Genomic DNA, 112,933 nt, shown 5'->3' with positions numbered 1-112,933 from the left:
CAGCGATAAACTGTCTAACGATCCGATGAATGTTATCGACTGGGTGAACATGTTTGCGCTGGCAGTGAACGAAGAAAACGCCGCAGGTGGTCGCGTGGTGACAGCGCCTACCAACGGTGCGTGCGGCATTGTTCCGGCAGTGTTGGCCTATTACGACCACTTTATTGAATCGGTCAGCCCGGATATCTATACCCGCTATTTTATGGCCGCTGGGGCAATTGGCGCGTTGTATAAAATGAACGCTTCTATTTCCGGTGCTGAAGTGGGTTGTCAGGGCGAAGTCGGCGTAGCCTGTTCAATGGCCGCCGCAGGCCTGGCTGAATTGTTGGGCGGTAGCCCGGAACAGGTTTGTGTGGCAGCGGAAATTGGGATGGAACACAACCTCGGTCTGACCTGCGATCCGGTGGCCGGTCAGGTTCAGGTGCCATGCATTGAGCGTAATGCTATTGCATCGGTGAAGGCGATCAACGCCGCACGCATGGCTTTACGCCGCACCAGTGCTCCGCGCGTCTCGCTGGATAAAGTCATCGAGACAATGTACGAAACCGGTAAGGATATGAACGCCAAGTACCGTGAAACCTCTCGCGGTGGTCTGGCAATAAAAGTCCAGTGTGACTAATACTTTTCTTTCGCCCATCTGCAACGGATGGGCGAATTTCCCCCGCTTTCTCGTCTGCTGTAAATTTCCCCACTACACTTCCACTGTTGCGTCAGGCGTTTGTTGCCATACGCTTACAGGGCGGCCCGCATGCAAAAAGCACAACGGATCATCAAAACTTATCGCCGTAATCGAATGATTGTTTGTACAATTTGCGCACTCTTTACGCTTGTGGCGACACTAAGCGTGCGATTTATTTCACAGCGTAATTTAAATCAACAGCGGGTGATACTTTTCGCCAATCACGCGGTTGAAGAGCTGGATAATATATTGCAACCCCTTCAGGCGGGACGCGAGATGTTACTTCCGTTGATTGGCCTCCCTTGCTCAGTCACTCATTTGCCTCTACGCAAACAAGCCGCAAAACTGCAAACGGTGCGTTCTATTGGTCTGGTACAAAACGGTACACTTTACTGCTCCAGTATCTTTGGCTATCGCAATGTTCCGGTTCATGATATTCAGGCCGATTTGCCCGCCCCACAGGCTCTTTTGCGCCTTACCACCGATCGCGTGTTGATTAAAGGTAGTCCAGTGCTGATCCAGTGGTATCCCTCTCAATCACATACTGGCGATGGCGTTCTGGAGATGATCAACATTGACCTATTGACGACGATGTTACTGGAACCGCAGTTGCCGCAAATTAGAAACGCCAGCCTGACGGTGGCTGATCGCCATTTACTCTATGGTGACGGTCTGGTTGACGCTTTACCTCCACTTAATGGCAATGAACGTTACCAGGTTTCATCGCAGAACTTCCCTTTTACCATCAGCGTTAGCGGCCCTGGCGCGACAGCGCTGGCGTTGCATCATCTTCCCAGCCAGTTTCCACTGGCGGTACTGTTGAGTTTACTGGTGGGTTACATCGCATGGCTGGCAACCGCCCATAGAATGAGTTTTTCGCGCGAAATTAATCTTGGCCTCGCGCAACATGAATTCGAGCTATTCTGTCAACCTTTACTAAACGCTCGTAGCCAGCAATGTGTTGGTGTAGAAATATTGCTGCGCTGGAATAACCCGCGTCAGGGGTGGATCTCACCAGATGTATTTATCCCTATCGCGGAAGAACATCATCTGATAGTGCCGCTTACCCGTTATGTGATGATGGAAACCATCCGCCAAATCCACGTTTTTCCAATGAGCAGCCAGTTTCACATTGGGATTAACGTCGCCCCCAGCCATTTTCGCCGCGGCGTGTTATTGAAGGATCTCAATCAATATTGGTTTAGTGCTAACCCGATTCAGCAACTCATCCTCGAAATCACCGAGCGCGATGCCTTACTGGATGTCGATTATCGGATTGCCCGCGAACTGCATCGTAAAAACGTCAAACTGGCGATTGATGACTTCGGCACCGGCAACAGTTCGTTTTCCTGGCTGGAAACGTTACGCCCTGATGTGCTGAAAATCGATAAGTCTTTCACCGCTGCAATTGGTTCCGATGCGGTTAACTCGACGGTAACCGATATCATCATCGCATTGGGGCAAAGACTGAATATTGAACTGGTGGCGGAGGGCGTAGAAACGCAAGAACAGGCGAAGTATTTACGCCGTCATGGGGTGCATATTTTACAAGGGTATTTGTACGCGCAGCCGATGCCACTGCGTGATTTCCCAAAATGGCTGGCGGGCAGCCAACCGCCGCCCGCCCGGCATAATGGGCATATCACGCCCGTCATGCCATTTCGTTAATGATTATTCGTCTTCGTCGTGCGCCAGTTGCTCTTTAACAATGCGAACCAGATCAACACGATAATCATTAGCTTCAACAATGGTGATATGTAACGGCCCTACGTCAATCACATCGCCAGCACGCGGGATGTGACCATTTGCAGAAATCACCAGACCTGCCACCGTCGCGATATCATCGTCATCGGCAAGGTGCTCAACATCAAGCGCCTGCTGTAAGGCATGTAAGTCTGTACCGCCTTTTACCAGCCAGCCGTCGCCGTCAGTAATGATTTCCGGCGTTTCATCAGCGTCCGGGAACTCACCGGCAATGGCTTCCAGCACATCCAGAGGCGTGACCAGGCCTTGCACCACACCAAACTCGTTGGTAACGATAACAAAACTACCGCGAGCACGACGCAGCACGCCCAGCAGGTTGATCGGATCGAGGGTTTCCGGAACGATAATCGCCGGAGAAGCCGAGGCAATTGCTGCGACATCAACGCCATCTTCCAGCGCCACCAGCAGTTCTTTAGCACGCACGATACCGATGATTTCATCCAGTTCACCGCGACATACCGGGAACAGACTATGTGGCGAAGAAAGCAACTGCTCACGGATTTCATCAACACCGAGATTAGCGTCAACCCAGCTAATTTCGCCGCGCGGTGTCATAATCCCACGCAGAGAGCGAGACGCCAGTGTCAGCACGCCGTTAATCATATATCGCTCTTCTTCCGCAAACGCGCCTTCCGGCACAGGGATCGGCATCGGGTTATCGGCATCGTGCTGAACGTTCGCCTGACGTTTACCCCCCATCAAACGCAGGATGGCATCGGCAGTACGCGCACGCAGCGGTAAAGCTGACTGATGACGAATAAAGTTACGGCGCGCAATTTGGTTAAACACTTCGATGATGATCGAGAAGCCAATCGCGGCATACAGGTAACCTTTCGGAATATGGAAGCCAAACCCTTCAGCAACCAGGCTCAGACCAATCATTAACAAGAAGCTCAGGCAGAGCACCACCACTGTAGGATGCTGGTTAACGAATCTCGTCAACGGTTTCGACGCCAGCAACATGACCGCCATCGCAATCACCACCGCCGCCATCATCACCGGCAGGTGGTTGACCATCCCAACTGCGGTAATCACCGCATCCAGCGAGAAGACGGCATCGAGAATGACAATCTGCGTTACTACCACCCAGAAGCTGGCATAACCTTTACCGTGACCGGAATCATGATCGCGGTTTTCCAGCCGTTCATGCAGCTCCGTTGTCGCTTTAAACAGCAAGAATATCCCCCCGAACAACATAATCAGGTCGCGACCAGAGAAGGAAAAATCCATCACGGTAAATAGCGGTTTGGTCAGCGTGACCATCCATGAAATCAGCGACAGCAGTCCCAGACGCATGATCAGCGCCAGCGACAGTCCTAACAAACGAGCTTTATCACGTTGTTTCGGTGGCAGTTTGTCGGCAAGGATGGCGATGAAAACCAGGTTATCGATACCCAGCACGATTTCAAGAACGACAAGCGTGAGTAGCCCCACCCAAATCGAGGGGTCCATTAAGAATTCCATGACAAGCTCCTGCTTAAGGAATAGCTATTCGGCGCCAGAAATAATGCAGGCGTAACAACAAAATGCAAACAAAAGGTGCGGCAAAAAGTGCCAGAAAGGCAGGCGCTGAAAGGCCTGATGCTGAAATGACGTCGGTGACGATCCATACTGCGGGCTGCTGCCCTATACTCCTTGGTTGTTAAACGGGAGTTAAACATATCAGAGAGACCTCTGATTTGGCAAAGATTTACCTTCCTTTGCAAACAAATGTGACGAAAATATTTTCTCTTTCGGAATTTTGATAATCCAAAGTTAAATTACGGATCTTCATCACATAAAATATTTTTTTCGATATCTAAAATAAATCGCGAAACGCAGGGGGTTTTTGGTTGTAACCCTTATCTGAATCGATTCGATTGTGGACGACGATTCAAAAATACATCTGGCACGTTGAGGTGTTAACAATAATAAAGGAGGTAGCAAGTGACCATTGCTATTGTTATAGGCACACATGGTTGGGCTGCAGAGCAGTTGCTTAAAACGGCAGAGATGCTGTTAGGCGAGCAGGAAAACGTCGGCTGGATCGATTTCGTTCCAGGCGAAAATGCCGAAACGCTGATCGAAAAGTACAACGCTCAGTTGGCAAAACTCGACACCACTAAAGGCGTGCTGTTTCTCGTTGATACATGGGGAGGCAGCCCGTTCAATGCTGCCAGCCGCATTGTCGTCGACAAAGAGCATTATGAAGTGATCGCAGGCGTTAACATTCCAATGCTGGTGGAAACGTTAATGGCTCGTGATGATGACCCGGGCTTTGATGAACTGGTGGCGCTGGCAGTAGAAACAGGCCGTGAAGGTGTGAAAGCACTGAAAGCCAAACCGGTTGAAAAAGCAGCTCCCGCCCCCGCTTCGGCGGCACCCAAAGCGGCCCCAACTCCGGCAAAACCAATGGGACCAAATGACTACATGGTTATTGGCCTTGCGCGTATCGACGACCGTCTGATTCACGGTCAGGTAGCTACCCGCTGGACCAAAGAAACCAATGTCTCCCGTATTATTGTTGTTAGTGATGAAGTGGCTGCGGATACCGTTCGTAAGACACTGCTCACCCAGGTCGCACCTCCGGGCGTAACAGCACACGTGGTTGATGTTGCCAAGATGATTCGCGTCTACAACAACCCGAAATATGCTGGCGAACGTGTAATGCTGTTATTCACCAACCCGACAGATGTTGAGCGCCTCGTTGAAGGCGGCGTGAAAATTACCTCTGTTAACGTCGGTGGTATGGCATTCCGTCAGGGCAAAACCCAGGTGAATAACGCGGTTTCGGTTGATGAAAAAGATATCGAAGCGTTCAAGAAACTGAATGCACGCGGTATCGAACTGGAAGTCCGTAAGGTTTCCACCGATCCGAAACTGAAAATGATGGATCTGATCAGCAAAATCGATAAGTAACGTATTGTGTTGATTATCACTCAGTTTTCACACTTAAGTCTTACGTAAACAGGAGAAGTACAATGGAGATTACCACTCTTCAAATTGTGCTGGTATTTATCGTAGCCTGTATCGCAGGTATGGGATCTATCCTCGATGAATTTCAGTTTCACCGTCCGTTAATCGCCTGTACCCTGGTGGGTATCGTTCTTGGGGATATGAAAACCGGTATTATTATCGGTGGTACTCTGGAAATGATCGCTCTGGGCTGGATGAATATCGGTGCCGCAGTTGCGCCTGACGCCGCTCTGGCTTCTATCATTTCTACCATTCTGGTTATTGCAGGTCATCAGAGCATCGGTGCCGGTATCGCGCTGGCAATCCCGCTGGCCGCTGCGGGCCAGGTGCTGACCATCATCGTTCGTACCATCACCGTTGCTTTCCAGCACGCTGCGGATAAGGCGGCTGAGAATGGCAACCTGACGGCAATTTCCTGGATCCACGTTTCTTCGCTGTTCCTGCAAGCGATGCGTGTGGCTATCCCGGCCGTAATTGTTGCGCTGTCTGTAGGCACCAGTGAAGTTCAGAACATGCTGAACGCCATTCCGGAAGTGGTGACCAATGGTCTGAACATTGCTGGCGGCATGATCGTGGTTGTTGGTTATGCAATGGTTATCAACATGATGCGTGCAGGCTACCTGATGCCGTTCTTCTACCTCGGCTTCGTAACCGCAGCATTCACCAACTTTAACCTGGTTGCTCTGGGTGTAATTGGTACTGTTATGGCAGTGCTCTACATCCAACTTAGCCCGAAATATAACCGCGTAGCTGGTGCGCCTGTTCAGGCTGCTGGTAACAACGATCTCGATAACGAACTGGACTAACAGGTGAGCGAAATGGTTGATACAACTAAAACTACCACCGAGAAAAAACTCACTCCGAGTGATATTCGTGGCGTCTTCCTGCGTTCTAACCTCTTCCAGGGTTCATGGAACTTCGAACGTATGCAGGCACTGGGTTTCTGCTTCTCTATGGTTCCGGCGATTCGTCGCCTCTACCCTGAGAACAATGATGCCCGTAAACAGGCGATTAAACGTCACCTCGAATTCTTTAACACCCAACCGTTCGTGGCTGCGCCAATTCTGGGCGTAACCCTGGCGCTGGAAGAACAGCGTGCTAACGGCGCAGAGATCGACGACGGTGCTATCAACGGTATCAAAGTAGGTCTGATGGGTCCGCTGGCAGGCGTGGGTGACCCGATCTTCTGGGGTACGGTACGTCCGGTTTTTGCAGCACTGGGAGCCGGTATCGCGATGAGTGGCAGCCTGTTAGGTCCGCTGCTGTTCTTTATCTTGTTTAACCTGGTGCGTCTGGCAACACGTTACTACGGCGTAGCGTATGGTTACTCCAAAGGTATCGATATCGTTAAAGATATGGGTGGCGGCTTCCTGCAAAAACTGACGGAAGGGGCGTCTATTCTCGGCCTGTTTGTCATGGGGGCGTTGGTTAACAAGTGGACACATGTCAACATCCCTCTGGTCGTCTCTCGCATCACCGACCAGACGGGTAAAGAGCACGTTACCACTGTCCAGACCATTCTTGACCAGTTAATGCCAGGCCTGGTGCCGCTGCTGCTGACCTTTGCCTGTATGTGGCTGCTGCGCAAAAAAGTTAACCCGCTGTGGATTATCGTTGGCTTCTTCGTCATTGGTATCGCTGGTTACGCTTGCGGCCTGCTGGGACTGTAATACTGTTGTACACTACCGGGGCCTTTTGGCCCCGTTTTTTTATCTGGAGGATTAATGACAATCACGGAACTGGTACTGATTCTGTTCATCGCCGCACTGCTTGCTTTTGCGATATACGATCAGTTCATCATGCCCCGCCGCAACGGCCCCACCCTGCTGGCAATTCCTTTGCTCCGGCGCGGTCGCATCGATAGCGTTATCTTTGTCGGGCTGATTGTCATTCTTATCTATAACAATGTAACCAGCCATGGCGCACAAATAACCACCTGGTTATTAAGTGCACTGGCGCTAATGGGATTTTATACTTTCTGGATCCGGGTTCCGAAAATCATCTTCAAACAAAAAGGGTTTTTCTTCGCCAATGTTTGGATTGAATATAGCCGAATTAAAGCGATGAACTTATCGGAAGATGGTGTACTGGTGATGCAATTAGAACAGCGCCGTTTGTTAATCCGCGTCCGAAATATCGACGATCTGGAAAAGATTTATAAACTTCTAGTTTCAACTCAATAAGTTATCAACTTAGCCAAAGCTATGTGTAGTGTATTTTTAATAACCAGACATAGCTTAGGCTATATTACGCCGTCCCTTATTTGTTATTATTTTTAACGTTTTATTGATATATAAATCTAAATGAAAATCGTTATCAGTAATAGCAATAGAATAATATATTCTGACAGTTGTTTTATATTCTCAAAATATGTTAAGGTTGCGCCCTCATTTGGGGAGTAGCCGATTTCCAGACTCCGGAAATGTACGTGTCAACATACTCGTTGCAAAACGTGGCGCGTACGGACTGAACATTTTCAGTCAGGCGAGACCATATGCACATCAATCGCTATGCCTGCATGAGCGCTTCTTGTCGTTCGTGTGTGCATGTTTGCTGGGGGCGATGATGTGTTTTATGGATACCCCGGTCAGGACATTGTCATGAATATCACTGCTACTGTTCTTCTTGCTTTTGGTATGTCGATGGATGCCTTTGCTGCATCAATCGGTAAAGGTGCCACCCTCCATAAACCGAAATTTTCTGAAGCTCTGCGAACTGGCCTTATTTTCGGTGCCGTCGAAACGCTGACGCCGCTGATTGGCTGGGGGATGGGCATGTTGGCCAGCCGTTTTGTCCTCGAGTGGAACCACTGGATTGCGTTTGTACTGCTGATATTCCTCGGCGGGCGAATGATTATTGAGGGTTTTCGCGGTGGAGATGATGAAGATGAAGAACCGCGTCGTCGTCACGGTTTCTGGTTGCTGGTGACTACCGCAATTGCCACCAGCCTGGATGCAATGGCTGTTGGTGTTGGTCTGGCCTTCCTGCAAGTGAACATTATCGCGACTGCGCTGGCGATTGGCTGCGCCACCTTAATCATGTCAACATTAGGCATGATGGTGGGTCGCTTTATCGGTTCAATTATTGGGAAAAAAGCGGAAATTCTTGGCGGGCTGGTGCTTATTGGCATTGGCGTCCAGATCCTCTGGACGCACTACCACAGCTAATTTATTCGTTGCCAGACGTGAATATTAAAATCCGTCTGGCAATTAAATTCTTCTTTTGCTGCCAACGCTTGCCATACCTCTGGCTTTGCGCGCCAGGCAAACGGCGTCATCTGTAACAACGCAACCGCCTCATCTCCGCGCAGGCGCATCGGATAATGTAATTCATTACTCCGCTGCAGCTCAAAACCATCCAGTTTCTCAGCATGGGGCGCATGTAGATGTACTTCATCGTAAATTAAACCCTTCAGCTCCATTAAATGCCGTGGCCCAGGAGTAGCGGTAATGACCCACCCACCCGGTTTGACTACTCGCGCTAATTCTTCTGCTTTGCACGGTGCGTAGATACGGATAATGGCATCCATACTGGCATCAGAAAACGGCAGACGGTGGCTGGAAGCGACACAAAAGGTGACCTGCTGATAGCGTTTCGCAGCAGCTTTAATCGCGACCTTAGAGACATCCAGACCAAAAGTCGTCACGCCAGGTAAGACATCGGCAAAAGCATGGGTGTAGTACCCTTCCCCACAACCAATATCCAGTATCGCCGTTGCGTGCTGCTCAAGACATTCACACAATTGAGCGACAATCGCATCGCGAAGCGGCTGATAATGACCGGCATCTAAAAATGTACGCCGCGCTTGCATCATTTCCGCACTATCGCCCGGATCGCGAGAACGTTTATGCTGAACGGGCAGCAAATTAACATATCCCTCTTTCGCCATATCAAATTGATGCCGTTGGGGACAGATATAGCTGTTTTTTTCAAGCGCTAAAGGCTGATGACAAAGTGGACAGGAAAATGACATGACAACTCCGGCAGGATACTAAAGGCCGCAAGTGTAACGCGAATCGCACGACTGGCAAATATCCGGAGACAGGAACGAAAATAAAACAAAGTAAAAAGCCTCGCAAATTCGACGAGGCTTTATAGCGAGATTGAAGCGCGTTTACACTTCAGATCAGTGGATTCGATCAGATAGCTGTTACGTTAACAGCCGCCGGACCTTTCTGGCCGTCCTGAATTTCGAACTCAACGTTCTGGCCTTCGGCCAGAGTTTTGAAGCCATTACCCTGGATAGCAGAGAAGTGTACGAACACATCTTTGCTGCCATCTGCCGGAGTAATGAAGCCAAAACCTTTAGACTCGTTGAACCACTTAACCTGACCTTTAATCTTTGCCATTTGAAAAATTCCTTAGATTGTTTTCTTCGCCCGCAGGCATTACAGAGATAAAACTGACACATTACTGCATGAGGCACTAATATAAGGCTCGGCAGAGAAGCGGTATTCAACGACAACGTGTTTACTCAGGACTTCTTTACTGAAAATGCCACACATAAACAGAACTGTACCTCGTTTAACCCGAAACTGTTATCACATACAACGTTAATTATGGCAAGCCATTTTTAAACATGTCTCGATCAGCCGCACAAATCTCGATACGCCTTCCACTTTTTTTGCACACTTATGCAACGGAATACGTGCCGATATATCGATGCACTTAACCATACCATTACACGCAGATACTTGACCTGATGCAGTTTCTAACATAGTTCAATAAGTTCAGTTCTTCCAGAGCAGCAGTACAAGTTATTACGCAATGCGAGCGATATCACTTTTTATGATATATAACGAATAAAATGTTATATAACTTCACCCAATAAAACAGATAGTTAACAACATACACAGGTGAAATGAAGAAACCAGACTTAATGCTCATTATTAATTTAAAATAAGAAAAATTGATGAATTACTAAAAAGTGAAGGGAGAAACGTTTCGCTAATAAATAATACCGCAATTGATCACAATTCCGATGTAAACATCCCAATAGCTTAGTGCGATTAATATCTTTTTCCGATACCGCTATTATGAAATAAATAACACGATAAATAATCGAAGTCAGACCAGAGTATTAATTTGAATCAATTGCACCACTATAGTGCGGATAAGATGAGTAACCCATCAGCATTAGGGCTACTCAAATTTTGAGGAAAGATTACCGTTCCGCTACCAGGCGGATGATATCTTCATCTTCAGCCGTTTTTAGGTTCTCAGCAGTATTCGCATCCGTTTTTTCAGGTTCGTTTGCTTCGCACAAACGACGTAACAGTGCATTTTGCCGTTTTTGCTGTTCCAGCAATGCCTCAAGAAGTTCAATCTGTTCGTTAGTCCGTGAACTGGCACGGTTGATGAAAAACCACAAGATGAGCCCAATAGCGAGAATTACCACCGATACAACCAAAGACGCAACGTTCATTACGCCTGAATTTACAACTTCGTTCATTTCACCACCTCTAAGTAGAGGTGTCATTCTACCACTGCCACACAGGAAGGAAATCTACTGCTGAAAAAATGATATCACCACGGGATAAATTGATTGATGGCACAAATTCCGCTGAAAAATTGTACATCCTGATCGCACATCATGTTGAATACCTGCGCCCATAGCAGCAAGCAAGCCAGCACAGCAACAACCAGAACGACCCATCGAAACTTTTTCACTCCATTCTCCGTTTAACCTACCTTATGTCATTAAACTATCATGCGTTAGTTAAACAGCGCCTAACCATGTCGATATTCGTGCTTTTTCGGAACTATACGCTTGCTTCAGTCCATATTACCGCTACGATTAAGCGAACAAAAAAGAGAAGAGGTCATAATGCGATTCATTATTCGCACAATTATGTTGATAGCACTGGTATGGACAGGATTATTACTAAGCGGATATGGTGTTCTGATTGGAAGCAAGGAAAATGCCGCTGGGTTAGGGTTGCAATGCACCTATCTGACGGCCCGGGATACCAGTACGGTACAATACCTGCACACTAAAAGTGGTTTTTTCGGGATAACCGATTGCCCACTGTTACGTAAAAACAATATCGTCGTCGATAATGGCTAATAGATTAAGGTATAAATACCCACATTAAACTCAATGAATAAAACGTACACTTATCACCAACGTATACGATATTACGCCAGCCATCAGTAACTTTATTTACCCCCCACCAGATAAGAACCTGTCTGAATATTATACAGACAGGTTCTAACTCTAATCAGAACGGATAGTCGTGATACCCCATTTGCGAGGAAATTTTACGTGCGGCCGTATGCAACATAGCTACGTACTCCTGCAAACGCTCTTCAGAGAAACGCAGCGTTGGGAAGGAGATGCTCAGACCGGCAATAACCACACCAAAGCGGTCAAATACCGGAACCGCGATACAGCGTAGTCCTTCTTCCTGCTCTTCGTTATCTTCACCATAACCTTGCTCGCGCACCTGGTCCAACACCGGTAGTAACGCTTCGGTACTGGTAATGGTACGATCGGTACTGCGTTTATACTCAACGCCCTCAAGGATCTGCTTCACTTCATCACGATCGCGCCAGGCCAGCAGCACTTTACCAATCGCGGTGCTGTAAAGCGGATTACGACGACCAATCCGTGAATACATGCGCAAATTGTACATAGAGTCAATTTTGTGGATGTAAACAATGCTGTCTTCGTCCAGTGCGCCAAGGTGGATGGTTTCTTTCGTCAGGCGGGAGATTTCGCGCATCTGGATATCTGCGCTACGAATGAGATCGACGTTTTGTAAGGCACGAGCCCCCAACTCAAACAATTTCAGGGTCAGAGAATATTTCTCCGACTCCCCTTCCTGCGCCACATACCCCAGGGTTTTCATGGTCTGTAAAAAGCGATAAACGGTGCTTTTTGACATCATGACGCGCTGTGACAGCTCGGTTATCCCTATTTCGCGCTCTTCGCCCAGCGCCTGTAAAATGCCAAAAACCTTCAGTACAGAAGATACAGAATCAGGCTGTTTATCCAGATCTGCGTTAGCCATTTATCACCTCATTGCGAGTGTTTTATAAAAATCAGAACTGTTTTTTATTATAATTTCGCGCCTGGGTGGTCGCAATCCATCTTTTGCCGGTTAGTTACAATTCTGCGACATCCGCCGTGAATATCAGTGCTAGAATCATAACCCTGTTGATTATCATCCAAAGATATAAAATTCCTATGCCAAAAGTTCAGGCCGATGGCCTGCCGTTGCCTCAGCGATACGGCGCGATTTTAACCATTATTATCGGTATTTCGATGGCGGTCCTCAACGGCGCTATCGCCAACGTCGCCTTGCCAACTATTGCTACTGATCTTCACGCCACGCCAGCCAGTTCTATTTGGGTGGTGAATGCCTATCAAATCGCGATTGTCGTCTCCCTGCTTTCGTTTTCGTTTCTGGGAGATATGTTTGGCTATCGACGCATTTATAAATGCGGCCTGGTCGTATTTCTGCTGTCATCGCTGTTCTGTGCCCTTTCTGATTCGCTGCAAATGCTAACTCTGGCGCGTGTAATACAAGGTTTTGGTGGCGCAGCACTAATGAGCGTCAATACTGCTCTTATCCGGCTAATCTATCCACAGCGTTTTCTGGGGCGGGGAATGGGAATTAACTCGTTTATTGTCGCCGTCTCCTCTGCTGCCGGGCCAACTATCGCCGCGGTAATCCTCTCCATCGCGTCATGGAAGTGGCTATTTTTAATCAACGTACCGTTGGGTATTATCGCCCTGCTTCTGGCAATGCGTTTTCTGCCACCTAATGGTTCTCGTGCCAGTAAACCACGTTTTGACCTGCCCAGCGCCGTGATGAACGCGTTAACATTTGGTCTGCTTATTACCGCGTTGAGTGGTTTTGCTCAGGGGCAATCGCTGACGTTGATTGGTGTAGAACTGGCGGTAATGGTTGTCGTTGGTATTTTCTTTATTCGTCGTCAGCTTTCTCTTCCCGTGCCGCTGTTGCCAGTGGATTTACTGCGTATTCCGCTTTTTTCACTGTCTATTTGCACGTCTATTTGCTCTTTCTGCGCACAGATGCTGGCAATGGTCTCCCTGCCCTTTTATCTGCAAACGGTGCTCGGACGTAGTGAAGTGGAAACAGGTCTACTTCTGACCCCATGGCCGCTGGCAACAATGGTGATGGCACCGCTGGCAGGTTATCTGATAGAACGCGTGCATGCTGGGTTACTTGGAGCTTTAGGGTTGTTTATTATGGCGGCGGGGCTTTTTTCGCTGGTTCTCTTGCCTGCTTCACCTGCCGATATCAATATCATCTGGCCTATGATCTTGTGCGGTGCCGGTTTTGGATTATTCCAGTCACCCAATAACCACACCATTATTACTTCCGCCCCGCGGGAACGTAGCGGCGGTGCCAGTGGCATGTTAGGTACGGCTCGTCTGCTTGGTCAGAGTAGTGGCGCAGCGTTGGTGGCACTGATGTTAAATCAGTTTGGTGATAATGGTACGCACGTCTCGCTGATGACCGCGGCTATTCTGGCAGTAATCGCTGCCGGTGTTAGTGGTTTACGGATCGCCCAGCCACGATCCCAGGCATAAAAAAAGCGCGTCAACCTGGACGCGCTTTTTGAGTATTTATTTCATCTTACTTCAGGTATTCACCCGTGCGCAGAGCCTCAATACGTTTATCCAGCGGCGGGTGGGTCATGAACAGCTCGCTCAGCGATTTTGACTTACCGTTAATGCAGAAAGCCATCATGCTGGTTGCTTCTTGCGGTTCATAGCTGGTTTTCAGGCGCTGTAGCGCAGCAATCATTTTTTCACGGCCAACCAATTTGGCTGAACCGGCATCAGCGTGAAATTCACGGTGACGCGAGAACCACATGGTGATAATGCTCGCCAGAATACCAAACACTAACTCCAGTACCGTCGCAACTGCAAAGTAGATCAGCGGGTTGCCGTTACTCTCTTCGCCTTCGTCGCGGTTACCGCCCATGAAGCCAGCGGCCAGTTGTGCCAGAATACGGGAAATAAAGATAACAAAGGTGTTCACCACGCCCTGAATCAGCGTCATGGTAACCATGTCACCATTAGCAATGTGGCTAATTTCGTGGGCAATTACCGCCTCGGCTTCATCCGGGCTCATGTTTTGCAACAAACCCGTGCTGACAGCAACCAGAGAGGCATCCCGGCGCGCACCGGTTGCAAAAGCGTTAATGTCCGGCGCATGGTAGATAGCCACTTGTGGCATAGCAATCCCAGCCTGACGCGCCTGGGTTGCAACAGTATTGATCAGCCAACGTTCCCTTTCGTTACGCGGTTGCTCGATCACTTCCCCGCCAACAGATCGTAATGCCATCCATTTGGACATCAGAAGCGAAACGAAGGAACCACCGAAGCCGAACAGCAAGGCCATAATCATCAGCCCCTGAACGCTGCTCGACTGTATCCCTGTCAGGCTCAGTACCAGCCCGAAAACGACCATAACGGCCAGGTTCGTTAGCAGGAAGAGCGCGATTCGCATCATAATTTTCTTTTTACCTCAGTTTAACAAAACGCAATATGCGATACCCACATCGTATGGGTTACTCGACTATTTTCAAGTCTGGATAGAGCGTAAGTCACCAGAAAGACACAACTTTACATTTTGTAGCATCTGATTTACGGCATCTTGCCGCTGTTAAAAAATCAGGCACAATTTCTTGTGCCTGATTGATGTTACTTGACGGGAGCGGGCTGTTCCGCGGGTCTGGCTTTTTCCAGACGCGCCAAATCAAGCGCGATGTTCACTGTCTCATCCAGATATGGATCCGGCTCCTTATAATCTTTTGGCAGATCATCCAGTTTCTTCAATGCCGGTTTTCCTTCGCGTTTAAAGCGATCGTTCAACCGCGCCAGACGCGTCGCATCATCTTCGTTATTCTCTTTTTCACGCACGGCGTAGTTCAGAGAGACGATGTTACGCTTATCCTTCATGGCGTTGAAGCGAGCGATATCCTTCATGATATTCTGGAATTCAGGATCCTTCGCGATACGCGCATTATGTTCCTTCAACAACTCCGGCTCAAATGCCGTTAAGTCTCCTGATTTCACATAGGTTGCTGCGTCGATGCTATCCCACGGCAGCGCATTATCTTCGAATTTCTCACCCGTTTCCGTCTCTTCATTGCCCGTAGGCATGATGATATCTGGCGTTACGCCCTTACGTTGCGTACTGCCACCGTTAACGCGATAGAATTTCTGGATTGTATATTGTACTGAGCCTAACGCAGGCCATTCTGGGCGCAACATCTGATCGTAGATGCGGTTCAGAGAGCGATACTGCTGGACTGTGCCTTTACCAAATGTCGGCTCGCCCACAACCAGCGCGCGACCATAATCCTGCATTGCGGCAGCAAAGATTTCCGAAGCCGAAGCACTGAAACGGTCAACCAGCACCACCAGCGGGCCTTTATAGAAGACCTGGCCGTCGGTATCACTGTCTTCACGGACTTTACCGTTGTTATCGCGAACCTGCACAATCGGACCTGATGGGATAAACAAACCAGAGAGCGATACCGCTTCAGTCAACGCACCGCCACCGTTGCTACGCAGGTCGATGATGACACTGCTGACATTTTGTTTTTCCAGTTTCTGCAGTTGAACTTTGACATCGTCCGTCAAGCCAACATAGAAGCCCGGAATATCCAGCACACCGACTTTTTCTTTGCCAACCGTCTTCACAGACATTTTAACGGCACGGTCTTCCAGACGAATGCGCTCACGCGTCAACGTCACCGTGCGGGTTTTAGTGCCTTTACCCGCAGGTAAAATTTCCAGACGAACCTTACTGCCCTTCGGCCCTTTGATTAAGGCAACAACATCATCAAGACGCCAACCGATCACATCAACCATAGGTTTACCGGTTTGTCCGACCCCGACAATTTTGTCACCAACGCTAATCGCTTTACTTTTCGCAGCCGGACCACCCGCCACCATCGAATTGATAACGGTGTAATCATCATCCATTTGCAACACTGCGCCAATACCTTCCAGCGATAAACTCATTTCAGTATTGAACTGTTCGGTATTGCGCGGGGAAAGGTAGTTGGTATGCGGATCAATTTCGCGTGCGAAAGCCGTCATTGCCAGCGAGAAAACATCTTCGCTGTTAGTTTGCGCCAGGCGGCGAATAGCAAATTTGTAACGACGCGTCAGGGTTTCACGAATTTCTTTATCCGTTTTTCCCGCCAGCTTCAGGCTTAACTCGTCGAATTTAACTTTGCTGTCCCACAGCGCGTTTAACTCAGCCTCATTTTTCGGCCAGGGTGCTTTGCTGCGGTCAAGGTTATAAGAATCATTACCGGTAAAATCCATCGGTTTTTCCAGTACCGACAACGCATACTGGTAACGTTCGAAGCGGCGTTTTTGCGCCAGATTGTAAAGATCGTAGAAAACGTCGAGTTTGCCGGAACGAAGTTCATCGCCCAACTCGGTTTTCTTTTTCGCGAATTGTTCGACATCGCTAGCCAACAGCACGTTGTGGCTGTAATCAAGCAGATTCAGGTAGCGGTCAAAGATTTTGGCCGAGAACGCCTGATCGAGGTCGAATTGTCGATAATGGGAACGGGTGAAGCGCGACGTTACGCGCTCACTCACAGTTGCATGCTGCGTCTCTTCCTTTAATACCGGAATCTGATCAGCACGCGTAATATCTTCTACAGCGAAGGTCTGGCCTGCTATTGCAAGCAGGCCAGCTAACGCGGTAAGCCTAAAAAACATGTTCATGCCTGGCCCGGCCTCCGTTTCAGAACACCAGGTGTTCTGCGCGCACAATCAAAGACATACCCGAATTCAGTTGGACGCGGACGCCGTCTTTGGTGATTTCTAATACGGTGGCATCCATCGCGTTTTGACCAGCTTTCACCTTCAGGGCTTGTCCGACAGTCAGAGCTGAAATGTCAGAAACCGGGGTATGCTGTTCTTCGCGAGGTGCTTTTACTGTTTTTGGCGCTTTCTCAGCCGGTTTTTGCGCACGAGGTTTGCGCTCGGCGCCTTCTTTACGGCGTTGCGCAGCAGGACGTGGTTTACGTTCACGACGTGGTGCATCTTCTTTCTCACCAGCAGCGATGGCAGCTTCGCGTTTTTTAGCTTGCTGTTCAGCACGCTGGGCCTGAACGCGCGCTTTCGCTTCTTCAAGCTGCTTGCGAGCATGTTCTACATGTTGCTCGTCCAGCTCACCGCAAGGGTTGCCGTCAAGATCGACACGCGTCGCGCCTGGTTTAACACCATACAGGTAGCGCCAGCTCGAAGTGTAGAGACGTAAAGCGGATCGCAGTTGCGTTTTGCTCAGGTTCATTTCCCCGGCAACACGATCGACCAAATCCTGAAAAATACCGATTTTCAGCGGACGCGCTTCACCTTCCGCACTGAAACAGTGGGGAAAACGTTCGGCCAGAAACGCGATTACTTCTTTACTGCTATTCAACTTAGGTTGATTTTCCATGAAATTTCCTGATTACAACGGACGTAGCCAACAAGCGCAGGCATGAACAGGCGTCATTATAATGACGCCATCAGTAAATGCTACGTTATCCGTTGATTATCCTGCGACGCTCGCAAAGAATTTTTTGTAATCCGTCGTTGCAAGCACCTTTTCAAGCTGTGCCACAAGCTGACGTAAGCCTTGTTCGTCCTCGTCGGTGAAGCGACCGAAGACGGTACTGTCGATGTCGAGAACGCCAATAATCTGATTTTTCACCACCAACGGTAGAACAATTTCAGAATTACTCGCCGCATCACAGGCAATATGTCCATCGAATGCGTGAACATCCTCGATTCGCTGTACTTCGTTACGGGCAACCGCGGTGCCACACACGCCGCGCCCGACGGGGATCCGTACGCAGGCAATTTTGCCCTGAAACGGTCCGAGAACCAACGTCTCATCTTCGAGTAGATAAAACCCCGCCCAGTTTACGTCGGCCAGACGTTCGTATAATAACGCGCTGGTATTAGCCAGTGTTGCCAGAAAACTGGTTTCTCCCGCCATCAGCGCATTAAAGTCGCGGTTTAAGTCCGCGTAAAATTCTGTTTTGTTCATTATATAATCACTTGGTTGTCTTACCTGGAACTGCCAGCCTATTAAAATAAGCATTAAATGCGTTAATGCTCAAGATCATTCCCATCATGAGTTAAGATTAGTGTTAATTCTTATTACATTTGGCGCGTCATGGCTCTTTACACCCCACAAGTTACGCCAACAAAAAAAATAACAGTGAGATCAATTGGCGAAGCGTTGCCGCATGGTGATTACCAACGCTGCCCGCAATGTGACATGCTGTTCAGCCTGCCAGAGATAAATTCACACCAAAGTGCCTATTGCCCACGCTGCCAGGCAAAAATCCGTGACGGACGCGACTGGTCGCTAACGCGCCTGGCGGCAATGGCCTTCACAATGCTGTTGCTGATGCCTTTTGCGTGGGGCGAACCACTATTGCATATCTGGTTGTTAGGTATTCGTATTGACGCCAACGTAATGCAAGGCATCTGGCAAATGACCAAACAGGGAGATGCGGTAACGGGCGCAATGGTTTTTTTCTGCGTTATCGGTGCCCCCCTCATTCTGGTGACATCTATTGCCTGGTTGTGGTTTGGTAATCGGCTGGGAATGAATTTACGTCCGGTGTTGCTGATGCTTGAGCGGCTGAAAGAGTGGGTAATGCTGGATATCTACCTGGTCGGCATTGCCGTTGCCTCTATAAAGGTGCAGGACTATGCCCATATCCAGGCCGGTGTCGGCCTATTCTCTTTTGTAGCGCTGGTGATTTTAACGACGGTGACGTTGTCACATCTTAATGTTGAACAGTTGTGGGAGCGATTTTACCCTGAACGCCCTGCCACGCGTAGGGATAAAAAACTACGCGTTTGTCTGGGGTGTCACTTTACCGGCTACCCTGATCCGCGCGGTCGCTGTCCCCGTTGCCATATCCCGCTTCGCCTGCGTCGCCATCATAGTATTCAAAAATGTTGGGCGGCGCTGTTAGCTTCAATCATCTTGTTGTTTCCTGCCAACCTGTTACCTATTTCGATCATTTATCTGAACGGTGGTCGACAAGAAGATACGATCCTTTCCGGGATTATGTCGCTGGCGAACAGCAATATTGCCGTTGCCGGAATCGTATTTATCGCCAGTATTCTGGTGCCATTTACTAAAGTGATTGTTATGTTCACTTTATTGTTGAGCATTCATTTTAAGTGCCAACAGGGGTTACGTACGCGAATAATGTTACTGCGAATAGTGACCTGGATTGGCCGCTGGTCGATGCTGGATCTGTTTGTCATTTCTTTAACCATGTCGCTGATTAATCGCGATCAAATCCTCGCTTTTACTATGGGACCGGCTGCGTTTTATTTCGGCGCAGCGGTTATTTTGACTATTCTTGCAGTGGAATGGCTGGACAGCCGCTTACTTTGGGATGCACATGAGTCAGGAAACGCCCGCTTCGACGACTGAAGCGCAAATTAAAACTAAACGCCGTATCTCACCTTTCTGGCTACTGCCATTCATCGCGCTAATGATAGCCGGTTGGCTAATTTGGGGGAGTTATCAGGATCGAGGCAATACCGTCACCATCGATTTTATGTCGGCGGATGGCATTGTTCCGGGTCGCACACCTGTTCGCTATCAGGGCGTTGAAGTCGGAACGGTGCAGGATGTCAGTCTGAGCGACGATCTGCGTAAGATTGAAGTGAAGGTCAGCATCAAGTCCGATATGAAAGATGCGTTGCGCGAAGAGACGCAGTTCTGGCTGGTGACGCCAAAAGCTTCGCTGGCAGGTGTTTCCGGGCTGGATGCGCTGGTCGGCGGAAACTATATCGGCATGATGCCAGGTAAAGGTAAAGAGCAAGATCACTTTGTCGCCCTCGATACCCAGCCCAAATATCGGCTGGATAATGGTGATCTTATGATCCATCTGCAAGCCCCCGATCTTGGTTCGCTGAACAGCGGCTCGTTGGTCTATTTCCGCAAAATCCCGGTGGGGCGAGTCTATGACTATGCGATCAATCCCAATAAGCAAGGCGTGGTGATTGATGTCCTGATTGAGCGGCGCTTTACCGACCTGGTGAAAAAAGGCAGTCGCTTCTGGAATGTTTCTGGCGTTGATGCCAATGTCAGTATCAGTGGCGCGAAGGTGAAACTGGAAAGTCTGGCTGCTCTGGTTAACGGTGCGATTGCCTTCGACTCGCCGGAAGAGTCGAAACCTGCCGATCCGGAAGATACCTTTGGTCTGTATGAAGATCTCGCCCACAGCCAGCGTGGGGTGCTCATAAAACTGGATCTGCCAAACGGAGTCGGATTAAGCGCCGATTCAACGCCGCTCATGTACCAGGGACTGGAAGTCGGGCAACTGACCAAACTGAATTTAAATCCAGGTGGCAAAGTTACTGGTGAAATGACCGTTGATCCCAGCGTAGTTACCCTACTTCGTGAAAATACTCGCATTGAGTTACGTAACCCGAAATTATCCCTCAGCGATGCCAATCTGAGTTCCCTACTGACCGGCAAAACCTTCGAACTGGTGCCAGGTAATGGCGAGCCACGCAAAGAGTTTGTTGTTGTGCCTGGCGAGAAAGCCCTGCTGCATGAACCGGATGTTATGACGCTGACCCTGACCGCGCCGGAAAGTTACGGTATTGATGCCGGTCAGCCGTTAATTCTGCATGGTGTACAGGTAGGCCAGGTAATTGAACGTAAACTTACCAGCAAAGGCGTCACCTTTACCGTTGCCATCGAACCGCAGCATCGTGAACTGGTAAAAGGTGACAGCAAATTTGTCGTTAATAGCCGTGTTGACGTGAAAGTGGGACTGGATGGCGTCGAGTTCCTCGGTGCCAGCGCCTCAGAATGGCTCAACGGTGGCATCCGCATTCTGCCGGGCGAAAAAGGAGAGATGAAAGCCAGCTATCCGCTGTATGCCAATCTGGAAAAAGCCCTGGAAAACAGCCTGAGCGATTTGCCTACAACGACCGTGAGTTTGAGCGCGGAAACGCTGCCAGATGTGCAGGCGGGATCGGTAGTGCTGTACCGCAAATTTGAGGTTGGTGAAGTTATTACCGTACGTCCTCGGGCCAATGCCTTTGATATCGATCTGCATATTAAGCCGGAATATCGCAATCTCCTGACCAGCAACAGTGTGTTCTGGGCGGAAGGTGGCGCAAAAGTTCAGCTTAACGGCAGCGGCCTGACCGTACAGGCATCACCGCTTTCACGGGCATTAAAGGGGGCTATCAGTTTCGATAACCTCAGCGGTGCCAGCGCCAGTCAGCGTAAAGGCGACAAGCGAATTCTATATGCTTCCGAAACAGCCGCTCGTGCGGTTGGCGGGCAGATTACGCTCCATGCTTTCGATGCCGGAAAACTGGCTGTTGGTATGCCAATTCGCTATCTCGGTATTGATATCGGGCAGATCCAGACGCTGGATCTGATCACCGCACGCAATGAAGTACAGGCAAAAGCGGTGCTCTATCCGGAATATGTCCAGACCTTCGCCCGCGGAGGTACGCGCTTCTCGGTGGTCACACCACAGATTTCGGCAGCGGGCGTTGAGCACCTTGATACCATCCTTCAGCCGTATATCAATGTCGAACCTGGTCGGGGTAATCCTCGCCGTGACTTTGAGTTGCAAGAAGCCACCATTACCGATTCTCGTTACCTTGATGGCTTAAGCATTATTGTTGAAGCGCCAGAAGCCGGGTCATTAGGCATTGGTACTCCGGTACTGTTCCGTGGTCTGGAAGTAGGTACGGTTACCGGAATGACGCTGGGGACATTGTCAGATCGGGTGATGATTGCGATGCGCATCAGTAAGCGATACCAGCACCTGGTGCGTAACAATTCCGTCTTCTGGCTGGCATCGGGCTACAGTCTGGACTTTGGCCTGACGGGTGGTGTGGTGAAAACCGGCACCTTTAATCAGTTTATCCGTGGAGGGATCGCCTTCGCTACCCCACCAGGAACGCCACTGGCACCGAAAGCTCAGGAAGGCAAACACTTCCTGTTGCTGGAAAGCGAACCGAAAGAGTGGCGTGAATGGGGCACCGCCCTGCCTCGTTAATCTCCTTCTGCTCCGGCGTGCCTGCGCCGGAGCGTTTATGCTAAACTGCGCGCCTGTTTTTTTCCGCTGGTACATACTTGTGGCTCAACACACCGTTTATTTCCCGGACGCCTTTTTGACGCAAATGCGCGAAGCGATGCCTTCGACGCTCTCTTTTGATGATTTTCTCGCCGCCTGCCAGCGCCCGTTGCGCCGCAGCATTCGCGTTAATACGCTGAAAATCTCCGTTGCTGATTTCCTGCAATTAACCGAGCCTTACGGCTGGACGTTAACACCGGTTCCCTGGTGTAAGGAAGGTTTCTGGATTGAACGCGACGATGAAGAGGCATTACCGTTGGGCAGTACCGCCGAACATTTAAGTGGCCTGTTTTATATTCAGGAAGCCAGTTCGATGTTACCGGTTGCGGCGTTGTTTGCCGATGGTAACTCCCCGCAACGGGTGATGGATGTGGCGGCTGCGCCGGGATCAAAAACCACGCAGATTGCTGCGAGTATGAATAATGAAGGCGCGATCCTTGCCAATGAGTTTTCCGCCAGCCGGGTAAAGGTGTTACATGCCAATATCAGCCGCTGCGGTATCAGTAATGTAGCTTTAACGCATTTTGATGGCCGCGTGTTTGGTGCAGCGTTGCCAGAAATGTTCGACGCCATTTTGCTGGATGCTCCCTGCTCCGGTGAAGGTGTGGTACGTAAAGACCCCGACGCGCTGAAAAACTGGTCACCGGAAAGCAACCTGGAAATCGCCGCCACCCAGCGTGAACTGATTGACAGTGCATTTCATGCCTTACGTCCTGGCGGTACGCTGGTTTACTCGACCTGTACCTTAAACCGTGACGAAAACGAAGCCGTTTGCCTGTGGCTGAAAGAGACTTATCCCGATGCAGTAGAGTTTTTGCCGTTGGGCGATCTCTTCCCTGATGCAAAAAAAGCGCTGACCGAAGAAGGCTTCTTGCACGTCTTCCCACAAATTTATGACTGCGAAGGCTTCTTCGTTGCTCGTCTGCGTAAAACTCAGGCCATTCCTGCCTTACCCGTACCGAAATACAAAGTGGGCAATTTCCCGTTTAGCCCAGTTAAAGATCGCGAAACCGCACAAATTCGGCAGGCGGCTGCGAATGTTGGCTTACAGTGGGACAAAAACCTGCGTCTCTGGCAGCGTGATAAAGAAATCTGGTTATTCCCGGTGGGCATTGAAGCGTTGATCGGTAAAGTCCGATTTTCTCGTCTGGGAGTAAAACTTGCCGAAACGCATAACAAAGGTTACCGCTGGCAGCATGAAGCGGTCATTGCCCTTGCCTCACCCGACCACGCTAACGCGTTTGAACTAACACCACAAGAAGCAGAAGAGTGGTATCGTGGGCGCGATGTTTACCCGCAGACCGCACCAACCGGGGATGATGTGTTGGTCACCTTCCAGCGCCAGCCAATCGGTTTAGCCAAACGTATTGGCTCGCGACTGAAAAACAGTTACCCGCGTGAGCTAGTGCGCGACGGAAAACTTTTTACGGGTAAAGCCTGACAGTACACAAAAAGCGCACGTTTTGACTGGCGAATCTGACTGCCTTGACTAGGCTGAAAAATGGTGCGATCGGACTGGTCGTACCACAACCAGCACTTCAATGGAGAGCACGAAGATGAAAACCAGTGTGCGCATAGGCGCTTTTGAAATCGATGACGGCGAGTTACACGGCGAATCGCCTGGTGACCGAACGTTGACCATTCCCTGTAAATCTGACCCGGATTTATGTATGCAACTGGATGCCTGGGACGCTGACACCAGCATTCCTGCCCTGCTAAACGGCGAACACTCTGTCCTTTACCGTACCCGCTACGATCAACAGTCCGATGCCTGGATTATGCGCCTTGCCTGATCCAAAAAGAACCCGTCGGCATGACGGGTTATTTATCCCGGTTATTTTCCCGTTGTAAAATCTCTCCTAAACTTAACGGTACGGCAACGCACTTCGAGGATGAAATGTTCGCGCTGGTACTTTTTGTTTGCTATCTGGACGCTGGTTGTGAAGATATTGTGGTTGATGTCTACAATACGGAACAGCAGTGCCTCTACTCAATGGACGATCAACGGATCCGCCACGGTGGCTGTTTTCCCGTTGAAGATTTCATTGATGGGTTCTGGCGGCCTGCGCAAGATTACAGTGACTTTTAATTACTGGAGTCGTTCCAACGTGAGTGTTCCACCAAAGACCGCGCCGGTATCAATATAATGCAAGTTACCGATATCTACGCGATGGCGTAATGGCGTATGACCAAACCAGAAATGATCAGCGCCGGTAATTCCCTGCCCTTTTCGGCCTTCACGCAATCGCGAGCGACTCCACAACACCTGATGCAGATCGACTTCCTTATGCCACTCATAAATATCATTGGGGTAATCCGCATGGGCGATGACATGCAGTCCGCTACTACAGCTTAATTCAATTATCCACGGCAAAGACCCGCACTTTTCCAGCGCCCTTCTCGCTTGCTCACGTTGGTGCTCTGTCAGTGCGGCAAACCAGTCGCCACCATTCATAAACCACAAAGACATCTGCTGCGATGCCAGCGCATCCATCGCCATCTGCTCATGATTGCCTCTTACCGCCCTGACCCAGCGTTGATCCAGTAATTGCAGGCAACGCAAACTCTCCGGGCCACGATCGATAACGTCACCAACCGAGATTAACAAGTCTTGCCACGGGTCAAACCGGCAGAACCATAATTTCTCTCGCAGTTGCGCCAGGCAGCCATGAATATCACCCACCAGCCAAATATGTCGCCACTGACTACCATCAATTCTCTGATAGATGTGGCCTGCCTGTTTCATCAATTCCTTACTCCCGCGCATAAGATCACATTATTTTAACAAAAATGTTAAAAAAGCCTGGACTGAAGCAGTAGAGTGTGTGTTATGGTTGATTGTGAAGTCAGTGAGGGAAAAGCAGTAATGCCATTATCAAACTGGCTTTATAGATAAAAAGAGACCGAACACGATTCCTGTATTCGGTCCAGGGAAATGGCTCTTGGGAGAGAGCCGTGCGCTAAAAGTTGGCATTAATGCAGGCTTAGTTGCCTTGCCTTTTAAGAATAGATGACGACGCCAGGTTTTCCAGTCCGCGCGTAAAGTGGTCAGAAAAAAAGCGCGTTTATCATCCTCTAAAATGTTAAAAACCGCCCGTTCTGGTGAAAGCACCCGGGCGGTTTTTTATTTAAAATCAAAAAATTACTATAGATAATTAACAGAGTCTCTCAGCTCTTTCAATAAACGGTGCCAGACTCACTTTTTCACCTGGTTTATTGGGATCATCAATCTGGATCACCGAAATGGGCTGGGCTTTAGTCTTCCCGCTGGCTACTTCCTTTTGTGCGATATCGTTTAAAGGATACTGCACCAGGGTACTTGGGTTAATGACATACAAAGCATTGCCCGGACGACAGGTCAGCATCACCTCTTCGCGATTAAACGCCCATTTGTCTTTACCCATTTCAAAACGGCTGACGGTAATCACCTGCGGAGCCGCCAACGCCGCTGCCGAACTGGTGAGTAACAGAAACGCCAGAATACTTTTTTTCATCATTTTCGTAATCCATCAAAAAGGTTCGAGAGTCGCAAGCAGGCTGATAATCACCAGCACTACCGCACCTATCGCCCATTCGAGTTTAGTCATCCACACAAACCAGGGTGCCGCACGGTCTTCGTCCTGCCCCATGCGCGGAACAAGAACATAACGATTTGCCAGCGCGATGGCCACCATAACCATTACCAGTATGACTTTAAGTAATAAAAGCTGCCCCCAGTACGTCGCAAGTGTGGGGGAAAATCCGGTGATTAACAATGTATTAAGCACACCACTGCCCAGTACACCTATCACAGCAAAATGTCCACACCGGGAAAATCGCATCAGTGCATGAATGGCCTCACGTCGCCAACGCCCTTTCACCAACTGCATACACCAGACGACCGGCAGCAAGCCACCAAACCATGCCGCCGCACAGATCAGATGTACGGCGTGATTCGTCTGATGGATTTTCGCCGTTAATCCTTCGTTTAATGTCGCGTGTCCTACTCCCGCCATCAAAATAAATTGTGCGGTAGTTAACATAAACAACAAACGAGGCATATTCCGTGGTTGCATCAGAGCCACGGTCAGCGTAACGAGGGCGAGAACGATTTGCCAAATCCAGACACCACCAAACTGTGTTTGTAACACCGACAACCAAATGTTCAACGACACCACATCCGGCCATCCCGCGCCCATCAACCCTCCCTGAACGGCGAACATCGCAGCGGCACTGCTCAAACTCCAGACGGCGGCGTGCTGTTGTATACGCAGAAAACGTTTCGTCAGTAATCGACGAATTGTTACTGGTGCCAGCCATGCTCCATACATCGCGAAGCCAAAGACCAGCATCAGGGAGATAAAATGGATAAATCGTAGTGCGACCCAGGTAAACGCCAACATGCTTTATTTCACTGTAAAGGTGTATTGCCCTTTGGTTTTATGCCCGTCCACCGAAACAACATGCCAGTTAACGGTATAACTCCCGGGCTTCAGGGCGTCGGCAAGCGGAACAATCAATTGGGTTTTGTCCTGTTCATTACGCTTCGCGGGTAACGTTTTAATATTTTCATTCTTTGAGCCAATGACTTTTGCGCCGCTGAACCCGGGTTCAATACTTTCAGAGAAGTTTAAAGTAATGGCCTGTGGAGCAGCGATAACCTCCGCATTCGCCGCAGGATACTGATGCGTCAAGTGCGCATGCGCCCAGGCAGAAGGTACTCCCAGCGAAGCTGTCAGAAATGTCAGCGCATAACGAAGGGAACGTGCAGTTGAAGCCATATTATCTATTCCTTTTTGTAATAACTTTTTTACAGAGCATAACCTTGTCTAATGATAGAGTCGAGGATCATCAATTCCGGCTTGCCATCCTGGCTAACTCTTAGTAACTTTTGCCCGCGATTAATGAGGAGACACAGCATGTTGAAGAATCTGGCCAAACTGGATCAAACTGAAATGGATAAAGTTAATGTCGATCTGGCGGCCGCCGGGGTAGCATTTAAAGAACGTTACAATATGCCGGTGATTGCTGAAGCGGTTGAACGTGAACAACCAGAACACCTGCGAAGCTGGTTTCGTGAGCGCCTTATCGCCCACCGTCTCACCTCTGTAAATCTGTCACGTTTACCTTACGAACCTAAACTTAAATAAACCTTATATTAAGTTACACTTCCTTACATGATGCCTGCTAAATTATGAGTATTTTCTTATTCTCACCAATATTTGCGGACACTGTGAAAAGGAAGTCATCATGTCATACAGGAAAGTCGCAGCAGCACAATATGAGCCTCGTAAAGCCTCACTCACTGAGCAGGTAGCCCATCATCTGGAGTTCGTGAGGGCTGCCGCCAGACAGCAGTGTGAACTTTTGGTTTTCCCCTCGCTTTCTCTACTGGGATGTGATTATAAACGACGCCCTCTTCCTGCCCCGCCCGACCTCTCGCTATTAGACCCGCTTTGTTATGCCGCAATGACTTATCGAATGACCATTATTACCGGCCTTCCCGTTGAATATAACGATCGATTTATTCGTGGAATTGCCGTATTTGCACCGTGGATGAATGCGCCAGCAATTTATCATCAAAGTCACGGAGCATGCCTGGGGCGACATTCCAAAACCATCACGGTGGTGGATGGACAACCTGAAGGTATTGATATGGACCCGAGCTGCTCACTCTTTACCACCGGTCAGTGCATCAGCGAGCCAGATTTATTGACTTCTACTCGCCACTTACAATTTTTCTCACATCAATATTCCATCGCTGTTCTAATGGCTAATGCCCGCGGTAATAGTGCATTGTGGGATGAATATGGTCGCCTCATCGTCCGCGCCGATTACGGTTCGTTATTGTTAGTTGGTCAGCGCACATCGCAGGGTTGGCAAGGCGATATCATTCCATTACGCTAGGCGTTTTCGACCCGGAGTTTTGCCATGTTGCGTATTATCGATACTGAAACCTGCGGTTTACAGGGAGGGGTCGTGGAGATTGCCTCTGTTGATGTTGTTGACGGGAAAATCGTTAACCCTATGAGCCACCTGGTTCGCCCCGACCGCCCTATCACTCCGCAGGCTATGGCGATCCACCGTATTACTGAAGCCATGGTTGCTGACAAACCGTGGATTGAAGACGTGCTCCCACACTACTACGGTAGTGAATGGTATGTCGCCCACAACGCCAGCTTTGACCGCCGTGTACTGCCTGAAATGCCCGGTGAGTGGATCTGCACGATGAAATTGGCCCGTCGTTTGTGGCCGGGGATCAAGTACAGCAACATGGCGCTGTATAAAACACGTAAGCTCAATGTGCAAACGCCGCCGGGGCTGCATCACCACCGTGCGCTGTATGACTGTTACATCACCGCGGCCTTACTTATCGATATTATGAACACATCCGGCTGGACGGTAGAACAAATGGCGGATATCACCGGGCGTCCGTCATTGTTAACGACATTCACGTTTGGCAAGTATCGCGGCAAAGCGGTATCAGAAGTTGCAGAGCGCGATCCGGGCTATCTGCGCTGGTTGTTTAATAACCTCGACAGTATGAGCCCGGAACTGCGTTTAACCTTGAAGCACTATTTGGCGGATGCTTAAGCCGCTGGCTGACCAGGTAATGTTCCCTGCGCCAGCGCGACCAGAAAAGCATATTCCATTGCCACACCTTCGTAAGATTTAAAGCGACCGGATTTGCCGCCATGCCCCGAGTCCATGTCGGTACATAACAGCAACAGATGGTCGTCTGTTTTAAGCTCGCGCAATTTAGCCACCCATTTTGCCGGTTCCCAGTATTGCACCTGTGAATCGTGTAAACCTGTCGTCACCAGCAAATGTGGGTAAGCCTGCGCCGTGACATTGTCATACGGGCTGTAGCTTTTCATGTACTCGTAATATTGTAGATCCTGCGGATTCCCCCACTCTTCAAACTCGCCCGTAGTGAGCGGAATCGACTCATCAAGCATCGTCGTCACCACATCGACAAACGGCACCTGGGCAATAACGCCGTGGAACAATTCTGGTCGTTCATTGATAGCGACCCCCATCAACATGCCACCCGCGCTACCACCCATCGCATAACAGAGCGAAGGAGAACCGTAACCCAGCTTTAACAGTGCGTCGCAGGCATCAAGATAATCATTGAAAGTATTTTTCTTTTTCAGGAATTTGCCATCTTCGTACCACTGCTGCCCCAGTTCACCACCGCCACGAACATGCACAATGGCGTAGACAAAGCCGCGATCCAACAAACTCAGGCGACTAAAACTGAAATCGGCATCAATACTTGCGCCGTAAGAACCATATCCGTACACCAGCAGCGGGTTGTGCCCTTTGCGGAAATGTTTGCGATGATAAACCAACGAAACCGGAACTTCGACGCCATCACGGGCGGTGATCCACAGGTGTTCACTACGGTAATTCTCTGCATCAAAACCGGGCACTTCAGTTTGTTTTAATACGCGGCGTTCACCGGTGTCCATATCCAGTTCAAACAGCGTGTCTGGCGTGGTCATGGAGGAATAGCCGTAACGCAATCGCGAAGTTTCAGGTTCCGGATTATAGGCAATCCAGGTGACGTAAGCCGGATCGTCAAAAGCAATACCGATAACTTCCCGCGTTTTGCGATTGATTTGCCGCAGACTGGTTAACCCACGCTGGCGCTCTTCAACCACCAGCCAGTCGGTAAACAGCGTAAATCCTTCCAGCATGATGTTATCGCGTGGCGGAATTAACTCTTCCCACTGCTGCTCTTCACGCATTCGGGTACGATATAAACCAAAGTTTTTGCCGTTACGGTTAGAGCGTAGATAAAAGCGGTGCTGATAATGATCGAGACTGTATTCGTGATCTTTACGCCGCGGCAAAAAGACAAACGGTTCTGCATCGGCCAGCTCGGCATCCAGCAGACGAACTTCACTGGTCGTGGCGCTGGCAAGGTGAATAACCACATAGTGTTTTGATGTCGTTTTATGCAGACTGACATAAAAAGTATCGTCTTTTTCTTCGTAGATCAGTTTATCTTGCGATGCCGGAGTCCCGATGGCGTGCCGCCAGACCTGATAAGGCAGCAGAGTTACCGGATGCTTACGCACATAATAAAAAGTCCATGAGTCATTCGCCCAGACAAAGCTGGGTTCCACATTATCCAGCAGTTCGGGATACCAGTTGCCCGTTTCAAGATTGCGAAAACGGATGCCGTACTGGCGTCGGGAAAGGAAATCTTCTGCCAGCGCCATAATGGTGTTATCGGGCGTTATAGCCATGCCGCCCATAGAATAAAATTCACTGTGTGCCGCCCGCTTGTTGGCATCAAGCAACGTTTCCCATTCGTCCCACTCTTCAGTGAATGCAGACTGGCGTTGATAAATGGCATATTCACTGCCGGGTTCATAAATATGCCGGTAACGATAACCGTTTTTAATATAAGGCGCAGAGGCTTCTCTTTGCGGGATACGCTCAATGATTTCTTTTAGTATCCGATCCTGCAGGGCTTGTTGCGAAGCCATCACCTGGTGCCCGTAACTATTTTCCTGTTGCAGGTAATTCAGTACTTCCGGCTGCGAGCGCGTGTCGTCCCGCAACCAGTAGTAATTGTCGATACGCGTATCACCATGAAGCGTCATGGCATGGGGAATTCGAGCAGCTTTTGGTAGCATGTTATTGTTCTTTCTGGTTGAAGCATCTTATAAGGGTGGCAAAACTCACCCGGGATGCAAGCGAAACAGGACAGTCATTGCAGCGATGATGACACGTTATGAAGTGAAAATCGAAAGGTAGCAGGCAGATAAAATCAGTCGGTTCAACTAGCTGTGCGAGTTTGTATAGCCCGAAAAACGTAAATATAGGGCTATACAGAGAGAAGGATTATTCAGACAAAGTACGCTTTTGCTGTTCGAGATCGCGTTCGATCCCTTCGCGAACATCCTGGGGAATTTTCAGTGCGTCGCCCAGTGCATTCAGGTAACTACGCTCCATAAAATGGTCAATATCAATAGCCGCGCAGCTCAGGAAATAGATTTCCAGCGCCTCTTCTTCATTTCGAACCCCCAGGGCCAGACGCTGAGGATCCAATGGCTGTTCGATTGCCTGCTCGATAAGAACACGGCCCTGCTCTTCTACACCCGCTTCACGCAATTGCTGATCGATAGCCACACGCTCTTTGGCATCAATATGACCATCACTTTTAGCGGCAAATACCAGCGCGAGGATCAAACGTTCCGTGCGCTCATCCAGCGGCGTGCTCTGGGTGCCGAATTGCGGTTCGTTCTGGTGCGCCGCGCGAATTTTATCTTTGTATTTGTTCCACAGCACCGTACCAGCCACCGCGCCACCGCCTACCAGCAACGCGTTCGTGCCATACTTCGTTAAAAGTTTACGTGCTGATTTATTCGCTACCAGTAACCCAGCCAGCCCGCCTAATGCGCCCGGCACTAAAAGTTTGCCCAATCCCTGATCCGTAGACGAGGAGGTAGAAGAACTGTTTTGCCCGAGAAGGGATTGCAGTTGATTTAACCAGTTAGCCATGTTTGCTCCTCAATAACCATTTTAATGCCTGTAGCATAGCGGATGAGGATGTCAGAAAGTGTATATTGAGGCAAAAGATGCGCAAATTAGCGGACAGCAAGGAAGCCAGCCACGGAAAATGGTGATCGGGTTATTTAGGGTAATTGCGATGGTAGAGGTTTGTAGCCGTAATTGGAGTTGCCTTATGCTGATTGCCTGATGCGACGCTGTCGCGCCTTATCAGGCCTGCGGGATCTGGTGCGTTATAGAGCGGATAAGACGCTCGCGCCGCATCCGCCAGGGGTTATGTGCAATGACTGACAGCAATTAACGACGCTGGTAATCCGCCATTCCCGCTTTACAGTCCACATTAACCAGATAATGAATATCAGCGCTTTTACCACGCACGGTCAGCGGAACTGACCATTTATCATCTTTACCCTGAATATCCTGCACACTGACCCACGCTACCGGATCGGCCTGACCAACGATTTTTTGATCGTCTGCCCAGCGCGCGACGCGGTTTTGTTGATAATCGCGTTTTACACTCGCAGCGATTCCGGCAGCATCCAGACCTTCACACTTTGGGAAAGTGACCGACTTGCTGGTTTCGTTATTTGCAGCGAAAACTGATGCACAGGCAGAAAGCAGTAACAGCCCCAACAACGCCCCTCTTTTTTTCATGTTTTTCTCCATAGCACAATGATTCAGGAGAAAGCATGGTACAAATTATCAGGAGCGCAAGTGGCTTCAGGCGGCGTGTGTCTCATCTGCCACATCAGAGCGACTACCGACCACCTGGGGAGACGGTAATTTACCAGTTTTCAGAATCGTGCTAAGCACATCTTTCTGTTCTGCCAGCCACAACGAAAGCGCTTCACGTTGCTCGTCTTCCATTTGTACTGGAGAATTTGTCAGCCAGGTGTCGAGCAGATCCGCCGTATCAAGCATTTTGTCATAAGCATCGGCTTCCTTTTTGCTGGTAAACGACATCTTCTCTTCGCCCTCACGAATGACTACGTATTTAATTTCAACCGCCATTTGCAGCCTCTCACAATAACTGTAATTTTATACAGTATAATTCTTTTCGGTCTTGAAATCAACACGAGCAATCAAGCAATAAAGACATACGCAAACGTTTTCGTTTATACTGCGCGCGGAATTAATCAGGGGATATTCGTTATGACGTTATTAGGCACTGCGCTGCGTCCGGCAGCAACTCGCGTGATGTTATTAGGCTCCGGTGAACTGGGTAAAGAAGTGGCCATCGAGTGCCAACGCCTCGGTGTAGAAGTGATTGCGGTCGATCGCTATGCCGACGCGCCAGCCATGCATGTCGCGCATCGTTCTCATGTCATCAATATGCTGGATGGCGATGCGTTGCGCCGTGTGGTTGAACTGGAAAAACCGCACTATATCGTGCCGGAGATCGAAGCTATTGCCACCGATATGCTGATCCAGCTTGAAAAGGAAGGGTTGAATGTTGTCCCCTGCGCTCGTGCGACTCAGCTAACGATGAATCGCGAAGGGATCCGTCGCCTGGCGGCAGAAGAACTTCAGCTTCCCACTTCAACGTATCGTTTTGCCGATAGCGAAAGTCTTTTCCGCGAGGCGGTTACCGCCATTGGCTATCCCTGTATCGTTAAACCGGTCATGAGTTCTTCCGGCAAGGGGCAGACGTTTATTCGCTCTGCCGACCAGCTTGCTCAGGCGTGGGAGTACGCCCAGCAAGGTGGTCGCGCCGGGGCGGGCCGCGTGATTGTTGAAGGCGTGGTTAAGTTTGACTTTGAGATTACCCTACTAACCGTCAGTGCGGTGGATGGCGTCCATTTCTGTGCACCAATAGGTCATCGTCAGGAAGATGGTGACTATCGCGAATCCTGGCAACCGCAGCAAATGAGTCCACTGGCTCTGGAACGTGCGCAGGAGATTGCCCGCAAAGTGGTGCTGGCGCTGGGCGGCTATGGTCTGTTTGGTGTGGAGTTGTTTGTCTGTGGCGATGAGGTGATTTTCAGTGAAGTCTCCCCTCGCCCGCATGACACCGGGATGGTGACGTTAATTTCTCAGGATCTCTCGGAATTTGCCCTGCATGTACGCGCGTTCCTCGGACTGCCTGTTGGCGGGATTCGTCAGAATGGCCCTGCCGCTTCTGCTGTTATCCTGCCGCAACTGACCAGTCAGAATGTCACGTTTGATAATGTGCAGAATGCCGTTGGCGCAGGTTTGCAGATTCGTTTATTTGGTAAGCCGGAAATTGATGGCAGCCGTCGTCTGGGTGTGACGCTGGCTACAGCGGAGAGCATTGATGAGGCAATTGAACGCGCGAAGCACGCCGCCGCACAGGTGAAAGTACAAGGTTAAGTCCGTCAGAAACACGCTGCAAAAATGCCCGATCATGGATCGGGCATTTTGACTTTTACAGCTTCGCGCCTTCTACTGCTTCACGTGCCAGCTTAGTGATGCGGTCGTAATCGCCTGCTTCCAGCGCATCCGCCGGAACCAGCCATGAACCACCGATACACAGCACGCTTTTCAGCGCCAGGTAGTCACGGTAGTTAGCCGGAGAAATACCACCAGTCGGGCAGAAACGAACCTGGGAGAACGGGCCTGCGATCGCCTGCAGTGCTTTCACGCCGCCATTAGCTTCCGCCGGGAAGAATTTGAACTCTTTCAGGCCGTAGTCCATACCCAGCATCAGTTCAGAAACAGTGCTGATACCTGGAATCAGAGGAATGGAGCCTTCAGTCGCTGCTTTCAGCAGTGGTTCAGTCAGACCCGGGCTAATGGCGAACTGTGCGCCTGCTTCGGTCACTTCTGCCAGTTGCTGTGGGTTCAGCACAGTACCAGCACCCACAATCGCTTCCGGTACTTCTTTGGCGATTGCACGGATAGCATCAACTGCACACTCGGTACGCAAAGTCACTTCCAGAACGCGCACGCCACCAGCAACCAACGCTTTTGCCATTGGCACCGCGTGTTCCAGTTTGTTTACCACAATAACCGGTACAACCGGGCCAGTGGTCAGGATTGATTCTGCACTTGTTTTCCAGTTTTTCATCAGAGTTTTCTCTCGCCTGATTACAAATTTTGTCGTCTTAAAAAGTGATACAGGTTGCGCCCTGTTCGGCACCGGACAGTTTTTCACGCAAGGCGCCGAATAATTCACGTCCTGTTCCTACGCGTGACGCGCTCAGGTCAGGAATGTGTGGTTCGCGAGCAGCCAGTTCCGCTTCGTCTACCAGCAACGTCAGTTCGCCTGTCTGTCCATTCACACGAATGATGTCTCCATCGCGCACTTTCGCCAGTAACCCGCCATCGTAGGCTTCTGGTGTTACGTGGATAGCTGACGGCACTTTACCTGAAGCACCGGAGAGGCGTCCATCGGTAACTAACGCAATTTTGAAACGCCGGTCCAATAATACACCAAGTGGCGGCATGAGTTTATGTAATTCTGGCATTCCGTTCGCTTTTGGCCCCTGATGACGAACAACAACCACACAATCACGGTCCAGCAAACCCGCTTCAAAGGCTGGCATAACGTCATGCTGACTCTCGAAAACAACCGCAGGCGCTTCAATTACCTGGTTTTCAACGGGTACAGCGGAGGTTTTCATAACCGCACGGCCCAGGTTACCGCTTAACACTTTTGTCCCACCATGATGAGAGAAAGGTTGTTCGAAGGAAGCGATCACATTGCTGTCGAGCGATTTTTCTGCACCTTCTCGCCAGTCCAGCTCACCGTTATTCAGCCACGGCTCGAGGGTATAACGAGAAAGACCAAAACCCGCTACCGTATTCACATCTTCATGCAGCAGGCCCGCCTTGAGCAGTTCACGCACCAGCACCGGTACGCCTCCCGCCGCCTGGAAGTGATTAATATCGGCCGGGCCGTTCGGGTAGAGACGCGCCATCAGCGGTACGACATCAGAAAGATCAGAGAAGTCATCCCAGTTAATCTGAATACCCGCCGCACGCGCCATCGCCACCAGGTGCATTGTATGGTTAGTGGAACCACCTGTTGCCAGCAGCGCCACGATACCGTTCACCACCACTTTCTCATCAATCATCTTACCGATTGGCATCCATTCATTACCATTGCCGGTCATGCGTGTAACCTGGCGCGCAGCGGCTGCAGTTAATGCATCACGCAGTGGAGAGTCCGGATGAACAAAAGAAGAGCCTGGCAACTGCATCCCCATAAATTCAACCACCATCTGATTGGTGTTGGCTGTACCGTAAAAAGTACACGTACCCGGCGCATGATAAGACGCGGCTTCTGACTCCAGCAGCGCCATACGATCCACTTTTCCTTCAGCATAAAGCTGGCGAATGCGAACTTTCTCTTTGTTTGGCAAACCACTTGCCATCGGGCCTGATGGCACAAATACCGCAGGCAGATGACCGAACGACAGTGCAGCCATCGTCAGCCCTGGGACAATCTTGTCGCACACGCCGAGGAACAGCGCGCCATCAAACATGTTATGAGACAGCCCCACCGCCGCCGACATGGCAATCACTTCGCGGCTTAACAGCGACAGCTCCATTCCGTCCTGCCCCTGGGTGACACCATCGCACATCGCCGGAACACCCCCCGCCACCTGGCCGACCGCGTTAGCTTCATGCAGTGCTTTACGAATGATCTCTGGATAATGTTCATAAGGCTGGTGGGCAGAGAGCATGTCGTTGTAGGAGGTGATAATGGCGATATTGTTACGCAACATGCTTTTCAGGGAGGCTTTGTCTTCTGGCTGGCAAGCGGCGAAACCGTGTGCCAGATTACCGCATGCCAACTGCGAACGATGAACGGTCGAGGTTTTCGCTTGTTCGATCCGGGCGAGATAAGCAGAACGAGTCGCGCGCGAACGTTCAATAATTCGATTTGTTACGCGTAACAATTGTGGATTCATAAAGGCTCCTGAAATTGAGTTGTCAGAGCAGGGTGATTCACAATGCGTTTCACTCAAGAAAAATATGACTGAAACGCCTGTAACCGGAGCTCATAGGGCAGAAACGTTTCAGTGAGTGTAATAAAAAAAGCCTCGTGGGTGAATCCACACGAGGCTCAAAAGTGTAAAAATTACTCTACAATCTGTGCAAGATCATGTTACCGGTAAAATAACCCGTAAGGATAAGTCGAGATATTACTCAAACTCATTCCAGGAGCGACCGTCACGGGTAATCATCGCCACCGAGGCAACCGGGCCCCAGGTTCCGGCCTGATACGGTTTCGGCGCATCGTTGTCCATCGCCCATGCTTCAGTAATGGAATCTACCCATTTCCACGCTTCTTCCACTTCATCGCGACGCACAAACAACGCCTGAATACCGCGCATCGTTTCCAGCAACAGACGCTCATAAGCATCAGCCAGATGCGTCTGATTAAAGGTTTCTGAATAGCTCAGATCCAGTTTGGTGATTTGCAGATTATGTTTGTGATCAAGACCAGGGACTTTATTCAACACCTGGATATCCACGCCCTCATCGGGTTGCAGACGAATAGTCAGTTTGTTCTGCGGCAGATCCTGCCACGACTCTTTGAACAGATTCAGTTCTGGTGTTTTGAAATAGACCACAACTTCAGAGCATTTTGTCGGCAGACGTTTACCTGTTCGCAGGTAGAACGGCACGCCAGCCCAACGCCAGTTATCGATGTCGACGCGGATAGCCACGAAGGTTTCCGTGTTACTGCTTTTATTCGCACCCTCTTCTTCCAGATAGCCTGGTACTTTTTTGCCCTGAGCGAAGCCTGCGGTGTATTGCCCGCGTACTGTTTTTTCACGCACATTGGTGCGGTCAATTCGACGCAATGACTTCAGTACTTTCACTTTTTCATCACGGATGCTGTCGGCGCTCAGGTCGGACGGCGGAGACATCGCAATCATGCAAAGAATTTGCAGCAGGTGGTTCTGGATCATATCGCGCATCTGACCGGCTTTATCAAAATACCCCCAGCGCCCTTCGATTCCGACCTCTTCTGCCACCGTGATCTCAACATGATCAATGGTGCGATTGTCCCAGTTGTTCACAAACAGAGAGTTAGCAAAACGCAGCGCCAGCAGGTTCAGTACCGTTTCTTTACCCAGATAGTGGTCGATACGGTAAACCTGGCACTCCTCGAAATATTCGCCTACCTGATCGTTAATTTCACGCGAAGTCGCCAGTGATGTTCCCAGCGGTTTTTCCATGACCACGCGAGCAGGTTTAGCATTCAGTTTTGCCTCACCCAGCCCTTTGCAGATCGCACCAAAGGTGCTTGGTGGCATGGCAAAGTAGTTAATGGTGATACGATTTTTTTGATCCAGCATCGCGCCAAGGCGGTTGAATGCGGCCGTGTCATTGACATCAAGATTACAAAAATCCAGACGCGCACTCAGGGTATCCCACAGACCTTCATCAATGGTTTCTTTCATGAAGGTTTCAAGCGCCTCGCGGACAACTTTGGTATATGCCGCTTTATCCCAGTCAGCACGCCCTACGCCGATAATCCGGGTGTCCGGGTTGAGCTGACCGGCTTTTTCCAGTTGATACAGGGAAGGCAGCAATTTACGACGCGCAAGGTCGCCTTTCGCGCCGAAAATGACCAGGTCACAGGCCTGGGCTGTTTGCGTTACCGCCATGTCATTCTCCTTAAGTTAACTAACCCGGTACTTAAGCCTGGGTATATTTGTAATTTTCTTACGGTGCACTGTACTGCTTTTACGGGCTTGCGAAAACTGTAAACGCTTATCCACCCGTGCGATTACGGCAAAAGCGCGCAAAGTGCGGCAAAACTGATAAAAAAACCATCGTTTTCCATTGGGTAAAAATCTGACACTGATCATGTTATGAAAAAAAATAACAACTTTTTTATCTGCTTTTGTCATTAACCCAGCACACAGGCGTAATATCTGACAAAACTGCATTTCGATTTCTTTCAGTGCGGAAATCGTCATTACCCGTGAGTCTCTTTACATCATGAATATGCTGGAAAAAATCCAGTCTCAACTGGAACATTTGAGCAAATCAGAACGCAAAGTTGCCGAGGTCATTCTTGCTTCGCCCGACAACGCGATCCATTCGAGTATTGCTGCTCTGGCGCTGGAAGCCAATGTTAGCGAGCCGACGGTGAATCGTTTCTGTCGCAGCATGGACACTCGCGGTTTTCCTGATTTTAAACTGCATCTGGCGCAAAGTCTGGCGAATGGCACTCCTTATGTTAATCGCAACGTCAATGAAGATGACAGCGTTGAATCATACACAGGGAAAATATTTGAGTCGGCAATGGCTACTCTTGATCACGTCCGTCACTCGCTGGATAAATCCGCCGTCAATCGTGCCGTTGATCTCCTCACCCAGGCGAAGAAAATTGCCTTTTTTGGATTAGGTTCTTCCGCTGCCGTTGCCCACGATGCGATGAATAAGTTTTTTCGCTTCAATGTTCCGGTGATCTACTCGGACGATATCGTACTGCAACGAATGAGTTGTATGAATTGTAGTGATGGTGACGTCGTTGTGCTGATTTCCCACACCGGCAGAACAAAAAATCTGGTTGAACTGGCGCAACTGGCGCGAGAAAACGACGCAATGGTGATTGCCCTCACCTCAGCGGGAACGCCACTCGCCCGGGAAGCAACGCTGGCAATTACCCTCGATGTACCGGAAGATACTGACATTTATATGCCCATGGTCTCTCGACTTGCACAGTTGACCGTGATAGATGTGCTGGCAACAGGATTTACTTTGCGACGCGGAACAAAATTCAGAGATAACTTGAAGCGGGTCAAGGAAGCTCTCAAGGAATCGCGTTTTGATAAGCAGTTACTTAATTTAAGTGACGATCGCTGAAACGATAGTCACTGTTCTATCCTTATACGACATTCGCATGTGTTTAATTTAGAACCGTTATCGTTTTAATTTATGCGAATTTCATGTTCAAGCAACACCTTGTTGTTTCAGTCAACGGAGTATTACATGTCCAGAAGGCTTCGCAGAACCAAAATCGTTACCACGTTAGGCCCGGCTACTGATCGCGATAATAACCTTGAAAAAGTTATCGCTGCCGGCGCAAACGTTGTACGTATGAACTTTTCTCACGGCTCGCCTGAAGATCACAAAATACGCGCAGATAAAGTTCGTGAAATTGCCGCAAAACTGGGGCGTCATGTGGCTATTCTGGGTGACCTTCAGGGGCCAAAGATTCGTGTATCTACCTTTAAAGAAGGTAAGGTGTTCCTCAACATTGGGGACAAATTCCTGCTGGATGCTAACCTGGGTAAAGGTGAAGGCGATAAAGAAAAAGTCGGTATCGACTATAAAGGTCTGCCTGCTGACGTCGTGCCTGGCGACATCCTGCTGCTGGACGACGGTCGCGTACAGTTAAAAGTGCTGGAAGTTCAGGGCATGAAAGTGTTCACCGAAGTCACTGTCGGTGGCCCTCTCTCTAACAATAAAGGGATCAACAAACTCGGCGGCGGTCTGTCGGCTGAAGCACTGACCGAAAAAGATAAAGCTGATATTCAGACTGCAGCACTGATTGGCGTGGATTATCTGGCAGTTTCCTTCCCGCGCTGTGGCGAAGATCTGAACTATGCCCGCCGTCTGGCACGCGACGCAGGTTGTGATGCGAAAATTGTCGCCAAGGTTGAACGTGCGGAAGCCGTTTGCAGCCAGGATGCAATGGACGACATTATCCTCGCCTCTGACGTGGTGATGGTCGCACGCGGTGACCTCGGCGTTGAAATTGGCGATCCGGAACTGGTCGGCATTCAGAAGGCGTTGATCCGTCGTGCGCGCCAGCTTAACCGTGCGGTAATTACAGCGACCCAGATGATGGAGTCAATGATCACCAACCCGATGCCAACCCGTGCAGAAGTTATGGACGTGGCAAACGCCGTGCTGGATGGTACTGATGCCGTGATGCTGTCTGCGGAAACCGCTGCGGGCCAATACCCTTCAGAAACAGTTGCTGCGATGGCGCGCGTTTGCCTGGGTGCTGAAAAAATCCCGAGCATTAACGTTTCTAAACACCGTCTGGACGTTCAGTTCGATAATGTGGAAGAAGCAATCGCCATGTCCGCGATGTATGCAGCTAACCACCTGAAAGGGGTTACCGCTATCATCACCATGACCGAGTCTGGTCGTACCGCGCTGATGACCTCCCGTATCAGTTCCGGTCTGCCAATTTTCGCCATGTCTCGTCATGAGCGTACCCTGAACCTGACTGCGCTTTATCGTGGTGTCACGCCGGTCTATTTTGACAGTGCAAGTGATGGCGTAGTTGCGGCCAGCGAAGCGGTAAATCTGCTGCGCGATAAAGGCTATCTGATGTCCGGCGACCTGGTCATCGTCACCCAGGGCGACGTAATGAGTACCGTGGGTTCTACCAATACCACGCGTATTTTAACTGTTGAGTAAGTAAGTTGCCGGATGCGGCGTAAACGCCCTGTCCGGCCTACAACACCTTGATAATTCAAAAGATTACAAATCGTCTGTAGGCTCGATAAAATTACTCATCAGGCAAACTTGAACTTATCAACTAACGGAAGCCTCTCCTCGTGAGAGGCTTTTTTTATTTGATGGGATAAAGATCTTTACGTTTATACGGCTGGATTTCACCAGGCTTCCGGGTCTTGAGCAATTTTAAAATCCAGGTGTATTGTTCTGGTCGCGGACCAACAAAAATCTCGACTTCTTCATTCATCCGCCGCGCAATCGTATGATCATCCGCTTCTGACAAGTCGTCCATCGGCGGGCGCACCTGAATCGTCAAACGGTGCGTCTTGCCATCATAAATCGGAAACAGCGGTACGACGCGCGCACGACACACTTTCATCAAACGACCAATCGCGGGCAGCGTCGCTTTATAGGTTGCAAAGAAATCAACAAATTCGCTGTGCTCCGGGCCATGATCCTGATCGGGCAAATAATAGCCCCAGTAGCCCTGACGAACCGACTGGATGAACGGTTTAATGCCATCATTTCTCGCGTGAAGACGTCCGCCAAAACGACGACGCACGGTGTTCCAGACATAATCAAAAACTGGATTACCCTGATTATGGAACATTGCCGCCATTTTCTGTCCTTGCGAGGCCATCAGCATGGCGGGGATATCCACTGCCCAGCCGTGCGGCACCAGAAAGATCACTTTCTCGTTGTTACGCCGCATCTCTTCGATGATCTCCAGCCCCTGCCAGTCGACGCGCGGCTGAATTTTCTCCGGCCCACGTATCGCCAGTTCCGCCATCATCGCCATCGCCTGGGGCGCTGTGGCAAACATCTCATCAACAATCGCTTCGCGTTCGGCTTCGCTACGTTCCGGAAAACAGAGGGACAGGTTGATCAACGCACGACGGCGCGAGCTTTTTCCCAGTCGTCCGGCAAAACGCCCGAGTCGCGCCAGAATGGGATCGCGGAATTTCGGAGGTGTTAAAGCAATACCGGCCATCGCCGCCACGCCCAACCAGGCACCCCAGTAGCGCGGATGGCGAAAGGATTTATCAAACTCAGGAATGTATTCACTATTATTTTTTTTCGTTTCCATGCTTTTCCAGTTTCGGATAAGGCAAAAATCAATCTGCTGATAGTGTAGCGGCGCAATTTGCCCCGCACCAAATAAAAAAGCCGGTACTGACTGCGTACCGGCTGCGAATGGATGTTAATTAATCAAACAGTAGCTGCGGCACAATCTCTTTGGCCTGCGCCAGGAACTCGCGACGATCGGAACCTGTCAGCCCTTCGGTACGCGGCAGTTTCGCCGTCAGCGGGTTTACGGCCTGCTGGTTGATCCATACTTCATAGTGCAGGTGTGGTCCGGTTGAACGCCCGGTGTTACCGGATAGCGCGATACGATCGCCACGTTTCACCTTCTGCCCCGGTTTCACCAGAATCTTACGCAAGTGCATATAACGCGTGGTATAGCTACGACCATGACGGATCGCAACATAATAACCTGCAGCGCCACTGCGTTTGGCTACTACCACTTCACCGTCACCCACCGAAAGCACCGGTGTACCCTGTGGCATCGCGAAATCAACACCTCTGTGTGGTGCAACACGACCAGTTACCGGGTTCAGACGACGCGGGTTAAAGTTAGACGAGATGCGGAACTGTTTCGCCGTCGGGAATCGCAAGAAACCTTTCGCCAGGCCAGTACCGTTACGGTCATAGAACTTGCCATCTTCAGCGCGGATTGCGTAATAATCTTTGCCTTCAGAACGCAAACGCACGCCCAGCAACTGGCTTTGCTCACGTTTGCCATCAAGCATTTCACGCGACATTAATACAGCAAATTCATCGCCTTTTTTCACCTTCCGAAAGTCCATCTGCCACTGTAGCGCTTTGATCACTGCGCTCACTTCAGCGCTGGTCAAACCAGCATTTCTGGCGCTGGCAACAAAGCTCGACCCAACGGTGCCTTTCAGTAGATTATTAACCCACTCCCCTTGCTGCATTTCGCTGGTCATTTTAAAACCATTAGCAGCAGTGCGATCATAGGTACGGGTTTCGCGGCGAGAAACTTCCCAGGTCAGACGCTGTAAATCGCCCTCTGCGGTTAATGTCCAGGAGAGTTGTTGACCAATTTTCAGGTTACGCAGATCTTTATCCGCAGCAGCCAGTTGGGTGATATCACCCATCTCAATACCATATTGATTGAGGATGCTACTTAGCGTATCGCCTGTGGAAACGACATATTCATGCACACCCGCTTCACCAGCGGTTTTGTCGTCCAGTTCGTCCTGCGGAATGGCTTCATCTTCTTGTGCGGTTTGATCAATCGGTTCACTGGCTTCAGGTAAGAGTGAACGGATTTCGTTCTGTTCCAGCTCAATTGTTTTGACAATTGGCGTGGCGTCGCGGTGGTAAACATAGGGCCGCCAGACAGCGACGGCCAGGGTAAGAACGGTGAGCGACCCCAGCATAACGCGGTGTGGTCGCGGTAAATTATTAAACGCCAGGGCGACAGAGCGGGCTATCTGTTGCACGTAATCACTTCCTCATTAATCTCCTTTCAGGCAGCTCGCATACTGGTTGGCTAATTGATTCAGAAACTCTGAATAACTTGTTTTACCCAGTTTGATATTCGTCCCAAGGGGATCCAACGTTCCCATACGAACGGATGTCCCTCGTGCGACGCTTTCAACGACCGCTGGCCTGAACTGTGGCTCAGCAAAAACGCAGGTTGCTTTTTGCTCAACCAACTGTGTTCTTATTTGATGTAAACGCTGCGCGCCCGGTTGAATCTCTGGGTTAACGGTAAAATGACCAAGCGGTGTCAGTCCGAATTGTTTTTCGAAGTAGCCGTAAGCATCATGAAAAACGAAATAACCTTTTCCCTTGAGCGGCGCGAGCTCATTACCAACCTGTTTATCGGTTGCAACTAATTGTGCCTCAAAATCCTTCAGGTTGGCGTCAAGTTTGGCTCGACTTTGCGGCATAAGTTCCACTAATTTTCCATGGATTGCAACCGCTGTAGCCCGCGCTATCTCTGGGGAAAGCCAAAGATGCATGTTGAAATCGCCGTGATGGTGATCTTCGTCACTTTTTTCCGCGTGGTTATGATCATCATCATCGTCGTGAATACTTTTCATCAGCAGCGGTTTTACATTCTCAAGCTGCGCAATCGTTACCTGTTTCTTCTCTGGTAATTTGCTCACCGGCTTTTGCATAAACGCTTCCATCTCCGGGCCAACCCAAACGACTAAGTCCGCGTTCTGTAAGCGTTTTACATCCGATGGACGCAGTGAATAATCGTGTTCAGAAGCACCATCCGGAAGTAATACCTCGGTCTCTGTTACCCCATCAGCAATGGCGGAAGCGATGAATCCGACAGGTTTAAGCGAAGCAACAACGGCGGCATTTGCGGCCTGTGTTGCGCCCCCCCAGAGAGCAGCGGATAATGCTGCGAAAAGAAGCGTTTTTTTATGTAACATAATGCGACCAATCATCGTAATGAATATGAGAAGTGTGATATTATAACATTTCATGACTACTGCAAGACTAAAATTAACATGACAAGTCTGGTTTCCCTGGAAAATGTTTCGGTCTCTTTTGGCCAACGCCGCGTCCTCTCTGATGTGTCGCTGGAACTTAAACCTGGAAAAATTTTGACCTTACTTGGGCCGAACGGTGCCGGTAAGTCGACGCTAGTGCGGGTTGTGCTCGGACTGGTAACACCTGATGAAGGTGTTATCAAGCGCCACGGAAAACTGCGCATCGGATATGTGCCGCAGAAGCTGTATCTCGACACCACGTTGCCACTAACTGTAAACCGTTTCTTACGCTTACGCCCCAGTACACATAAAGAAGACATTCTGCCTGCACTGAAACGCGTTCAGGCCGGGCATCTGATTGACGCGCCAATGCAAAAGCTCTCTGGTGGTGAAACGCAGCGTGTATTGTTGGCACGCGCGTTGTTAAATCAACCGCAATTATTAGTGCTGGATGAACCTACTCAGGGCGTGGATGTGAATGGTCAGGTTGCGCTGTACGACCTTATTGACCAACTGCGCCGCGAACTGGATTGCGGCGTTTTAATGGTGTCTCACGATCTGCATCTGGTGATGGCCAAAACCGATGAAGTACTTTGTCTGAATCATCACATCTGTTGTTCCGGCACACCGGAAGTCGTTTCCCTGCATCCGGAATTTATTTCGATGTTCGGACCTCGGGGTGCTGAACAGCTAGGTATCTATCGCCATCATCATAATCACCGCCACGATTTACAGGGGCGAATTATTCTGCGTCGGGGAAATGATCGCTCATGATTGAATTATTATTTCCCGGTTGGTTAGCCGGGATCATGCTGGCCTGTGCTGCAGGTCCGCTGGGTTCGTTTGTTGTCTGGCGTCGTATGTCTTATTTCGGTGACACGCTGGCTCATGCGTCTTTACTGGGAGTCGCGTTTGGTTTGTTACTGGATGTGAATCCTTTCTATGCGGTGATTGCGGTTACGCTGCTGCTGGCGGGCGGCCTGGTATGGCTGGAGAAGCGCCCACAACTTGCGATCGATACGTTATTGGGAATTATGGCGCACAGTGCATTGTCGCTGGGTCTGGTCGTCGTCAGCCTGATGTCTAACATTCGCGTTGACTTGATGGCATACCTGTTCGGTGATTTGCTGGCAGTAACACCGGAAGATCTTATCGCTATTGCGATTGGCGTGGTTATCGTGGTGGCGATTCTGTTCTGGCAATGGCGCAATTTACTGTCGATGACGATTAGCCCGGATCTGGCGTTTGTTGATGGTGTGAAATTACAGCGTGTGAAATTGTTGTTGATGCTGGTGACCGCATTGACGATTGGCGTAGCAATGAAATTTGTTGGCGCGTTGATTATTACCTCGCTGTTGATTATTCCTGCGGCTACTGCGCGCCGTTTTGCCCGCACGCCGGAACAGATGGCTGGTGTCGCTGTTGTAGTAGGAATGGTTGCTGTAACGGGCGGTTTAACATTTTCCGCATTTTACGATACGCCAGCAGGCCCCTCGGTGGTGTTGTGTGCAGCGCTGTTGTTCATTCTCAGTATGATGAAAAAGCAGACCAGCTAAGTTGCGACTGGCACTATACAGTGCCAGTTTCATCAACCAGGCCACCACATTGCGGACATAATCAAAAAAACATACCGTTAAGAACGATCGAACAGTGAGAACATAAATCTGTATATGTTCTGAATGAGACCCGTGTTCGGGTTCGACGAATTAAACGGCTATATTAGCAAATCTCCTTTTACAGCTATTCTCCCTCTCAAAAAAGCGAAATCAGATCAAACCCCTCTCACTTGTGAGGGATATTATCGTCTCTCTGGAAAATGCCCGTACAGGCAGATACATAATCTCTGGAAACTGGTAATAAATACAGTAGTGTGGCACGGCGAAATATATGTATTAGCAGGGAAATATTTATACAAAAAATGGATAATTACCATCAAATGCAATCTTGCGATTAAAGATCATTTCACATCATCAGAAACAGAAAGCGGTATACGGATGATCAATCTTAGGCAGGCCGTTATTAATGTGCTGATAATTCAGATGGCTTTTACCAGAATAGGTAAATAACCTTATATTGAGGTTCATCTTCGTTCCTCACTTGATGGCAAGAAATAACAAAGGTGGTAAACGGCATGCACCTGGCTCATTTGGTGCTAACTGAAACAACATTCTAAAAAGAGCAGCTATGTGTTTGTAACGTGTACAAATCAAGGCGCACATTTGCTTGTAGAGCACTAAGCGCAGGTCATTGCTGCACAAATGGGGCAGATTTCTGCTCAGATGGGTGTCAGACAATAATGGCAATCCACTGGCAATTCTGGATGCTAATTTCAGTTCTGATGCACCAACAATGCCCCATGCACAAAACAAGTAATCCCTTCGGTTTCAGTTGCTCACTGTGCCCAGTCAGGTTTATTGAGTATATGATCCTGCCAGTCGATCACTTCTGATTCTTTCACCGCGATATGACGTACGGAGATTCGCTCACCATGCATTGCCGCTTTCGAACCGGTAATCAGTGGGTGCCACCCAGGCAATGCCTTCCCTTCCGCCAGCAACCGATAAGCACAGGTCATCGGTAGCCATTCGAATGTTGGCAGATTCTCACGGGTTAATTTAATGCAGTCAGGTTCAAACTCGAAGCGGCGTTCGTAGTTACGACATTGACAGGTTTTAATATTAAGCTGACGGCAAGCGACGTTAGTGAAGTAGATTTCGTCAGTATCTTCATCCATCAGTTTATGCAGACAGCACTGACCACAACCATCACACAACGACTCCCATTCTGCATCGCTCATTTCATCCAGGGTTTTACTTTGCCAGAAAGGTATATCGCTCATCAGGTGTTCCGCCATTACGTTAAAACGCACCTTATAACCAGTCTGGCACAGCGTTGCAAGTATTGCCGCCTCTTTCAGGCGGCAAAAAGTATTACAAAACGCGAGTTGTCAACGAATGACTACCGAAAGTGATGATCAGTTCATCACCGCTGTGTAGTGGTCCAACACCATCAGGCGTGCCTGTTAGTACAACGTCACCAGGCTTGAGGGTAAAAAACTTGCTCATATAAGCAATCAGCGGAACGATTTTATGGATCATATCTGCCGTTGTACCCTGTTGACGAACGACACCATTTACACTTAAGCCTAGCGACGTATTTTGTGGATCGCCAGTGAACTCTGCAGCGGGAATAAACCCGGACAGTGGGCAAGAGTTATCAAACCCTTTAGCTTTTTCCCATGGCTGCCCGGCTTTCTTCATCTTTCCCTGAACATCACGTAATGTCAGATCGAGCGCCACACCATAACCGGCAATGGCTTTGCGTACATGCTCTTCCGTGGCCTGGCGTAGCGTCGCGCCGATCAACACCGCCAGTTCAACCTCATGATGAACCGCACCGAAATCAGAGGGGATGGCCAATGGCTGGCGCAGATCGCACAGTGCCGTTTCGGGTTTAATGAACAACACTGGCTCTTCAGGCACTTCACTCCCCATCTCTTTAATATGTTTGGCATAATTACTGCCAACACAGACCACTTTACTCACCGGATAATCCAGCAGCGCACCTTGCCAGTTGTGATGTTGATACATAACGTTCCTCTCACTTCATCGTGGTTCTTAAAACCCGCTCCGACAAATATGGTGCCACCGCCGGATATCGGTTATTTTTTAGTGCTGTCTGTATTTTTCGCCATCACAGAAAGATGTTGCTTCAGCAAATCCTCGGGAGGTGGTGGCAATTGAAGATAATAGCCATGCTCAGCTAATGCCTGTTTAACTTTCTCAATATCGGCATTTACCAGTTTCTTTCTCCCGTCCAATGGAAGAATCATCGCAAGTTGAGGTTGACCAAAACCTTTCATCAGCTCCTCTGGAACACGCGAAAAGTCGTCTTTTTTTTCAACATATAAATAGGTCTGGTCACGTTTGCTACTTCGATAGATCACACAAAACATAATTTTACTCTGAATAAATGGGGGGGTGACTTGCCTCAATATAATCCAGACTATAACATGCCTTATAGTCTTCGTAATATCATCGCACGCTGATGATGATGGTAATTAGCTAATTGAGTAAGGCCAGGATGTCAAACACGCCAATCGAGCTTAAAGGTAGCAGCTTCACCTTATCTGTGGTTCATCTGCATGAGGCAGAACCTAAGGTTATTCATCAGGCGCTGGAAGACAAAATCGCTCAGGCTCCCGCATTTTTAAAGCATGCCCCCATCGTACTCAATGTCAGTGGCCTCGAAGAACAGGTCAACTGGTCTGCAATGCATAAAGCTATCTCGGCAACGGGCTTGCGGATCATTGGTGTCAGTGGCTGCAAAAATGCGAAACTGAAAGCTGAAATCGAAAAAATGGGGTTGCCAATCCTGACTGAAGGAAAGGAAAAAGCGCCGCGTCCAGCTCCTGCCCCCCAGGCTCCTGCGAAAAATACAACGCCGGACACAAAAACGCGCTTAATAGATACCCCAGTGCGTTCCGGTCAGCGCATTTATGCGCCACAATGTGATCTAATTGTTACAAGTCATGTTAGCGCAGGGGCAGAATTGATCGCAGATGGTAACATTCATGTCTATGGCATGATGCGCGGTCGTGCGCTGGCGGGGGCAAGTGGTGATCGGGAAGCACAAATATTTTGTACGAGCCTGATGGCAGAACTGGTCTCTATCGCAGGTGAATACTGGCTGAGTGATAAAATCCCAGCAGAATTTTATGGCAAAGCGGCACGGCTGCAATTAGTCGAAAACGCTTTGACCGTTCAATCGTTAAATTGATCCCTTTTTAACAAGGAATTTTTATGGCACGCATTATTGTTGTTACTTCGGGGAAAGGGGGCGTTGGAAAGACAACCTCCAGCGCGGCCATCGCCACTGGTTTGGCCCAGAAGGGAAAGAAAACTGTCGTGATCGATTTTGATATCGGCTTGCGTAATCTCGACCTGATTATGGGTTGCGAGCGCCGGGTCGTTTACGATTTCGTCAACGTCATTCAGGGCGATGCAACGCTAAATCAGGCTTTAATTAAAGATAAGCGTACTGAAAACCTCTATATTCTTCCGGCATCACAAACTCGCGATAAAGACGCCCTCACCCGCGAAGGGGTCGCCAAAGTTCTTGATGACCTAAAAGCAATGGATTTTGAGTTTATTGTTTGTGACTCACCGGCGGGTATTGAAACCGGTGCATTAATGGCGCTCTATTTCGCAGATGAAGCTATTATAACCACGAACCCGGAAGTCTCATCAGTTCGTGACTCAGACCGTATTTTAGGTATTCTGGCGTCGAAATCCCGTCGAGCAGAAAACGGTGAAGAACCGATTAAAGAGCACCTGCTATTAACGCGCTATAACCCAGGCCGCGTTAACAGAGGCGACATGTTGAGCATGGAAGACGTACTGGAGATCCTGCGCATCAAGCTCGTCGGCGTGATCCCAGAGGATCAATCAGTATTGCGCGCCTCTAACCAGGGGGAACCGGTTATTCTCGATATCAACGCCGATGCGGGTAAAGCCTATGCTGATACCGTAGAACGTCTGTTGGGAGAAGAACGCCCTTTCCGCTTCATTGAAGAAGAGAAGAAAGGTTTCCTCAAACGCTTGTTCGGAGGATAAGTTATGGCATTACTCGATTTCTTTCTCTCACGGAAGAAAAACACGGCCAATATTGCAAAAGAACGGTTGCAAATTATTGTTGCTGAACGCCGGCGCAGCGATGCAGAACCGCACTATCTGCCGCAGTTGCGTAAAGATATTCTTGATGTCATTTGTAAATACGTACAAATCGATCCCGAGATGGTGACTGTTCAGCTTGAGCAAAAAGATGGTGATATTTCCATCCTTGAGCTTAACGTGACCTTGCCGGAAGCAGAAGAGCTGAAATAAGCCGTATTAGCTCAGACCTGATCTGACAGTTACCGGTGATTTATACAGGTATCTGTCAGATTACATCCGATTTAAGTTTTCTCTGCCTAGCTACCCCCTTCCCCGCCAAACAGATTCACATTACTGCCGCCAGAAGATAATCACTTACATTACGTTTTCTGATAAATATTGTTCACATATAAATTACACAATAATATTGATATTTCAGATCACCTTACCTTTACAATACTACGTTAACATTTGATGACATTTCTTGAATAAACATTTCAAATCAATGAGTTAATTGTTATTTAAGATTATTCCCATTCAAGCAAAAACCATAATTCTTATTATACAAACCGCGCTCATTTTGAATTATCTGAATAATAGAGAGCGTTCTTTAGTTAAGCTGCTCTTAATTGAAGACGAAATTATTGTGTGTGCAACTTACTAAATACCGGACATCTAAGTTGAAGAAAAAAATACTCGCCTTAGGGCTTATCTCAGCATTGCTCTGCTCCGCGCCAGCGATGGCGGATATGAATCGCACCACGAAAGGTGCACTGTTAGGCGCAGGCGTTGGTTTACTGACTGGCAATGGTGTTAATGGCGTACTGAAAGGTGCTGCTGTGGGCGCTGGCGTTGGTGCAGTAACAGAAAAAGGCCACGATGGTAAAAATGCCCGTAAAGGCGCAAAAGTGGGTGCCGCCGTTGGCGCGGTCACTGGCGTTCTGACCGGCAATGGTCTTGAAGGCGCAATTAAAGGTGCCGTAATTGGCGGTACGGGTGGTGCAATTCTGGGTAAAATGAAATAAGGAATGATGATGAAAAAATTTGCTTTACTGGCGGGGCTGTTCGTCTTCGCACCAATGACCTGGGCTCAGGACTATAATATTAAGAATGGTTTGCCAGCAGAAACCTATATTACCTGCGCAGAAGCCAACGAAATGGCAAAAACTGACAGCGCACAGGTTGCAGATATCGTTGCGGTAATGGGTAACGCCAGCGTTACCAGCCGTGATTTAAAGATTGAGCAATCACCGGAACTGAGTGCCAAAGTGGTAGAAAAACTGAATCAGGTTTGTGCCAAAGATCCGCAAATGCTGTTAATTACCGCAATTGATGACACCATGCGTGCCATCGGTAAAAAATAATCGATAATGTAGCACCGCGCCGATTGATTCGACGCGGTGTATTTTTAGCGGGTGAACAGACTTACAGACAATACTGAAGCACTGATTATTTATTTTGGTGATTTTATTGATTTAGTTTTTTATTCTTCACAAAAACTATTTCCCTGCAATCATATTCGTATACGCGTTACTCACCGCTAAAGCAATTCCTCAAATTAAACCCGGATAGTTTTTCAGTTTTAACGATTAATTATTCAATGATTGGACTTATAAACACGCCTGATCAAATATTCTATAAGTCCAGATTATCAAAATATAATGAAAAAGATTAATGTTGATCCCTTTGACTTACAAACTTTTCTCTTAATCGGTTAAGTAAATTGATCACCAACCAAACAAGTGCATTGATTAAATTTATGGTAACCAGCACTTCTCCCAGCCAGATGCTGGGTTTGGCGACCAGGATCACCAGAATGGTGATCAGCATAAACGCGATGGAGAAGATGATATACAAAGTGAAATAATCCAGGCTATTACTATTGTTCATGCTACTGACGGCGATCCTGAAAACAATTTCAGATAATTATAGCAAACAAAATAATGAACAATAGTAACAAGACGCAACGAGCTAATTATCTGTCTACAATTGCACCACCACAGAGTCTTTTTGATCATTTTTTAGTCAGGCATCATCATGCTACGTGAATTAGTACTTATTCACTCAACAACCACCTTCACCCTCGGTTTTGAGAGAATAATTTTGACTAACTCAATATACGTCACCGGTTTATAGAAATAGTACCCCTGCTGAAACGTGATATTATTTTTGTTCAGGTAATCGAGTTGCTCCTTCGTTTCGACACCTTCGGCAACAATACTGATAGAAAGTTTGCGCGCCAGATCCAGCACACAGTCCAGAATTCGGGTGGAATCTGGATCTGCGTTGACCCGACCAACGAAACTGTGATCAATCTTAATATAATCGATGTGCAGATCATGGAGATAAGAAAGTCCCGAGTACCCCGTACCAAAATCATCCAGCGCAATGACAAAGCCATTTTCATGCAGAATATTTAGTCGCTGGACAAGGTTTTCATCAACATGCAAAGCTTCACGCTCAGTAACCTCAAGAACGAGATTCAAATCATGGCGCGTGAAGCTGTCCCGGTATTTCAGACACTCTTCAACAAACGTAGGTGAAATAATATGTGAGGCGCTAAAATTAATCCCTACATGGAAACCTTCCGGCAGTTTACTTGCGATCGCGTTCATTTGTGTGGCGACCTGGTTCATCAGACTTTGGGTGAGCGGAACTATCAACCCTGATTTTTCAGCAAGTGGAATAAATGCTGCGGGTGAAATATATCCTCCGCGAGGATGTTTCCACCTGGCAAGTACTTCTACGCCGCGTAATGTCCCTTCCCGGCCATTAACCACGGGTTGGTAAAAAGGTACAATTTCACCATTGCTTATTGCTCTACGCAGGATCTCTTCAGGTGTGTCACTCTTGTTAAAATATTTATCAAGCAAAAAAGCAGCAGAACAGGAGATTAACAGGCTGAATATCAAAATACCCAAGCCTTTATCGATAAGTCTGGTGAAATTAAATAGTGGCGGTTGGTTATAGATAATACTGAAATGATATTCTGTGGAATTTACCCGTCCAGAAAATTGATGGCTGCCATTGAGAGTTGTCACATCTCCTGACGGTCCAATAATGCTATTCCCCACGCGCAAAGTATATTTCACCCCCTTCAACGGCACATTGAGCGCCCCGCGGATATGCTGGTCACTAATTGTCACCAGGATACGCGTATCAGCGAATTGAATCTGATAAAGGAGGATGGGTAATCTATTTACGGTGTCGATCGCCGGAGCCAATAGCAAATTGTTGTCAGATATAACAGGAATAAGGGATAGCAGAACCCGATTACCTGGTAGCGATGTACACCAGACTGCACCTTGTTTGAGAATGATGATCGTCCGCAGATGTGGTTTCAGCGCAGCCTCTGTACCTAGTTGGTATTGTTCATCCAGATCGCACCTCTTCCCGGCAATTTTCATTGCCGTTCGAGTCGCCTGTGACGCTTCCTCAAGAATATGATTAATGTTGTTAGCGGCGTACCTCGCCCCCGCCAGGCTCTCTGCTTTTGCGGAATACCAGAGCTGAAAATTCAAAATAGACACACCAGTAAGAAACAAGCACACCGCAACGAGGATGGGGATAAGTGTATTGCGCATTTGCGTGTCCCGGGGCCATTATTTTGTGTTCATTCGCTCAATCTGGCGTCTACAAAGAGCATGGTAGAGAGAACCAGAAATATCCATACTCTTGATGAAATTTTGCCCTCTATGCCGTAACTTAAAGCAGAGAAAAAGCATTGGACAACAAAACGGAACAAGAATATTGGTCAGGCAAAGTTCTCTGTGTCCCCTTCACTTTTATACATAAGCTATCAATAAGTAAGGATATGATGAACTGGCACAACGTCGATGGGGCCTCGCTGGTAAGGTGGGTGTTAATTTTCCAGTACGTGCCCCCGCGTCTTTTCTTCGATAGCGGCGGCTCCAGATCATAAGATGGAGATGCCAGACCATGTCGCTCAATAGCCACATCCCAAATCAGCACCAATACATACAGCAAAATCACTAGAATGAATGTGAAACACGGATAGCAGTAATATAAGCCTTACACGTTAAAACAAGAAAAATAACTTTTTCTGATGAACTTACCTAACCAATTAGAATTAAAAAGAAATCACTAATCGCTATATTTAGCAAGTCGGACTATAGGGACAATATAATACAGACTCTGGTTACATAAGACGTTCACTTTTCACAAACCACCACGTTACAAATTGTAAAGATTAACTCTTCCAGTTTGCATTCAACTTGTCTGGTCATATCTAAATAGATATGTAAAATTGATAACGGCTGGTAATCATTCAATACTCGCACTATAGAAAGTTCGCCAGCCTGCCGCAGGCACGTGCTTTCATATGACGTGTCTGCGGTTTCGTTGTGATATTTAAATAGTAGTACTGGTGAATTATGAGCAATCCGAATCCATGCATGACGTGTGGTGCCTGTTGTGCATTTTTCCGCGTCTCTTTTTACTGGGCCGAAGCTGATGATGCAGGCGGCACCATACCGGCTCATCTGACTGAGCAGATATCCCCTTACCACCGATGTATGCGCGGTACTAACCAGAAGAATCCACGCTGTGTTGCCCTGGCTGGAACGCCTGGAAAAAACGCCTGCTGCACAATATACAAGAATCGCTCATCCACATGTAGAGAATTCGCCATGTCTGGCGAGCATGGAGAAATTAATGAGGCATGTAATCGCGCCCGAGCTAAATATGGGCTACCGCCAATTTAAAACCGCGCCTCCTTAATAAGGCATTCAGGTGTCAAAATCAACCATACCGCGACATTATTGTTGCGGTTTAATTATTAACAATGAAAAATGAAATCATAAAATAACGCATCGACAATAATTAACATCGTTAAAATTAAATATCCTTGCGTGAAAATAGAATATTTTATATTCCCATAGACGAATTTTTTCATGTTATGATATAATATAATACGATGAAAAAACACAAGTTATCAACTTGTCGGTAATGTAAATAAATTTCGAGGAGATCATTCCAGTGGGACGTAAATGGGCCAATATTGTTGCTAAAAAAACGGCTAAAGACGGTGCAACGTCTAAAATATATGCAAAATTCGGTGTAGAAATCTATGCTGCAGCTAAACAAGGTGAACCAGACCCTGAATTAAATACATCTTTAAAATTCGTTATTGAGCGTGCGAAGCAGGCACAAGTTCCAAAACACGTCATTGATAAAGCAATTGATAAAGCTAAAGGTGGCGGAGATGAAACGTTCGTACAAGGACGTTATGAAGGTTTTGGCCCCAATGGTTCAATGATTATCGCCGAAACGTTAACTTCAAATGTTAACCGCACGATTGCTAATGTTCGCACAATTTTCAACAAAAAAGGCGGAAATATCGGAGCGGCAGGTTCTGTCAGCTATATGTTTGACAATACTGGAGTGATTGTATTTAAAGGAACAGATCCTGACCATATTTTTGAAATTTTGCTTGATGCTGAAGTTGATGTTCGCGATGTGACCGAAGAAGAAGGAAATATCGTTATTTATACTGAGCCTACAGACCTTCACAAAGGAATTGCAGCGCTAAAAGCAGCCGGAATTACTGAGTTCTCAACAACAGAATTAGAAATGATTGCTCAATCAGAAGTTGAGCTTTCACCAGAAGATTTAGAAATCTTTGAGGGACTTGTTGATGCCCTTGAAGATGATGATGATGTTCAAAAAGTATATCATAACGTTGCAAATCTCTAATTATGAATTTAAGAAATCTGCCTTTATGGCAGATTTCTTCACCTTATCTTAGATTTACCTAAAAACTCCGCATTAAATCCAGTACCTCTACCGCTCCCGGCATGTTAAGGCATTAGCGCTTTCTGATTTCAGTGATGTAGGTAATGGCAGCATGTTCAACAAAATTGGACACGTCGTCATAGGCTTCTTTACCGACGGGAGAATTGAATGCCGCGATAGCGTCTTCAAGTGAGTCGAACCACAGTTCGGAGAAACCGTCGACGGGGGAATCGGGATATTTTTCCCGATCAATGGGGTTGAGTACATAACCTTTTAAGCCGGGGAGTCTGAGCGCTATCGCTGTATGTACCTCATCCCAGTATTTAACAAAATCGTCGAAGCTCTGTCCTTTTTTACGGGTAAGAAAGCCCACATGTTTGAAACCGTTAGCAGATGACATCATATTCTCCTCTGTATTAATTCATGTTTTTGTAAAACTGGCCGGCGAAATCCGGCATCGTCTTGCAATTTAGATGAAGCGTAATAGAGAAGGTGACTATGGCTGTTTTTCTTCGTGCGATAAACACGCTTTCACTCGTCTCTGAGCAGACATAGATTCTACAAATCGTTTTCAATTTATTGTAAAATAAATCTATGTATACAGGGCTAATACCTCTCACGGACAATTATGAGAAGAACAGATCATCTGGGGGGAATTACGGCTTTTGTCGCCACAGCCCAGCAAGGAAGTTTTACGGCAGCAGCAGAAAAGCTGGGGCTGACAAAGTCTGCCATAGGAAAAAGCGTCAGTCGTCTGGAAGACCGCCTCGGGTTGAAGCTTTTTCAACGTTCCACCCGTCGGTTGAGCCTGACGCCTGATGGCGAGCGTTTTCTTGCCAGTTGCCAGAGCGCAATAGATATCCTGGAGCAGGCTGAGGCGGAACTGACGTCACATACCTGCCAGCCCTCCGGGCGCCTGCGGGTAGATTTACCTGCAGCCTTCGGACGACAGCGCATCCTTCCTATCCTGCTTGATATCACCCGACGCTACCCCGAACTGGCGTTGACCGTTACGTTCAGCGAGCGGTTCGTTGACCTGATTGATGAGGGGATCGATCTTGTCGTTCGCATTGGTGAGCTGTCAGACAGCAGTGGGCTGGTTGCCAGAAGACTGACAACCCAGAAGCTGGTGATCTGCGCCTCTCCAGATTATCTGTTCAACCACGGCGAGCCTGTCAGTATCGATGACCTGAATCACCATCAGTGCGTTGTCGGCTTTCGCCGTAACCAGCCTGTTTCGTGGTTGCTGAAAGAGGGGGATGGTCAAATCAGCCGCTTTGTCCCTCCGCCGACCCATGAGTTTGCCGATGGTGACGCGATGCTCGCTGCTACCCTGGCGGGAGGGGGATTGTCGCAACTCCCCCTCTGGTTGGTGGGCAGATATCTCGACGAGGGTAAATTGCGGGAAGTGCTGCCCGGACACTCCGGCGGGGAGATGCCTATCAGCGCGCTGTGGCCAAAAAGCCGCCAACTGCTGCCCAAAATCCGCTATGTAGTGGATACCCTGGTCAGGGCTGCGGAAGACGGCCTGCTTGATTAATTATTCCCTGCTATCGGACCAGAAGGGGTAATCTGTATAGCCTTTTTCATCTCCGCCGTACATCGTTGCCCGGTTAACGTCATTCAACGGCCAGTCATTAACCATTCGTTCCACAAGATCCGGGTTCGCAATGTAAGGCCGACCAAAACCAATCAGGTCAGCTTTCCCCTCCTGGAGATATGCTTCGGCACGCTGCTTATCAAAGCCACCGGTAATAATCAAAGGTCCGGAATAAGCTGCACGAAATTTTTCAATAAACCCGGCAGGGATGGCCTGTTCTCCCAGTGTTTGCTGGTCGCTCAGATGAACATACGAGAGAGAACGGGCGCTGAGTTTATCAGCAAGCATCAGCCAGGTTTCTTCCTCGCCATCAAAAGGACGCATGTCAAACAGACGCCCGAAGGGAGCCAGGCGGATACCCGTTTTACCTGAGCCGATGGCCGTAGAGATTGCGTCAGTCACTTCCAGAACAAAGCGCAGGCGATTGTCAGTATCCGCGCCACCGTACTCATCCTTGCGAGTATTCAGCCCACCATTAATAAACTGCTCAAGCAGATAGCCATTGGCGGCGTGGATCTCAACACCATCAAAGCCCGCCCGAATAGCATTTTTAGCGGCCTGAACGTAATCCTGCACCACGGCTTTAATCTCGGGGCTCGACAGCGCACGGGGTTCCGATACCGGAACCGGACCGGGTTTGCCGTTTTCGTCGCGTGCGTAGCAGGTGGAATTATTGGCTTTAACTGCCACCGAACTGACGGGGGCCTGTCCATTAGCCTGCAAACTTGTGTGAGAAATTCGCCCGACGTGCCAAAGTTGAATATAAATTTTTCCGCCAGCGTCGTGGACCGCTTTTGTAACTTTTCCCCATCCCTGCACCTGAGCATCGCTGTAGATTCCGGGAGTGAAAAGATAACCCTGTCCCTGGACGGAGATTTGCGATCCTTCTGTAATAATGAGCCCTGCAGATGCGCGCTGCTGATAATATTTTGCAGTCAGTTCATCTGGAGTATCGTCTGAAATTGCCCGTGAGCGGGTCATTGGTGCCATAACGACGCGATTTGCCAAGTTAGTGTCACCGACCTGAAACGGGGTAAATAATTTTTCCATTTTTATCTCCTTTACTGGAGGAAGTATGATGGTCTCAACGACGTAATAAAAAAACAGCACTCTGGTCCGAACTAAGTAGACATAATTTCTACATTTAGTGTTCTCTCAGTATTAAGCCGTCATATTTTTGTTTTTAGGTGATGTCCCACGTGGAGATAAAGCCTGCCGCAAAGTTGATGAAGGCTCAGTACATCTGCTTCTGGCACATAACAGTCTTCCAGACAGCGGTCGATATATTCACTCGGCCTCGTATCAGTTCATCCAGTGCGGTTGCTTTGTTCATGCCTTTGATGATGTCCCGTTTCAGGAAATCAATATGCCGGTTATCCAGCTCAAGAAAATGCTGCTGCACCACAGGGGTATTCCGTCGAGAATACTGGCAATTTCACCTGCAATCCGTGAAAGCACAAAAGTACAAAATGCGGTTTCCACCACTTCAGCAGAGTCTCTGGTATTTTCAGCTCCTGTGCGTCGGTCTGCGCACGTGTAAGTTCTGAATAGTACGGACATTCGCACCAAAAATGTCAGCCGACTGCTTTTTGTTGACTTCCATTGTTCATTCCACGGAAAAAACAGAGAAGGAAGCGGCAGAGGCCAAAAAGCCCATTTTCAGTAACTGTCGTTTCCTTTCTTTTTAGGCGGTGTTTTAAATAAAAACATTAAGTTACTGTGAAGAAGAACGAAACGCCTTAAACCGGAAAATTTTCATAAATAGAGAAAACCCGCGCGCCTTCCCCCGTAGTCTGCCGGATTGCCGGAAAGGGCCTGCAAAATTTTAGTCACCAAGTCCAGTTATAAGAGGAGCATTCCTGTCTCATATTCTCTTTTTCTGCTCCTCACTCTGAGGGAAATAACGATTTTTGGAAGTAATAGCAACCGCAACAGTCTTGCGTAATGATGGCGGCATCATTCATCTCTCGCAGTCTTACGCCTCTCTTCTTTAATCTTGAAATGTGACGGAGTTCATTTATCGAGTAACGGCAATGCCCAGAAACCAGCATTACAGGCCGATGTGCCACAGGCGACACGCCAGTTGTTATTATCAATGGATTTCATATCCTCACCCCGATGTGCGCGAATGGTGCAGTATGTTTGAAAAGGTCGGAGTCTACGGGTTAGTTTTTACAGCAAACATTGTTCACAACAACACTAAAAAACAGAAATTTAAAATAATAGGGTTAAAAACCATGTATTAAATAATAATGCGCGATATGTTTTGTTATTTAGTGTATTGTATACGACCATTTACACAGGAAAAGCCTATGTCAGAACGTAAAGACTCAAAATCACGCCGTAATTATCTCGTTAAATGCTCCTGCCCAAACTGCACCCAAGAATCAGAACACAGTTTTTCCAGAGTACAAAAAGGTGCCCTTTTAATCTGCCCTCATTGCAACAAAGTATTCCAAACAAATCTTAAAGCTGTTGCCTGATTTTTGATTACTTATCAAGAGCTTTGATATTTTAATAATATATTTAAATCAGATAAGAAAAAACCCGCCTGAGCGGGTTTGAGATTGTGGTGCTTTTTGTGGGAGTCACCCACTTACGCACTTTGTTTTACTATGCCAGCAGTTAGCTTCTGCTATTAAACTATTCATACAGCAGACCTGTACTTCACCACAAAATGGGATTCTATATCCATTACTCTATCTGCATCTCTACTCAGGCATCAGCCATCTTCGTTATCGTATACAGTCGAGTCCTGGATTTTAATCGGTAATTATAACATTTGCTGCCGCAGGACCTTTAGCACCACTCTCTACAGAGAAGGTAACCTTTTGACCTTCAAATAAGGTTCGATAATTATCATTCTGAATCGCAGAAAAATGCACAAACACATCTTTACTACCATCAACAGGAGAAATAAAGCCGAAACCTTTATCAGCGTTAAACCATTTTACTAAACCAGTCATTTTATTTGACATTCTACATTCCTTAACTTGAGCCTTTCGGCATAAATGGTTTGTATAACAGAAACGACTTCGTGCTTAATTGGAGAGACTCAAAGAAGGAATATGTGAATAACACCTGAAATGAGAACTGCTTTAGTAAACTACTTCGTATATCGTCTGTTCTTCAAACCGACGCAATCATTAACGCATAGTTGTACACATAGAAGCAATGTTTATTTTAGACATCCAGCCACCCCCTCCAATTTAAAACACAAAAAACTCTCATTAGCGGGTTTTCTACTTTTTCTCAACACCGGATATACAAAGCCCATCGTTGAGAAAATCTCACCCATGTTTTTTGAAGCAAAAAGCAAGCATCATGCCGCCATCTTCGCTGAAAATTATTTATATTGTCAATTTCCTTAACTGCACCTCACATACGCTTCTTCCTGCCAGCACTTTGTAACCAGTTTATCAATAACGTCAGCATATCCTTTATCCCATTGATAATCCGTCATGTCTGGAACCAGCTTCTGGACATGACATCGCACCTGGGGGGCGGTAAACGACTAAACCAATTTCCATTGCAACGTCCGCACATCTTATAAACAGGCACGCCATGAAGCCGGATTCTTTTTTATCCAGGATGTAGTGGCATAGTGGATTTGGCCACCTGAATAGAGGTGATATCATCACCTCATAGTCAAAACAGGTGACATTATGACCGGACGTAACAGACGCAATTTTAGCCCCGAGTTTCGCCTCGAGGCTGCCCAGCTTGTACTCGATCAGCATTACACCGTTGCCGCCGCTGCCACTGCGATGAATGTCGGCAAATCCACGATGGATAAATGGGTTCGACAACTGAAAGAAGAGCGAGCGGGAAAATCACCCATAGCTTCACCCATGACACCTGAGCAGATTGAAATACGTGAGTTGAAGAAAAGACTTCAACGCGTTGAAATGGAAAGGGATATATTAAAAAAGGCTACCGCGCTCTTAATGTCAGACTCCCTGAACAATTCTCATTAGTTGAGAAACTCAGGGCGCGGTTTCCTGTTGCCGTTGTGTGCAACGTGTTTGGGGTTCATCGCAGCAGTTATAAATACTGGCGGCAGCCCAGGAAGCCTGACGCCACGAAAGTGGCATTACTGAGCCTTGTGCGTGAAGTTTATCACGAAAGTAACGGTTCAGCAGGAGCGCGAAGCATTGCCGCAATGGTCACCACCAAAGGTATAAAACTGAGCCGCTGGCGGGCAACAAAGCTGATGAAAGCGCTCAATATTATCAGCTGTCAGCAACCTGGCCATCGTTATAAGAAGGCGTCTAAGGAACACATTGAGATCCCTAATTATCTGGATCGCCAGTTTGCTGTTACCGAGCCTAATCAGGCTTGGTGCGGTGATGTGACTTATATCTGGACGGGAAAACGCTGGGCTTATCTGGCTGTTGTACTCGATTTGTTTTCCCGTAAACCGGTTGGCTGGGCGATGTCATTTTTCCCTGATTCCGCACTGACAGGTAAAGCCCTGTCGATGGCCTGGGAAGCACGGGGGAAACCGGCTAATTTACTGTATCACTCGGCTCAAGGCAGTCACTATACCAGCAGGAATTTCAGACAGTTACTGTGGAGATATCAGATAAAGCAAAGCCTGAGTCGCCGGGGAAATTGCTGGGATAACAGCCCAATAGAACGGTTCTTCAGAAGCCTGAAAACAGAGTGGGTACCGGATAATGGCTACGCGAATTTTAGCGAAGCCAGCACGGCAATAACGAATTACATCACAGGATATTACAGCCAGCTCAGACCTCATCAATATAATGGTGGTTTGACGCCGAATGAATCAGAACGATTGTTCTGGAAAAACTCTAAAGCTGTGGCCAGTTTTTGTTGACCACTACAAGGACAATACCTTTACCCTTACACCCTCTGCTCACCGTGCTGACTTCTCCCTTGCCATGACAATACTGACATAGTTTCTTCTCCCACCAGGTTGACGGTATATCCGAGCAGCGTTGGCATTTCGGATAACTTCAGCTCAGGTTTACGCTTCACCTCCACAGAGGTCAAACGCTGGATACAAAAAATTGTATGTGCGCATAAACGTCCCTGTTTAGCGCAGAAGCCACCGGAGTTGTTCAGGCTCCGATAGGGTAATTATGCCGTTTTGATTTCCCAAAAACATCGATACAGTTAAAATACTTTTACTCTCTGGAAGCCTTTCTTAGCTCTCTTGGTGTTATCTTAAAACGATTATGGAATCTTTCAGTAAAACGAGAAGGACACTTATAACCATTTTCTCTGGCAATCTCGCTTATGGATTTTATAGTCGTTTATATAGCAGACAACGCATTATTTAACCTCACATCGTCCAATATACTTTGAAAACTTACCCCCTTGTTTGCCAGACGGCGATGTAATGTGGAAACAGAAATGTAGAGATATCTCGCAACCTTGTTTGCTGTCCATTTTGCTCCTGGTTCGGATAGCAGCAGGTTATAACAATGACTTATCAGTGATTGTTTACTATCTGATAAAAGTAAATAATTAGCATGATTTACTCCTAACGAAAGTCGAACAGCCATTGCTAAATGCTCCTGAATTTGAGTTGAGAAACCTCGAAAAATAGATATTTTTAGCTGCTCCCAACAATATATTAACTCAGGGTTCTGAGGTAAACAGAACCCTGTTTTGTTACGTGTTTAATCAGTTACCGCAAAAAATTTTTGGAATTTTTCAATTAGTTCAATGGGAAGTAAAGCATTTCTGCAAGATAAAGACCTGCTTCTGGATAATTCGCAATATAAAACTCATATCCACATGGAAATAACATTATTTGATTATTATCAACAGTTAAACTATGCGTCTCCCAATTGATAATTTTTTTCCCTGACGGATACGGCATAAAGCTGGCAAAATAGCCCTAACCCTATGAGTCTCATGATGTTTATGCATCCGTATTTCTTCAATCTTTAGGTTGGTCTTACCTTTTGCCAGCATACTCTCACCCTACTTTATCTCATAAACTGGTGTTATCTCAGCGGTTGTGATTTTATTGGCATTAAACATATAACCAACTAACGCTCCGCTGGAATTAGAATCTACAGGAATCTTGTCAGTTTTCAGAGCCCATACTTTAAACTGGTAATGATGCGGTTTATCCCCTTTCGGAGGACACGCACCACCAAATCCGGCATAGCCAAAATCATTTCGGCCTTGAACAGCACCTGTCGGAAGTTTTGTACCATCACGTCTTCCTGCATCAGCAGGCAAATATGTTACTGTTGCTGGAATATTAACAACAGTCCAGTGCCACCAACCACTACCAGTAGGTGCATCTGGATCATAAACAGTTACGGCGAAACTTTTAGTGCCCTCAGGGGCACCAGACCAGGTTAATGAGGGCGATATATTGCCACCTTCACACCCAAATCTGGAAAAGATATGAGACTTTGTAAGTTGTTTTCCTGTTTTTATTTCACTACTTGTGACCTGAAACTCTGCGGCCTGCGCAGAAAATGTGATGAATACCAATACACTTGAAACGATAAGTTTTTTCATAAAAACCTCTTTGTTATGACCTATCGTTATTTTATTTGATATTCCTTTATCTCATTATGCATAAAGACGCAATGTTCATGCAAAAGCAATCATAATTATAAAATAGACCCCAGCATTAACCATAATATGCACGAATCATATTGATGTTATCTAAATAGATTTTAGGTTTATTATTAGTCATGCTGGCATAAGTTAGTATGATTTATAGACGGCTATTCTTGAACCAGAATACGCGCAATTTCACTGACAAGGATTTTTTGCATCTTGTTGAGTTTCCTAAGATGCCTCCTGTTGTACAACTCTTAAGTTGCCGTTAAATTCGCTAAGAAAATTTCATCCGATAAGTCAAGGCATGTAAAATATGAAAATTAACAAAATACTATCATCCGCAACATTATTGTATGGTATGTCAGTAGTCATGTCGGTCGGGAATTGTTCAACAACTGTCCAGACTAATCTTCCTGGTTACACCCCTGGTGCAGATGTCATTAATGTTTCATCGACCAGAAACCAGGTCGATCTTATTGGTGATGTTGTTTATTCCCAGATAAAAGGGACTCGTTCTGTCAGACAGCTTCACATGTCAGTTCTTGTCCCGCGAACAAATGATTTGAAACCAGCCATTATTTACTATCCTGGCGGCGGGTTCATGTCTTCTGAACATGACAAATTTATTGAAATGAGAATGGCTCTGGCAGAAGCTGGTTTTGTTGTAGCCGCTGTAGAATACAGAACAATTCCTGATACATTTCCAGCGCCAGTTGAGGATGGAAAAGCTGCAATACGTTACCTGAGAGAGCATGCCAGCGATTATGGGGTTGATCCTCAAAGAATCGGAGTTCTGGGTGACTCTGCCGGTGGATGGCTTGCCCAGATGATGGGAACTACAAATGGTGACAAAACCTTTGATAAAGGTGACTTTCTTCAGCAATCATCAGATGTTCAGGCAGTTGCCACACTTTATGGGATTTCTGACTTGTTGAATATTGGTGAGGGGTTCCCTGAATCAGTGCAGGAGGTTCATCGATCTCCTGCCGTAACCGAAGCTTTAATGATCAATGGCCCTGCATTCAGAAGTTTTGCGGGAGCCCCCATCACAGCGTCAAAAGAAAAAGCGCTAAACGCCAGCCCAATCGGACATATGAAAGGAGTAAAACCCCCATTTCTTATTATGCATGGTAGCAAAGACACTCTGGTTTCACCGGAGCAAAGTGCCAAACTATTCAGAATGTTGAAAAAGAACGGCAATAATGCTGAGTACGTGCTGGTAGAAGGGGCTGAGCATGGAGATAATACATGGTATCAGCCAATTATTATAAACAGGGTTGTTGAGTGGTTTACTAAAAATCTGGGAGTCCCTATGAAAACCACCACCCAACAACAAAACCCAAACGCTAACCTGTAAAAAGCAGCCCGCATTTACATGCGGGCTGACATATTCCATTTGATTAAAAAGAAATTATTTTTAATGTGGTGCGCTTCGTGACAACAAGTTAATTACCAACACTCCGGCACAAATCAATATCATGCCTATAATGGCTGGCAGATCCAGACGTTGGCCGAAAAATCCCCAGGAAAGTAAACTAATCAGGACGATACCGACTCCTGACCAGATAGCATAAGCAATCCCTGTAGGAATATAAGCCAATGTTTGAGCTAATAACCAGAATGATGCACAGTAACAAATAATTGTACCAACAGAGGGCCATAGCCGTGTAAAGCCATCTGAATACTTCATTAAGGTTGTACCAATCACCTCTGCAAATATTGCACCACCAAGATAAATATAAGGATTCATAGCATAGTCTTTCCTGTTAATACCGGAGAGAATTGTACTACAGTTTGAACTTAACTCACCGGTTTCATCCCGGTGCATTCATTGATGTTCGTTTATATACCATCGATAACCTGAATTCCTGTCTGCGCCACTTTAGCCGCTGCCTGATTTATACTGGTTACTGAAACAGAAAGCCACAGAGCAGAAGGTGGCGTCATGGCACCGGACATTATCCTGCTGCGTACCGGGATCGACGTGAGGGCTGTCAAACAGGGAGATGATGCGTGCCACAAATTACGGCTCGGCGTCATTACCGCTTCTGAAATTCACAACGTGATAGCAAAACCCCGTTCAGGAAATAAGTAGCCTGACATGAGAAGTACATGCCGAGTTTTGACGAGATGGTGCCGGAGTTCATCGAAAAAATGGACGAGACATTGGCTGAAATTGGTTTTGTATTTGGGGAACAATGGCGATGAAGCATACTCACGATAATATCCGCGTAGGCGCGATCACTTTCGTCAAACCGATTGTTATCATGATGATTGAGGTAAAGAATGGCGCAAAGTAGCGTTGTGAAAATTTAAACGTCTCAACGCCTCCTTGAATTTCTCACCCCACATGAAAAAGAACCAAACAGCCCGCTTTGAGCGAAAAACGAACTATGATATTAGCAAGAAAGCATCACTGTTAATATTCGAACAATTAATGCTCAGCTATTTCTCTATTATTTACAATCAGAAAGGACGTGTAATGGGTAAGGTTGATGAACTAAAGATGAAATATCCGGACGCGAATGCCTGGCAAATGGGCGACAGCCCTGAACTGGCTAACGAGCTTGCAGCACTTATAGAAAAAGGGATTAAAACGGCCTCCTGTGGCTCTTATGCCTCTTATCAGAAGGAAGAATTTGCCCCAAGGATTGGGAGCTATAACATCATCCTTGACGGCCAGGATGTACCGGTATGCGTGACCAGGCTGGTGTCGATGCAACTGGTGTGTTTTTGTGATGTTACTGCCGAGTTAGCTCGCAAGGAAGGTGAAGGCGATTTGAGCCTTGAATATTGGCAGAGAGAGCATCAACGATTTTTCACCCAGGAAGGTCATTTTTCTGAAGATATGGAGTTGATTATGGAAGAGTTTGAAGTTGTTGAGGTTCTGTAAGATGAGATAAACGAGCTGACGTTATATCAATTGGCATTTATAACAATGCCCGCACCTGACACATAGCGGATCTAAATATTAACGAGCGTCCACCAAATAGAGGAATGTCTAATAGGAACCTGGCAGTAGAACTGTCATCTGACTGACCAACCGACCCCAAACAACTAAGAGGTTTTGATAACTTATTTTGATAAAATTTTGATAACCGTTAGCAAACTTACATAAAACAACGGGCGTGTTATACGCCCGTTACAATATTTAACACATGTAGTGATTACATGTTTTTGATGATCGCGTCACCAAACTCTGAACATTTCAGCAGCTTAGCGCCTTCCATCAGACGTTCGAAGTCATAGGTTACGGTCTTGGCGTTGATTGCGCCTTCCATACCTTTAACAATCAGGTCTGCGGCTTCAGTCCAGCCCATATGGCGCAGCAGTATATAAAAACATTAAGTTCAATTCATTGATATTTAATGATAAAAATTATTTTATTGTCTTTTTATTAGCCAAAATCAACTTTATTCAACCGTTTGATTTTATTGACGTTCGTTTTTATTTTGGGGAAAGGTTTTATCTACCATTTATATCAAAATTACAAGCCTACATTTTATTAACATCTCAATACATGTGAAGCCTTGCAGACCTTTGTGAGGCCTTATGTGTCTCAGTTTTGTCCCTCTTTTTTGTACTAAAAAACATAGTAATTGAGGATAAACCTCATGCTATTTTCGCTTATATGCCTCTAAAGGCATGGCACTTAAATAGATAAAAGCACCACAAAATCATAAAAAAACCACACAGTAAAACCGCAATATGAAACAATAACAGATAATTAAACCAAAAACAGATAGCGCATTGTGATAATCATTCAATACTAAACAAAATATAAACAGTGGAGCAATATGTAATTGACTCATTAAGTTAGATATAAAAAATACATATTCAATCATTAAAACGATTGAATGGAGAACTTTTATGCGGGCGAAACTTCTGGGAATAGTCCTGACAACCCCTATTGCGATCAACTCTTTTGCTTCTACCGAGACTTTATCGTTTACTCCTGACAACATAAATGCGGACATTAGTCTTGGAACTCTGAGCGGAAAAACAAAAGAGCGTGTTTATCTAGCCGAAGAAGGAAGCCGAAAAGTCAGTCAACTTGACTGGAAATTCAATAACGCTGCAATTATTAAAGGTGCAATTAATTGGGATTTGATGCCTCAGATATCTATCGGGGCTGCTGGCTGGACAACACTCGGCAGCCGAGGTGGCAATATGGTCGATCAGGACTGGATGGATTCCAGTAACCCCGGAACCTGGACGGATGAAAGTAGACATCCTGATACACAACTCAATTATGCCAACGAATTTGATCTGAATATCAAAGGCTGGCTCCTCAACGAACCCAATTACCGCCTGGGACTCATGGCCGGATATCAGGAAAGCCGTTATAGCTTTACAGCCAGAGGTGGTTCCTATATCTACAGTTCTGAGGAGGGATTCAGAGATGATATCGGCTCCTTCCCGAATGGAGAAAGAGCAATCGGCTACAAACAACGTTTTAAAATGCCCTACATTGGCTTGACTGGAAGTTATCGTTATGAAGATTTTGAGCTAGGTGGCACATTTAAATACAGCGGCTGGGTGGAATCATCTGATAACGATGAACACTATGACCCGGGAAAAAGAATCACTTATCGCAGTAAGGTCAAAGACCAAAATTACTATTCTGTTGCAGTCAATGCAGGTTATTACGTCACACCTAACGCAAAAGTTTATGTTGAAGGCGCATGGAATCGGGTTACGAATAAAAAAGGTAATACTTCACTTTATGATCACAATAATAACACTTCAGACTACAGCAAAAATGGAGCAGGCATAGAAAACTATAACTTCATCACTACTGCTGGTCTTAAGTACACATTTTAAGAACGCCAACTAAAATTTCCCCGAGGTGAAAATCGCCCCGGGGAATAACTAGCCATTTCAATGTAACAATTAACCCTTAAAATAAACCCAGAAGGTTATTAACTAAATCACATAGAAAACCATCAATTATAGTGTGTATAAAATAGGCGACAGCAACCCAATTACAAATTAATGGTTCCAGAATATCACATCAAAAAACACGCTGTATAATATTATAATTAACATGTAGACAACTTGTAATAAATATTATCAGTCAATTGTTTTGTTTATTCCATCTGTGACGCCGATTATTTTCTCAAAATAATGAGATGGCGTGACACCATAATAATCTTTAAATGCACATATGAAATATGAAGTACTGTTATAGCCACATTTCTGGGCTACGACATTGATAGAATAAGAGTTTGAAGTTATGAGTTTTTTTGCATACCTCATCCTAGTATCTCTCAATATTTCAGTAAATGACGTTTCTTCATCCCTTAATCTTTTTTTTATTAAACTTTCACTCGTATAAATCAATTCCGCAATATCTTTTAAATGCCATTGCCGCTCAATATTAAAACTGATTATTCCAGTAATTTTACAGGTAAATGTATTTATATTTGTTAGTATAAATGAATTTACACTTTCGCGTTTTTTGAACATGGCAAGTAAGGATATACATAGTCTTTCTTTTAACCAAAGGGAGTGTGAGTCTGCTATTTTAATCCCTTCAAACAGAGAAAAAACAAGCGATAATGGAGGTTCCTCTTCAGCAATATAGCCATTCTTATCAAGAGTAAATTTGCCAGGCAACTCATTATTCACGTCGATAAAAAAGGATAAACATGTTTTCTTATCTATATCAACAATTCTTAGTTTAGAGGGGCATACTGGTAACTCTCTTCTAATTTTGTCGCTTACAATAAACAATGAATTTTTTTTGAACGAGATAACTCTCCTGTTTATAATTAAATCAAATGATTGACAGATGAAAACTACGGAGCAAACATAATCCATCTTGCACCTATCATAAAATTAAAACAAGTTGATAGTAGTCAAATAACAACCAATTAAATACACAATCATAATCAGGATGATGTGCATTTATATTTTTATACACAAAATTATAGTTTGCAAATTTTAATAAATTTCATTTAAGATTAAATTATTATATGTATATTGTTTTTTATTCTAACGTATTTCAAAGTTACATTTTTTCAACGATTAATATGCTTTTTATTAACATAAACTCACTACAACGCACCTGAAACCTCTTGCTATATATATGTCAACCGTTTGAATTTAAAATAAAAAGAGTATCATTTTTACTTGCATTTCTTATCAAGTCACATTCAACAACAGTAAAAAAACATTATTAGAACCATTCAATTAACAAAAAACCAACATCCAGCTTGCTTAATTTTTCTTTATTAAACGATATTGAAAATCAATTGATAAAATACATCTAAACAACCTTTTGGGGCGCAAAAGCATAACATCAAACAAACAAATAACACACCGAAAAAACTCACAATTAATAACCTATGATATACATACTGTTTATTATGGTTGAATAAGCCACTCGATATCTGGTGCTACGGAAGTGTCCACACGGTTTAGCAGCATCCGATACTTTTTCCAGGCTTCCAGCAACGGGGTTTCTTCCTCCGTTGCATATACAGCTCACCTTTTTTCACCCACGATTAACCAACAGCCAGACCAGCAGACACGCCACCACCGGCACAGCAAAATCCATCAGGCTTGCCACATCCCATGCACGTGTATCAAAACCGCCCCACCACGGCATATTCATTCGCTTGCCATGCCCGAACATTTCGATCCAGCGATATTCTGCCTGGGTGTGTTCACGCGCAATGAAGAACGTACAACCGGCTATCGCTCCGTAAGCCCAGTTCCCGGTAAAAAGACCAATCAGTAGCTGCGCAGCCACAGCACAAAGTGCATGAAGGAAAGGTGTTATATCCATTTTCATCCTACCCAATAAAATGGGGCGCTCGGCCCCTTAATATTATTTAGACGCAAGCACCGCCTCAATTGCAGATAATCTTTGTCTTAATTCTGCGTTTTCTTCTTCCAGTGCTGTTATCCTGTCGTCTGACTCTCTGGCTACCTGAACAAGCAAGCCAGTAACACCAGAATAATCTACAGTGTAATACCGTTCACCTTCTTCTCCATCTAATCCACTCCCGCCGTCTGGATATTTCATCATAGCCCCTACGGCTTCGGGGATGGCTTCCAGGGTTTCTTGTGCAATAACACCAGCGTAAGGCATACCGTTTTCTTTAAGCGTGTATGTATAGCCGTTCATTTTACGAATGCGGTCGGTTGCATTATCGATCACCTGAATATTGTCTTTCAGATCCCGGTCAGAGCCTTGATTAAATGCACTTGCATTGCACGCGCCGTTAACCGTTAATTCGTAGGTATTGCTGGTAGTTTTCTGTGCGTAGAACATATACAGAGCCTCATCTACGCCAACTTCATAAACAACCGGACGGCTAGAACTACCCCATAGTCTAGTTGTTACGCCAGCGTGAGCGGTTCCCTGTGTGTTTAATGTCATGGTTGACCCATGATTAGCGTATTTGATTTGTAATGTGTCTGTGTAATCAAATTTAATAATGGCGTTATCAACACGATTCCCATAAGACATGAGGCACTTACCCATTTTTAAGTAACCTTCATTTCCTGGGAAAATCAATGTCCCACCGTAAAGATCGCTAAAATCCCAGAAGATACCTTTTGTTCCGTTGTGTGTGACAATCCTTGTCATTGTATCTTTAGTGCCGTCAATATTTTTTCTGGTGTACATCTCGCTATAAGCGTTTTCGGTTTCTCCTGCCTTATTTGACAAGTGAATCTTACCGCTAAATATAGTTCCAGTGGTCGGCAATGCCTTTTGATCATAGATTACATTGCAATAACTATTCCATGTTGTTTTATTGTCTACATATGATTTTGTTGCATAGCTTCCTTGATCAGTTTTTAGTTTACTAACATCGGATTTTAGCGTTTTGATGTCATCAGGAATTACTGTTTTTGTAACCATTGTCTTACTCCATTAAGCCCATGTCCTTACATGCTGATCTGTCGTAATGAAAGGCATTAAAGAAGATATGTTTTTACTGCTATCAACAATCCTCATGTTTACGAAAAAACCACCGCGATCAATGCCTGTACATCTTTCGTTTTCTGGCTCCTCGTAATCGATAATGCAGCCAATAACATCAACAAGAACCCCGTTTTCTTCTTCAAGACTGAACAGGCCACTGTCATATACAATTGCGTTAAACTGTTCTCTGTTATCGAATCGTAATGTTATATCCCGCATTATACGTATTCCTTAAGCTGCGTATCTGACAATGCTCTGTTCCAGAAACGGAGGTTTTTTATATGACCATTAAGGTGTCGTAATCCTGTCGTCGTTTGCCCCCCGATACGAATCACGGCTGCTTCACGAATATATTTCCATACTGTTTTTGTTTCAGTGCTTATATGCTTATTTGCAAATGAGCATGTCATGCCGTCAGCCTTAACCCTGAATCCCATAACGAGATCCCTTACTCCGCATGATTCATATACACGTCGGTTAGCCCCGCCTATATCGCAATACGAATAACCGTCCTGACTAATAGTTCCAGAAGAACCAAACCCCATAATAAATGGGCCTCCGGACTGGTGATTTTCTGAATCAATGACACGCGGTGCAGCATTATGAGAAATAAACCAGTTTTTATGGACTTCCACCATGAACGTAAAAGGCATGGTATACATATTTTTCATCAGCGGAAATTTACATAAATCTGATGCACGAGTCGCTGGCTCTGTTGTCGTTATGATGAAGGAAGTTGCACAAGCACCATACTCGAATTGCGGGGTGGTTACTTCTATCCAGTCACCTGTTGCAAAAGACCCCACAGCTCTGTCGGCTGCAATTTGCAGCTGCGTACCAACCATTCCCCATTCTGGCAGACATTTCAGTGTTGCCTGAAAGTATATCCATCCACTACCAGGATCGATTTCAAAGTTTGCTGTTAATAGCTGGGCATTGCCACCAGTAATTTGTAGTTCATGGGTCTGTAATGACAAATAGGCGTCGCAAAGGAAGGTGTATCCTTCCGAGTTATACCGTTCAAAACGGATACGTGCGCGAACATTGAGATCACTTCTTACCCTGAACGACGCGGTAACATACGGACCTTTACTGTACTGATCATCGCCAGTCACATCTATGCCTTTGTTACCAGCAACTGTGCATATATTTCTCCCTGTTGTCGTTCCTGCTATATCGCTTCCTACCGTGAAACGTCCATATTTAAACTCAAATTCATCTGTTGATGATGTTACAGATATACCACCGCTTTTATTCCAGGCATCAGGATTAAAACTATTTACGAACATGTTTGTTCGCTGATTCTCTATCAGCAAACCATATTTTTCAAAACGAGGAACGTTATTCCCTGCCACGGTAATATGCCCGGACTTATCAATATACGTTGCAGATGAAGCCCGGCTAAATTGGCATATGCCATTAACAGGCATTGTTATTTCATCACTGCCGATGGTTATTGTTTTATAGCCCGGGGCATACCCTGTTATCGCTTCCAGAGAATCATTCAAGGGTAGCCAGATATCAGGAAGCGGAGGGACAGAAGCAGGATCAGCGGCATCTTCTGCAATCCGGGCTGCATTCTCTGCTCTTGTTGCGGCTGACGTTGCTTCTGTCTCGCTAGCTGCTGCTTTTGTTTCACTCGTCTTTGCGTTAGTTTCACTGGTTTTTGCAGCTTTTTGGCTATTAGCTGCCGCTGTTGCAGAACCAGCTGCGGCACTCTCGCTTTCAGCTGCTGCATCCTGACTGCTTTTCGCCGCAGTTTCGCTGGCTTTGGCATTCGTTTCGCTGGTCTTCGCTGCCGTCTGGCTGGACTTTGCGTTAGTTTCGCTCGTCTTCGCTGCTTTCTGGCTGTTAGCCGCAGCAGTTGCTGATCCAGCTGCTGAAGTCGCAGAACCAGCTGCCGCACTCTCGCTTTCGGCTGCTGCATTCTGGCTATTTTTCGCCGCAGTTTCACTGGCTTTGGCATTCGTTTCGCTGGTTTTCGCTGCCGTCTGGCTGGACTTTGCGTTGGTTTCGCTCGTCTTTGCGGCTGTCTCGCTATTTTTCGCGTTGGTTTCTGATTTTTTGGCTGCTGTCGCGGAGTTTGCCGATGCAGTCTGCGAGGCCGCTGCCGCCTGTGCGCTGTTAGCTGCATTCGTTTCTGAGGTTTTCGCCGCGTTCTTCGATGATGCCGCAGCCGTTTCGGATTTCTTTGCCGCCGCTGCGCTCTGAGAGGCGGCTTCGGCGTTGCGTGCCGCTTCTTCCACCATTGCCTCAAAACGACGCAATGCCTCCGGCATGACGTCATCTTCCGTCATGGCACCGAGAAAATCATTCAGCGTACCGGGTCTGGAACCTTCATAGACGGTAATGATCCCGGCATGTGAAGGCGGAAAACCTTCAACCAGCAGGGTGACGCTGTACTGGCCATACTCAACATCCATGCTGTAACGCCCGGCTTCATCCGGATTTTCAGAGGCCACCGTGTTCACCAGTACCGTGGTGCTGTTACGCTTTGCCTTCAGTTGAATAGTGCAGTTCTGTATTGGTTTTCCCGCACCATCTTTCAGCACACCTGAGATTTTTACTGCTGCCATATCCACTCCACAAAAAAGCCCGCCTGAACCGGCGGGCTGTAATAACACTGTGTTACCTGGCTAATCAGAATTTATAACCGACACCCACGATGAAACCGTCAGTACGCCAGTCGCCACTGCCGGAGCCTTCATAAGCAATATCAATGGCCACGGATTCGGTCGGGTTAAACTGCACGCCAGCTCCCCACGCCAGAGACGTGTCGCTGTGGCGACCGTCATCACTTCCGGTCAGCACATCGTGCGTTTTCCCCTTGTTGTCAGTTACGCGGAGATAATCCCCGGAGAACGTCGAAACACGGCTGTAAGCCACACCCGCCATCGCATAAGCACTGAACCATTCATTCACGCGCACAGACGGCCCCGCCATCACGCTGAACCAGCGGTTACGCACGGAATCTTCATGCCAGCGGGTATCGCTGTAACGGGTAAGCTGGCGATTCTTGTCTCCTGCATAGCTGAATGACGTCACCAGCCCCAGTGTGTCCGTAAACTCATAACGGTATTTCACGTTAATCCCGTTAAGATCATCGCTGCCGGGAACGTTCGTCGAGGCATGAAGATACCCCGCGCTCAGCGTGGACTGATGTTCAGATGCCCATGCAGGCGCACCGGATACGGCCAGACAGATGGCTGCGGAAAAAATGGCGGCATAAAGTTTACGCATAATTACCTCTCGCTTTTCTGCAATAAAAAAGGCACCATTTCTGGTGCCCTTATATGGGTTATAACAATTTCAACGAATACTGATGCCGGAAGCGGCTTTTTTGGTCACAATCACCGTACAATCGGTGATATTACCTGCCCACTGATTGCCTTTCTGGAAAATCTTAAACTCCAGAGTGACGCTTCCCCTGCCACTCGGCATATCAATAACCGCACTGTAGCTACCGGGAATGGCCCCTTTAGTTTCTCTGGATGCGATTAATACACCGTTTTTGCGAACTTCAAAACCATAACCCGTGTATCTTGTACCTCCCGGGTTATTACCACTTCCCGGATCGCTATACGCTATTCCGTTAAAGATAATGGGCGGAATAATGATTTGACGGTCAAAGTTATGATCATCACTGATGGTGACTGTAACCGTCCCGTTTGGTGTTTCCGTGTTACCCCACGTACCAGCCTTTTTCGGAAATGGTTTGGATACAGTTTTAACGAAGTCACCTCTGACCTGGTTCGCCTCCAGCATGCCCTTAATCGTACAGTTTTCATTTACCGTGACGTTGTTGAGCGTCCCGGAGTTCGCATTCACGTTACCGCTGATATCGGCATTTTTCGCCGTCAGCCGCCCGTCCGGTGTCAGGGAAAATACCGGTGGATTGCCGCCGCTGGTAATGGTGGGAGCCGTCAGATACTTCAGGAACACGTCGTTCATGAATATCTGGTTGCCCTGCGCCACAAACATCGGCGTTTCATTCCCGTTTGCCGGGTCAATAAACGCGATACGGTTAGCGGCAACCAGAAACTGGCTCAGTTTGCCTTCCTCTGTATCCTCCATGCTGAGGCCAAGCCCCGCGACATAATGCCTGCCGTCTTCGGTCTGCTCAATTTTGACGCCCCACATGGCATTCCATTTATCGTTGGCGTCTTTCCACTCTTTCGAAAACTCCTCCAGTTTGCTGGCGTTATCCTCCGTCAGCTCGACTTTTTCCAGCAGCTCCTTGCCGAGATGGGATTCGGTTATCTGGCCTTTGAAAAAATCCAGGTAACCTTCCGCATCATCGCTCGCCCGACCGACAGCCTCCACGAATGCCGATTTGCCAACGGTGTTCACACTGCGAACGTAAAAATAATAATCATGACCCGGCTTAATATTGATACTGGCAGCTATCCAGTACAGCGCCGTGCCAAGATAGCTGGCTGTGGTTTCAACCTGCCTGATATCCGCAATCCGCTTTTCCGAGAACCAGAACTCAAACTGTACCGTCGGATCATAAACGGCAAGATGCGGCGTGGCGGTTATCTGAAAATAGCCCGGCGTCAGCTCAATCTGCGACGGTGCTGCCGGTGCGGCAATCCGGAACGATACCGACGCCGGATCGCCCTGCTGCCCCCACGCATTTACCGCCCGGACTGTCAGCCTGTAGTTCCCCAGCGCCAGTTGCCTGAAGCGGTATGTGGTTTCCGTCGTCCTGGCCGTGCTGACCAGCCGCTCACTGCCGTCATCCGCTGCCACGGTCAGGCGAAGCATAAAGCTCCCCCCCTTCACCACCTTCGGCGTGTCCCAGCGCGCCAGCACCTGGTATTCCCCGCTGTCTGCGGTGACTTCTGCAGTCAGGTGCTGCACCGCGGGCGGCGTGACACCGTTCACCGTTCCGCTCTGGTCGCCGTCAAAGTACGCCCCGTTATCCACGATGGCTTCTTTCTCCGGTACATGCTGCACGGCAGTGATGGCATACGTGCCGTCATCGTTCTCACGGATACTCACACAGCGGAACAGGCGCTGGCGCAGCATCGGCAGCTTCAGCCCCCACACGCTGTATCCGGCAACGCCGTCAGGAACACGGCTCACTTTCACCTTCACACCGTCGGTGACGGACTGGACCTCCACGCTGACCGGATTCCCCTGCCCGTCAACCAGGCTTATCAGCGTGGTGCCGGAGGATGGCAGCGTGATTTCACGGTCGAGCGTCAGCGTCCGGGTCTGGCTGTTCACCGCCAGCACACGCCCACCGATGCTGATACCGGCATAGTCATCATCGCAGATTTCAATGACATCCCCCGGTACATGGCGAAGCCCTTCAGCACCCACGCTGAAGTCCACGGTCTGCGTTTCCAGCAGCTCCGTTTTAATCAGCCACAGCCCGGCGCGGTGTGCCTGCCCCCGACTGGTACAGCCAAAGGCATCCATCTTCGTGACGTTACGGCCGTAACGGGCAATGGCCTGCGTATCCTCCACGAGCTCTGTCGCCGTCTCCCAGCCGTTGTTCGGGTCAATCCAGTTCACCTCAACGGCATTATGGCGGTCCTTCAGGGCGCTGAAGCTGTAGCGGAACGGCGCGCCATCATCCGGCATCACCACATTACTGCGGTTATAGGTCCACACCTTATCTGATGGTCGGTCCTGCACGAACGTCAGCGTCTGCCCGTTCCATACCGGCATACAGCGCATCGCCGAGCAGAAATCACTGAGCACATCCCACGCCTTGCGCTGTGTGGTCAGGTACGCATTACAGGTGATGCGCGGCTCCGTGCCGCCAAAGCCGTCCGGCACTGACTGGTCGCAGTACTGGCCGATGACATACAGCGCCCATTTATCCACATCCGCCGCACCAAGACGTTTCCCCATGCCGTAGCGCGGATGGGTCAGCATATCCCACAGACACCAGGCCATGTTGTTGCTGTATGCCGGTTTAAACGTTCCGTCCCAGATACCGCTGTATTGCCGCGTCTGCGGGTTATAATTCGACGGCACCTGCAGAATACGCCCGCGCAGATGATAATTACGGCTCACCTGCTGGCTGCCGAACTGCTCCGAGTCCACCTGCACGCCGAACAGTGCCGTGTTCGGGTAGCACTGTTTCACATCGATAATTTCGGTGTATGACGACCAGAGCGTTTTGTTCTGCAGCTGGTCTGTGGTGCTGTCCGGCGTCATCCTGCGCATCCGGATACTGAACGGGCGCGGCGGCAGGTTATCCACCACCACCGAGGCCAGATACTGTGAAGTGGTTTTACCCTTAATGGTGATGTCTTTTTCCGTCACCCAGCCACCGTTACGTTGTATCTGAACCAGCAGGCGGACTTCCGATGGATTCCTGTCCCCCTTTGAGGTGGTTTCCACCAGTGCCTGCACGCCGAAAGTAAAACGCAGACGGTCAATGTTTGCCGACGTGATGGTCCGGGTGATCGGCGTGTCATATTTCACTTCTGTACCGAGCACCGTCTCGGAGCCGGAGGATTCAAATCCCTCCGGCGGTGTCTGCTCCTGCTCACCGGCCCGGAACACCACCGTGACGCCGGATATATTGGTATTCCCCTCACTGTCCAGCACCGGCGTACTGTTCAGCAGCACGCTTTTTAATCCATCCACCGGACCTTCAACCGGCCCTTCGCTGATGGCATCGATCACACTCAGCAGCTGCGTGGACTTCAGGTTGTCCTTCGCTTCGCGCGGGATATGCCCCTTACTGCTGCCTTTACCCATTCGTCATGCTCCATAAACGATAAAACCGCCCGGAGGCGGTTTCACATAAAACATTTTGCATCAGCGACCAATCACCACAATCTGACCACCATCCCCTTCGTCTGCCGTGCTGATCTCCTGAGAAACCACGCGTGACCCCACGCGCATTTCACCGTACAGAACCGGCAGAACATTGCCCAGGGCAACCATGTTATCCAGTGAGGAGAAATAGGTGTTCTGTTTGCCGTTATCCGTTGTCTGTGTACGGGGAGTTCTGGCTTTCGGTGCCAGCATCTGCGCCACACCACCGAGCACCATACTGGCACCGAGAGAAAACAAGATGCCGGTCATACCACCGGCCCCAATGGCTGCCCCCCATGCTGCAAGGGTGGCTCCGGCGGTAAAGAATGATCCGGCAATGGCGGCAGCCCCCAGGACAATCTGGAATACGCCACCTGACTTGGCCCCTGCGACTCTGGGAACAATATGAATCACAGCGCCATCAGGCAGAGTCTCATGTAACTGCGCCGTTAACCCGGACGTGCTGACGTCCCGCCCGGCAATCCGTACCTGATACCAGCCGTCGCTCAGTTTCTGACGAAACACCGGGAGCTGTGTGGCCAGTGCGCGGATGGCTTCAGCCCCCGTTTTCACACGAAGGTCGATGCGGCGGCCAAATCGTTGTAAATCCCCGTAAAGGCAGATGCGTGCCATGCCCGGTGACGCCAGAGGGAGTGTGTGCGTCGCTGCCATTTGTCGGTATACCTCTCTCGTTTGCTCAGTTGTTCAGGAATATGGTGCAACAGCTCGCCGTCGCCGCAGTAAATGGCGGCATGATTCGGCACCGATGAACCAAAACAGCACAGCAGCACATCGCCCGGCTGCGCCGCTGACAACGGCACCTGATACAGCCCTGTGGCCTCCAGATTATCCAGATAGAGATTCTGACCGTTACGCCACCAGTCATCCTCGCGGTGAAAATCCGGCATCTCAATCCCCGCCAGATGGTAAGCGTCCCGGAACAGCGTGTAACAGTCCGTCACCCCGTGCTCAAAGCGCCGCCCGATGAGATACGGCACACAGCGGAATTTATGAATCTCCCCGCGGCAGACCAGCCACCACGGTAAATCACTCTGCACCTGCAGCCGCCGGTCGGCTTCACTCAGCCAGGGCAGACCACCGGGATGGCTGTGGACCAGCGCCACAATCTCACCCTGCATCTCTGCCTGCAGCCAGTCCTCCGGCGACATCCGGAAATACTCCTCCGGCTCACCGGAGATATTCACGCAGGGAAAATATCTTTCCCCCTCCGGCGTTCTCACCACGAAGCCGCACGACTCCGCTGGCGCACATCGTCGGGCGTGCGCCAGAATCGCTGATTCTGTCTCTGTCATGGGATTTACTGCGAAAGTTTGTTAATGGAAAGGAAGCCGCCAAAGTTGCCGACATTATTGCGGAACTTACAGCCACTCAGGCATTTGCTGCATTTATCCTTCGTGATATCGGACGTCGGCTGGTCATATTCATCCGCGACAGCCGGACCGTGATAACCGCACTCATCACCGCGATAGATCCAGGTGCAGGTATTAGCCAGCATGATGCGCCCCGGAAAAACAGCACCATCCGTTTCAGTCGGCGTGGACAGTACAAAAGAGGCACTCACCGCGCTCAGTTCGCTGCACTGTTCGATGCGCCAGCGGCTGATCACCTCCTGCTCCGGATCGGCGTCGCTGTTTCCGTTAACGAAGTTCACCGCATCCAGAAAACGGGCGTAAACCTTACGCCGGACCACCGTTCCGCCGACCAGACTCTGCAGGTCTTCCGCCATACCGGTGACCATGCCGTGCAGGTTAGAGACCGTCAGCGTGGGGCGCGTACTGGTGCCTTTGCCATTCAGTTCAAAACCGCTCCCCTGAATGGGATACGGCTGATACTGTCGCCCCTGCCAGGTGACCGGCTCACCTTTTTCGTTCTGCTCATTACAGAAAAAATAACGTTCTCCACCGACCTCTGTCAGATCGATTTCCCAGAGCACCACGCTGGCCGACTGCTCCGCACGGGTGCATTCATTCAGTGTTTCCTGCCGGATATCCTGCATCAGTTCACCACCTGTTCAAACTCTGCGCTGAACTCAACACGCAGCATACTGACCCGCGACGACCATTTTGCGCAGGTCACCTTTATCTGCCGCCACTCATAAGGCGGCGTCCACAGAAAGGATTTCCAGCCCCCGTGCTCAGCCAGAAACGACTCAAGCGCCGTGGCCTCCCAACGGGGAACAGAAAGCGTCACGCTGTACGTTTTCAGGTCGGCATTCAGCCCGGCAGGCGCTCGCTGAGAATAGCCATCACCAAAGCGCACCTTTCTTACGGAAGGGGCCGAAGCCACATCCATACCGGGTTTCACTTTCCAGCGGAAGGTTTTCATCGTCCACCTCCGGAGAACAGACCACCATCGCGCATCTGCCCGGTCACAACATCCATTGCCGCCTTACGGGCTACGTCATAAACCGCCTTCAGCGCCTGTGGCCCTATCTGACCGTTCGTGCCGTCGTTGTTAATCACCACATGGTTATTCTGCTCAAACTTCCCGGATGCCTGCGAGCGGCTGTCCGCCATGCTGCCCGGTGTACCGACATAACCGCCGGTGGCATAGCCGCGCATCAGCCGGTAGAGATTCCCCACGCCAATCCGGCTGGTTGCCTCCTTAGTGAAGACAAATTCACCACGGTGAACAATCCCCGCTGGCTCATATTTGCCGCCGGTTCCCGTAAATCCTCCGGTCGCAAAATGGAATTTCGCCGCAGCTGCCTGAATGGCTGTACCGCCTGACGCTGATGCGCCGCCACCAACAGCCCCGCCAATGGCGCTGCCGATACTCCCGACAATCCCCACCATTGCCTGCTTAAGCAGAATTTCTGTCATCATGGACAGCACGGAGCGGGTGAAGCTGCGCCAGTTCTGTTCACTGCCGGTCAGCATCGCCGCCATATTCTGCGCAATACCATCAAAGGTCTGCGTGGCTGCACTTTTAACCTGCGACATACTGTCCGTGGCGCTCTCTTCCCACTCACTCCAGCCGGACTTGAGGCCTGCCATCCAGCTCCCGCGAAGCTGGTCTTCAGCCGCCCAGGTCTTTTTCTGCTCTGACATGACGTTATTCAGCGCCAGCGAATTATCGCCATACTGTTCCTTCAGGCGCTGTTCTGTGGCTTCCCGCGCTGCCTGCCGGTCAGTAAGCCCCCGGTTTTTCGCCTCAATGGCTGCCCGTTTTGCCCGTTGTTGCTGTGCGAACTTATCCGCCTGCTGCGCCAGCGCATTCAGGTGCTCCTGATACGTGACCTTATCGCCAAGTACAGCCAGCTGGCGTTTGTACTCCAGCGTCTCATCTTTATGCGCCAGCAGGGATTTCTCCTGTGCGGATAGCTGGCGACGTTGTGCCGCCTCCTCCAGTACCGCGAACTGATTTTCCGCCTTCCACAAATCCCGGCGCTGCTGGCTGATTTTCTCATTCGCTCCGGCATGCTTCTCCAGCGTCCGGAGTTCTGCCTGAAGCGTCAGCAGGGCAGCATGAGCACTGTCTTCCTGACGATCGCCCGCAGACACCTTCACGCCGGACTGTTTCGGCTTTTTCAGCGTCGCTTCATAATCCTTTTTCGCCGCCGCCATCAGCGTGTTGTAATCTGCCTGCAGGATTTTCCCGTCTTTCAGTGCCTTGTTCAGTTCTTCCTGACGGGCGGTATATTTCTCCAGCGGTGTCTGCAGCCGTTCGTAAGCCTTCTGCGCCTCTTCGGTATATTTCAGCCGTGACGCTTCGGTATCGCTCTGCTGCTGCGCATTTTTGTCCTGTTGACTCTGCTGTTCAGCCTTCTTTCGGGCGGCTTTAAGCGCAAGACGGGCCTTTTCACGGTCATCCCAGTAACGCGCCCGCGCTTCATCGTTAACAAAATAATCATCCTTGCGCAGATTCCAGATGTCGTCCGCTTTCTTAAACGCAGCCTCTGCCTTAATCAGCATCTCCTGAGCGGTATCAGGACGACCAATATCCAGCACCGCATCCCACATGGATTTGAATGCCCGTGCTGTCCTGTCTGCCCAGGTTTCCAGCGTGCCCATGTTCTCTTTCAGGCGTCGGGTCTGGTCATCAAACCCTTTCGTTGCGGCCTCGTTCGCCGCCTGCAATGCCCCGGCTTCATCGCCGGAACGCTGCAACTGAGCAACATACGCAATCTGCTCCGCCGTCACGTTATGGAACTGGCGCGCCATCGCCGTCAGCCCCGACGTCGGGTCAGTGGTCAGCTTCCCGAAGGCTTCAGCGACCTTGTCCACCTCCACGCCGGATGCAGAAGAGAAACGCGCCACACTCTGGCTGATGGACGCAATCTGAGCCTCACCGCTTACCCCCGCCTTAACCAGTGCGCTGAGTGACTCGCTGGTCTGGTTAAACGTCAGCCCTGCCGCCTGCCCGGCTCTGGACAGGACCAGCATACGATCTGCCGTCAGCCCCGACTGATTGCCGGAAAGGACCAGCGTTTTGTTGAAATCGGACAGGGTTGAGTTGCCCTGATACCAGGCATACGCCAGCGCACCGGTCGCCACCGCCAGCGAGGTGGCCCCGACCATCGGCAGGGTGATCGCACCGGCAAGCCCCCGGAACATGGGGATCATCCCGCCGAAGGAGTCCTTCACCTGACCCCCCTGTTGCAGCAGGATCAGCCACGGACTTTGCCCGCCTGCAAGCTGCGTGGCCACGTCGGTGAACTGTGCAGGCAGCATACGCATGGCGGCTTTATACTGCCCGACGGAAATCCCCGCTTTCTGTGCAGCCAGCGCCTGCCGGTTCATCGACTGTTCAACGACTGCCGCTGTTTTTTTCGCATCACTTTCCGTACCGGAAAAATGACGCCTGACTCTGGCCATCTGCTCGTCAAATCTGGCCGCATCCAGACTTAAATCAACGACCAGATCGCCTACCGGTTCAGCCATACCGGACTCCTCCTGCGATCCCTTCTGATACTGTCATCAGCATTACGTCATCCTCCGTCATGTCCGCTACATCCGGGGAAGCGGGGATAACTTCTTTCCCGTCCGGGCCAAAACGAACGCCTCCGGCAAGCCCTGCCGCTTTCTGCATCAGCACATCATCTTCAGGCTCTTCGTCAGCCTCACGCCGGTTAAGCAGACTGAAATCCAGCGGATGCATATCCGGATCGCTGAAAAACAGGCTGAGCACGGTATATGTCAGCCCGGAAAAGTGCATATCCAGCAGAACATCATGAAAATAATGGGTACTGTAAAAGCGGTGCCAGTCGGCATACTCCGTGGATGACATCCCGGCAAGCATGGCACGCCAGTCGGGTCGCCCCATCTCACGCGCCAGTTTCAGGGCAAAACTCAGCTCACCGTCGAACACTTTCCCGCAGAAACAGGCTCTGCAGGCCCGGCGTCATCTGCCTGTTCAGGAGCATCATTCACCACAAACTCATACATACCGGACAGCCGGTACACCACGTTTTCAGCATGAGAAATTGCCTCCGTGGGCCAGGTGGTAAGCACTTCCTGCTCAATCTGTTTAACGGCTTCATTCATGGAAGGCAGCTTTGTCTTCTGCGGATGGTTATGCCACAGGGACATCGCCACCACAAAAGCGCCGGTTCTGATGGCGTCTTCCACAGTAAACTTCCGGTTGCTGTCTGACTCCGCCTGTTCTGCCTGTCGTTTCATCAGGGCGAGATGCTCAATACGCTGCAGGGCTGACAGTTCAGAAAGCGTGACGGTCACACCGTTATGTTCAAATGATTCGGTTTTCAGGAACATCGCTGACTCTCCGGATTAACTGGCGGTGACGTTGATTTCTGCAACCGCAGCAAGTTCACCATTACCGGATACGACCAGAATGTTGACCTTGCCTGCAGCAACACCGTTCACGGTGATGGTCATACCACTGACCGACACGGTGGCTTTTGTTTTATCCGCAGACACCGCACGGAAGCTCTTGTCGGTTGCGCCTTCCGGCTGGAATGCCACGGTCAGCGTGGTGCTCTGCCCTTTCACCACCGAGGTGCTGGCAGGCGTCACGGTCATGCCGGTTGCCGCTGTTACCGTGCTGCGATCTTCTGCCATCGACGGACGTCCCACATTGGTGACTTTCACCGTGCGGGTGATCACTTCCTTCGCCGTCACCGCCTTACCGATACTGCTGACCCAGCCACGGAACACATCGACCGTGCCGTTCGGGAAGCGGATTTTATAGGCACGGGTATCACCTTCATTAAACCACGCCAGCAGCGCCTGCTGCCCCTGCTCTCCGGGCATCCACGCCAGCGTGAAGCTGGTATCTCCGGCTGACTTCTGCCCCTGTCCGGTCGCGGTCCAGTCCGCATCTTCATCATCGAGATAACTGTCGTCATAGGACTCAGCGGTCAGTTCGCCGGGCGTCAGGTCTTTAACTTTTGCCAGACGCGACCAGTCAACGTCTGAAAGCGGGTTTGCATAAGGGTCGCCGCTCCCGTTATAAACCCACAGGGTGGTTCCGGCACCTTTCACCGGTATTGCTGGATTTGGTACAGGCATATCGTCCTCACATTTCATAGGTAATGACATAAGTCAGATCGGCTGAACTCCACAGGCCCGCATCATCGTCGCGCCGGTAGTCATAGCCACTGGCCACCATACTGGTGATCAAATCTGACAGTGCCGGGATATCGCTCATCACCGGATAAATCCGGGACTCCATCCACGAATCCAGCTCTGAATCCGGCACCTGAGCAGGCAGGAAAACTTCAATATGCAGCTCCGCCTGCCAGGTATCGCTGTCCAGCTCTTCGCCCGTGTATTCAGCGCCGGTGAGATAAACGGCAATTGCCGGAAAATCTTCCTCATCAAAAACAGCGGGGCGACCATCAAAAAGCGTCGCCCCGGTGTCATGCTTCTCCAGTGCATCCAGTACGGCTGCACGGAGTTCAGTATGTTTCATCGCTTTATTACCATTCTCAGTTGATGCTGCAGCGCATAGCCCAGCTCTTTCGGAAGACGTTCACGCCGTATCCGTTCAATATTCTGTTTAAACGCCGTGGTCAGCGGCACCGCCATCGGGATTTTCACCACATCAATGGGGTAACGGTTTTTCCCGGCCACACGCTGCATAACATGCCACCGGCCATTTTTCAGTTGCTGAATAAACGCGCCGGGAATACGACGGTTACCCACCACAAGCACGCTGCCGCCACCTTTCAGGGATGAACGCTGCCCCTTTTTACGACGCCTGCGGCGGGACAGGACAACCCGCGCATTACCCAGCCTGATTACGGGCAAATCCCCCCGGTTAACTTTGATTCTGGCCTGCGGATTTTTGACCGTGGCCCTTTTCAGCCTGGCCCTTTCCTTTACCAGTTTCCGGCGTACCTTTGTCTCACGGGCAACCTGTGACGCAGACTGCGATATCGCGGATGAAGCAACGCGGTTAATGGCCATTGCGGCGGCACCAGGCACCGCCGTTTTGCTGATACGGCTGAGGTTTTCAACGGCCTGCTCAAGACCTTTTATGGCCATACATCCCCCTTTCAGCGGCGACGGTTAACGGCAGGCGGTACGCCCCGTCCAAGCCAGAGATGACAACTTCCGCCATCATCCGGCGAAACCCGATCTACCCAGAAATTTTCCTCACCGATGGTCAGCGTGTCTCCACGCCGCAGCTGCCGCACCTCATCAGTCCGGACAAACAGGGACGGGCTGGAGCCTTCAACGCGCACGCCCTGTCCGGCATAGCTGATATTTTCAGGGTCATCAAAAACACCACGTATTACTGCGCCGGACTGCTCACCGGATGTCATGGTGGCTGACGTTCCCATGTACCCGCGTATCGTTTCATCGGCGCGGGCAATGGCAGCATCGAACAGGTTATCGAAATCAGCCACAGCGCCTCCCGTTATTGCATTCTGGCCAGGCCGCGCTCTGTCATTTCGGCTGCCACACCGGCAGAGACACGAAACGCCGTTCCCGGCAGCACAAATGCCACAGCCTCATCCCGCGTGGCGTGAAGTGCATCAGTATGCAGCGTCACCAGTGCCACAACCGTGACCAGATCAGCCGTATCAGTCACGGTATCCGGCTGCGCTGATACAACCTCATTTTCATGTCCGGTCAGCACATTTTCCGGGCTGAGAGGGGTATCCTGACCGGCAGTGTCGCCCGTGTCATCAAGCTCTTCTTCCAGCTCTGCCACACGGAGCGCCAGTTCTTCTTTCGTCCCCGTCAGGCTGACATCACGGTTCAGTTGTTCACCCAGCGACCGGAGACGGGCAATCAGTTCATCTTTCGTCATGGACTCCTCCACAGAGAGAAAATGGCCCCGAAGGGCCATGATTACGCCAGTTGTACGGACACGAACTCATCAGGGTCAGCCAGCAGCATCAGCGGTGCTGACTGAATCATGGTGAACTCACGCGCCGGGTCGCCGGTGGTCACCCAGTTTTTCGGGTAACGGGCAGAGGCGTTAATGCCTTCGCGCTGTGCGTCCGCATCCTGAATGCAACCATAGGTGCGCAGACCGCGTGCCTGAGTGTTCCCCAGCACCATCGTGTTGTCCGGCAGGAAGTTCTTTTTGACGCCGTTTTCCACGTACTGTCCGGAATACACGACGATGGCCACATCGCCATACATTCCCTTATAAGACACCGCTTTGCCCAGGTCTTTTACCGCTGTCTCCAGCTCGGAATGAGAGCCGCGACGGGTATCCAGCTTCTCCCTGACGGCCTTGAAGGAACGGAACAGCGCCCAGCCTTTCGGATCAAACACGATGATATTCACCACACCGCTGGCGTTCAGCGCGTAGGCTTCGATATCGTCGGTCGGGTCATACGTGGACTTGTCACGCTTGCTCCACTCCGTGCCGCCGGACTGCGTGATGTTATTCGCCGCACTGCGGCCCATATCCACCTCAACCGGATCGAAGGCTTCACCGGTCATGGTGTATTTGCCCTTAAGCACGGCAGAAACTGCCTGCATCTCTTCGACCTGGGCAATCGCCAGATTTTCATCCAGCATATTCTGCCGAATAATACGGCGACGACGGTAAGCCGGGTCAGCCAGGTTCTGCGGATCTTCATCCGGCAGGCGACGCAGGGTCATCTGCGGATTCACCTCATGCTTCGGCTTGACATAACCCGGCGTAAATTCAGAGGTGGAGCCGCCACGGGATCGGATAACCTCACCGGAAACAATCGGCGAAACGTACAGCGCCATGTTTACCAGTCCCGGAATTTGTGAGAGATAGACTTTTTCCGTGGTGAAAGGATAGGTTTCACGGAAAAAGAGACGCAGAAACAGCGGATCGAACTTAAAGTGATGCTGGGTCGATGCCAGTAATTCTGCAGTTGTATATACAGACATAAATTATTTCCATAAAAAAAGCCGCACAGGCGGCCTTTGTTGATGAAGGGGAAGATTAAACGATGCTGATTGCCGTTCCGGCAAACGCGGTCCGTTTTTTAGTCTCGTCGCTGGCAGCCTCCGGCCAGAGCACATCCTCATAACGGAACGAGCCGGACTTGTAGAACGTCAGTGTGGTGCTGGTCTGGTCAGCAGCAACCGCCAGAATGCCAACGGCTGCACCGTCGGTGGTGCCATCCCACACAACCAGCTTACGGGTAGTGCCATCCAGCATCAGCGGGGTCATTGCAGGCGTTTTCGCACTCAATCCGCCAGGCGCAATTGCTGTATGAGCCGGATCACTGTTACCCAGCGGCTGGTAATGGTTAAACTCTTCTTTTGACGCCATAACTGCCTCTTATACCGGTAAAGCTTCAGGTGTATTAAGTAATTCTTTATTGGTATCAGATGCCAGGTTACCTGCAGCCAGCGGTGCCGGTGCACCCTGCATCAGACGATCCAGCGCAGTGTCACTGCGCGCCTGTGCACTCTGTGGTGCTGCGGCCAGAATGCGGCGGGCCGTTTCCACGGTCATTCCGGGGGTTTCTGCCAGAACGCGCGCCTGTTCTTCGCGTCCGTGAGCCTCCTCACAGTTGAGGATCCCCATAATGCGGCTGTTTTCTGCCGCAACCGCTGCGGTGATCTGCGCGTTCACGTCCGGCTGCGCCGCGCTGGCGTTTTCGCCCTCCGTAGCTGGCACCACGTCAGTAACGTCAGCCTGCGAAGCGGTGGCTGAAACAGTTGTTGATTGAGTCTCTTTGGTCATTCGCCCTCCTGAGAGACGGGATTTACGTGCATCCAGTGCATCACGCATAACGGTGATCGCATCGGTGCTGTTGACAAGTTCATCAGCCAGTCCGGCATCAATGGCCTCCTGACCGCTGTACACTGCAGCCTCTGTATCCAGCACAGCCTGCACAGACAGGCCGGTATATGCCGACACCTTCTGCGCAAACATCCGGCGGGTTGCATCCATCCGGGACTGCAGTGTCTCCCGGACGTCATCCGGAAGATGGCTGTAGGGGTTGCCATCCACCTTATGGCTGCCGCTGTAAATCAGCGTGATTTCCACACCCTGTTTCTCCAGCGCAGCACCGTAATTACTGTGAGCCATCATGACGCCGATGGAGCCTGTCCGGGCGGTCTGCGTGACCAGACGCCGGGAGGCGGCACTGGCAAGCAGCTGACCTGCACTGCAGTTCATATCGTTGGCCAGCGCCCATACCGGTTTTATGTCACGCACACGGGCAATGATGTCAGCGCAGTCAAATGCTCCCGCCACCATTCCGCCTGGCGTGTCCATATCGAGCAGAATGCCGTCCACCATCGGGTCGCTGGCAGCCTGTTGCAGACGGGCGATAATGCCGTTGTAACCGGTCATCCCCGAATACGGCTGCAGCGCCCGCGTCCGGCTGACCAGCGTGCCGGACACCGGCAGCACGGCGATGCCGTTCATGACCTGATAACTGCGGGCCTGTCGTGGTCCGTCATCATCACCGGATAATGCCAGCGTCGCGAGTGCCTCCTGGGCAGTCAGGCTGTCGCCGGACACCGCATCCGTCAGGCGGCTGATCCCAAGCTGGCCTGCAAGCGCACAAAAGAAAACCCGCGCATAAGCGGGTTCAAGCATCAGCGGCTCATTAAAGGCCATACTGGCAATATGCGGGAGATTACGCAGCTCTGCTGTCACTCTTCTCCTCCTCTGTTGATTGTCGCAGCCCGGATTCAAATGCTGCAGCCGCCCAGGCGGGCGGTTTAAGACCAGCCGCGCGGCGCTCCATCGTTTCACGGACCTGCTGGGCAAAAATTTCCTGATAGTCGTCACCGCGTTTCGCGCACTCTTTCTCGTAGGTGCTCAGTCCGGCTTCTATCAGCATCACCGCTTCCTGAACTTCTTTCAGACCATCGATGGCCATACGACCGGAGCCTATCCAGTCACAGTTCCCCCAGGCACTTCGGGCTTCCTGAAAACTGAAGCGCGCTTTTGAAGGTAACGTCACCACGCGGCGAACGATGGCCTCTTCCAGCCAGCACAGAAACATCTGGCTCGCCTGACGGGATGCGACGAATTTTCGCCGTCCCATAAAGTGCGCCCACGACTCGTTCGCGCTGGCCCGTGCCGTGGAGTAGCTCATCTGGGCGTAATTCCGGGAAAGCTGCTCATATGAGACACCCAGGCCGGCAGCGATATACCGCAGCAGTGACTGCTCAAACACGGAGTAGCCGTTATCCGTGTCCTGAGCCGTCTGCAGGTTCAGTGAGTCACCCGGCATCAGGTGCGGCACTTTTGCGCCTCCCAGCCGGACCGGTGCTGCGGCGTAATACGCGGCAATTTCACCAATCCAGCCGGTCAGCCTTTCCCGCTGCTCCTGACTGTTCGCGCCCAGAATAAAATCCATCGCTGACTGCGTATCCAGCTCACTTTCAATGGTGGCGGCATACATCGCCTTCACAATGGCGCTCTGCAGCTGCGTGTTCTGCAGCGTGTCGAGCATCTTCATCTGCTCCATCACGCTGTAAAACACATTTGCACCGCGAGTCTGCCCGTCCTCCACGGGTTCAAAAACGTGAATGAACGAGGCGCGCCCGCCGGGTAACTCACGGGGTATCCATGTCCATTTCTGCGGCATCCAGCCAGGATAGCCGTCCTCGCTGACGTAATATCCCAGCGCCGCACCGCTGTCATTAATCTGCACACCGGCACGGCAGTTCCGGCTGTCGCCGGTATTGTTCGGGTTGCTGATGCGCTTCGGGCTGACCATCCGGAACTGTGTCCGGAAAAGCCGCGATGAACTGGTATCCCAGGTGGCCTGAACGAACAGTTCACCGTTAAAGGCGTGCATGGCCACACCTTCCCGAATCATCATGGTAAACGTGCGTTTTCGCTCAACGTCAATGCAGCAGCAGTCATCCTCGGCAAACTCTTTCCATGCCGCTTCAACCTCGCGGGAAAAGGCACGGGCTTCTTCCTCCCCGATGCCCAGATAGCGCCAGCTTGGGCGATGACTGAGCCGGAAAAAAGATCCGACGATATGATCCTGATGCAGCTGGATGGCGTTGGCGGCATAGCCGTTATTGCGTACCAGATCGTCTGCGCGGGCATTGCCACGGGTAAAGTTGGGCAACAGGGCTGCATCCACACTTTCACTCGGTGGGTTCCACGCCCGCAACTGCCCTCCAAATCCGCTGCCACCGCCGTGATAACCGGCATATTCGCGCAGCGATGTCATGCCGTCCGGCCCCAGAAGAGTGGGAATGGTGGGCGTTTTCATACATAAAATCCTGCAGGTCCCCTGCGTCGCTGTGTCATGCCGGTCTGCACTTCCAGCTCCGCAATGTATTTTTTCAGGTCAGACACGGAAGTGGCCGTAAACTCCACTCTCCGTCCGTCTTTCTGTACCGTTGCCACCCGTTTTCCTGTCATCAGGTCATGCAGTGCCGCACGGGCAGCGGCAAGTTCTTCCTGTCGCGTCATTCATCCTCTCCGGATAAGGCACGGGCGTAATCTGCCAGTGTTTTCTTGTTGGTTGCTGCACCATCCTCTTCCTGCAGGCTCGCCAGCAGCGCACTGAGATCCAGCTGCCAGCGGGAAATACTGATGCGCAGCGCCGCCAGCGCATAAACGAAGCAGTCGAGTGCCTCATTGCGTCGCTTTTTGCTGTCCCACAGTATTTTTTTCCTGCCATCCACCCATTTTTCGACCTGCTCTTCAGCAGTCAGCTGCTGCGCTTCGGTCAGATCAAAAATATCCGGGTTATTCGGGAAGTGAACGGCACCGGGAAGCGGTTCATCCCCTTCCGGCATCAGTGTGAAGCGGTTATAAATCTGCTCTTTCGCGGTATCCGTACCAATTTCGGTAAGGTAAACCCCGTTTTTGTTTCGCTTACGTGGCATGCTGGCCACCGGCTTTCCGTAGACGGATGCCCCTTTAATGGGGATCACCCGGAACAGCCCATGTTTTTTCGAGCGTTCATACACAATGGTCGGGTCAATCCCGCCAGTATCCCAGCAGATACGGGATACCGACATTTCTGCACCATTCCGGCGGGTATAGGTTTTATTGATGGCCTCATCCACACGCAGCAGCGTCTGTTCATCGTCGTGGCGGCCCATAATAATCTGCCGGTCAATCAGCCAGCTTTCCTCACCCGGCCCCCATCCCCATACGCGCATTTCGTAGCGATCCAGCTGGGAATCGATACCGGCAGTCAGGTAAGCCACACGGTCAGGAACGGGCGCTGAATAATGCTCTTTCCGCTCTGCCATCACTTCAGCATCCGGACGTTCGCCGATTTTCGCTTCCCACGTCTCACCGAGCGTGGTGTTCACGAAGGTTTTACGTTTTCCCGTATCCCCTTTCGTTTTCATCCAGTCTTTGACAATCTGCACCCAGGTGGTGAACGGGCTGTACGCCGTCCAGATGTGAAAGGTCACACTGTCCGGCGGCTCAATCTCTTCACCGGATGACGAAAACCAGAGAATGCCATCACGGGTCCAGATCCCGGTCTTTTCGCAGATATAACGGGCATCAGTAAAGTCCAGCTCCTGCTGGCGGATGACGCAGGCATTATGCTCGCAGAGATAAAACACGCTGGAGGGATCATCCGGCGTCCATTTGAGGCCAAACGGCGTCTCTTTATCGCCAAATTTAAGGTACTGCTCCTCCCCGCAGTGCGGGCAGGCAACATGAAAACGCATAAAATGCGGGGATTCACTGGCTGCACGCTCAATCTGGCAGGTGCCTCTCACTTTGGGCGTGGAGCCACGGATGGACTTTGGCCAGACCGAGCCTTCAATACGCTTGTCACCCAGGAACGTCGGAGAGCCTTCCTGTTCAATATCATCATCAAAAGCAGCAAGTTCATCATAACCCGCCACATCCACCGACTTTTCACGGTAGTTTTTTGCCGCTTTACCGCCCAGGCACCAGAAGCCACGCCCATTGGTGAAACGCTTCATGGTGAGCGTGTTATCCCGGTGCTTTTTGCCATACCACGGGGCCAGCGCCAGCAGCGACGGAATATCGCGGATGGTCGGCTCAACGTGGGTTTTCATAAAGTTCTCGGCATCACCATCCGTCGGCAACCAGATAAGGGTGTTGCGCTGCTTATGCTCTATGAAGTAGGCATAAACACCCAGCAGCATTTTGGAATAACCAACACGGGCAGACTTCACCACATTCACCTCACGGATGTAGTCGCTGCCCATCGCATTCATGATGGCCCGCTGAAAGGGCAGTGTTTCCCAGCGCCCTTCCTGGTATGCGGATTCTTTCGGGAGATAGTAATTGGCATCCGCCCATTCAACGGCGGTCTGTGGCTCCGGCCTGAACAGTGAGCGAAGCCCGGCGCGGACAAAATGCCGCAGCCTGTTAACCTGACTGTTCGATATATTCACTCAGCAACCCCGGTATCAGTTCATCCAGCGCGGCTGCTTTGTTCATGGCTTTGATGATATCCCGTTTCAGGAAATCAACATGTCGGTTTTCCAGTTCAGGAAAACGCCGCTGCACCGACAGGGGGATCCCGTCGAGAATACTGGCAATTTCACCTGCGATCCGCGACAGCACGAAAGTACAGAATGCGGTTTCCACCACCTCAGCGGAGTCTCTGGCATTTTTCAGCTCCTGTGCGTCGGCCTGCGCACGCGTAAGTCGATGACGTTCGTACTCAATAGTCCCTGGCTGGAGATCTGTCTCGCTGGCCTGCCGCAGTTCTTCAACTTCCCGGCGCAGCTTTTCGTTCTCAATTTCAGCATCCCTTTCGGCATACCATTTTATGGCGGCGGCAGAGTCATAAAGCACCTCATTACCCTTGCCCCCCCCCCGCAGAACGGGCATTCCCTGCTCCTGCCAGTTCTGAATGGTACGGATACTCGCGCCGAAAATGTCAGCCAGCTGCTTTTTGTTGACTTCCATTGTTCATTCCACGGACAAAAACAGAGAAAGGAAACGACAGAGGCCCAAAAGTTCGTTTTCAGCACCTGTCGTTTCCTTTCTTTTCAGGGGGTATTTTAAATAAAAACATTAAGTTACGACGAAGAAGAACGGAAACGCCTTAAACCGGAAAATTTTCATAAATAGCGAAAACCCGCGAGGTCGCCGCCCCGTAACCTGTCGGATCGCCGGAAAGGACCCGCAAAATGATAATAATTATCATCTACATGTCACAACGTGCATCTACGCCATCAAACCACGTCAAATAATCAATTATGACGCAGGTATCGTATTAATTGATCTGCATCAACTTAACGTAAAAACAACTTCAGACAATACAAATCAGCGACACTGAATACAGGGCAACCTCATGTCAACGAAGAACAGAACCCGCAGAACAACAACCCGCAACATCCGCTTTCCTAACCAAATGATTGAACAAATTAACATCGCTCTTGTTCAAAAAGGGTCCGGGAATTTCTCAGCCTGGGTCATTGAAGCCTGCCGCCGGAGACTGTGCTCAGAAAAAAGAGTTTCGCCTGAAGCAAACAAAGAAAAGAGTGACATTACTGAATTGCTCAGAAAACAGGTCAGACCAGATTGAAGCAATTTAGATAATCGTGCAGACTACGCCCCATCATATCACATGGAAGGTACTACAATGGCTCAGGTTGCCATTTTTAAACAAATATTCGATAAAGTGCGAAATAATTTAAACTATCACTGGTTTTATTCTGAACTAAAACGTCACAATGTCTCACATTACATTTACTATTTAGCCACAGAGAATATTCATCTTGTTCTTGAAAACGATAATACGGTTTTAATAAAAGGACAGGGTAAGGTTGTAAATGTAAGATTTTCAAAAAATAAATGCCTTATAGAAGCCACCTTAAAAGGATTCAAATCAGGAGAGTTATCATTTTACGAATACAGGAAAAATCTTGCTACAGCAGGGGTTTTCAGATGGATTACAAATATCCACGAAAACAAAAGGTATTACTATACCTTTGATAATTCATTACTATTTACTGAGAACATTCAGAACACTACACAAATATTTCCGCACTAAATCATAACGTCCGGTTTCTTCCGCGCCAGAACCGGACTCGCTGGCATGATGAAATATGTGTACCCGGTAACCCCGGTGTGCATCGTTTTTGATTATTCCCGCACACTCACGCAGAAGGAATTCCCCGTCGGGCTACGGTCTCTGTTAATACGGGAATACGGCGACGATACAGCGCATGATGTGTCAGGCTTGAATACCTTTATCCTTTAAAAGGGATATCAGTTAAGTTATCCCGTGTAGGGTATAAGCCATTATCAAAGCCACTCTGTAGGGAATGGCTTTTGTGATGGCATCACTTACTCTTTACGCTGCTATCCCACTCATCCCGGAATTTTGATGGGTTATTGAAACCTTCTGCTGACATAACAACTCCTTCAATGTTTGGCTGAAATTAGGATGTCTTTCCATCAGTCCGCCACCACAAAGAATCTTTTTTGCCATAAGGCAGGAGGTTCATCTTTCAGTGGCTGCCGGTGTTATTTCCCCACTTACTGGCTTGGGTTGTTTCGTGGTACTGCCGTTAACTGGTGGCCCAGAATAAATTCCGGTTTCATTATCAAGCCCACCCGTAAATGGGCTTTGTAATGGCTACTTCACTTTTGCTTTTGCTTTTGCTTTTGCTTTTGCTTCCGCTCGCTTACGCCGGCGCTCTTCTTTCCTCTCGGCTTTTGCCATGTCCATGAATGCCTGCATGATCGAGTTCCGCATCATGTAGCTAACAAAGTGATGATTGACACAGCCGTTGAGGCGCAGCTGCTCGCCAAACTCATCCACCGAGGCCAATGCTTCCATCATGCCCTTCTCGCCTTTCATGAACTCTGAGAAGTCGCGCCCCGCTCTGGAGGCGCATTCAATAACCCGATCACTCATCCCGGAAGCCCGGGGATCGTAATCTGCAGCTGGTTAGCCAGGGAGTTAATCTCAGCGACCAACACTGGCTTCGTATAGCGCCATGCTGCCAGCCCTTGTCCGCAGAAGCTCGCCATGTCTTTCTTCTGGTCAAACTCATGACATTTCATGTTGAGCTGCGCACTTAAGCTGTTGCGATGCTGAAGTTCTCCGGTGAAGTAGTCATCGAGGACTTTATAGGCCGCGTACTTGAACCCGGGGTTTAACCAAGCCGCATAATCGTAAGCAACAAACTTCCCGCCATATGTTCCACCGTGTACACCGCGCTCAGTAAAAACCACAGATTCGTGGTTTTTCTCCAGCTCGGCTAAGAACTCTTTGGTCTGCTTGTTTCGCAGGTAGTGGTAAGGCGATTCAGATTCACTTTTACCACTGGCTTTCCACATATCAGTGAGGCAGATCATGCCATCTTCACCGATACGAATTGGTTGATTGAAGAGGGTTAATGATTTCATAGCGTGTACCTACTCTTTGAAATGAACCTTTGCCGCACAGGAAACCAGCCCACCGAGGCTCGCCAGCACTAACTGGTATCCTCAAAGGCCCATTCCAAAGGGGCAGGTTCGGTGTAAAAAACATGCGTTGCGGTACGCATTTATTGCAAAAAGCCCCGCATCGCGAGGCTCATTAAATGGACTTTGTGATTTGCAAAAAAATTATTTCAGGCATTGCGTCCTGATGTATTCCTGCAGGTAGTTAACCTGCGCGGTTATCTTGTCGATTCCACTTCGGAGACGGTAATAATTGAGTTCAGCATCTGCTGTAAGTCCTGGGCTTTCTCCATCGCCCATGCCGCTGGCTCCGGTCGTTGACTTTGCACAGGTGGCGGCGACTTGCAGGCGCTTACGCCCAGCAGAAACATCAGCACGGAGACTTTCGATAGTCGCGTTAGCATCAGCAAGCTCCTTTGTGTATCTTGCGTCGAGTTCTGCTACATCACGTTGACGCTTCCGCATGTCAGCGATGGTGGCGTTCGCCTTCTCCAGTTCACTGGCCTTGTTATCGCGCTGCTCTTTGTAGGCGATTGCGTTATCACGGTAATGATTAACAGCCAATGACAGGCAGACGATGATGCAGATAACCAGAGCGGAGATAATCGCGGTTACTCTGTTCATTGCTGACCCCACAAACAGATTTCACGCTCAATCTCACGACGAGTCATGAGACCTTTCCATTGCTTACCGCCAGCATATGTCCAGCGACGTAGCTGATCACATGCGCCTTTGATATCGCCCTGGTTTATTTTGCGAAGAAGCGTCGATGTTCTGAAATTGCCAGCGCCCACGTTGTAAACGAACGAGTAAAGAGCGCCGCGCATTGTTTCCGGTATATCAACTTTTATGTACGGGTTAATTTGTCTGGCGACCGTGGCAAGGTCTTTATTCAGGAGGGCTTTGCATTCTGCTTTGGTATACGTTTTACCGAGCATGATGTCTTTTCCTGTATGCCCGTGACATACAGTCCATACACCAACAATATCTTTGTATGGTATGTAGCTGACACCTTCCAGACCATCGTTACCACTTGGGCCAGTGATTAACACTGATGCTATAGCAATTGCTCCGCCACCAATAGCAGCAGCAACGGCTTTTCGTAATGATGGAGGCATTATTCACCTCTCGCAGCCTTGCGCTTATCTTCTTTAATCTTGAAATAAAGGTTTGTCAGGTACGTCAGCAGGCCAAATACCAGGCTACCCAGCACACCTATTGCTGCCCACTGTGAGGGCGTGACTTTATCGAGCAGCTGTAAAAACCAGTAGCCAGCACTGCCTGCGGAGGTGCCGTAGGCAATGCCCGTTGTTAACTTATCCATGGATTTCATAGCCTCACCTCCGCAAATAACGGATGGTGTACACGGTTCGGAACGAAGAGGAAAGGTATAGAAGTTACATTAGCGTAAGGCTTGAACATCTATTCAAAAAGAAAAACGCCAGCGATTATTCTGGCGTAGCTGAAAGCATCATACAATTATCAAATACGAAAATTACAAAATCATTAAAACGCATCACGTTACATCATGTCTTTTTCTAAAAAAAATCTTGATGAATATTGATGGGGAGGAACACCAAAATATCTTCTGAAAACACTTACAAAATATGACGTGTTTTCATAACCGCATATCTCAGCAACTTTTCCAACAGAATATAAATTGTAGCTTAATAACCTTTCCGCCATCACCATTCGCTCTTCAAGAATTAATTTACTAAATGATAAGCCTTCGTGCTTTAATTTTCTTTTTAACAGACTTTCACTCAGATACAGTCTTGAAGATATATCACAAAGTCTCCATGTTGCAGATATATCCGTGTGAATAATAGCCTTAACTTTACTTCCTAAACTATTAAGACATCCAAATAAAAAACTTTGCACTATTTTCTCTGAAGATAAGATAGCAAGACATGCAAGTGATATTTGATTTCTAACAAAATCCACAGTTCTGCCATCACAATTCAAGCATGCAATCAAGTTCTTTAACAATGAAAAATCTTCACATTCCACCATCAAGTATGCCGGATAAAACCTTCTTACAGAAAAAGGTGAGAGTGTGTTGCTTTTAAAGAAATCATTAACTGTTTTCTCTTCAACATCTACGATCATTACATGATCTATATTTGATGAAAAAAAATCTTTTAAATTGTAATCAATGAGAACAGCACTTCCTTTTTTAAACAAAATATCTTCTTTACCAATTCGGACATCAAACGAGTTCAACACCAAAATGATAGAACATATGTATGGCATATTATCCACCTGATATCATTGGGGTTACACCAGGTAAGTATAGGTGGAAAATCAATATTCGCCAGTTCAACAATAAGGAAAATCTCATTGCATCACAAGTATAAAATTATGTATTTAACTCACAAAGACAAATTATTAAACCAATCTGTTATATTATATATAGCTGCGTGGAATCATAATATCATATATTTTGACTGGCATGTTTACCAAATTTAAGTTGCATCTCAATGGTTTCTTCAGCGTAAACAGAGTTTTTATACAAACTGACACTCTGGGTATCATAGTGTAGTTTTTACGATTGTAAATATCCTGTATGCAGGAACTCATCCTTTTGGATGATATCGCATACAATTAATTTACCATCAGTCTTAGAGCCAGTTCGTCCGGATAGGGATCGAAGTAATTCTGTGTAAGCAAGTAATCATTAGGATACTCACCCAGATAATGCTTCAGCAGAGTCAACGGCGCAAGAAGAGGTAATGTGCCAGAACGATAGTTAAGTATAACCTCGCTCAACTCTTTACGCTGGCGTGTACTTAAGTAGTTACTAAAATACCCCTGTATATGCATCAGCACATTCGTGTGATTTTTACGTGATGCAGGTTTTCTGAGAATCGCCATCAGCTTATCACGATACACCTCAAAGTATGGTTCAAGATCCGCCCACTCGTGTATTGCAGCCACAAATGGTCCCATATCTTTATAGCCTGTCTGACTATGCGCCAACAACTGAAGCTTATAACGACTATGAAAAGCCAATAACTCTCTTCTTGATAATTTCTCCTTGTAAAGGTGATTGAGCTCATGCAAAGCAAAAACTCTTTCAACAAAATTCTCACGAAGCACTGGATCATGTAATCGCCCATCCTCTTCAACCGGTAGCCAGGAAAACTTTTCCATCAAAGTGCTCGTAAATAGTCCCACTCCATCTTTACGACCTCGATTACCATTTTCATCATAGACACGCACGCGCTCCATGCCACAGCTGGGAGATTTAGCACAAACCACAAACCCCGATACATCCTTTAATTTGTCCATATAAGAACGACTAAACTCTGTCATTCTCTCTGTCACATCCTCATTCTGGTCGTGGCTGAAACACATCCGTATATTTCCTTGCGTCGAGCGCACAAGACGTAGAGCAGGACGCGGAACTGGCAGCCCTATAGCCATTTCCGGACATACTGGTCTGAATGTTACCCATTCCACTAATTTGTCCATTAAAAAGTCAGCTCTTTTGTGACCACCATCAAAACGAACAGCAGAACCGGCCAAACAACCGCTGATTCCAATCACAGGTTTTTTTATCATATCCTCCCCCTTGACTAATTCATTAACACATAAACTGTGTAGTGCACGGAATAAATTGCCTTTCTGGCGTCATCACTGACAATTTTTCTGTTATGGACTATTCCTAATATAGTATGAAAGTTCTTTAAGTGATCGGTCGTAATCATCTATCTTTCATACTTACTCTCAACTATCAAAAGTACAGGATTTATTATGAAGTTATGGCCTGTGTTGACTGGCATTGCGCTCTCTTTCACTCTTATAGCATGTAAGACCCCGACACCACCTAAAGGTGTGCAGCCGATTACAAATTTTGACGCCAACCGCTACCTCGGAAAATGGTATGAAATAGCTCGCCTCGAGAACCGGTTCGAACGTGGTCTGGAACAGGTCAGCGCTACTTATGGAAAACGGAACGACGGAGGGATTCGTGTACTTAACCGTGGATACGATCCAACGAAAAATAAATGGAGCGAGAGCGAAGGTAAAGCATACTTTACTGGAGATACTAAAACTGCAGCGTTGAAGGTTTCGTTTTTTGGCCCCTTCTATGGTGGCTATAATGTAATCAAACTGGATGATGAGTATAAGTATGCTCTTGTCAGTGGTCCGAACAGAGAATACCTATGGATTCTGGCAAGGACCTCAACTATTCCAGATAAAGTAAAAGCAGACTATGTGCGAACCGCTCAAAAGTTGGGATTCAATGTCAATGAATTATTATGGGTTAAACAATAAAATCCCTACCCGAAATGATACTTATTAGAAAAAAACCAGCCTTTGGGGAGGCTGGCTAAATCAGGAAACAAGCTGTTATATGATAATAACTACGTTGCGATTCCAACATTTAAAATGTTAGACTAATGACAATCAGACAGCAACTTTTCCTTTAATTATTTCGAACAATCAGCATCCATCTCCAATCGGAGATCCAACACCATCAGCATACCCTCCACTACGCCCTCAGCTTTCTGGAGCATCCTGCCAACCCAACAATCAGATCGCCCATGCTTACGTGCAAGCGCCATAAAAGTCATGCCGCCGACATAATAGTCCACCAATAAATCATGCAAATCGCTGTTGTTCTTTTTCAGACGGGCCATGCACCCGCAAATGATCATCGCGTCATCGTCACAACATTGTGGGCGAGATTTTACTTTTGAAGGAATTAATCCCTTAAAACCGGCGGCAATGGACGACCAGGTCACATCTTCATGATTATTAGCCGCCCACGCTCCCCAACGCTCAAGAACCATCTGAATATCACGCATCAACTTACTCCACAAAAATCAGACCAGAACGCCAATTACAAGCAAAAATCAACAAAACAGTATTAGTTGATTGTTATCTCTGACTTCATACTCCTGCTCCTGTCAGGGTTTTGGCGTAATTCTTCAGTATTCGGTAATCGGTCAAAACAGAACCGGGGAAACGATATAAGCGCAGACGCCCCCAGCGGTGGCGAAGAAGTTCTGCCATATAAAACTCAAACATCATTCATTCCCCATTTCGGTGATGGTCAGTTCCAGCCTCCCACCTTTGGTAACAGGCATCTTCACAACGCGGTAATCAACGACCTGAGCATCATCCAGCCAGAAACCTGCTTTGGTGAGTGCGTCAAAAGCGGCTTTTTGCAGATTATCCAGGTCACGGCGACGGCGATCCGGCATGTGGCACTCAATACGGATTTTCACTGGCATAGCCAGGCCGATATCCAGCATTGCGTTTTTAATGATTCGGGTGACGTTATCGCGGTATGCCTGCCCTTCTGCGCTGATGTGTGTGCGCCCGCGATTATGGCGGTAGTAGCGGTTATTGCTCGGCGGCCAGGGTAGTGTGATGTGGTAAGTATTCACGCCTTAATTACCCCCTCTTTCAGCCAGATAACCTGCGTTCTCGCCATACCTTCCAGCGCGCATTCTTTTGCATATCCAGCGTTAACAAAATTCGTGCGACGGTCGATCTCATCGTGACAGGCAGAACATGCAATGGTGGCAATCAGGTCTGGCGGTTTAATACCGGTGCCGCACAATCCAGCCAGCCGGATATGTGCCAGTACAGACGTTTCAGGGTTGCCATTACATACGCCAGGGATTCTTACCTGGCATTCCCGACCACGCGCTGCTTTTCTCAAATCAGCCATGATTCCTCCTTGCTGCCAGTCGCAACCATTTTTTATCAACCAGGCTGGCGGTATATCCGAGCAGTGTTGGTATTTCGGAAGGCTTCAGCTCAGGTTTACGCTTACGACGATTTGGTACTCTGTAGATGTGTCCGTTCATGACACGAATAAGCGGTGTAGCCATTACGCCTCCTGCTTGTCGCGGAGCTGCTGGAACTCGCAGCTCTGCGGAATAGTCAGGTGGCAGCCAATATTCATCGCCCAGGCTTCAACCTTACACAGGAAGACATACATCTCTCCGGTATCAAGATCGGAGGTATGGCGTAACGACTGGATAGTGGTGATTTCACCGGTTACGACATCAACCAGTTCTTTGGTTTCATAACCGAGGTATGTGTGTTTGAGAGCTTCTTTTACCCATGCTGCGGTAGCGAACGATTTCCCCCTGCTGATAAGGTATTCACTGATTTCGCTGTACCACATGTGGCTGAGTGCATTCTGGGAAAGACTGCGTTTCTCACGCCACGGTTTAAGCACCATGCGAAAGCATTTTCCGTCCTCCAGATAAGGCTGGATCTGCTGGCCGATAGCGGTAAAGTTGCCGCGATGTAATTTGATGCCATCTTGTGGTAGGTTCACGCTTCACCTCCGCAGAGGTCAAACGTTGGATGCAAAAAATCGCAGGTGCATTTCTGCATCTGTGAAGGGAGAAGAGAGTTTAGATTGTATGTGCGCATAAACGTCCCCGTTTAGCGCAACCCCACCGCCGGGTGTTCAGGCCGACAGTAACTATATTATTCCCTACTGTTTTTTAAAAATCAAAGGCCTTTATACGTCACACGAGAGCAAATATTTCCGAAGAAGAAACCTTTCGCCTTGAAAGGATAAAGAGTTCATTTCATAAATTGAAATATTCAATAAGAATATTGCAAAAAATGAAATTATTTACTAGCGAGTCTATCTAACTGATAATTATGAAGATTGTAAGCGGTAGCAATCACCCGCATACACATTGAACAGGATTTAATACAAAACGTCTTAAATTGTCCGTAAGGAATAGCACGAATGACTCAAACTCCACTATTACTTGCAATCATATTTTTATTGGTTGTTCTTGTTCTATATATAGCTGCAATCAAACGCATCAAAAAAATACAATTAGAATTAAGTGATAGCAATCAAAAAAATGAAGAATACAAATCTCGCTTTGCAGATTATTTTAATGTGGAAGAGGAATGTAAGAAGCTTATTGAGAAAACAGAGCAAGAATGCTCCATTATAAAAGAAGAGTCCCAAAAAGTAAAAGAAAATGCCAATAATGAACTAACAAACACCATTGAAAAAATGGATGGTATCAATAAACAAATCCAAGAACTAAGAAGAACTTATAAAGAGAAGAAAGAAATATATGATAAGCTAGTAAAGCAAATTTCTATTTATTCAGAAGATGTTGAACTAGCCGAACTAGGATTTTACGAACCTCATTTTAATTTTGAAGATTCAGAGCAATTTAAAAACAAAATAAAATCCATCAGGGATGAACAGAAATTAATGCTGCGGGATAAAACCCACTCTGGTGCAGTATATTGCACAACCCAATGGACTGTTGAAGGCTCTCGAGCAGAGGGTAAAAAAATGACAGACAGAAATATTAGGCTAACTACTAGAGCATTTAATAATGAATGTGATGCTGCAATTAGTAATTGCACGTGGAAAAATATCACTAAAATGGAAGAACGCATCACAAAGGCATTTGAGGCCATAAATAAACTAAACGAGCAAAATCACATATATATAAATACTAAATACCTTAATAAAAAACTTGAGGAGTTGTGGCTTACCCATGAATATCGTGAGCAAAAACAGAAAGAAAAAGAAGAACAGGCAGAAATAAGGGCACAAATGAGAGAGGAGGAGCGTGCACAACGAGAAATAGAAAAGGCCATGCAAGACGCAGAGGCAGAAGAGCGCCGTTATAAAAAAGCAATTGAAGCTGCAAGAAAGGAAATGGAAAAAGTTACTGGTGACATGAAGCAGCGCCTCGAAAATCGCATTGCCGAACTAGAACAGAGTTTGTCGCAGGCTGAATCAAAGCATCAAAGAGCATTATCCATGGCACAACAAACCAAACAAGGTCATGTTTATATTATTTCGAACATAGGTTCTTTTGGGGAGAATGTTTATAAAATAGGCATGACACGACGTCTTGATCCACAAGACCGTGTAAATGAGCTTGGTGATGCATCTGTTCCTTTTATTTTTGATGTGCATGCCATGATTTATTCGGAGGACGCTCCATCATTAGAAAAAAAACTACATGATGTCTTCGATAAAAAGAGAGTCAATCTTGTAAATCGTAGAAAAGAGTTTTTCTATGTTACTCTGGATGAGATCAAAGAAGCTGTTAAAAAACACTCTGATTCAGAAATTGAATTTATTGAGACAGCAGTCGCAAAAGACTTTAATGAGTCATTGGCTATTCGTAATCATGAAAATAAAAAAATCGACAACAGCAACTCATCAATCATACTTGAGCGAAAAATCACAGAGTTTGCAGATGCAATTTAATTAATTTGTAGTTAAAACAAAACAGGCATCGTTGATACTTTTTGGTCAGCGATGCTTACATCCTCCTCCCGGAAAACGTCGATTACTTGCAACTTTATTTTTAATTTCCAGCAGCAAGTACTAATGCACAACCTCCATTACATACTGATTTGAACATCACGAATCCCGCCTCTAGCTTAAACTACAAAGTATTACCAGAATCAATCTTATTCATAACTAAACTCCACAGACCAATTGAACATATGAATCCATATTGATATGCTACATCACAATGTGTTAACCATTAGATAACACATTGAAACTATAAACATCATTACTATTTAAATTTCGTATTATAACTACAGCAAAAGGAAAGCCTCATGACAAACAAAAACAAACTTGAGAACTTTGAAGACTTACTTCTGGGGAAGTTTTTAGATCCCATACATGGAGTGATTCGAATAACTAAGCTAGAAAAAAAGATAATTGACCATCCTTTATTCCAACGACTACGAGATATCAGGCAGAACACGTTTCTATATAAAGTATTTCCTTCTGCAATGCACTCTCGCTTTGAACACTCTGTCGGTGTAATGCATTTATCGTATGAGATTTTGAAAAATATAAATTTGAATGCATTAATTTATGACCGAAAAAATATGGGCATTGATCTATATTTAGATATAAAAAAAATGCCTTCAAGTCTTATACAGGAGTTACGTATTGCAGCATTGTTACACGATGTTGGGCATGGCCCACTTGCCCACCAATTCGATAGTTTTGCAATATCCGTAAAAGATTTCAAAGAAAAATGCAAAACTGAAGGAAATAAACAATACGATAAGATTATATCTTTAAGTGATAATGACAAGTTAACCCACGAACAAGTATCATGTATTTTTATTAAAGAAATTATTGAAGAATTAAAAAATGAAGCCCAAGATAAATCAAATGACGACGATGTCTATAAAGAAAACATAGCGGCTATTAATCCAGAAAGCATTATAAAAATTGTTGATAAAAGATATGATTTTAAAAATAACATTGAGGGAGTAAATGTATATCCTTTATTAGGTTCAATCATATCATCTTCACCTATAGATGCGGACAGAATGGACTACCTACTTAGAGATAGCTACTTCTCCGGCGTTAAATATGGGATTTATGATTATGGACGATTATTAATGTCATTTATTCCTGTGAAAGTTGAAAATAGTGTTTACCTGGCATATAAAGAAAGTGGTATGGATTCAATACTAGAATTTGCCAATGCAAGAAGTGGGCTTTATAGTCAAGTTTATTTTCATAAGACCAATCGTGCACTATCTGCGATGCTTAACAAAGCGTGTTCTAGAAAAAAAACTGATGATGTTGTCTCTTTAAAATCTAAAAACACTCTCATTGAGTCCATCAAACACTTTTATCGTGAAAACCCAGACAAAACGTTTTTAGAAAACACTCTTAAAAACACATTAGATAAAAATTCTCAAGCTATAATTCAAGATATTGTTGATAGAAATGTTTGGAAAAAAATATATGAAAAAAAACACACGTTTTCTAATGTTAACATTTCCGACAACAGATACAAAGAATATAAACAAAATATATCTAAGAAAATCAACAAAATCATTGAGGATAATTTAAAAGGAGATGAATGGGTTCTTGATTTTCAGATTGAAGATAACTTTAAAGATATCGATACAAGTCAAGCTAAAATAATAAAAAAAGAAACAGGCGGCAAGTATACAATAAATGATTTATGTAAGTATAACGATGTACTTCAACCCTATCACTATGTTAAATTCTTTATTCGAGTTTTTGTTTCTAAGACAACTCAACTCCAAAACACCGAAGAAATTAATGTGTTAATAAAAAAAATAGATAAATGTCTTAATGATGAGATTGAACATATTAAAAAAGACAAGTAGAGCCCCCCTGATGTTTTAAAAAAACATCTTAACTATAAACACAACGCCATTAGTTACTCTCAGTAACTAGTGGCGTTCATGTCTAATGATTGACCCGCAGTATTATCTGGTGCTTGTCAATCAGATTTATTCATTGTTTAATACTACCTCAGCATCCTGTTATACGCTACACAACCATTATTACTCATCCTTTGAGTTACATTTAATATCTGAAATATTTTTGTGTTAATCAATGTGTGGATATATTCCCTACTAATTCACTAATTCATACAGCACCAAGCTAGAAACATTGTTATAGTTCCCCGCACAAAGCAAACCATTAAATTTGATTGGATGTTTTCGAGATAACCATCAAATCAAGTAATAACTAATCTCCCATATACCGCCAACACCCGCTTCATCGCGGCACTCTGGCGACACTCCTTAAAAATCAGGTTCGTGCTCACCTTTCCTTCCCGTTCTTCTCTAGTAGCGAACCGGTAATACACCGTTCGCCAGACCTTACCATCAATGACCAGGATTCCTGCCCGCGCCATTTTTGCCGCAGCCTGATTTATGCTGGTTAATGTCACACCTGTTGTCGCAGCAACGTCCGGCGTACAGAAGCTCTTGTGCGTCTCCAGATAATGAATAATTGCCTCTTTGCCCGTCATACAGTTGCTCCTTTCAGTCCGAACTTCGCTTTGATTTCTGCGATCTTCGCCAGAGCCTGTGCACGATTTAGAGGTCTACCGCCCATGACAGGAAGTTGTTTTACTGGTTCAGGTATCGCCTCACCACGGTTAATTCGCGCGGTCATACAAGTCAGTTCATCGGCAGCCTTGCGCCGTAATTCCGCATCAGTAAGCGCATTGGCCCGCATGTTCTGGTACAGGTTGGTAACCAGCCAGTAGTGCGCGTTTGATTTCCACGGATAAGACTCTGCATCCGGATACAGGCCACGCTTCCGACAATACTCATAGACCATATCAACCAGCTCGCTGACGTTTGGCAGCCCGGCGTTAACGGATGCTTCTTCCCGGCACCAGGCAACAAACTGCCCGGGTGATGGCAGGAATGGTCGATTCTGCCGACGGGCTACGCGCATTCCTGCGTTAACCTGTTCCATCGTGGTGATCCCATTTTCCCGGAAAGCCAGAACCCACTGGCGGCGGATTTCGTTCAGTTCATTCTGGTCCCGGTTAGCCAGGCTCGCCGGGAAAGTTGCCAGTAACTGGCTGAACACACCATTGATAATCTGCGCTACCTGCTGTACCTGCGGCTTTTCGTCGTACTGTTCCGGCATGTTATTGGCGATCCGGCGCATCTGCTCACGGTCAAAATTAACCATCTGTGCGGCGATGTTTTTCATAGCTCCACCCCGTAAATCCAGTCAGTGTTCGTCAGGTCGAGTTTTGGTTTTCCGGCTGTCACGCCAGCCTGTTGCTTGTTACGGTTGATTTCGAGTTGGGTCCACTTGTCGCGGAGTTTGGCCGGACTTAGCACGTTACCGGACCAGAAGTTGTCCTGGCATGCCCAGCGGAACAGCACGCACATGTCGCGGTGGTTACGTCCGTCACGTTCACGCATCAGGCGAATATCGTTAGCCCACCCTGCAAAATTCGGTTTTCTGGCTGATGGCGCGATGGTCTTCACCATGTCAAACATCCACTCTGCGGCGGTCAGGTCTTCTGCTGTCCCCCACTTGCTGCCGCTCTGAATCGCAGCATCCGGTTTCACCACAGGAAGGGCATTTTCTGGCTGGTCAGAGGATTCGTCAGAATTCTCGGACGAAAAAGGTTTTATATTGTCTTTTGTTAGTTTGTCTTTTGTGTTTACCTGATTCGGGTAAGTGCCTTTACCTGATTTGGGTAAACTTTTCTTACCTGACTCAGGTAAATTTACCTCTTTCAGGTAAACTTTATTTTTCTTACCTGATTCGGGTAATGTTGACCATTCACTGACCACATTATTGATGCCGATATTCCGCCCGCTCTGAATAAGAATCCCACGCTTTACCAGAACGCTTTTTGCAGCAGAACACTTGTGCGGCAATATCCCGGTCAATTCGGAAAGTTGCTCGTTGCTCACCCAATCCAGTTTTTTATTAAAGCCATATGTTTTGCGCATGACAGCCAGGAAGACCAGAAGCTGGTGCTGTTTTAATCCGGCCAGCATTACAGCTTCCAGCAACTCATTTGCAATGCGCGTATAACCATCATCGAGATCTGCCACGCGCGGCTCCTTTTGTGCCACATCCGGCACTGGAAAATTGAATATCTCAGCAGTGTTTGCCATAATTCCTCCCGCAATGAGTGTGTTACGATTTGCACCTGAAAGTCGGTTCTGTTCGCGCAGACCGGCTTTCGCCATTTCTGAACCTGTCATATTGCCCCCAGCATGGTGGTGACCATCGCCATCAGTGGACCAGCCAGATCCGGGTCCACACGAAACATCGACACAATGCCTTCACTCATCTCCTTCAGTTTCTGGTGGCGTGGTGCGTTGAGAATGACAGCCTGTTTTGCCTCACTGAGTTCCTTTTCCATTTCAGCCAGCCGAGCCATGAAGCTATCCTGCCCAACCAGGTGGCCGCGATATTCCAGCGGTAGTACCGCCAGAATTGCCGGGGTCAGTTCACGCACGTTATTTCGGTATTTTTCAGAATCGAATTTGTTATCGAGGAAGCGGAACAGCTTCTGGCGTGCACGGCTGACATCATCAGGGAAATCGATGGTGCCGCCGCCCTGCTCCCGATACTCATTCACAATGAGTGCGGCAACAACATCCTGATTATCTGCAGCCGACCAGGCGCGAACGGCATCACGGATTTTTTCGTGGCCTGGCGCCTGTTTTGTTTGAGAACGATTTATCACCGCAGTCGGGCTAAATCCGCTAGTCTGTTGGTATGTAAGTGATTGCATAGTCATTGCCTTATCAGTTAACGCCGCAGTTTAGGCGGCAGAATTACTCGCGTTAAACAATGGTGCGAGGTCGGGACGAATATCTGCTGGTTTAATCTTTCCACCAGTGGCTGAGACAATTTTCATTACATAGCGGGCATCAATTCCGCCACCGTGTAGCCAACGCCAAACAGTGGGTTGGGCTACACCGCATAGATCTGCCAGTCGTTTTTGACTACCTGTAATACTGATTGCGAGTTGAATGGTTTGATTTGTCATTATCAATTCCTATTGGTATTGCAATGAATAGATAATAGCAATGCGTATTAACCAAATCAATAGCAAAACGTGTTTTGACCATCAATACGCGAGCGTATAAATTAAAACTTATGAAAAAAGAAACTCTTGCTGATCGCTTAAACCTAGCGATGGAACAATCTGGAATGTCTCAAGGCGCTCTTGCAAAGGCGTCTGGCGTAGCTCAACCCACAATCTGGAGACTGACAAGCGGCAACGCGCGCGGCTCAACAAAAATTGTTGAAATAGCTAATGCATTGGGTGTTCGAACTGAGTGGCTCTCATCAGGCATAGGCCCGATGAGAAATGACGGTCAACAATCAGGGAAGCCTGCTGTCAACCATTCCAAATACTTCAAGATTGACGTTCTTGATATAGAAGTCAGTGCCGGGCCGGGTGTCATCAATCGTGAGTTTGTAGAAGTTCTACGCTCGGTTGAGTACTCGTTTGACGATGCTCGTCACATGTTCGATGGCAGGAAGGCGGAAAATATCCGCATCATTAACGTGCGTGGTGACAGCATGTCAGGAACGATCGAACCAGGTGATCTGCTGTTCGTTGATATCACGGTTAAATCTTTCGACGGTGATGGTATCTATGCGTTTCTGTACGACGACACAGCCCATGTAAAGCGTCTGCAAATGATGAAGGATAAGCTGCTGGTTATCTCTGATAACAAGAGCTACTCACCTTGGGACCCGATCGAGAAAGACGAGATGAACCGGGTGTTCATCTTCGGTAAGGTTATTGGGAGCATGCCGCAGACGTATAGGAAGCATGGGTAGCCATACAATAGAAGTTTTAAGATTTAAGACAATATCGTAAATTAACTGTATATGTGATCAGGTGAATGCCATAATGGATGCGGGCAACAATTCGGAAACCAATGATATGAAGTTCAGGATAGTATACGACGGTCCGGCACTGGAAACGCATGAAATGAACGTGCGAGACCTTGCTCCTGCCCTTCTATCACTATCAGATGCATTAGAGGAAGCCGGTAAAACTCTCTACGGAAACAAGACTGTTGTTTCTGTAAAAGTCAATGCATCATTTAAAGCTGGCTCATTTGGAATAGATCTGGTTGCCTCATCTACATCTTGGTTCAAACAGGCTGTTGATTTTTTATCCGGCGATTCAGCAACAGCCGCTGCGAATTTGATTGCTTTTATTGGACTCTGTCCTGGTTCTAAAGAAAAAATATGCAAAGGCCTAATTCAACTGATAAAATGGATAGGTCCAAGGAAAATAAAAAAATTACACAATTTGCCTGATAGCAACATCGAAGTCTTTGTTGATGACGAAAGCGAGATCTACGACAGTAACGTTATTGAACTTTATAAAAATATTAAACTTCGCTCTTCATTACAAGAAGTTATAAGTAAGCCATTAGAGCAGGAAGGCATTGACAGCTTTGCCTCTACTGTCGATGATGGTTTGACATTCATGACGATCAACAAGCAAGAAGCACATTATTTCAAAGTCAATCTACCAGCAGAATCAATAATTTCAGAGTACACAGTAGAGAAAGCCCTTCAAATTAAAAATATTTCCTTCAATGAAGGAAGCCGGTGGCGGTTTTCTGATGGTGCCAGTAGCTTTTTGGCTGAAATAAAAGACCAGAAATTCATCAGCGATATTGATAACAACACCTTAAATTTTTCTAAAGGTGATATGTTACTTGTAGATTTAAAAGTAACTCAATATATGATCGGAGATGCCATAAAAACCATATTCGAAATTGAGCATGTAAAAAAACAGTTGAATCCTCAAAGGCAAATAGATCTTCCATTCGAATAAAGATACCCGGCCACCGTGCCGGGTTTTCTTTTGCCTCCCCTCATCACACAAACCGTTCAAAAAACCACCACGACCTCGCTTCAGTTATCGCTATGCGATTCAAGTTACAAAATTAATTCTTTTTGCTATCAAACATTTAATAGCAAAACACATCTAACAATAGCAATAAGTATTGATATCACCAATAGCAATAGCTATTATCACCATGTCGCAACAACACAACGATACGGCAACCACCTGATTCACCGTTGCGATGACCGCTTAGATCCGCAGCTTGAATTTCAGCAGGCTCCGGGGAGTGCGAGGGGTGAAACGGACGCGTGAACGTCGGTGTGACCAGCTGAAATCAACTCAACACTTCATACCTCAGTTGCTTCAACGAGGCGACTTAGTTATGACAACCGGCGGCCATCCACCGCCAGATACTGCGCAACCCCTTATTTGTTCAGCAGCCCAGCTTACGGGCAGGAGTTTTTATGGTTCATCAACATTACGGAACGCAGACCGTTAATCGCGGTGCGGTCATGCCAGGAATGCTGGTCAAACACAAAGATGGTACCTGGACTGCATCAGCTAATTTACGCGGACGGCTTTATCTGCATCGCGGCATCGAGCGCACTTATACCCGTGATTTGCTCGTGGAAGTTTTTCTCGACGGACGCGGCAACGGCCTGAATCACTAATCCCCTTTCCTGTTTACCTAATCAGCCTGGCATTTAGCGGGCGATATTTTCACAGCCATTTTCAGGAGTTCAGCCATGAACGCTTATTACATTCAGGATCGTCTTGAGGCTCA

Annotated in this window: 127 protein-coding genes and 9 pseudogenes (2 of these 136 only partly in view); 47 read left to right on the top strand and 89 right to left on the bottom strand. The window is 48.1% G+C overall.

The annotated features are described in order from the left end of the window. Both sdaA and A1WG_RS03185 read left to right on the top strand, forming a co-directional pair. A protein-coding gene (sdaA, locus tag A1WG_RS03180) for an L-serine ammonia-lyase (RefSeq protein ID WP_000624308.1) crosses the window boundary here: on the top strand, positions 1-619 show its 3' end. The gene continues 746 nt to the left of window position 1, outside the view; 619 of the gene's 1,365 nt are visible here — the last part of the coding sequence; its start codon lies off the left edge, out of view; the stop codon is at positions 617-619. A 129-nt stretch (positions 620-748) separates the two neighbouring features. Then, a complete protein-coding gene (locus tag A1WG_RS03185; protein WP_001516271.1) occupies positions 749-2,347 on the top strand; it encodes an EAL domain-containing protein in 1,599 nt (532 codons plus the stop codon). A gap of 3 nt (positions 2,348-2,350) precedes the next feature. Here the strand turns inward: A1WG_RS03185 and yoaE are convergent, their stop codons facing one another. Beyond that, entirely contained in the window at positions 2,351-3,907 is a 1,557-nt protein-coding gene (yoaE, locus tag A1WG_RS03190; protein WP_000395006.1) for a CNNM family cation transport protein YoaE, read from the bottom strand. Further along, positions 3,895-4,053 carry a protein YoaL gene (locus A1WG_RS25330; protein ID WP_269471531.1) on the bottom strand — a complete coding sequence of 53 codons (159 nt, stop codon included), beginning with the start codon at positions 4,051-4,053 and terminating at the stop codon, positions 3,895-3,897. The genes yoaE and A1WG_RS25330 overlap by 13 nt, the downstream gene beginning before the upstream one ends. 316 nt (positions 4,054-4,369) lie before the next feature. Here A1WG_RS25330 and manX point away from each other — a divergent pair, with 316 nt between their 5' ends. The 5 genes from manX (at position 4,370) to mntP (ending at position 8,565) form a co-directional block, all read left to right on the top strand. Continuing rightward, the gene (gene manX, locus A1WG_RS03195; protein ID WP_000150534.1) at positions 4,370-5,341 is read left to right on the top strand and encodes a PTS mannose transporter subunit IIAB; all 972 of its coding nucleotides are present in this window, start codon (positions 4,370-4,372) and stop codon (positions 5,339-5,341) included. 62 nt (positions 5,342-5,403) lie between these two features. Then, positions 5,404-6,204 (top strand): PTS mannose transporter subunit IIC, encoded by an 801-nt coding sequence (manY, locus tag A1WG_RS03200; RefSeq protein WP_000406934.1) that lies wholly within the window; start codon positions 5,404-5,406, stop codon positions 6,202-6,204. Between the two features lie 12 nt (positions 6,205-6,216). Beyond that, positions 6,217-7,068, top strand: coding sequence for a PTS mannose transporter subunit IID (gene manZ / locus A1WG_RS03205; protein WP_001516270.1), 852 nt, complete (start codon positions 6,217-6,219; stop codon positions 7,066-7,068). 54 nt (positions 7,069-7,122) lie between these two features. Beyond that, positions 7,123-7,581 carry a DUF986 family protein gene (locus tag A1WG_RS03210; RefSeq protein WP_000156311.1) on the top strand — a complete coding sequence of 153 codons (459 nt, stop codon included), beginning with the start codon at positions 7,123-7,125 and terminating at the stop codon, positions 7,579-7,581. Between the two features lie 417 nt (positions 7,582-7,998). Further along, a complete protein-coding gene (gene mntP / locus A1WG_RS03215; RefSeq protein ID WP_001027737.1) occupies positions 7,999-8,565 on the top strand; it encodes a manganese efflux pump MntP in 567 nt (188 codons plus the stop codon). On the opposite strand, the gene rlmA is transcribed toward mntP, so the two are convergent. From rlmA to mgrB, 5 genes are all read right to left on the bottom strand, one after another. Continuing rightward, positions 8,562-9,371, bottom strand: a complete 810-nt coding sequence (gene rlmA / locus A1WG_RS03220) for a 23S rRNA (guanine(745)-N(1))-methyltransferase (protein WP_000010094.1) — start codon at positions 9,369-9,371, stop codon at positions 8,562-8,564. The genes mntP and rlmA overlap by 4 nt on opposite strands. 166 nt (positions 9,372-9,537) lie before the next feature. Further along, positions 9,538-9,747 (bottom strand): transcription antiterminator/RNA stability regulator CspE, encoded by a 210-nt coding sequence (gene cspE, locus A1WG_RS03225; protein ID WP_001062678.1) that lies wholly within the window; start codon positions 9,745-9,747, stop codon positions 9,538-9,540. Between the two features lie 39 nt (positions 9,748-9,786). Further along, the gene (locus A1WG_RS0122375; RefSeq protein WP_032141266.1) at positions 9,787-9,903 is read right to left on the bottom strand and encodes a DUF2627 domain-containing protein; all 117 of its coding nucleotides are present in this window, start codon (positions 9,901-9,903) and stop codon (positions 9,787-9,789) included. A 659-nt stretch (positions 9,904-10,562) separates the two neighbouring features. Beyond that, the gene (locus tag A1WG_RS03230; protein ID WP_001006870.1) at positions 10,563-10,850 is read right to left on the bottom strand and encodes a YebO family protein; all 288 of its coding nucleotides are present in this window, start codon (positions 10,848-10,850) and stop codon (positions 10,563-10,565) included. Between the two features lie 74 nt (positions 10,851-10,924). Further along, positions 10,925-11,068 carry a PhoP/PhoQ regulatory lipoprotein MgrB gene (gene mgrB / locus A1WG_RS0122365; protein WP_000714549.1) on the bottom strand — a complete coding sequence of 48 codons (144 nt, stop codon included), beginning with the start codon at positions 11,066-11,068 and terminating at the stop codon, positions 10,925-10,927. Positions 11,069-11,225: 157 nt separating this feature from the next. On the opposite strand from mgrB, the gene A1WG_RS03235 reads away from it, so the two are divergent. Continuing rightward, the gene (locus tag A1WG_RS03235; protein WP_001211005.1) at positions 11,226-11,465 is read left to right on the top strand and encodes a YobH family protein; all 240 of its coding nucleotides are present in this window, start codon (positions 11,226-11,228) and stop codon (positions 11,463-11,465) included. Between the two features lie 154 nt (positions 11,466-11,619). On the opposite strand, the gene kdgR is transcribed toward A1WG_RS03235, so the two are convergent. Further along, positions 11,620-12,411: a DNA-binding transcriptional regulator KdgR gene (gene kdgR / locus A1WG_RS03240; protein ID WP_001262177.1), complete on the bottom strand. Its 792-nt coding sequence runs from the start codon at positions 12,409-12,411 to the stop codon at positions 11,620-11,622. Between the two features lie 176 nt (positions 12,412-12,587). Here kdgR and A1WG_RS03245 point away from each other — a divergent pair, with 176 nt between their 5' ends. Beyond that, entirely contained in the window at positions 12,588-13,961 is a 1,374-nt protein-coding gene (locus tag A1WG_RS03245) for an MFS transporter (protein ID WP_016242630.1), read from the top strand. Between the two features lie 46 nt (positions 13,962-14,007). Here A1WG_RS03245 and htpX read toward each other — a convergent pair whose 3' ends face one another. The 4 genes from htpX to msrC form a co-directional block, all read right to left on the bottom strand. Further along, the gene (htpX, locus tag A1WG_RS03250; RefSeq protein WP_000984500.1) at positions 14,008-14,889 is read right to left on the bottom strand and encodes a protease HtpX; all 882 of its coding nucleotides are present in this window, start codon (positions 14,887-14,889) and stop codon (positions 14,008-14,010) included. A gap of 191 nt (positions 14,890-15,080) precedes the next feature. Continuing rightward, a complete protein-coding gene (gene prc, locus A1WG_RS03255) occupies positions 15,081-17,129 on the bottom strand; it encodes a carboxy terminal-processing peptidase (RefSeq protein ID WP_001516268.1) in 2,049 nt (682 codons plus the stop codon). Between the two features lie 19 nt (positions 17,130-17,148). Continuing rightward, positions 17,149-17,847 (bottom strand): RNA chaperone ProQ, encoded by a 699-nt coding sequence (proQ, locus tag A1WG_RS03260; RefSeq protein WP_000431382.1) that lies wholly within the window; start codon positions 17,845-17,847, stop codon positions 17,149-17,151. Between the two features lie 96 nt (positions 17,848-17,943). Further along, positions 17,944-18,441 (bottom strand): L-methionine (R)-S-oxide reductase, encoded by a 498-nt coding sequence (gene msrC, locus A1WG_RS03265; protein WP_001043873.1) that lies wholly within the window; start codon positions 18,439-18,441, stop codon positions 17,944-17,946. Between the two features lie 129 nt (positions 18,442-18,570). Here msrC and yebS point away from each other — a divergent pair, with 129 nt between their 5' ends. The 5 genes from yebS to A1WG_RS03290 all read left to right on the top strand — a co-directional run bounded on the left by yebS (position 18,571) and on the right by A1WG_RS03290 (position 24,623). Next, positions 18,571-19,854 (top strand): membrane integrity lipid transport subunit YebS, encoded by a 1,284-nt coding sequence (gene yebS / locus A1WG_RS03270; RefSeq protein ID WP_001516266.1) that lies wholly within the window; start codon positions 18,571-18,573, stop codon positions 19,852-19,854. After that, positions 19,823-22,456, top strand: coding sequence for a lipid-binding membrane homeostasis protein YebT (gene yebT / locus A1WG_RS03275; RefSeq protein ID WP_000076949.1), 2,634 nt, complete (start codon positions 19,823-19,825; stop codon positions 22,454-22,456). The genes yebS and yebT overlap by 32 nt, the downstream gene beginning before the upstream one ends. Positions 22,457-22,535: 79 nt before the next feature. Further along, the gene (gene rsmF, locus A1WG_RS03280; protein ID WP_024191868.1) at positions 22,536-23,975 is read left to right on the top strand and encodes a 16S rRNA (cytosine(1407)-C(5))-methyltransferase RsmF; all 1,440 of its coding nucleotides are present in this window, start codon (positions 22,536-22,538) and stop codon (positions 23,973-23,975) included. Between the two features lie 115 nt (positions 23,976-24,090). Beyond that, positions 24,091-24,327 carry a YebV family protein gene (locus A1WG_RS03285; RefSeq protein ID WP_001516264.1) on the top strand — a complete coding sequence of 79 codons (237 nt, stop codon included), beginning with the start codon at positions 24,091-24,093 and terminating at the stop codon, positions 24,325-24,327. 104 nt (positions 24,328-24,431) lie between these two features. Beyond that, positions 24,432-24,623, top strand: coding sequence for a YdfD/YebW family protein (locus tag A1WG_RS03290; RefSeq protein WP_001516263.1), 192 nt, complete (start codon positions 24,432-24,434; stop codon positions 24,621-24,623). Here the strand turns inward: A1WG_RS03290 and pphA are convergent, their stop codons facing one another. The 4 genes from pphA to yobA form a co-directional block, all read right to left on the bottom strand. Further along, positions 24,624-25,280: a protein-serine/threonine phosphatase gene (pphA, locus tag A1WG_RS03295; protein WP_000806226.1), complete on the bottom strand. Its 657-nt coding sequence runs from the start codon at positions 25,278-25,280 to the stop codon at positions 24,624-24,626. Positions 25,281-25,689: 409 nt separating this feature from the next. Next, positions 25,690-26,031, bottom strand: a complete 342-nt coding sequence (locus A1WG_RS03300) for a YebY family protein (protein WP_000976465.1) — start codon at positions 26,029-26,031, stop codon at positions 25,690-25,692. 12 nt (positions 26,032-26,043) lie between these two features. Beyond that, entirely contained in the window at positions 26,044-26,916 is an 873-nt protein-coding gene (gene copD / locus A1WG_RS03305) for a copper homeostasis membrane protein CopD (protein WP_000879335.1), read from the bottom strand. Between the two features lie 3 nt (positions 26,917-26,919). Further along, positions 26,920-27,294, bottom strand: a complete 375-nt coding sequence (gene yobA / locus A1WG_RS03310) for a CopC domain-containing protein YobA (protein ID WP_000168753.1) — start codon at positions 27,292-27,294, stop codon at positions 26,920-26,922. A gap of 138 nt (positions 27,295-27,432) precedes the next feature. Between yobA and holE the strand changes: the two genes are divergently transcribed. The 3 genes from holE to exoX all read left to right on the top strand — a co-directional run bounded on the left by holE (position 27,433) and on the right by exoX (position 29,107). After that, complete coding sequence (gene holE / locus A1WG_RS03315; protein ID WP_000916764.1) at positions 27,433-27,663, top strand: DNA polymerase III subunit theta; 231 nt, start codon at positions 27,433-27,435, stop codon at positions 27,661-27,663. Positions 27,664-27,763: 100 nt separating this feature from the next. After that, positions 27,764-28,420 carry a carbon-nitrogen hydrolase family protein YobB gene (yobB, locus tag A1WG_RS03320; protein ID WP_000122137.1) on the top strand — a complete coding sequence of 219 codons (657 nt, stop codon included), beginning with the start codon at positions 27,764-27,766 and terminating at the stop codon, positions 28,418-28,420. Between the two features lie 24 nt (positions 28,421-28,444). Continuing rightward, positions 28,445-29,107: an exodeoxyribonuclease X gene (gene exoX / locus A1WG_RS03325; RefSeq protein ID WP_000944296.1), complete on the top strand. Its 663-nt coding sequence runs from the start codon at positions 28,445-28,447 to the stop codon at positions 29,105-29,107. Here the strand turns inward: exoX and ptrB are convergent. The 4 genes from ptrB to yebG all read right to left on the bottom strand — a co-directional run bounded on the left by ptrB (position 29,104) and on the right by yebG (position 33,052). Further along, on the bottom strand, positions 29,104-31,164 hold the full coding sequence (ptrB, locus tag A1WG_RS03330) for an oligopeptidase B (RefSeq protein ID WP_001516262.1): 2,061 nt from the start codon (positions 31,162-31,164) through the stop codon (positions 29,104-29,106). The two genes, exoX and ptrB, sit on opposite strands and share 4 nt — an antisense overlap. Before the next feature lie 208 nt (positions 31,165-31,372). Further along, a complete protein-coding gene (locus A1WG_RS03335; protein ID WP_016242629.1) occupies positions 31,373-32,032 on the bottom strand; it encodes a tellurite resistance TerB family protein in 660 nt (219 codons plus the stop codon). A gap of 306 nt (positions 32,033-32,338) precedes the next feature. Then, positions 32,339-32,695 (bottom strand): protein YebF, encoded by a 357-nt coding sequence (yebF, locus tag A1WG_RS03340; RefSeq protein ID WP_001516261.1) that lies wholly within the window; start codon positions 32,693-32,695, stop codon positions 32,339-32,341. 66 nt (positions 32,696-32,761) lie between these two features. After that, positions 32,762-33,052: a DNA damage-inducible protein YebG gene (yebG, locus tag A1WG_RS03345; RefSeq protein ID WP_000257577.1), complete on the bottom strand. Its 291-nt coding sequence runs from the start codon at positions 33,050-33,052 to the stop codon at positions 32,762-32,764. 141 nt (positions 33,053-33,193) lie between these two features. Between yebG and purT the strand changes: the two genes are divergently transcribed. Then, positions 33,194-34,372, top strand: a complete 1,179-nt coding sequence (gene purT / locus A1WG_RS03350) for a formate-dependent phosphoribosylglycinamide formyltransferase (protein WP_001516260.1) — start codon at positions 33,194-33,196, stop codon at positions 34,370-34,372. Positions 34,373-34,427: 55 nt separating this feature from the next. Here purT and kdgA read toward each other — a convergent pair whose 3' ends face one another. From kdgA to A1WG_RS0122355, 4 genes are all read right to left on the bottom strand, one after another. Beyond that, positions 34,428-35,069, bottom strand: a complete 642-nt coding sequence (kdgA, locus tag A1WG_RS03355; protein ID WP_000800529.1) for a bifunctional 4-hydroxy-2-oxoglutarate aldolase/2-dehydro-3-deoxy-phosphogluconate aldolase — start codon at positions 35,067-35,069, stop codon at positions 34,428-34,430. Between the two features lie 37 nt (positions 35,070-35,106). Continuing rightward, positions 35,107-36,918 carry a phosphogluconate dehydratase gene (gene edd, locus A1WG_RS03360; RefSeq protein WP_001516259.1) on the bottom strand — a complete coding sequence of 604 codons (1,812 nt, stop codon included), beginning with the start codon at positions 36,916-36,918 and terminating at the stop codon, positions 35,107-35,109. A gap of 234 nt (positions 36,919-37,152) precedes the next feature. Then, positions 37,153-38,628 carry a glucose-6-phosphate dehydrogenase gene (zwf, locus tag A1WG_RS03365; protein WP_000301721.1) on the bottom strand — a complete coding sequence of 492 codons (1,476 nt, stop codon included), beginning with the start codon at positions 38,626-38,628 and terminating at the stop codon, positions 37,153-37,155. Between the two features lie 15 nt (positions 38,629-38,643). Beyond that, positions 38,644-38,943 (bottom strand): hypothetical protein, encoded by a 300-nt coding sequence (locus tag A1WG_RS0122355; RefSeq protein WP_000155615.1) that lies wholly within the window; start codon positions 38,941-38,943, stop codon positions 38,644-38,646. A 22-nt stretch (positions 38,944-38,965) separates the two neighbouring features. Between A1WG_RS0122355 and hexR the strand changes: the two genes are divergently transcribed. Both hexR and pyk read left to right on the top strand, forming a co-directional pair. Then, positions 38,966-39,835: a DNA-binding transcriptional regulator HexR gene (gene hexR, locus A1WG_RS03370; RefSeq protein WP_001056699.1), complete on the top strand. Its 870-nt coding sequence runs from the start codon at positions 38,966-38,968 to the stop codon at positions 39,833-39,835. Between the two features lie 126 nt (positions 39,836-39,961). Next, a complete protein-coding gene (pyk, locus tag A1WG_RS03375; protein WP_001516258.1) occupies positions 39,962-41,404 on the top strand; it encodes a pyruvate kinase in 1,443 nt (480 codons plus the stop codon). A 154-nt stretch (positions 41,405-41,558) separates the two neighbouring features. On the opposite strand, the gene lpxM is transcribed toward pyk, so the two are convergent. From lpxM to znuA, 3 genes are all read right to left on the bottom strand, one after another. Next, positions 41,559-42,530, bottom strand: coding sequence for a lauroyl-Kdo(2)-lipid IV(A) myristoyltransferase (gene lpxM / locus A1WG_RS03380; protein ID WP_001516257.1), 972 nt, complete (start codon positions 42,528-42,530; stop codon positions 41,559-41,561). Positions 42,531-42,648: 118 nt separating this feature from the next. Beyond that, the gene (gene mepM, locus A1WG_RS03385) at positions 42,649-43,971 is read right to left on the bottom strand and encodes a murein DD-endopeptidase MepM (protein WP_001184055.1); all 1,323 of its coding nucleotides are present in this window, start codon (positions 43,969-43,971) and stop codon (positions 42,649-42,651) included. Positions 43,972-43,986: 15 nt separating this feature from the next. Beyond that, positions 43,987-44,919 (bottom strand): zinc ABC transporter substrate-binding protein ZnuA, encoded by a 933-nt coding sequence (gene znuA / locus A1WG_RS03390; protein ID WP_024191867.1) that lies wholly within the window; start codon positions 44,917-44,919, stop codon positions 43,987-43,989. Between the two features lie 78 nt (positions 44,920-44,997). Between znuA and znuC the strand changes: the two genes are divergently transcribed. After that, positions 44,998-45,753, top strand: a complete 756-nt coding sequence (znuC, locus tag A1WG_RS03395; RefSeq protein WP_001516255.1) for a zinc ABC transporter ATP-binding protein ZnuC — start codon at positions 44,998-45,000, stop codon at positions 45,751-45,753. Further along, positions 45,750-46,535 carry a zinc ABC transporter permease subunit ZnuB gene (gene znuB / locus A1WG_RS03400; RefSeq protein ID WP_000571466.1) on the top strand — a complete coding sequence of 262 codons (786 nt, stop codon included), beginning with the start codon at positions 45,750-45,752 and terminating at the stop codon, positions 46,533-46,535. Before znuC ends, znuB begins: the two co-directional genes overlap by 4 nt. 836 nt (positions 46,536-47,371) lie before the next feature. On the opposite strand, the gene A1WG_RS03405 is transcribed toward znuB, so the two are convergent. The 3 genes from A1WG_RS03405 to A1WG_RS03415 all read right to left on the bottom strand — a co-directional run bounded on the left by A1WG_RS03405 (position 47,372) and on the right by A1WG_RS03415 (position 48,934). Next, positions 47,372-47,818, bottom strand: coding sequence for a YcgN family cysteine cluster protein (locus A1WG_RS03405; protein ID WP_001516253.1), 447 nt, complete (start codon positions 47,816-47,818; stop codon positions 47,372-47,374). Positions 47,819-47,909: 91 nt separating this feature from the next. Further along, positions 47,910-48,569, bottom strand: a complete 660-nt coding sequence (locus A1WG_RS03410) for a fumarylacetoacetate hydrolase family protein (protein WP_000284291.1) — start codon at positions 48,567-48,569, stop codon at positions 47,910-47,912. Between the two features lie 71 nt (positions 48,570-48,640). Beyond that, positions 48,641-48,934 (bottom strand): YcgL domain-containing protein, encoded by a 294-nt coding sequence (locus A1WG_RS03415; RefSeq protein WP_001516252.1) that lies wholly within the window; start codon positions 48,932-48,934, stop codon positions 48,641-48,643. A gap of 128 nt (positions 48,935-49,062) precedes the next feature. Between A1WG_RS03415 and minC the strand changes: the two genes are divergently transcribed. The 6 genes from minC (at position 49,063) to A1WG_RS03440 (ending at position 51,997) form a co-directional block, all read left to right on the top strand. Continuing rightward, positions 49,063-49,758: a septum site-determining protein MinC gene (minC, locus tag A1WG_RS03420; protein ID WP_001516251.1), complete on the top strand. Its 696-nt coding sequence runs from the start codon at positions 49,063-49,065 to the stop codon at positions 49,756-49,758. Positions 49,759-49,781: 23 nt separating this feature from the next. After that, on the top strand, positions 49,782-50,594 hold the full coding sequence (gene minD, locus A1WG_RS03425; protein WP_000101053.1) for a septum site-determining protein MinD: 813 nt from the start codon (positions 49,782-49,784) through the stop codon (positions 50,592-50,594). 3 nt (positions 50,595-50,597) lie between these two features. Then, positions 50,598-50,864 carry a cell division topological specificity factor MinE gene (minE, locus tag A1WG_RS03430; RefSeq protein WP_001185664.1) on the top strand — a complete coding sequence of 89 codons (267 nt, stop codon included), beginning with the start codon at positions 50,598-50,600 and terminating at the stop codon, positions 50,862-50,864. A 283-nt stretch (positions 50,865-51,147) separates the two neighbouring features. Then, on the top strand, positions 51,148-51,297 hold the full coding sequence (locus tag A1WG_RS25425; protein WP_410054395.1) for a hypothetical protein: 150 nt from the start codon (positions 51,148-51,150) through the stop codon (positions 51,295-51,297). 16 nt (positions 51,298-51,313) lie between these two features. Further along, a complete protein-coding gene (locus A1WG_RS03435; RefSeq protein ID WP_000726984.1) occupies positions 51,314-51,658 on the top strand; it encodes a YMGG-like glycine zipper-containing protein in 345 nt (114 codons plus the stop codon). 3 nt (positions 51,659-51,661) lie between these two features. Then, positions 51,662-51,997 carry a YmgD family protein gene (locus A1WG_RS03440; RefSeq protein WP_000979974.1) on the top strand — a complete coding sequence of 112 codons (336 nt, stop codon included), beginning with the start codon at positions 51,662-51,664 and terminating at the stop codon, positions 51,995-51,997. Between the two features lie 307 nt (positions 51,998-52,304). On the opposite strand, the gene ymgF is transcribed toward A1WG_RS03440, so the two are convergent. From ymgF to A1WG_RS25420, 3 genes and pseudogenes are all read right to left on the bottom strand, one after another. After that, complete coding sequence (gene ymgF, locus A1WG_RS03445; protein ID WP_001065870.1) at positions 52,305-52,523, bottom strand: cell division-associated protein YmgF; 219 nt, start codon at positions 52,521-52,523, stop codon at positions 52,305-52,307. Between the two features lie 170 nt (positions 52,524-52,693). Then, entirely contained in the window at positions 52,694-54,217 is a 1,524-nt protein-coding gene (locus A1WG_RS03450) for a cyclic diguanylate phosphodiesterase (protein ID WP_001516248.1), read from the bottom strand. Between the two features lie 672 nt (positions 54,218-54,889). Next, positions 54,890-54,975: pseudogene (locus A1WG_RS25420) on the bottom strand (capsid protein); the annotation flags it as partial. Between the two features lie 52 nt (positions 54,976-55,027). Between A1WG_RS25420 and A1WG_RS0122340 the strand changes: the two are divergent. Beyond that, complete coding sequence (locus A1WG_RS0122340; protein ID WP_010376212.1) at positions 55,028-55,357, top strand: YkgJ family cysteine cluster protein; 330 nt, start codon at positions 55,028-55,030, stop codon at positions 55,355-55,357. Positions 55,358-55,631: 274 nt separating this feature from the next. Beyond that, positions 55,632-56,348: a YebC/PmpR family DNA-binding transcriptional regulator gene (locus A1WG_RS03455; RefSeq protein ID WP_000532916.1), complete on the top strand. Its 717-nt coding sequence runs from the start codon at positions 55,632-55,634 to the stop codon at positions 56,346-56,348. Positions 56,349-56,460: 112 nt separating this feature from the next. Here the strand turns inward: A1WG_RS03455 and A1WG_RS03460 are convergent, their stop codons facing one another. After that, positions 56,461-56,787 carry an EthD family reductase gene (locus A1WG_RS03460; protein ID WP_001516246.1) on the bottom strand — a complete coding sequence of 109 codons (327 nt, stop codon included), beginning with the start codon at positions 56,785-56,787 and terminating at the stop codon, positions 56,461-56,463. A 228-nt stretch (positions 56,788-57,015) separates the two neighbouring features. Between A1WG_RS03460 and A1WG_RS03465 the strand changes: the two genes are divergently transcribed. Next, positions 57,016-57,927, top strand: coding sequence for a LysR family transcriptional regulator (locus A1WG_RS03465; protein WP_001516245.1), 912 nt, complete (start codon positions 57,016-57,018; stop codon positions 57,925-57,927). Here the strand turns inward: A1WG_RS03465 and A1WG_RS03470 are convergent, their stop codons facing one another. Together A1WG_RS03470 and A1WG_RS0122335 are read right to left on the bottom strand one after the other, a co-directional pair. Continuing rightward, entirely contained in the window at positions 57,928-59,037 is a 1,110-nt protein-coding gene (locus A1WG_RS03470) for an alkene reductase (protein WP_001516244.1), read from the bottom strand. 184 nt (positions 59,038-59,221) lie between these two features. After that, positions 59,222-59,528 (bottom strand): annotated as a pseudogene (locus tag A1WG_RS0122335) (terminase small subunit); the annotation flags it as partial. Between the two features lie 771 nt (positions 59,529-60,299). Between A1WG_RS0122335 and ynfU the strand changes: the two are divergent. Then, on the top strand, positions 60,300-60,470 hold the full coding sequence (gene ynfU, locus A1WG_RS25010) for a putative zinc-binding protein YnfU (RefSeq protein ID WP_001405948.1): 171 nt from the start codon (positions 60,300-60,302) through the stop codon (positions 60,468-60,470). Between the two features lie 279 nt (positions 60,471-60,749). Here the strand turns inward: ynfU and cspB are convergent, their stop codons facing one another. Together cspB and A1WG_RS23795 are read right to left on the bottom strand one after the other, a co-directional pair. After that, positions 60,750-60,965 carry a cold shock-like protein CspB gene (gene cspB, locus A1WG_RS03475; RefSeq protein WP_000066486.1) on the bottom strand — a complete coding sequence of 72 codons (216 nt, stop codon included), beginning with the start codon at positions 60,963-60,965 and terminating at the stop codon, positions 60,750-60,752. Positions 60,966-61,337: 372 nt separating this feature from the next. Continuing rightward, positions 61,338-61,569, bottom strand: a pseudogene (locus A1WG_RS23795) (antitermination protein); the annotation flags it as partial. Positions 61,570-61,652: 83 nt separating this feature from the next. On the opposite strand from A1WG_RS23795, the gene A1WG_RS03485 reads away from it, so the two are divergent. Further along, a protein-coding gene (locus tag A1WG_RS03485; RefSeq protein WP_098729118.1) for an IS3 family transposase occupies positions 61,653-62,827 on the top strand; the annotation gives its coding sequence in 2 pieces (ribosomal slippage) (positions 61,653-61,911 and positions 61,911-62,827; 1,176 coding nt in all). A 7-nt stretch (positions 62,828-62,834) separates the two neighbouring features. On the opposite strand, the pseudogene A1WG_RS24715 reads toward A1WG_RS03485, so the two are convergent. From A1WG_RS24715 to A1WG_RS03490, 3 genes and pseudogenes are all read right to left on the bottom strand, one after another. Then, positions 62,835-62,921 (bottom strand): annotated as a pseudogene (locus A1WG_RS24715) (antitermination protein); the annotation flags it as partial. 216 nt (positions 62,922-63,137) lie between these two features. Beyond that, positions 63,138-63,933 (bottom strand): annotated as a pseudogene (locus tag A1WG_RS24895) (helix-turn-helix transcriptional regulator). Positions 63,934-63,942: 9 nt separating this feature from the next. Continuing rightward, positions 63,943-64,494 (bottom strand): kinase inhibitor, encoded by a 552-nt coding sequence (locus A1WG_RS03490; RefSeq protein WP_001516241.1) that lies wholly within the window; start codon positions 64,492-64,494, stop codon positions 63,943-63,945. 361 nt (positions 64,495-64,855) lie between these two features. Between A1WG_RS03490 and A1WG_RS03495 the strand changes: the two genes are divergently transcribed. Then, positions 64,856-65,899, top strand: coding sequence for an alpha/beta hydrolase (locus A1WG_RS03495; RefSeq protein ID WP_001516240.1), 1,044 nt, complete (start codon positions 64,856-64,858; stop codon positions 65,897-65,899). Positions 65,900-65,959: 60 nt separating this feature from the next. Here A1WG_RS03495 and emrE read toward each other — a convergent pair whose 3' ends face one another. Further along, a complete protein-coding gene (emrE, locus tag A1WG_RS23780; protein WP_001070432.1) occupies positions 65,960-66,292 on the bottom strand; it encodes a multidrug efflux SMR transporter EmrE in 333 nt (110 codons plus the stop codon). A gap of 195 nt (positions 66,293-66,487) precedes the next feature. On the opposite strand from emrE, the pseudogene A1WG_RS25415 reads away from it, so the two are divergent. From A1WG_RS25415 to A1WG_RS0122325, 3 genes and pseudogenes are all read left to right on the top strand, one after another. Then, positions 66,488-66,634 (top strand): annotated as a pseudogene (locus tag A1WG_RS25415) (exonuclease); the annotation flags it as partial. 106 nt (positions 66,635-66,740) lie between these two features. Further along, positions 66,741-66,842 (top strand): DUF1317 family protein, encoded by a 102-nt coding sequence (locus A1WG_RS24710; protein ID WP_309186804.1) that lies wholly within the window; start codon positions 66,741-66,743, stop codon positions 66,840-66,842. Between the two features lie 182 nt (positions 66,843-67,024). Beyond that, positions 67,025-67,435, top strand: a complete 411-nt coding sequence (locus A1WG_RS0122325) for an ASCH domain-containing protein (protein ID WP_001516236.1) — start codon at positions 67,025-67,027, stop codon at positions 67,433-67,435. A gap of 274 nt (positions 67,436-67,709) precedes the next feature. On the opposite strand, the pseudogene A1WG_RS23770 reads toward A1WG_RS0122325, so the two are convergent. Next, positions 67,710-67,877: pseudogene (locus A1WG_RS23770) on the bottom strand (isocitrate/isopropylmalate family dehydrogenase); the annotation flags it as partial. A gap of 535 nt (positions 67,878-68,412) precedes the next feature. Here A1WG_RS23770 and ompT point away from each other — a divergent pair. Beyond that, positions 68,413-69,366: an omptin family outer membrane protease OmpT gene (gene ompT / locus A1WG_RS03510; RefSeq protein WP_001201818.1), complete on the top strand. Its 954-nt coding sequence runs from the start codon at positions 68,413-68,415 to the stop codon at positions 69,364-69,366. Between the two features lie 249 nt (positions 69,367-69,615). Here ompT and appY read toward each other — a convergent pair whose 3' ends face one another. The 27 genes and pseudogenes from appY to A1WG_RS03640 form a co-directional block, all read right to left on the bottom strand. Beyond that, positions 69,616-70,365, bottom strand: a complete 750-nt coding sequence (gene appY / locus A1WG_RS03515) for a DNA-binding transcriptional activator AppY (RefSeq protein ID WP_001516235.1) — start codon at positions 70,363-70,365, stop codon at positions 69,616-69,618. Between the two features lie 546 nt (positions 70,366-70,911). Then, a pseudogene (locus tag A1WG_RS23765) lies at positions 70,912-71,022 on the bottom strand (tail fiber assembly protein); the annotation flags it as partial. Between the two features lie 19 nt (positions 71,023-71,041). Beyond that, positions 71,042-71,335 (bottom strand): hypothetical protein, encoded by a 294-nt coding sequence (locus A1WG_RS03520; protein ID WP_000355602.1) that lies wholly within the window; start codon positions 71,333-71,335, stop codon positions 71,042-71,044. Between the two features lie 42 nt (positions 71,336-71,377). After that, the gene (locus A1WG_RS03525; protein WP_001516234.1) at positions 71,378-72,418 is read right to left on the bottom strand and encodes a tail fiber domain-containing protein; all 1,041 of its coding nucleotides are present in this window, start codon (positions 72,416-72,418) and stop codon (positions 71,378-71,380) included. A gap of 12 nt (positions 72,419-72,430) precedes the next feature. After that, positions 72,431-72,700 carry a hypothetical protein gene (locus A1WG_RS03530; RefSeq protein ID WP_001204892.1) on the bottom strand — a complete coding sequence of 90 codons (270 nt, stop codon included), beginning with the start codon at positions 72,698-72,700 and terminating at the stop codon, positions 72,431-72,433. 1,990 nt (positions 72,701-74,690) lie between these two features. Beyond that, a pseudogene (locus A1WG_RS25410) lies at positions 74,691-75,057 on the bottom strand (prophage tail fiber N-terminal domain-containing protein); the annotation flags it as partial. Between the two features lie 64 nt (positions 75,058-75,121). Next, positions 75,122-75,721 carry an Ail/Lom family outer membrane beta-barrel protein gene (locus A1WG_RS03540; RefSeq protein WP_001516232.1) on the bottom strand — a complete coding sequence of 200 codons (600 nt, stop codon included), beginning with the start codon at positions 75,719-75,721 and terminating at the stop codon, positions 75,122-75,124. Positions 75,722-75,790: 69 nt separating this feature from the next. Beyond that, positions 75,791-79,204, bottom strand: a complete 3,414-nt coding sequence (locus A1WG_RS03545) for a phage attachment tail tip protein J (protein WP_016242628.1) — start codon at positions 79,202-79,204, stop codon at positions 75,791-75,793. Between the two features lie 60 nt (positions 79,205-79,264). Continuing rightward, positions 79,265-79,837 carry a tail assembly protein gene (locus A1WG_RS03550; protein ID WP_001516230.1) on the bottom strand — a complete coding sequence of 191 codons (573 nt, stop codon included), beginning with the start codon at positions 79,835-79,837 and terminating at the stop codon, positions 79,265-79,267. Then, positions 79,834-80,577 (bottom strand): C40 family peptidase, encoded by a 744-nt coding sequence (locus tag A1WG_RS03555; protein WP_032141264.1) that lies wholly within the window; start codon positions 80,575-80,577, stop codon positions 79,834-79,836. Before A1WG_RS03555 ends, A1WG_RS03550 begins: the two co-directional genes overlap by 4 nt. 5 nt (positions 80,578-80,582) lie before the next feature. Next, the gene (locus tag A1WG_RS03560) at positions 80,583-81,281 is read right to left on the bottom strand and encodes a phage minor tail protein L (RefSeq protein ID WP_001516228.1); all 699 of its coding nucleotides are present in this window, start codon (positions 81,279-81,281) and stop codon (positions 80,583-80,585) included. Further along, positions 81,281-81,610 (bottom strand): phage tail protein, encoded by a 330-nt coding sequence (locus A1WG_RS03565; protein ID WP_000847332.1) that lies wholly within the window; start codon positions 81,608-81,610, stop codon positions 81,281-81,283. The genes A1WG_RS03560 and A1WG_RS03565 overlap by 1 nt, the downstream gene beginning before the upstream one ends. Then, on the bottom strand, positions 81,607-84,168 hold the full coding sequence (locus A1WG_RS03570) for a phage tail tape measure protein (RefSeq protein ID WP_000840308.1): 2,562 nt from the start codon (positions 84,166-84,168) through the stop codon (positions 81,607-81,609). Before A1WG_RS03570 ends, A1WG_RS03565 begins: the two co-directional genes overlap by 4 nt. Next, entirely contained in the window at positions 84,161-84,595 is a 435-nt protein-coding gene (locus A1WG_RS03575) for a phage tail assembly protein T (RefSeq protein ID WP_001516227.1), read from the bottom strand. Before A1WG_RS03575 ends, A1WG_RS03570 begins: the two co-directional genes overlap by 8 nt. Beyond that, complete coding sequence (gpG, locus tag A1WG_RS03580; protein ID WP_000479163.1) at positions 84,577-84,999, bottom strand: phage tail assembly chaperone G; 423 nt, start codon at positions 84,997-84,999, stop codon at positions 84,577-84,579. Before gpG ends, A1WG_RS03575 begins: the two co-directional genes overlap by 19 nt. Before the next feature lie 15 nt (positions 85,000-85,014). Beyond that, positions 85,015-85,755 (bottom strand): phage tail protein, encoded by a 741-nt coding sequence (locus tag A1WG_RS03585; protein ID WP_001516226.1) that lies wholly within the window; start codon positions 85,753-85,755, stop codon positions 85,015-85,017. Positions 85,756-85,762: 7 nt separating this feature from the next. Continuing rightward, the gene (locus A1WG_RS03590) at positions 85,763-86,158 is read right to left on the bottom strand and encodes a phage minor tail U family protein (protein WP_000683145.1); all 396 of its coding nucleotides are present in this window, start codon (positions 86,156-86,158) and stop codon (positions 85,763-85,765) included. Further along, positions 86,155-86,733, bottom strand: a complete 579-nt coding sequence (locus A1WG_RS03595; protein WP_000975075.1) for a phage tail protein — start codon at positions 86,731-86,733, stop codon at positions 86,155-86,157. Before A1WG_RS03595 ends, A1WG_RS03590 begins: the two co-directional genes overlap by 4 nt. Before the next feature lie 11 nt (positions 86,734-86,744). Beyond that, entirely contained in the window at positions 86,745-87,098 is a 354-nt protein-coding gene (locus tag A1WG_RS03600; RefSeq protein ID WP_000753007.1) for a head-tail joining protein, read from the bottom strand. An 11-nt stretch (positions 87,099-87,109) separates the two neighbouring features. Continuing rightward, the gene (locus tag A1WG_RS03605; RefSeq protein ID WP_000158916.1) at positions 87,110-87,505 is read right to left on the bottom strand and encodes a DNA-packaging protein FI; all 396 of its coding nucleotides are present in this window, start codon (positions 87,503-87,505) and stop codon (positions 87,110-87,112) included. Between the two features lie 41 nt (positions 87,506-87,546). Continuing rightward, a complete protein-coding gene (locus A1WG_RS03610) occupies positions 87,547-88,572 on the bottom strand; it encodes a major capsid protein (protein WP_000118192.1) in 1,026 nt (341 codons plus the stop codon). A gap of 55 nt (positions 88,573-88,627) precedes the next feature. Beyond that, positions 88,628-88,960 (bottom strand): head decoration protein, encoded by a 333-nt coding sequence (locus tag A1WG_RS03615; RefSeq protein WP_000146971.1) that lies wholly within the window; start codon positions 88,958-88,960, stop codon positions 88,628-88,630. A 9-nt stretch (positions 88,961-88,969) separates the two neighbouring features. Next, positions 88,970-90,301 carry a S49 family peptidase gene (locus A1WG_RS03620; protein WP_001516225.1) on the bottom strand — a complete coding sequence of 444 codons (1,332 nt, stop codon included), beginning with the start codon at positions 90,299-90,301 and terminating at the stop codon, positions 88,970-88,972. After that, positions 90,282-91,883 (bottom strand): phage portal protein, encoded by a 1,602-nt coding sequence (locus A1WG_RS03625; protein WP_001379565.1) that lies wholly within the window; start codon positions 91,881-91,883, stop codon positions 90,282-90,284. The genes A1WG_RS03620 and A1WG_RS03625 overlap by 20 nt, the downstream gene beginning before the upstream one ends. Continuing rightward, complete coding sequence (locus tag A1WG_RS03630) at positions 91,880-92,086, bottom strand: phage head-tail joining protein (protein ID WP_000198149.1); 207 nt, start codon at positions 92,084-92,086, stop codon at positions 91,880-91,882. Before A1WG_RS03630 ends, A1WG_RS03625 begins: the two co-directional genes overlap by 4 nt. Next, positions 92,083-94,008, bottom strand: a complete 1,926-nt coding sequence (locus tag A1WG_RS03635) for a phage terminase large subunit family protein (protein ID WP_001516224.1) — start codon at positions 94,006-94,008, stop codon at positions 92,083-92,085. The genes A1WG_RS03630 and A1WG_RS03635 overlap by 4 nt, the downstream gene beginning before the upstream one ends. Continuing rightward, complete coding sequence (locus A1WG_RS03640) at positions 93,983-94,528, bottom strand: DNA-packaging protein (protein ID WP_000453558.1); 546 nt, start codon at positions 94,526-94,528, stop codon at positions 93,983-93,985. The genes A1WG_RS03635 and A1WG_RS03640 overlap by 26 nt, the downstream gene beginning before the upstream one ends. 388 nt (positions 94,529-94,916) lie before the next feature. On the opposite strand from A1WG_RS03640, the gene A1WG_RS0122310 reads away from it, so the two are divergent. Both A1WG_RS0122310 and A1WG_RS03645 read left to right on the top strand, forming a co-directional pair. Then, positions 94,917-95,150: a YlcI/YnfO family protein gene (locus tag A1WG_RS0122310; RefSeq protein WP_001331705.1), complete on the top strand. Its 234-nt coding sequence runs from the start codon at positions 94,917-94,919 to the stop codon at positions 95,148-95,150. Between the two features lie 57 nt (positions 95,151-95,207). Then, the gene (locus A1WG_RS03645) at positions 95,208-95,618 is read left to right on the top strand and encodes a DUF1398 domain-containing protein (protein ID WP_000079508.1); all 411 of its coding nucleotides are present in this window, start codon (positions 95,208-95,210) and stop codon (positions 95,616-95,618) included. 588 nt (positions 95,619-96,206) lie between these two features. On the opposite strand, the gene A1WG_RS03655 is transcribed toward A1WG_RS03645, so the two are convergent. The 7 genes from A1WG_RS03655 to A1WG_RS03685 form a co-directional block, all read right to left on the bottom strand. Continuing rightward, positions 96,207-96,488 (bottom strand): hypothetical protein, encoded by a 282-nt coding sequence (locus A1WG_RS03655; RefSeq protein WP_001516221.1) that lies wholly within the window; start codon positions 96,486-96,488, stop codon positions 96,207-96,209. Continuing rightward, positions 96,485-96,982, bottom strand: a complete 498-nt coding sequence (locus tag A1WG_RS03660) for a KilA-N domain-containing protein (protein ID WP_000839225.1) — start codon at positions 96,980-96,982, stop codon at positions 96,485-96,487. The genes A1WG_RS03655 and A1WG_RS03660 overlap by 4 nt, the downstream gene beginning before the upstream one ends. A gap of 201 nt (positions 96,983-97,183) precedes the next feature. Then, positions 97,184-97,642 (bottom strand): lysis protein, encoded by a 459-nt coding sequence (locus A1WG_RS03665; protein WP_001082731.1) that lies wholly within the window; start codon positions 97,640-97,642, stop codon positions 97,184-97,186. Next, a complete protein-coding gene (rrrD, locus tag A1WG_RS03670) occupies positions 97,639-98,136 on the bottom strand; it encodes a lysozyme RrrD (protein WP_001135277.1) in 498 nt (165 codons plus the stop codon). Before rrrD ends, A1WG_RS03665 begins: the two co-directional genes overlap by 4 nt. Next, on the bottom strand, positions 98,136-98,351 hold the full coding sequence (essD, locus tag A1WG_RS03675; protein ID WP_000839582.1) for a phage lysis protein EssD: 216 nt from the start codon (positions 98,349-98,351) through the stop codon (positions 98,136-98,138). Before essD ends, rrrD begins: the two co-directional genes overlap by 1 nt. Positions 98,352-98,539: 188 nt before the next feature. Then, positions 98,540-99,271, bottom strand: a complete 732-nt coding sequence (locus A1WG_RS03680; protein ID WP_001146311.1) for a helix-turn-helix domain-containing protein — start codon at positions 99,269-99,271, stop codon at positions 98,540-98,542. 351 nt (positions 99,272-99,622) lie between these two features. Next, complete coding sequence (locus A1WG_RS03685; RefSeq protein WP_016242627.1) at positions 99,623-100,582, bottom strand: YbgA family protein; 960 nt, start codon at positions 100,580-100,582, stop codon at positions 99,623-99,625. Between the two features lie 192 nt (positions 100,583-100,774). Here A1WG_RS03685 and A1WG_RS03690 point away from each other — a divergent pair, with 192 nt between their 5' ends. Further along, a complete protein-coding gene (locus A1WG_RS03690) occupies positions 100,775-101,299 on the top strand; it encodes a lipocalin family protein (RefSeq protein ID WP_001516220.1) in 525 nt (174 codons plus the stop codon). 155 nt (positions 101,300-101,454) lie between these two features. On the opposite strand, the gene A1WG_RS03695 is transcribed toward A1WG_RS03690, so the two are convergent. From A1WG_RS03695 to A1WG_RS24345, 7 genes are all read right to left on the bottom strand, one after another. Continuing rightward, the gene (locus A1WG_RS03695; protein WP_001204777.1) at positions 101,455-101,832 is read right to left on the bottom strand and encodes an antiterminator Q family protein; all 378 of its coding nucleotides are present in this window, start codon (positions 101,830-101,832) and stop codon (positions 101,455-101,457) included. Between the two features lie 85 nt (positions 101,833-101,917). Further along, on the bottom strand, positions 101,918-102,058 hold the full coding sequence (locus A1WG_RS03700) for a YlcG family protein (protein ID WP_000971070.1): 141 nt from the start codon (positions 102,056-102,058) through the stop codon (positions 101,918-101,920). Further along, positions 102,055-102,417, bottom strand: a complete 363-nt coding sequence (rusA, locus tag A1WG_RS03705) for a crossover junction endodeoxyribonuclease RusA (protein WP_001099521.1) — start codon at positions 102,415-102,417, stop codon at positions 102,055-102,057. The genes A1WG_RS03700 and rusA overlap by 4 nt, the downstream gene beginning before the upstream one ends. Further along, on the bottom strand, positions 102,414-102,704 hold the full coding sequence (locus tag A1WG_RS03710; RefSeq protein WP_001516219.1) for a DUF1364 domain-containing protein: 291 nt from the start codon (positions 102,702-102,704) through the stop codon (positions 102,414-102,416). The genes rusA and A1WG_RS03710 overlap by 4 nt, the downstream gene beginning before the upstream one ends. Continuing rightward, complete coding sequence (locus tag A1WG_RS03715; protein ID WP_000224914.1) at positions 102,697-102,867, bottom strand: NinE family protein; 171 nt, start codon at positions 102,865-102,867, stop codon at positions 102,697-102,699. Before A1WG_RS03715 ends, A1WG_RS03710 begins: the two co-directional genes overlap by 8 nt. Next, positions 102,867-103,322: a DNA base-flipping protein YbcN gene (ybcN, locus tag A1WG_RS03720; RefSeq protein ID WP_001516218.1), complete on the bottom strand. Its 456-nt coding sequence runs from the start codon at positions 103,320-103,322 to the stop codon at positions 102,867-102,869. The genes A1WG_RS03715 and ybcN overlap by 1 nt, the downstream gene beginning before the upstream one ends. Continuing rightward, positions 103,319-103,420 (bottom strand): hypothetical protein, encoded by a 102-nt coding sequence (locus tag A1WG_RS24345; protein ID WP_072129709.1) that lies wholly within the window; start codon positions 103,418-103,420, stop codon positions 103,319-103,321. The genes ybcN and A1WG_RS24345 overlap by 4 nt, the downstream gene beginning before the upstream one ends. A 328-nt stretch (positions 103,421-103,748) precedes the next feature. Between A1WG_RS24345 and A1WG_RS03725 the strand changes: the two genes are divergently transcribed. Together A1WG_RS03725 and A1WG_RS03730 are read left to right on the top strand one after the other, a co-directional pair. Next, positions 103,749-105,251, top strand: a complete 1,503-nt coding sequence (locus A1WG_RS03725) for an SNIPE associated domain-containing protein (protein WP_001516217.1) — start codon at positions 103,749-103,751, stop codon at positions 105,249-105,251. A gap of 359 nt (positions 105,252-105,610) precedes the next feature. Then, entirely contained in the window at positions 105,611-107,158 is a 1,548-nt protein-coding gene (locus A1WG_RS03730) for an HD domain-containing protein (RefSeq protein WP_001723258.1), read from the top strand. Between the two features lie 356 nt (positions 107,159-107,514). Here A1WG_RS03730 and A1WG_RS03735 read toward each other — a convergent pair whose 3' ends face one another. From A1WG_RS03735 to A1WG_RS03755, 5 genes are read right to left on the bottom strand one after another with little or no spacing between them, the layout of a single operon-like run. Next, positions 107,515-107,811, bottom strand: coding sequence for a hypothetical protein (locus A1WG_RS03735; RefSeq protein WP_001516215.1), 297 nt, complete (start codon positions 107,809-107,811; stop codon positions 107,515-107,517). After that, entirely contained in the window at positions 107,808-108,509 is a 702-nt protein-coding gene (locus tag A1WG_RS03740) for a replication protein P (RefSeq protein WP_001516214.1), read from the bottom strand. Before A1WG_RS03740 ends, A1WG_RS03735 begins: the two co-directional genes overlap by 4 nt. Then, positions 108,506-109,525 carry a replication protein gene (locus tag A1WG_RS03745; protein ID WP_000147910.1) on the bottom strand — a complete coding sequence of 340 codons (1,020 nt, stop codon included), beginning with the start codon at positions 109,523-109,525 and terminating at the stop codon, positions 108,506-108,508. The genes A1WG_RS03740 and A1WG_RS03745 overlap by 4 nt, the downstream gene beginning before the upstream one ends. Beyond that, entirely contained in the window at positions 109,522-110,061 is a 540-nt protein-coding gene (locus tag A1WG_RS03750) for a toxin YdaT domain-containing protein (RefSeq protein ID WP_001191452.1), read from the bottom strand. The genes A1WG_RS03745 and A1WG_RS03750 overlap by 4 nt, the downstream gene beginning before the upstream one ends. A gap of 30 nt (positions 110,062-110,091) precedes the next feature. After that, positions 110,092-110,319, bottom strand: a complete 228-nt coding sequence (locus A1WG_RS03755) for a helix-turn-helix domain-containing protein (protein WP_000184665.1) — start codon at positions 110,317-110,319, stop codon at positions 110,092-110,094. A gap of 110 nt (positions 110,320-110,429) precedes the next feature. On the opposite strand from A1WG_RS03755, the gene A1WG_RS0122305 reads away from it, so the two are divergent. The 4 genes from A1WG_RS0122305 to A1WG_RS03770 form a co-directional block, all read left to right on the top strand. After that, positions 110,430-111,122 (top strand): XRE family transcriptional regulator, encoded by a 693-nt coding sequence (locus A1WG_RS0122305; RefSeq protein ID WP_000712399.1) that lies wholly within the window; start codon positions 110,430-110,432, stop codon positions 111,120-111,122. Positions 111,123-111,195: 73 nt separating this feature from the next. Beyond that, positions 111,196-112,137: an LAPAL motif-containing putative phage structural protein gene (locus tag A1WG_RS03760; protein ID WP_000338655.1), complete on the top strand. Its 942-nt coding sequence runs from the start codon at positions 111,196-111,198 to the stop codon at positions 112,135-112,137. Between the two features lie 476 nt (positions 112,138-112,613). Then, complete coding sequence (locus tag A1WG_RS03765; RefSeq protein ID WP_000233576.1) at positions 112,614-112,820, top strand: phage encoded cell division inhibitor protein; 207 nt, start codon at positions 112,614-112,616, stop codon at positions 112,818-112,820. 75 nt (positions 112,821-112,895) lie between these two features. Then, positions 112,896-112,933: the 5' end (the start) of a host-nuclease inhibitor Gam family protein gene (locus A1WG_RS03770; protein WP_000995439.1), read on the top strand. The gene runs 259 nt beyond the window's last position; the window shows 38 of its 297 coding nt (coding positions 1-38); it begins with the start codon at positions 112,896-112,898; its stop codon lies beyond the right edge, outside the window.

Origin of the sequence: Escherichia sp. KTE96 (assembly GCF_000408525.1) — a bacterium.
Classification (GTDB): Bacteria; Pseudomonadota; Gammaproteobacteria; order Enterobacterales; family Enterobacteriaceae; genus Escherichia; species Escherichia marmotae.
Note: the sequence above shows the minus strand (reverse complement) of the source record. Positions and strands in the feature narration are given on the sequence as shown.

Coding starts and splice junctions, on each gene's coding strand:
- A1WG_RS03585 (WP_001516226.1), bottom strand. CDS start 85,755: ATGCCTGTACCAAATCCAGCAATACCGGTGAAAGGTGCCGGAACCACC.
- minE (WP_001185664.1), top strand. CDS start 50,598: ATGGCATTACTCGATTTCTTTCTCTCACGGAAGAAAAACACGGCCAAT.
- A1WG_RS0122355 (WP_000155615.1), bottom strand. CDS start 38,943: ATGACGATTTCCGCACTGAAAGAAATCGAAATGCAGTTTTGTCAGATA.
- A1WG_RS03465 (WP_001516245.1), top strand. CDS start 57,016: ATGAGAAGAACAGATCATCTGGGGGGAATTACGGCTTTTGTCGCCACA.
- ompT (WP_001201818.1), top strand. CDS start 68,413: ATGCGGGCGAAACTTCTGGGAATAGTCCTGACAACCCCTATTGCGATC.
- A1WG_RS03730 (WP_001723258.1), top strand. CDS start 105,611: ATGACAAACAAAAACAAACTTGAGAACTTTGAAGACTTACTTCTGGGG.
- A1WG_RS25330 (WP_269471531.1), bottom strand. CDS start 4,053: ATGGATCGTCACCGACGTCATTTCAGCATCAGGCCTTTCAGCGCCTGC.
- pphA (WP_000806226.1), bottom strand. CDS start 25,280: ATGAAACAGGCAGGCCACATCTATCAGAGAATTGATGGTAGTCAGTGG.
- msrC (WP_001043873.1), bottom strand. CDS start 18,441: ATGAACAAAACAGAATTTTACGCGGACTTAAACCGCGACTTTAATGCG.
- A1WG_RS03185 (WP_001516271.1), top strand. CDS start 749: ATGCAAAAAGCACAACGGATCATCAAAACTTATCGCCGTAATCGAATG.
- lpxM (WP_001516257.1), bottom strand. CDS start 42,530: ATGGAAACGAAAAAAAATAATAGTGAATACATTCCTGAGTTTGATAAA.
- A1WG_RS03230 (WP_001006870.1), bottom strand. CDS start 10,850: ATGAACGAAGTTGTAAATTCAGGCGTAATGAACGTTGCGTCTTTGGTT.
- ynfU (WP_001405948.1), top strand. CDS start 60,300: ATGTCAGAACGTAAAGACTCAAAATCACGCCGTAATTATCTCGTTAAA.
- minD (WP_000101053.1), top strand. CDS start 49,782: ATGGCACGCATTATTGTTGTTACTTCGGGGAAAGGGGGCGTTGGAAAG.
- A1WG_RS03555 (WP_032141264.1), bottom strand. CDS start 80,577: ATGACAGAGACAGAATCAGCGATTCTGGCGCACGCCCGACGATGTGCG.
- yebG (WP_000257577.1), bottom strand. CDS start 33,052: ATGGCGGTTGAAATTAAATACGTAGTCATTCGTGAGGGCGAAGAGAAG.
- exoX (WP_000944296.1), top strand. CDS start 28,445: ATGTTGCGTATTATCGATACTGAAACCTGCGGTTTACAGGGAGGGGTC.
- kdgR (WP_001262177.1), bottom strand. CDS start 12,411: ATGGCTAACGCAGATCTGGATAAACAGCCTGATTCTGTATCTTCTGTA.
- A1WG_RS03495 (WP_001516240.1), top strand. CDS start 64,856: ATGAAAATTAACAAAATACTATCATCCGCAACATTATTGTATGGTATG.
- A1WG_RS03605 (WP_000158916.1), bottom strand. CDS start 87,505: ATGACGAAAGATGAACTGATTGCCCGTCTCCGGTCGCTGGGTGAACAA.
- A1WG_RS03565 (WP_000847332.1), bottom strand. CDS start 81,610: ATGAAAACCTTCCGCTGGAAAGTGAAACCCGGTATGGATGTGGCTTCG.
- manZ (WP_001516270.1), top strand. CDS start 6,217: ATGGTTGATACAACTAAAACTACCACCGAGAAAAAACTCACTCCGAGT.
- manY (WP_000406934.1), top strand. CDS start 5,404: ATGGAGATTACCACTCTTCAAATTGTGCTGGTATTTATCGTAGCCTGT.
- A1WG_RS03450 (WP_001516248.1), bottom strand. CDS start 54,217: ATGCGCAATACACTTATCCCCATCCTCGTTGCGGTGTGCTTGTTTCTT.
- A1WG_RS03490 (WP_001516241.1), bottom strand. CDS start 64,494: ATGAAAAAACTTATCGTTTCAAGTGTATTGGTATTCATCACATTTTCT.
- A1WG_RS03530 (WP_001204892.1), bottom strand. CDS start 72,700: ATGCGGGATATAACATTACGATTCGATAACAGAGAACAGTTTAACGCA.
- A1WG_RS03290 (WP_001516263.1), top strand. CDS start 24,432: ATGTTCGCGCTGGTACTTTTTGTTTGCTATCTGGACGCTGGTTGTGAA.
- A1WG_RS03700 (WP_000971070.1), bottom strand. CDS start 102,058: ATGATGTTTGAGTTTTATATGGCAGAACTTCTTCGCCACCGCTGGGGG.
- A1WG_RS03560 (WP_001516228.1), bottom strand. CDS start 81,281: ATGCAGGATATCCGGCAGGAAACACTGAATGAATGCACCCGTGCGGAG.
- gpG (WP_000479163.1), bottom strand. CDS start 84,999: ATGTTCCTGAAAACCGAATCATTTGAACATAACGGTGTGACCGTCACG.
- pyk (WP_001516258.1), top strand. CDS start 39,962: ATGTCCAGAAGGCTTCGCAGAACCAAAATCGTTACCACGTTAGGCCCG.
- A1WG_RS03710 (WP_001516219.1), bottom strand. CDS start 102,704: ATGGCTGATTTGAGAAAAGCAGCGCGTGGTCGGGAATGCCAGGTAAGA.
- yebT (WP_000076949.1), top strand. CDS start 19,823: ATGAGTCAGGAAACGCCCGCTTCGACGACTGAAGCGCAAATTAAAACT.
- yebS (WP_001516266.1), top strand. CDS start 18,571: ATGGCTCTTTACACCCCACAAGTTACGCCAACAAAAAAAATAACAGTG.
- A1WG_RS03660 (WP_000839225.1), bottom strand. CDS start 96,982: ATGAAATCATTAACCCTCTTCAATCAACCAATTCGTATCGGTGAAGAT.
- emrE (WP_001070432.1), bottom strand. CDS start 66,292: ATGAATCCTTATATTTATCTTGGTGGTGCAATATTTGCAGAGGTGATT.
- cspE (WP_001062678.1), bottom strand. CDS start 9,747: ATGGCAAAGATTAAAGGTCAGGTTAAGTGGTTCAACGAGTCTAAAGGT.
- yobA (WP_000168753.1), bottom strand. CDS start 27,294: ATGGCTTCAACTGCACGTTCCCTTCGTTATGCGCTGACATTTCTGACA.
- A1WG_RS03615 (WP_000146971.1), bottom strand. CDS start 88,960: ATGGCGTCAAAAGAAGAGTTTAACCATTACCAGCCGCTGGGTAACAGT.
- A1WG_RS03405 (WP_001516253.1), bottom strand. CDS start 47,818: ATGAGCGATATACCTTTCTGGCAAAGTAAAACCCTGGATGAAATGAGC.
- essD (WP_000839582.1), bottom strand. CDS start 98,351: ATGAAATCCATGGATAAGTTAACAACGGGCATTGCCTACGGCACCTCC.
- A1WG_RS03665 (WP_001082731.1), bottom strand. CDS start 97,642: ATGAACAGAGTAACCGCGATTATCTCCGCTCTGGTTATCTGCATCATC.
- mntP (WP_001027737.1), top strand. CDS start 7,999: ATGAATATCACTGCTACTGTTCTTCTTGCTTTTGGTATGTCGATGGAT.
- minC (WP_001516251.1), top strand. CDS start 49,063: ATGTCAAACACGCCAATCGAGCTTAAAGGTAGCAGCTTCACCTTATCT.
- A1WG_RS03745 (WP_000147910.1), bottom strand. CDS start 109,525: ATGACAGGTTCAGAAATGGCGAAAGCCGGTCTGCGCGAACAGAACCGA.
- A1WG_RS24710 (WP_309186804.1), top strand. CDS start 66,741: ATGGCGATGAAGCATACTCACGATAATATCCGCGTAGGCGCGATCACT.
- A1WG_RS03680 (WP_001146311.1), bottom strand. CDS start 99,271: ATGCCATACATATGTTCTATCATTTTGGTGTTGAACTCGTTTGATGTC.
- yebF (WP_001516261.1), bottom strand. CDS start 32,695: ATGAAAAAAAGAGGGGCGTTGTTGGGGCTGTTACTGCTTTCTGCCTGT.
- A1WG_RS03235 (WP_001211005.1), top strand. CDS start 11,226: ATGCGATTCATTATTCGCACAATTATGTTGATAGCACTGGTATGGACA.
- holE (WP_000916764.1), top strand. CDS start 27,433: ATGTTGAAGAATCTGGCCAAACTGGATCAAACTGAAATGGATAAAGTT.
- znuB (WP_000571466.1), top strand. CDS start 45,750: ATGATTGAATTATTATTTCCCGGTTGGTTAGCCGGGATCATGCTGGCC.
- A1WG_RS03690 (WP_001516220.1), top strand. CDS start 100,775: ATGAAGTTATGGCCTGTGTTGACTGGCATTGCGCTCTCTTTCACTCTT.
- A1WG_RS03415 (WP_001516252.1), bottom strand. CDS start 48,934: ATGTTTTGTGTGATCTATCGAAGTAGCAAACGTGACCAGACCTATTTA.
- ymgF (WP_001065870.1), bottom strand. CDS start 52,523: ATGAACAATAGTAATAGCCTGGATTATTTCACTTTGTATATCATCTTC.
- A1WG_RS03685 (WP_016242627.1), bottom strand. CDS start 100,582: ATGATAAAAAAACCTGTGATTGGAATCAGCGGTTGTTTGGCCGGTTCT.
- A1WG_RS03740 (WP_001516214.1), bottom strand. CDS start 108,509: ATGAAAAACATCGCCGCACAGATGGTTAATTTTGACCGTGAGCAGATG.
- A1WG_RS03210 (WP_000156311.1), top strand. CDS start 7,123: ATGACAATCACGGAACTGGTACTGATTCTGTTCATCGCCGCACTGCTT.
- htpX (WP_000984500.1), bottom strand. CDS start 14,889: ATGATGCGAATCGCGCTCTTCCTGCTAACGAACCTGGCCGTTATGGTC.
- znuC (WP_001516255.1), top strand. CDS start 44,998: ATGACAAGTCTGGTTTCCCTGGAAAATGTTTCGGTCTCTTTTGGCCAA.
- yobB (WP_000122137.1), top strand. CDS start 27,764: ATGTCATACAGGAAAGTCGCAGCAGCACAATATGAGCCTCGTAAAGCC.
- A1WG_RS0122375 (WP_032141266.1), bottom strand. CDS start 9,903: ATGTGTGGCATTTTCAGTAAAGAAGTCCTGAGTAAACACGTTGTCGTT.
- appY (WP_001516235.1), bottom strand. CDS start 70,365: ATGGATTATGTTTGCTCCGTAGTTTTCATCTGTCAATCATTTGATTTA.
- A1WG_RS03715 (WP_000224914.1), bottom strand. CDS start 102,867: ATGGCTACACCGCTTATTCGTGTCATGAACGGACACATCTACAGAGTA.
- A1WG_RS03300 (WP_000976465.1), bottom strand. CDS start 26,031: ATGATGAAAAAAAGTATTCTGGCGTTTCTGTTACTCACCAGTTCGGCA.
- A1WG_RS03695 (WP_001204777.1), bottom strand. CDS start 101,832: ATGCGTGATATTCAGATGGTTCTTGAGCGTTGGGGAGCGTGGGCGGCT.
- rlmA (WP_000010094.1), bottom strand. CDS start 9,371: ATGTCATTTTCCTGTCCACTTTGTCATCAGCCTTTAGCGCTTGAAAAA.
- A1WG_RS03725 (WP_001516217.1), top strand. CDS start 103,749: ATGACTCAAACTCCACTATTACTTGCAATCATATTTTTATTGGTTGTT.
- yoaE (WP_000395006.1), bottom strand. CDS start 3,907: ATGGAATTCTTAATGGACCCCTCGATTTGGGTGGGGCTACTCACGCTT.
- A1WG_RS03640 (WP_000453558.1), bottom strand. CDS start 94,528: ATGGAAGTCAACAAAAAGCAGCTGGCTGACATTTTCGGCGCGAGTATC.
- A1WG_RS03755 (WP_000184665.1), bottom strand. CDS start 110,319: ATGACAAATCAAACCATTCAACTCGCAATCAGTATTACAGGTAGTCAA.
- ptrB (WP_001516262.1), bottom strand. CDS start 31,164: ATGCTACCAAAAGCTGCTCGAATTCCCCATGCCATGACGCTTCATGGT.
- kdgA (WP_000800529.1), bottom strand. CDS start 35,069: ATGAAAAACTGGAAAACAAGTGCAGAATCAATCCTGACCACTGGCCCG.
- zwf (WP_000301721.1), bottom strand. CDS start 38,628: ATGGCGGTAACGCAAACAGCCCAGGCCTGTGACCTGGTCATTTTCGGC.
- A1WG_RS0122310 (WP_001331705.1), top strand. CDS start 94,917: ATGTCAACGAAGAACAGAACCCGCAGAACAACAACCCGCAACATCCGC.
- A1WG_RS03545 (WP_016242628.1), bottom strand. CDS start 79,204: ATGGGTAAAGGCAGCAGTAAGGGGCATATCCCGCGCGAAGCGAAGGAC.
- A1WG_RS0122340 (WP_010376212.1), top strand. CDS start 55,028: ATGAGCAATCCGAATCCATGCATGACGTGTGGTGCCTGTTGTGCATTT.
- A1WG_RS03570 (WP_000840308.1), bottom strand. CDS start 84,168: ATGGCTGAACCGGTAGGCGATCTGGTCGTTGATTTAAGTCTGGATGCG.
- cspB (WP_000066486.1), bottom strand. CDS start 60,965: ATGTCAAATAAAATGACTGGTTTAGTAAAATGGTTTAACGCTGATAAA.
- proQ (WP_000431382.1), bottom strand. CDS start 17,847: ATGGAAAATCAACCTAAGTTGAATAGCAGTAAAGAAGTAATCGCGTTT.
- A1WG_RS03285 (WP_001516264.1), top strand. CDS start 24,091: ATGAAAACCAGTGTGCGCATAGGCGCTTTTGAAATCGATGACGGCGAG.
- copD (WP_000879335.1), bottom strand. CDS start 26,916: ATGTTGGCGTTTACCTGGGTCGCACTACGATTTATCCATTTTATCTCC.
- A1WG_RS03610 (WP_000118192.1), bottom strand. CDS start 88,572: ATGTCTGTATATACAACTGCAGAATTACTGGCATCGACCCAGCATCAC.
- A1WG_RS03525 (WP_001516234.1), bottom strand. CDS start 72,418: ATGGTTACAAAAACAGTAATTCCTGATGACATCAAAACGCTAAAATCC.
- A1WG_RS03520 (WP_000355602.1), bottom strand. CDS start 71,335: ATGGATATAACACCTTTCCTTCATGCACTTTGTGCTGTGGCTGCGCAG.
- A1WG_RS03460 (WP_001516246.1), bottom strand. CDS start 56,787: ATGTCATCTGCTAACGGTTTCAAACATGTGGGCTTTCTTACCCGTAAA.
- purT (WP_001516260.1), top strand. CDS start 33,194: ATGACGTTATTAGGCACTGCGCTGCGTCCGGCAGCAACTCGCGTGATG.
- A1WG_RS03765 (WP_000233576.1), top strand. CDS start 112,614: ATGGTTCATCAACATTACGGAACGCAGACCGTTAATCGCGGTGCGGTC.
- A1WG_RS03470 (WP_001516244.1), bottom strand. CDS start 59,037: ATGGAAAAATTATTTACCCCGTTTCAGGTCGGTGACACTAACTTGGCA.
- A1WG_RS03760 (WP_000338655.1), top strand. CDS start 111,196: ATGGATGCGGGCAACAATTCGGAAACCAATGATATGAAGTTCAGGATA.
- A1WG_RS03540 (WP_001516232.1), bottom strand. CDS start 75,721: ATGCGTAAACTTTATGCCGCCATTTTTTCCGCAGCCATCTGTCTGGCC.
- A1WG_RS03735 (WP_001516215.1), bottom strand. CDS start 107,811: ATGACGGGCAAAGAGGCAATTATTCATTATCTGGAGACGCACAAGAGC.
- A1WG_RS03645 (WP_000079508.1), top strand. CDS start 95,208: ATGGCTCAGGTTGCCATTTTTAAACAAATATTCGATAAAGTGCGAAAT.
- A1WG_RS03245 (WP_016242630.1), top strand. CDS start 12,588: ATGCCAAAAGTTCAGGCCGATGGCCTGCCGTTGCCTCAGCGATACGGC.
- A1WG_RS03440 (WP_000979974.1), top strand. CDS start 51,662: ATGATGATGAAAAAATTTGCTTTACTGGCGGGGCTGTTCGTCTTCGCA.
- A1WG_RS03410 (WP_000284291.1), bottom strand. CDS start 48,569: ATGTATCAACATCACAACTGGCAAGGTGCGCTGCTGGATTATCCGGTG.
- edd (WP_001516259.1), bottom strand. CDS start 36,918: ATGAATCCACAATTGTTACGCGTAACAAATCGAATTATTGAACGTTCG.
- A1WG_RS03590 (WP_000683145.1), bottom strand. CDS start 86,158: ATGAAACATACTGAACTCCGTGCAGCCGTACTGGATGCACTGGAGAAG.
- A1WG_RS24345 (WP_072129709.1), bottom strand. CDS start 103,420: ATGCGCACATACAATCTAAACTCTCTTCTCCCTTCACAGATGCAGAAA.
- A1WG_RS03655 (WP_001516221.1), bottom strand. CDS start 96,488: ATGAGTGATCGGGTTATTGAATGCGCCTCCAGAGCGGGGCGCGACTTC.
- prc (WP_001516268.1), bottom strand. CDS start 17,129: ATGAACATGTTTTTTAGGCTTACCGCGTTAGCTGGCCTGCTTGCAATA.
- A1WG_RS0122305 (WP_000712399.1), top strand. CDS start 110,430: ATGAAAAAAGAAACTCTTGCTGATCGCTTAAACCTAGCGATGGAACAA.
- A1WG_RS03750 (WP_001191452.1), bottom strand. CDS start 110,061: ATGCAATCACTTACATACCAACAGACTAGCGGATTTAGCCCGACTGCG.
- znuA (WP_024191867.1), bottom strand. CDS start 44,919: ATGTTACATAAAAAAACGCTTCTTTTCGCAGCATTATCCGCTGCTCTC.
- A1WG_RS03335 (WP_016242629.1), bottom strand. CDS start 32,032: ATGGCTAACTGGTTAAATCAACTGCAATCCCTTCTCGGGCAAAACAGT.
- A1WG_RS03630 (WP_000198149.1), bottom strand. CDS start 92,086: ATGACGCGACAGGAAGAACTTGCCGCTGCCCGTGCGGCACTGCATGAC.
- A1WG_RS03595 (WP_000975075.1), bottom strand. CDS start 86,733: ATGGCCATAAAAGGTCTTGAGCAGGCCGTTGAAAACCTCAGCCGTATC.
- rrrD (WP_001135277.1), bottom strand. CDS start 98,136: ATGCCTCCATCATTACGAAAAGCCGTTGCTGCTGCTATTGGTGGCGGA.
- A1WG_RS03625 (WP_001379565.1), bottom strand. CDS start 91,883: ATGAAAACGCCCACCATTCCCACTCTTCTGGGGCCGGACGGCATGACA.
- hexR (WP_001056699.1), top strand. CDS start 38,966: ATGAATATGCTGGAAAAAATCCAGTCTCAACTGGAACATTTGAGCAAA.
- A1WG_RS0122325 (WP_001516236.1), top strand. CDS start 67,025: ATGGGTAAGGTTGATGAACTAAAGATGAAATATCCGGACGCGAATGCC.